The organism is Actinomadura sp. NTSP31, from assembly GCF_041951385.1.
GTDB lineage: Bacteria > Actinomycetota > Actinomycetes > Streptosporangiales > Streptosporangiaceae > Spirillospora > Spirillospora napierensis.
In genome coordinates this window covers 54,389-165,000 of the sequence record NZ_JBGNUT010000014.1, presented here as the reverse complement: position 1 = coordinate 165,000, position 110,612 = coordinate 54,389, and the positions used below count along the sequence as shown (strand labels likewise).

116 protein-coding genes, 3 tRNA genes and 1 pseudogene (2 of these 120 running past the window's edge) are annotated in these 110,612 nt (G+C 71.7%); 64 read left to right on the top strand and 56 right to left on the bottom strand.

Annotated features, from left to right (window positions below):
- Nucleotides 1-605, top strand: partial view of an endonuclease/exonuclease/phosphatase family protein gene (locus ACA514_RS24320; protein WP_375043521.1) — the 3' portion only. It extends 298 nt beyond the left edge of the window; the window shows 605 of its 903 coding nt (coding positions 299-903); its start codon lies beyond the left edge, outside the window; its stop codon occupies nt 603-605.
- Here ACA514_RS24320 and ACA514_RS24315 read toward each other — a convergent pair.
- The 3 genes from ACA514_RS24315 to ACA514_RS24305 all read right to left on the bottom strand — a co-directional run bounded on the left by ACA514_RS24315 (nt 602) and on the right by ACA514_RS24305 (nt 3,262).
- The gene (locus tag ACA514_RS24315) at nt 602-2,158 is read right to left on the bottom strand and encodes a long-chain-fatty-acid--CoA ligase (RefSeq protein ID WP_375043520.1); all 1,557 of its coding nucleotides are present in this window, start codon (nt 2,156-2,158) and stop codon (nt 602-604) included. The genes ACA514_RS24320 and ACA514_RS24315 overlap by 4 nt on opposite strands.
- Nucleotides 2,159-2,238: 80 nt before the next feature.
- Nucleotides 2,239-2,412 (bottom strand): hypothetical protein, encoded by a 174-nt coding sequence (locus ACA514_RS24310; RefSeq protein WP_344260758.1) that lies wholly within the window; start codon nt 2,410-2,412, stop codon nt 2,239-2,241.
- 136 nt (nt 2,413-2,548) lie between these two features.
- Nucleotides 2,549-3,262 (bottom strand): hypothetical protein, encoded by a 714-nt coding sequence (locus tag ACA514_RS24305; RefSeq protein WP_375043519.1) that lies wholly within the window; start codon nt 3,260-3,262, stop codon nt 2,549-2,551.
- Between the two features lie 160 nt (nt 3,263-3,422).
- On the opposite strand from ACA514_RS24305, the gene ACA514_RS24300 reads away from it, so the two are divergent.
- Nucleotides 3,423-4,142, top strand: coding sequence for a response regulator (locus tag ACA514_RS24300; RefSeq protein WP_375043518.1), 720 nt, complete (start codon nt 3,423-3,425; stop codon nt 4,140-4,142).
- The gene (locus ACA514_RS24295) at nt 4,139-5,254 is read left to right on the top strand and encodes a sensor histidine kinase (RefSeq protein WP_375043517.1); all 1,116 of its coding nucleotides are present in this window, start codon (nt 4,139-4,141) and stop codon (nt 5,252-5,254) included. The genes ACA514_RS24300 and ACA514_RS24295 overlap by 4 nt, the downstream gene beginning before the upstream one ends.
- 34 nt (nt 5,255-5,288) lie before the next feature.
- On the opposite strand, the gene ACA514_RS24290 is transcribed toward ACA514_RS24295, so the two are convergent.
- Entirely contained in the window at nt 5,289-5,657 is a 369-nt protein-coding gene (locus ACA514_RS24290) for a hypothetical protein (protein ID WP_375043516.1), read from the bottom strand.
- 255 nt (nt 5,658-5,912) lie between these two features.
- Between ACA514_RS24290 and ACA514_RS24285 the strand changes: the two genes are divergently transcribed.
- The 3 genes and pseudogenes from ACA514_RS24285 to mptB form a co-directional block, all read left to right on the top strand.
- Nucleotides 5,913-6,245, top strand: coding sequence for an STAS domain-containing protein (locus tag ACA514_RS24285; protein WP_285913503.1), 333 nt, complete (start codon nt 5,913-5,915; stop codon nt 6,243-6,245).
- 249 nt (nt 6,246-6,494) lie between these two features.
- Complete coding sequence (locus ACA514_RS24280; protein WP_375043602.1) at nt 6,495-7,262, top strand: glycosyltransferase family 2 protein; 768 nt, start codon at nt 6,495-6,497, stop codon at nt 7,260-7,262.
- Nucleotides 7,263-7,387: 125 nt separating this feature from the next.
- Nucleotides 7,388-8,143: pseudogene (mptB, locus tag ACA514_RS24275) on the top strand (polyprenol phosphomannose-dependent alpha 1,6 mannosyltransferase MptB); the annotation flags it as partial.
- A gap of 535 nt (nt 8,144-8,678) precedes the next feature.
- Here the strand turns inward: mptB and ACA514_RS24270 are convergent.
- A complete protein-coding gene (locus ACA514_RS24270) occupies nt 8,679-10,958 on the bottom strand; it encodes a hypothetical protein (RefSeq protein WP_375043515.1) in 2,280 nt (759 codons plus the stop codon).
- 186 nt (nt 10,959-11,144) lie between these two features.
- Between ACA514_RS24270 and ACA514_RS24265 the strand changes: the two genes are divergently transcribed.
- From ACA514_RS24265 to pheA, 3 genes are all read left to right on the top strand, one after another.
- Complete coding sequence (locus ACA514_RS24265; protein WP_375043514.1) at nt 11,145-12,557, top strand: glycosyltransferase 87 family protein; 1,413 nt, start codon at nt 11,145-11,147, stop codon at nt 12,555-12,557.
- Nucleotides 12,557-13,033 (top strand): DUF4446 family protein, encoded by a 477-nt coding sequence (locus ACA514_RS24260; protein WP_375043601.1) that lies wholly within the window; start codon nt 12,557-12,559, stop codon nt 13,031-13,033. The genes ACA514_RS24265 and ACA514_RS24260 overlap by 1 nt, the downstream gene beginning before the upstream one ends.
- A gap of 91 nt (nt 13,034-13,124) precedes the next feature.
- Nucleotides 13,125-14,063, top strand: coding sequence for a prephenate dehydratase (gene pheA, locus ACA514_RS24255; RefSeq protein ID WP_375043513.1), 939 nt, complete (start codon nt 13,125-13,127; stop codon nt 14,061-14,063).
- A gap of 27 nt (nt 14,064-14,090) precedes the next feature.
- On the opposite strand, the gene ACA514_RS24250 is transcribed toward pheA, so the two are convergent.
- Both ACA514_RS24250 and ACA514_RS24245 read right to left on the bottom strand, forming a co-directional pair.
- Nucleotides 14,091-14,987 carry an RNA polymerase sigma-70 factor gene (locus tag ACA514_RS24250; RefSeq protein WP_375043512.1) on the bottom strand — a complete coding sequence of 299 codons (897 nt, stop codon included), beginning with the start codon at nt 14,985-14,987 and terminating at the stop codon, nt 14,091-14,093.
- Nucleotides 14,984-16,075 (bottom strand): NAD(P)/FAD-dependent oxidoreductase, encoded by a 1,092-nt coding sequence (locus ACA514_RS24245; protein ID WP_375043511.1) that lies wholly within the window; start codon nt 16,073-16,075, stop codon nt 14,984-14,986. Before ACA514_RS24245 ends, ACA514_RS24250 begins: the two co-directional genes overlap by 4 nt.
- 207 nt (nt 16,076-16,282) lie before the next feature.
- Between ACA514_RS24245 and ACA514_RS24240 the strand changes: the two genes are divergently transcribed.
- The 4 genes from ACA514_RS24240 to serS all read left to right on the top strand — a co-directional run bounded on the left by ACA514_RS24240 (nt 16,283) and on the right by serS (nt 21,690).
- On the top strand, nt 16,283-17,878 hold the full coding sequence (locus ACA514_RS24240) for a hypothetical protein (RefSeq protein ID WP_375043510.1): 1,596 nt from the start codon (nt 16,283-16,285) through the stop codon (nt 17,876-17,878).
- Between the two features lie 8 nt (nt 17,879-17,886).
- Nucleotides 17,887-19,524 (top strand): hypothetical protein, encoded by a 1,638-nt coding sequence (locus tag ACA514_RS24235; protein ID WP_375043509.1) that lies wholly within the window; start codon nt 17,887-17,889, stop codon nt 19,522-19,524.
- Nucleotides 19,525-19,538: 14 nt separating this feature from the next.
- Nucleotides 19,539-20,363, top strand: a complete 825-nt coding sequence (locus tag ACA514_RS24230; protein ID WP_375043508.1) for a class I SAM-dependent methyltransferase — start codon at nt 19,539-19,541, stop codon at nt 20,361-20,363.
- 67 nt (nt 20,364-20,430) lie between these two features.
- Nucleotides 20,431-21,690: a serine--tRNA ligase gene (gene serS, locus ACA514_RS24225; RefSeq protein ID WP_375043507.1), complete on the top strand. Its 1,260-nt coding sequence runs from the start codon at nt 20,431-20,433 to the stop codon at nt 21,688-21,690.
- A gap of 47 nt (nt 21,691-21,737) precedes the next feature.
- On the opposite strand, the gene ACA514_RS24220 is transcribed toward serS, so the two are convergent.
- A complete protein-coding gene (locus ACA514_RS24220) occupies nt 21,738-22,625 on the bottom strand; it encodes a tyrosine-protein phosphatase (RefSeq protein WP_375043506.1) in 888 nt (295 codons plus the stop codon).
- A 197-nt stretch (nt 22,626-22,822) separates the two neighbouring features.
- On the opposite strand from ACA514_RS24220, the gene ACA514_RS24215 reads away from it, so the two are divergent.
- Entirely contained in the window at nt 22,823-23,626 is an 804-nt protein-coding gene (locus ACA514_RS24215; protein WP_375043505.1) for an HAD family hydrolase, read from the top strand.
- A 46-nt stretch (nt 23,627-23,672) separates the two neighbouring features.
- Here the strand turns inward: ACA514_RS24215 and ACA514_RS24210 are convergent, their stop codons facing one another.
- Together ACA514_RS24210 and ACA514_RS24205 are read right to left on the bottom strand one after the other, a co-directional pair.
- Entirely contained in the window at nt 23,673-24,218 is a 546-nt protein-coding gene (locus ACA514_RS24210) for a bacterial proteasome activator family protein (protein ID WP_375043504.1), read from the bottom strand.
- Nucleotides 24,219-24,231: 13 nt separating this feature from the next.
- Nucleotides 24,232-25,188 (bottom strand): NAD(P)H-quinone oxidoreductase, encoded by a 957-nt coding sequence (locus ACA514_RS24205; RefSeq protein WP_375043503.1) that lies wholly within the window; start codon nt 25,186-25,188, stop codon nt 24,232-24,234.
- A gap of 180 nt (nt 25,189-25,368) precedes the next feature.
- Here ACA514_RS24205 and ACA514_RS24200 point away from each other — a divergent pair, with 180 nt between their 5' ends.
- From ACA514_RS24200 to ACA514_RS24185, 4 genes are all read left to right on the top strand, one after another.
- The gene (locus ACA514_RS24200) at nt 25,369-27,525 is read left to right on the top strand and encodes an AAA family ATPase (RefSeq protein ID WP_375043502.1); all 2,157 of its coding nucleotides are present in this window, start codon (nt 25,369-25,371) and stop codon (nt 27,523-27,525) included.
- Nucleotides 27,526-27,562: 37 nt separating this feature from the next.
- Nucleotides 27,563-27,940 carry a signal peptidase I gene (locus ACA514_RS24195; protein WP_375043501.1) on the top strand — a complete coding sequence of 126 codons (378 nt, stop codon included), beginning with the start codon at nt 27,563-27,565 and terminating at the stop codon, nt 27,938-27,940.
- Between the two features lie 42 nt (nt 27,941-27,982).
- Nucleotides 27,983-28,071 (top strand) — tRNA-Ser (locus ACA514_RS24190).
- Between the two features lie 77 nt (nt 28,072-28,148).
- Nucleotides 28,149-28,313 (top strand): hypothetical protein, encoded by a 165-nt coding sequence (locus ACA514_RS24185; RefSeq protein ID WP_375043500.1) that lies wholly within the window; start codon nt 28,149-28,151, stop codon nt 28,311-28,313.
- Nucleotides 28,314-28,392: 79 nt separating this feature from the next.
- Here the strand turns inward: ACA514_RS24185 and ACA514_RS24180 are convergent, their stop codons facing one another.
- Nucleotides 28,393-29,115 carry a M15 family metallopeptidase gene (locus ACA514_RS24180; RefSeq protein ID WP_375043499.1) on the bottom strand — a complete coding sequence of 241 codons (723 nt, stop codon included), beginning with the start codon at nt 29,113-29,115 and terminating at the stop codon, nt 28,393-28,395.
- Between the two features lie 207 nt (nt 29,116-29,322).
- Between ACA514_RS24180 and ACA514_RS24175 the strand changes: the two genes are divergently transcribed.
- Nucleotides 29,323-29,748 carry a hypothetical protein gene (locus tag ACA514_RS24175; protein ID WP_375043498.1) on the top strand — a complete coding sequence of 142 codons (426 nt, stop codon included), beginning with the start codon at nt 29,323-29,325 and terminating at the stop codon, nt 29,746-29,748.
- Between the two features lie 7 nt (nt 29,749-29,755).
- Here the strand turns inward: ACA514_RS24175 and ACA514_RS24170 are convergent, their stop codons facing one another.
- Nucleotides 29,756-30,214 (bottom strand): MarR family winged helix-turn-helix transcriptional regulator, encoded by a 459-nt coding sequence (locus tag ACA514_RS24170; RefSeq protein ID WP_375043497.1) that lies wholly within the window; start codon nt 30,212-30,214, stop codon nt 29,756-29,758.
- A 99-nt stretch (nt 30,215-30,313) separates the two neighbouring features.
- Here ACA514_RS24170 and ACA514_RS24165 point away from each other — a divergent pair, with 99 nt between their 5' ends.
- Nucleotides 30,314-31,315, top strand: coding sequence for a pirin family protein (locus ACA514_RS24165; protein WP_375043496.1), 1,002 nt, complete (start codon nt 30,314-30,316; stop codon nt 31,313-31,315).
- Nucleotides 31,316-31,702: 387 nt separating this feature from the next.
- Here the strand turns inward: ACA514_RS24165 and ACA514_RS24160 are convergent, their stop codons facing one another.
- A complete protein-coding gene (locus ACA514_RS24160) occupies nt 31,703-31,996 on the bottom strand; it encodes a hypothetical protein (RefSeq protein WP_375043495.1) in 294 nt (97 codons plus the stop codon).
- Between the two features lie 251 nt (nt 31,997-32,247).
- Between ACA514_RS24160 and ACA514_RS24155 the strand changes: the two genes are divergently transcribed.
- Complete coding sequence (locus ACA514_RS24155) at nt 32,248-33,567, top strand: XRE family transcriptional regulator (protein WP_375043494.1); 1,320 nt, start codon at nt 32,248-32,250, stop codon at nt 33,565-33,567.
- 60 nt (nt 33,568-33,627) lie between these two features.
- Here the strand turns inward: ACA514_RS24155 and ACA514_RS24150 are convergent, their stop codons facing one another.
- Nucleotides 33,628-34,752, bottom strand: a complete 1,125-nt coding sequence (locus ACA514_RS24150; RefSeq protein ID WP_375043493.1) for a serine hydrolase domain-containing protein — start codon at nt 34,750-34,752, stop codon at nt 33,628-33,630.
- A 194-nt stretch (nt 34,753-34,946) separates the two neighbouring features.
- Here ACA514_RS24150 and ACA514_RS24145 point away from each other — a divergent pair, with 194 nt between their 5' ends.
- The 3 genes from ACA514_RS24145 to ACA514_RS24135 all read left to right on the top strand — a co-directional run bounded on the left by ACA514_RS24145 (nt 34,947) and on the right by ACA514_RS24135 (nt 37,984).
- Nucleotides 34,947-35,801 carry a methyltransferase domain-containing protein gene (locus ACA514_RS24145; RefSeq protein ID WP_375043492.1) on the top strand — a complete coding sequence of 285 codons (855 nt, stop codon included), beginning with the start codon at nt 34,947-34,949 and terminating at the stop codon, nt 35,799-35,801.
- Nucleotides 35,802-36,148: 347 nt separating this feature from the next.
- Nucleotides 36,149-37,345, top strand: a complete 1,197-nt coding sequence (locus tag ACA514_RS24140) for an ATP-binding protein (protein WP_375043491.1) — start codon at nt 36,149-36,151, stop codon at nt 37,343-37,345.
- Between the two features lie 288 nt (nt 37,346-37,633).
- Complete coding sequence (locus ACA514_RS24135; protein WP_375043490.1) at nt 37,634-37,984, top strand: hypothetical protein; 351 nt, start codon at nt 37,634-37,636, stop codon at nt 37,982-37,984.
- A gap of 58 nt (nt 37,985-38,042) precedes the next feature.
- On the opposite strand, the gene ACA514_RS24130 is transcribed toward ACA514_RS24135, so the two are convergent.
- From ACA514_RS24130 to ACA514_RS24120, 3 genes are all read right to left on the bottom strand, one after another.
- Nucleotides 38,043-41,297, bottom strand: coding sequence for a S41 family peptidase (locus ACA514_RS24130; RefSeq protein ID WP_375043489.1), 3,255 nt, complete (start codon nt 41,295-41,297; stop codon nt 38,043-38,045).
- Between the two features lie 67 nt (nt 41,298-41,364).
- Complete coding sequence (locus tag ACA514_RS24125) at nt 41,365-42,195, bottom strand: MauE/DoxX family redox-associated membrane protein (RefSeq protein ID WP_375043488.1); 831 nt, start codon at nt 42,193-42,195, stop codon at nt 41,365-41,367.
- Entirely contained in the window at nt 42,189-43,181 is a 993-nt protein-coding gene (locus ACA514_RS24120; RefSeq protein ID WP_375043487.1) for a hypothetical protein, read from the bottom strand. Before ACA514_RS24120 ends, ACA514_RS24125 begins: the two co-directional genes overlap by 7 nt.
- 296 nt (nt 43,182-43,477) lie before the next feature.
- Between ACA514_RS24120 and ACA514_RS24115 the strand changes: the two genes are divergently transcribed.
- The 3 genes from ACA514_RS24115 (at nt 43,478) to ACA514_RS24105 (ending at nt 47,680) form a co-directional block, all read left to right on the top strand.
- Nucleotides 43,478-43,999, top strand: coding sequence for a SigE family RNA polymerase sigma factor (locus ACA514_RS24115; RefSeq protein ID WP_375043486.1), 522 nt, complete (start codon nt 43,478-43,480; stop codon nt 43,997-43,999).
- Between the two features lie 66 nt (nt 44,000-44,065).
- Nucleotides 44,066-45,688: a long-chain fatty acid--CoA ligase gene (locus ACA514_RS24110; RefSeq protein WP_375043485.1), complete on the top strand. Its 1,623-nt coding sequence runs from the start codon at nt 44,066-44,068 to the stop codon at nt 45,686-45,688.
- 240 nt (nt 45,689-45,928) lie between these two features.
- On the top strand, nt 45,929-47,680 hold the full coding sequence (locus ACA514_RS24105; RefSeq protein ID WP_375043484.1) for an RNA polymerase sigma factor: 1,752 nt from the start codon (nt 45,929-45,931) through the stop codon (nt 47,678-47,680).
- 29 nt (nt 47,681-47,709) lie between these two features.
- Here ACA514_RS24105 and ACA514_RS24100 read toward each other — a convergent pair whose 3' ends face one another.
- Nucleotides 47,710-48,474 (bottom strand): MerR family transcriptional regulator, encoded by a 765-nt coding sequence (locus ACA514_RS24100; RefSeq protein WP_375043483.1) that lies wholly within the window; start codon nt 48,472-48,474, stop codon nt 47,710-47,712.
- 91 nt (nt 48,475-48,565) lie between these two features.
- Here ACA514_RS24100 and ACA514_RS24095 point away from each other — a divergent pair, with 91 nt between their 5' ends.
- The 3 genes from ACA514_RS24095 to ACA514_RS24085 all read left to right on the top strand — a co-directional run bounded on the left by ACA514_RS24095 (nt 48,566) and on the right by ACA514_RS24085 (nt 52,404).
- A complete protein-coding gene (locus ACA514_RS24095; RefSeq protein WP_375043482.1) occupies nt 48,566-49,573 on the top strand; it encodes an adenylate/guanylate cyclase domain-containing protein in 1,008 nt (335 codons plus the stop codon).
- A 60-nt stretch (nt 49,574-49,633) separates the two neighbouring features.
- Complete coding sequence (locus ACA514_RS24090) at nt 49,634-51,190, top strand: amidohydrolase family protein (protein WP_375043481.1); 1,557 nt, start codon at nt 49,634-49,636, stop codon at nt 51,188-51,190.
- Nucleotides 51,191-51,261: 71 nt separating this feature from the next.
- Nucleotides 51,262-52,404 (top strand): hypothetical protein, encoded by a 1,143-nt coding sequence (locus ACA514_RS24085; protein WP_375043480.1) that lies wholly within the window; start codon nt 51,262-51,264, stop codon nt 52,402-52,404.
- Nucleotides 52,405-52,411: 7 nt separating this feature from the next.
- Here ACA514_RS24085 and ACA514_RS24080 read toward each other — a convergent pair whose 3' ends face one another.
- From ACA514_RS24080 to ACA514_RS24060, 5 genes are all read right to left on the bottom strand, one after another.
- Nucleotides 52,412-53,119 (bottom strand): RNA polymerase subunit sigma-70, encoded by a 708-nt coding sequence (locus ACA514_RS24080; protein WP_375043479.1) that lies wholly within the window; start codon nt 53,117-53,119, stop codon nt 52,412-52,414.
- 145 nt (nt 53,120-53,264) lie between these two features.
- Nucleotides 53,265-53,717: a VOC family protein gene (locus ACA514_RS24075; RefSeq protein ID WP_375043478.1), complete on the bottom strand. Its 453-nt coding sequence runs from the start codon at nt 53,715-53,717 to the stop codon at nt 53,265-53,267.
- A gap of 35 nt (nt 53,718-53,752) precedes the next feature.
- A complete protein-coding gene (locus tag ACA514_RS24070; protein ID WP_375043477.1) occupies nt 53,753-54,688 on the bottom strand; it encodes a DUF5996 family protein in 936 nt (311 codons plus the stop codon).
- A 107-nt stretch (nt 54,689-54,795) separates the two neighbouring features.
- Nucleotides 54,796-55,383: a TetR/AcrR family transcriptional regulator gene (locus ACA514_RS24065; RefSeq protein ID WP_375043476.1), complete on the bottom strand. Its 588-nt coding sequence runs from the start codon at nt 55,381-55,383 to the stop codon at nt 54,796-54,798.
- A gap of 53 nt (nt 55,384-55,436) precedes the next feature.
- Nucleotides 55,437-55,652: a hypothetical protein gene (locus ACA514_RS24060; protein ID WP_375043475.1), complete on the bottom strand. Its 216-nt coding sequence runs from the start codon at nt 55,650-55,652 to the stop codon at nt 55,437-55,439.
- A gap of 160 nt (nt 55,653-55,812) precedes the next feature.
- Between ACA514_RS24060 and ACA514_RS24055 the strand changes: the two genes are divergently transcribed.
- Together ACA514_RS24055 and ACA514_RS24050 are read left to right on the top strand one after the other, a co-directional pair.
- The gene (locus ACA514_RS24055) at nt 55,813-57,093 is read left to right on the top strand and encodes a sensor histidine kinase (RefSeq protein ID WP_375043474.1); all 1,281 of its coding nucleotides are present in this window, start codon (nt 55,813-55,815) and stop codon (nt 57,091-57,093) included.
- A complete protein-coding gene (locus tag ACA514_RS24050) occupies nt 57,081-57,740 on the top strand; it encodes a response regulator (protein WP_375043473.1) in 660 nt (219 codons plus the stop codon). Before ACA514_RS24055 ends, ACA514_RS24050 begins: the two co-directional genes overlap by 13 nt.
- Before the next feature lie 13 nt (nt 57,741-57,753).
- On the opposite strand, the gene ACA514_RS24045 is transcribed toward ACA514_RS24050, so the two are convergent.
- Both ACA514_RS24045 and ACA514_RS24040 read right to left on the bottom strand, forming a co-directional pair.
- A complete protein-coding gene (locus ACA514_RS24045; protein ID WP_375043472.1) occupies nt 57,754-58,296 on the bottom strand; it encodes a carboxymuconolactone decarboxylase family protein in 543 nt (180 codons plus the stop codon).
- A 95-nt stretch (nt 58,297-58,391) separates the two neighbouring features.
- Nucleotides 58,392-59,300, bottom strand: a complete 909-nt coding sequence (locus tag ACA514_RS24040; protein WP_375043471.1) for a TIGR03619 family F420-dependent LLM class oxidoreductase — start codon at nt 59,298-59,300, stop codon at nt 58,392-58,394.
- 114 nt (nt 59,301-59,414) lie between these two features.
- Between ACA514_RS24040 and ACA514_RS24035 the strand changes: the two genes are divergently transcribed.
- The 4 genes from ACA514_RS24035 (at nt 59,415) to ACA514_RS24020 (ending at nt 62,556) form a co-directional block, all read left to right on the top strand.
- Entirely contained in the window at nt 59,415-60,212 is a 798-nt protein-coding gene (locus ACA514_RS24035; protein ID WP_375043470.1) for an SAM-dependent methyltransferase, read from the top strand.
- Nucleotides 60,213-60,294: 82 nt separating this feature from the next.
- On the top strand, nt 60,295-60,684 hold the full coding sequence (locus ACA514_RS24030; protein ID WP_375043469.1) for a hypothetical protein: 390 nt from the start codon (nt 60,295-60,297) through the stop codon (nt 60,682-60,684).
- A 192-nt stretch (nt 60,685-60,876) separates the two neighbouring features.
- Entirely contained in the window at nt 60,877-61,458 is a 582-nt protein-coding gene (locus tag ACA514_RS24025) for a DUF6461 domain-containing protein (protein WP_375043468.1), read from the top strand.
- 744 nt (nt 61,459-62,202) lie between these two features.
- Entirely contained in the window at nt 62,203-62,556 is a 354-nt protein-coding gene (locus tag ACA514_RS24020) for a hypothetical protein (protein WP_375043467.1), read from the top strand.
- A 280-nt stretch (nt 62,557-62,836) separates the two neighbouring features.
- Here the strand turns inward: ACA514_RS24020 and ACA514_RS24015 are convergent, their stop codons facing one another.
- Complete coding sequence (locus ACA514_RS24015) at nt 62,837-63,280, bottom strand: hypothetical protein (RefSeq protein WP_375043466.1); 444 nt, start codon at nt 63,278-63,280, stop codon at nt 62,837-62,839.
- A 408-nt stretch (nt 63,281-63,688) separates the two neighbouring features.
- Here ACA514_RS24015 and ACA514_RS24010 point away from each other — a divergent pair, with 408 nt between their 5' ends.
- Both ACA514_RS24010 and ACA514_RS24005 read left to right on the top strand, forming a co-directional pair.
- Nucleotides 63,689-64,306: a hypothetical protein gene (locus ACA514_RS24010; RefSeq protein ID WP_375043465.1), complete on the top strand. Its 618-nt coding sequence runs from the start codon at nt 63,689-63,691 to the stop codon at nt 64,304-64,306.
- A 38-nt stretch (nt 64,307-64,344) separates the two neighbouring features.
- Complete coding sequence (locus tag ACA514_RS24005; RefSeq protein WP_375043464.1) at nt 64,345-64,716, top strand: hypothetical protein; 372 nt, start codon at nt 64,345-64,347, stop codon at nt 64,714-64,716.
- On the opposite strand, the gene ACA514_RS24000 is transcribed toward ACA514_RS24005, so the two are convergent.
- Nucleotides 64,700-65,533 carry an inositol monophosphatase family protein gene (locus ACA514_RS24000; RefSeq protein ID WP_375043463.1) on the bottom strand — a complete coding sequence of 278 codons (834 nt, stop codon included), beginning with the start codon at nt 65,531-65,533 and terminating at the stop codon, nt 64,700-64,702. The two genes, ACA514_RS24005 and ACA514_RS24000, sit on opposite strands and share 17 nt — an antisense overlap.
- A complete protein-coding gene (locus ACA514_RS23995) occupies nt 65,530-66,411 on the bottom strand; it encodes a DUF5919 domain-containing protein (RefSeq protein WP_375043462.1) in 882 nt (293 codons plus the stop codon). The genes ACA514_RS24000 and ACA514_RS23995 overlap by 4 nt, the downstream gene beginning before the upstream one ends.
- 320 nt (nt 66,412-66,731) lie before the next feature.
- On the opposite strand from ACA514_RS23995, the gene ACA514_RS23990 reads away from it, so the two are divergent.
- The 3 genes from ACA514_RS23990 (at nt 66,732) to ACA514_RS23980 (ending at nt 67,853) form a co-directional block, all read left to right on the top strand.
- Nucleotides 66,732-67,025 (top strand): hypothetical protein, encoded by a 294-nt coding sequence (locus tag ACA514_RS23990; protein ID WP_375043461.1) that lies wholly within the window; start codon nt 66,732-66,734, stop codon nt 67,023-67,025.
- A gap of 174 nt (nt 67,026-67,199) precedes the next feature.
- Complete coding sequence (locus ACA514_RS23985) at nt 67,200-67,502, top strand: hypothetical protein (protein WP_375043460.1); 303 nt, start codon at nt 67,200-67,202, stop codon at nt 67,500-67,502.
- Between the two features lie 183 nt (nt 67,503-67,685).
- Nucleotides 67,686-67,853, top strand: coding sequence for a hypothetical protein (locus ACA514_RS23980; protein ID WP_375043459.1), 168 nt, complete (start codon nt 67,686-67,688; stop codon nt 67,851-67,853).
- A gap of 71 nt (nt 67,854-67,924) precedes the next feature.
- Here ACA514_RS23980 and ACA514_RS23975 read toward each other — a convergent pair.
- A tRNA-Arg gene (locus ACA514_RS23975) sits at nt 67,925-67,997 on the bottom strand.
- Between the two features lie 193 nt (nt 67,998-68,190).
- Between ACA514_RS23975 and ACA514_RS23970 the strand changes: the two genes are divergently transcribed.
- A complete protein-coding gene (locus ACA514_RS23970) occupies nt 68,191-68,622 on the top strand; it encodes a hypothetical protein (RefSeq protein WP_375043458.1) in 432 nt (143 codons plus the stop codon).
- A 153-nt stretch (nt 68,623-68,775) separates the two neighbouring features.
- Nucleotides 68,776-68,868, top strand: a tRNA-Ser gene (locus ACA514_RS23965).
- 115 nt (nt 68,869-68,983) lie between these two features.
- Here ACA514_RS23965 and ACA514_RS23960 read toward each other — a convergent pair.
- From ACA514_RS23960 to ACA514_RS23950, 3 genes are all read right to left on the bottom strand, one after another.
- Nucleotides 68,984-69,145 carry a hypothetical protein gene (locus tag ACA514_RS23960; protein ID WP_375043600.1) on the bottom strand — a complete coding sequence of 54 codons (162 nt, stop codon included), beginning with the start codon at nt 69,143-69,145 and terminating at the stop codon, nt 68,984-68,986.
- Nucleotides 69,102-69,449, bottom strand: a complete 348-nt coding sequence (locus tag ACA514_RS23955) for a hypothetical protein (RefSeq protein WP_375043603.1) — start codon at nt 69,447-69,449, stop codon at nt 69,102-69,104. The genes ACA514_RS23960 and ACA514_RS23955 overlap by 44 nt, the downstream gene beginning before the upstream one ends.
- Before the next feature lie 165 nt (nt 69,450-69,614).
- Complete coding sequence (locus ACA514_RS23950) at nt 69,615-70,055, bottom strand: anthrone oxygenase family protein (protein WP_375043457.1); 441 nt, start codon at nt 70,053-70,055, stop codon at nt 69,615-69,617.
- A gap of 700 nt (nt 70,056-70,755) precedes the next feature.
- Here ACA514_RS23950 and ACA514_RS23945 point away from each other — a divergent pair.
- The 4 genes from ACA514_RS23945 to ACA514_RS23930 all read left to right on the top strand — a co-directional run bounded on the left by ACA514_RS23945 (nt 70,756) and on the right by ACA514_RS23930 (nt 75,479).
- Nucleotides 70,756-70,923 (top strand): hypothetical protein, encoded by a 168-nt coding sequence (locus ACA514_RS23945; RefSeq protein ID WP_375043456.1) that lies wholly within the window; start codon nt 70,756-70,758, stop codon nt 70,921-70,923.
- 228 nt (nt 70,924-71,151) lie between these two features.
- Nucleotides 71,152-72,201 (top strand): NAD(P)-dependent alcohol dehydrogenase, encoded by a 1,050-nt coding sequence (locus ACA514_RS23940; RefSeq protein WP_375043455.1) that lies wholly within the window; start codon nt 71,152-71,154, stop codon nt 72,199-72,201.
- A 69-nt stretch (nt 72,202-72,270) separates the two neighbouring features.
- Nucleotides 72,271-74,100, top strand: a complete 1,830-nt coding sequence (locus ACA514_RS23935; protein ID WP_375043454.1) for a glycoside hydrolase family 15 protein — start codon at nt 72,271-72,273, stop codon at nt 74,098-74,100.
- Nucleotides 74,097-75,479, top strand: a complete 1,383-nt coding sequence (locus ACA514_RS23930; protein ID WP_375043453.1) for a glucose-6-phosphate dehydrogenase — start codon at nt 74,097-74,099, stop codon at nt 75,477-75,479. The genes ACA514_RS23935 and ACA514_RS23930 overlap by 4 nt, the downstream gene beginning before the upstream one ends.
- Before the next feature lie 36 nt (nt 75,480-75,515).
- On the opposite strand, the gene ACA514_RS23925 is transcribed toward ACA514_RS23930, so the two are convergent.
- Complete coding sequence (locus ACA514_RS23925) at nt 75,516-76,364, bottom strand: SMP-30/gluconolactonase/LRE family protein (RefSeq protein ID WP_375043452.1); 849 nt, start codon at nt 76,362-76,364, stop codon at nt 75,516-75,518.
- A gap of 46 nt (nt 76,365-76,410) precedes the next feature.
- Nucleotides 76,411-76,983, bottom strand: coding sequence for a gluconokinase (locus ACA514_RS23920; RefSeq protein WP_375043451.1), 573 nt, complete (start codon nt 76,981-76,983; stop codon nt 76,411-76,413).
- Between ACA514_RS23920 and ACA514_RS23915 the strand changes: the two genes are divergently transcribed.
- The 3 genes from ACA514_RS23915 (at nt 76,889) to ACA514_RS23905 (ending at nt 80,001) form a co-directional block, all read left to right on the top strand.
- Nucleotides 76,889-77,776, top strand: coding sequence for a helix-turn-helix domain-containing protein (locus tag ACA514_RS23915; RefSeq protein ID WP_375043450.1), 888 nt, complete (start codon nt 76,889-76,891; stop codon nt 77,774-77,776). The two genes, ACA514_RS23920 and ACA514_RS23915, sit on opposite strands and share 95 nt — an antisense overlap.
- A 102-nt stretch (nt 77,777-77,878) precedes the next feature.
- Nucleotides 77,879-78,418 (top strand): hypothetical protein, encoded by a 540-nt coding sequence (locus tag ACA514_RS23910; RefSeq protein ID WP_375043449.1) that lies wholly within the window; start codon nt 77,879-77,881, stop codon nt 78,416-78,418.
- A gap of 602 nt (nt 78,419-79,020) precedes the next feature.
- Nucleotides 79,021-80,001, top strand: coding sequence for a YihY/virulence factor BrkB family protein (locus ACA514_RS23905; RefSeq protein WP_375043448.1), 981 nt, complete (start codon nt 79,021-79,023; stop codon nt 79,999-80,001).
- A 26-nt stretch (nt 80,002-80,027) separates the two neighbouring features.
- Here ACA514_RS23905 and ACA514_RS23900 read toward each other — a convergent pair whose 3' ends face one another.
- A complete protein-coding gene (locus ACA514_RS23900) occupies nt 80,028-80,195 on the bottom strand; it encodes a hypothetical protein (protein ID WP_375043447.1) in 168 nt (55 codons plus the stop codon).
- A gap of 33 nt (nt 80,196-80,228) precedes the next feature.
- A complete protein-coding gene (locus tag ACA514_RS23895) occupies nt 80,229-80,585 on the bottom strand; it encodes a PRC-barrel domain-containing protein (RefSeq protein WP_375043446.1) in 357 nt (118 codons plus the stop codon).
- 865 nt (nt 80,586-81,450) lie between these two features.
- Here ACA514_RS23895 and ACA514_RS23890 point away from each other — a divergent pair.
- The 3 genes from ACA514_RS23890 (at nt 81,451) to ACA514_RS23880 (ending at nt 82,783) form a co-directional block, all read left to right on the top strand.
- Nucleotides 81,451-81,738 carry a hypothetical protein gene (locus ACA514_RS23890; RefSeq protein ID WP_375043445.1) on the top strand — a complete coding sequence of 96 codons (288 nt, stop codon included), beginning with the start codon at nt 81,451-81,453 and terminating at the stop codon, nt 81,736-81,738.
- Between the two features lie 79 nt (nt 81,739-81,817).
- Nucleotides 81,818-82,213 carry an STAS domain-containing protein gene (locus ACA514_RS23885; protein WP_375043444.1) on the top strand — a complete coding sequence of 132 codons (396 nt, stop codon included), beginning with the start codon at nt 81,818-81,820 and terminating at the stop codon, nt 82,211-82,213.
- A gap of 117 nt (nt 82,214-82,330) precedes the next feature.
- Entirely contained in the window at nt 82,331-82,783 is a 453-nt protein-coding gene (locus tag ACA514_RS23880; RefSeq protein WP_375043443.1) for a hypothetical protein, read from the top strand.
- 103 nt (nt 82,784-82,886) lie between these two features.
- Here the strand turns inward: ACA514_RS23880 and ACA514_RS23875 are convergent, their stop codons facing one another.
- From ACA514_RS23875 to ACA514_RS23860, 4 genes are all read right to left on the bottom strand, one after another.
- Nucleotides 82,887-83,138 (bottom strand): DUF6458 family protein, encoded by a 252-nt coding sequence (locus ACA514_RS23875; RefSeq protein WP_375043442.1) that lies wholly within the window; start codon nt 83,136-83,138, stop codon nt 82,887-82,889.
- Between the two features lie 622 nt (nt 83,139-83,760).
- On the bottom strand, nt 83,761-84,969 hold the full coding sequence (locus ACA514_RS23870; protein ID WP_375043441.1) for a PP2C family protein-serine/threonine phosphatase: 1,209 nt from the start codon (nt 84,967-84,969) through the stop codon (nt 83,761-83,763).
- 81 nt (nt 84,970-85,050) lie between these two features.
- The gene (locus ACA514_RS23865) at nt 85,051-85,368 is read right to left on the bottom strand and encodes a UBP-type zinc finger domain-containing protein (protein ID WP_375043440.1); all 318 of its coding nucleotides are present in this window, start codon (nt 85,366-85,368) and stop codon (nt 85,051-85,053) included.
- Nucleotides 85,369-85,409: 41 nt separating this feature from the next.
- Nucleotides 85,410-86,507 carry a fatty acid desaturase family protein gene (locus ACA514_RS23860; RefSeq protein ID WP_375043439.1) on the bottom strand — a complete coding sequence of 366 codons (1,098 nt, stop codon included), beginning with the start codon at nt 86,505-86,507 and terminating at the stop codon, nt 85,410-85,412.
- A 250-nt stretch (nt 86,508-86,757) separates the two neighbouring features.
- Here ACA514_RS23860 and ACA514_RS23855 point away from each other — a divergent pair, with 250 nt between their 5' ends.
- The 5 genes from ACA514_RS23855 (at nt 86,758) to ACA514_RS23835 (ending at nt 90,977) form a co-directional block, all read left to right on the top strand.
- Nucleotides 86,758-87,672, top strand: coding sequence for a LysR family transcriptional regulator (locus ACA514_RS23855; protein ID WP_375043438.1), 915 nt, complete (start codon nt 86,758-86,760; stop codon nt 87,670-87,672).
- Between the two features lie 173 nt (nt 87,673-87,845).
- Nucleotides 87,846-88,703 (top strand): slipin family protein, encoded by an 858-nt coding sequence (locus ACA514_RS23850; RefSeq protein ID WP_375043437.1) that lies wholly within the window; start codon nt 87,846-87,848, stop codon nt 88,701-88,703.
- 144 nt (nt 88,704-88,847) lie between these two features.
- Complete coding sequence (locus tag ACA514_RS23845; RefSeq protein WP_375043436.1) at nt 88,848-89,306, top strand: DUF1003 domain-containing protein; 459 nt, start codon at nt 88,848-88,850, stop codon at nt 89,304-89,306.
- Between the two features lie 544 nt (nt 89,307-89,850).
- Nucleotides 89,851-90,474 (top strand): hypothetical protein, encoded by a 624-nt coding sequence (locus ACA514_RS23840; protein WP_375043435.1) that lies wholly within the window; start codon nt 89,851-89,853, stop codon nt 90,472-90,474.
- 5 nt (nt 90,475-90,479) lie between these two features.
- A complete protein-coding gene (locus ACA514_RS23835) occupies nt 90,480-90,977 on the top strand; it encodes a hypothetical protein (protein WP_375043434.1) in 498 nt (165 codons plus the stop codon).
- A gap of 117 nt (nt 90,978-91,094) precedes the next feature.
- Here the strand turns inward: ACA514_RS23835 and ACA514_RS23830 are convergent, their stop codons facing one another.
- Together ACA514_RS23830 and ACA514_RS23825 are read right to left on the bottom strand one after the other, a co-directional pair.
- The gene (locus tag ACA514_RS23830) at nt 91,095-91,919 is read right to left on the bottom strand and encodes a serine/threonine-protein kinase (protein ID WP_375043433.1); all 825 of its coding nucleotides are present in this window, start codon (nt 91,917-91,919) and stop codon (nt 91,095-91,097) included.
- A gap of 557 nt (nt 91,920-92,476) precedes the next feature.
- On the bottom strand, nt 92,477-92,815 hold the full coding sequence (locus tag ACA514_RS23825; RefSeq protein WP_375043432.1) for a GlsB/YeaQ/YmgE family stress response membrane protein: 339 nt from the start codon (nt 92,813-92,815) through the stop codon (nt 92,477-92,479).
- A gap of 389 nt (nt 92,816-93,204) precedes the next feature.
- Here ACA514_RS23825 and ACA514_RS23820 point away from each other — a divergent pair, with 389 nt between their 5' ends.
- A complete protein-coding gene (locus ACA514_RS23820; RefSeq protein ID WP_375043431.1) occupies nt 93,205-94,218 on the top strand; it encodes an acyl-CoA desaturase in 1,014 nt (337 codons plus the stop codon).
- 305 nt (nt 94,219-94,523) lie between these two features.
- On the opposite strand, the gene ACA514_RS23815 is transcribed toward ACA514_RS23820, so the two are convergent.
- From ACA514_RS23815 to ACA514_RS23790, 6 genes are all read right to left on the bottom strand, one after another.
- Entirely contained in the window at nt 94,524-95,465 is a 942-nt protein-coding gene (locus ACA514_RS23815; RefSeq protein WP_375043430.1) for a YihY/virulence factor BrkB family protein, read from the bottom strand.
- Between the two features lie 214 nt (nt 95,466-95,679).
- Complete coding sequence (locus ACA514_RS23810; RefSeq protein ID WP_375043429.1) at nt 95,680-95,937, bottom strand: DUF4235 domain-containing protein; 258 nt, start codon at nt 95,935-95,937, stop codon at nt 95,680-95,682.
- Between the two features lie 12 nt (nt 95,938-95,949).
- The gene (locus ACA514_RS23805; protein WP_375043428.1) at nt 95,950-96,729 is read right to left on the bottom strand and encodes a DUF3618 domain-containing protein; all 780 of its coding nucleotides are present in this window, start codon (nt 96,727-96,729) and stop codon (nt 95,950-95,952) included.
- Complete coding sequence (locus ACA514_RS23800) at nt 96,726-97,097, bottom strand: phage holin family protein (protein ID WP_375043427.1); 372 nt, start codon at nt 97,095-97,097, stop codon at nt 96,726-96,728. Before ACA514_RS23800 ends, ACA514_RS23805 begins: the two co-directional genes overlap by 4 nt.
- A 386-nt stretch (nt 97,098-97,483) precedes the next feature.
- Nucleotides 97,484-98,170, bottom strand: coding sequence for a response regulator (locus ACA514_RS23795; RefSeq protein ID WP_375043426.1), 687 nt, complete (start codon nt 98,168-98,170; stop codon nt 97,484-97,486).
- A complete protein-coding gene (locus ACA514_RS23790) occupies nt 98,170-99,354 on the bottom strand; it encodes a sensor histidine kinase (protein ID WP_375043425.1) in 1,185 nt (394 codons plus the stop codon). The genes ACA514_RS23795 and ACA514_RS23790 overlap by 1 nt, the downstream gene beginning before the upstream one ends.
- A 298-nt stretch (nt 99,355-99,652) precedes the next feature.
- Here ACA514_RS23790 and ACA514_RS23785 point away from each other — a divergent pair, with 298 nt between their 5' ends.
- The 3 genes from ACA514_RS23785 (at nt 99,653) to ACA514_RS23775 (ending at nt 102,862) form a co-directional block, all read left to right on the top strand.
- Nucleotides 99,653-100,492 carry a CPBP family intramembrane glutamic endopeptidase gene (locus tag ACA514_RS23785; protein WP_375043424.1) on the top strand — a complete coding sequence of 280 codons (840 nt, stop codon included), beginning with the start codon at nt 99,653-99,655 and terminating at the stop codon, nt 100,490-100,492.
- 467 nt (nt 100,493-100,959) lie between these two features.
- On the top strand, nt 100,960-101,799 hold the full coding sequence (locus ACA514_RS23780) for an SDR family oxidoreductase (RefSeq protein ID WP_375043423.1): 840 nt from the start codon (nt 100,960-100,962) through the stop codon (nt 101,797-101,799).
- 1 nt (nt 101,800) lies between these two features.
- Nucleotides 101,801-102,862, top strand: a complete 1,062-nt coding sequence (locus tag ACA514_RS23775; protein WP_375043422.1) for a class I mannose-6-phosphate isomerase — start codon at nt 101,801-101,803, stop codon at nt 102,860-102,862.
- 386 nt (nt 102,863-103,248) lie between these two features.
- Here ACA514_RS23775 and ACA514_RS23770 read toward each other — a convergent pair whose 3' ends face one another.
- Nucleotides 103,249-104,094: a helix-turn-helix transcriptional regulator gene (locus ACA514_RS23770; RefSeq protein WP_375043421.1), complete on the bottom strand. Its 846-nt coding sequence runs from the start codon at nt 104,092-104,094 to the stop codon at nt 103,249-103,251.
- Between the two features lie 104 nt (nt 104,095-104,198).
- Here ACA514_RS23770 and ACA514_RS23765 point away from each other — a divergent pair, with 104 nt between their 5' ends.
- On the top strand, nt 104,199-105,137 hold the full coding sequence (locus ACA514_RS23765) for an SDR family NAD(P)-dependent oxidoreductase (RefSeq protein ID WP_375043420.1): 939 nt from the start codon (nt 104,199-104,201) through the stop codon (nt 105,135-105,137).
- Nucleotides 105,138-105,558: 421 nt separating this feature from the next.
- Here the strand turns inward: ACA514_RS23765 and ACA514_RS23760 are convergent, their stop codons facing one another.
- The 7 genes from ACA514_RS23760 to ACA514_RS23730 form a co-directional block, all read right to left on the bottom strand.
- The gene (locus ACA514_RS23760) at nt 105,559-106,098 is read right to left on the bottom strand and encodes a hypothetical protein (RefSeq protein WP_375043419.1); all 540 of its coding nucleotides are present in this window, start codon (nt 106,096-106,098) and stop codon (nt 105,559-105,561) included.
- Between the two features lie 230 nt (nt 106,099-106,328).
- Nucleotides 106,329-107,123 (bottom strand): phosphotransferase enzyme family protein, encoded by a 795-nt coding sequence (locus tag ACA514_RS23755; protein WP_375043418.1) that lies wholly within the window; start codon nt 107,121-107,123, stop codon nt 106,329-106,331.
- A 71-nt stretch (nt 107,124-107,194) separates the two neighbouring features.
- Entirely contained in the window at nt 107,195-107,536 is a 342-nt protein-coding gene (locus ACA514_RS23750) for a tetratricopeptide repeat protein (RefSeq protein WP_375043417.1), read from the bottom strand.
- 95 nt (nt 107,537-107,631) lie between these two features.
- Nucleotides 107,632-108,483 carry an NAD-dependent epimerase/dehydratase family protein gene (locus ACA514_RS23745; protein WP_375043416.1) on the bottom strand — a complete coding sequence of 284 codons (852 nt, stop codon included), beginning with the start codon at nt 108,481-108,483 and terminating at the stop codon, nt 107,632-107,634.
- Nucleotides 108,480-108,869: a cupin domain-containing protein gene (locus ACA514_RS23740; protein ID WP_375043415.1), complete on the bottom strand. Its 390-nt coding sequence runs from the start codon at nt 108,867-108,869 to the stop codon at nt 108,480-108,482. The genes ACA514_RS23745 and ACA514_RS23740 overlap by 4 nt, the downstream gene beginning before the upstream one ends.
- Nucleotides 108,870-108,919: 50 nt before the next feature.
- The gene (locus ACA514_RS23735; RefSeq protein WP_375043414.1) at nt 108,920-109,852 is read right to left on the bottom strand and encodes a zinc-binding dehydrogenase; all 933 of its coding nucleotides are present in this window, start codon (nt 109,850-109,852) and stop codon (nt 108,920-108,922) included.
- 68 nt (nt 109,853-109,920) lie between these two features.
- Nucleotides 109,921-110,334 carry a nuclear transport factor 2 family protein gene (locus ACA514_RS23730; protein ID WP_375043413.1) on the bottom strand — a complete coding sequence of 138 codons (414 nt, stop codon included), beginning with the start codon at nt 110,332-110,334 and terminating at the stop codon, nt 109,921-109,923.
- 139 nt (nt 110,335-110,473) lie between these two features.
- Between ACA514_RS23730 and ACA514_RS23725 the strand changes: the two genes are divergently transcribed.
- Nucleotides 110,474-110,612, top strand: the start of a protein-coding gene (locus ACA514_RS23725) for a LysR family transcriptional regulator (RefSeq protein WP_375043412.1). Its footprint extends 776 nt past the window's final position; only the first 139 of its 915 coding nucleotides appear in the window; its start codon is at nt 110,474-110,476; the stop codon falls past the right edge of the window.

Genomic DNA, 110,612 nt, shown 5'->3' with positions numbered 1-110,612 from the left:
CGTTCCTCCAGGAGATCTGCTCCGGGCAGGTGCAGGCGCTGAAGCGGGCGTCCTGGTTCGCCAAATGGAGCTGGGAGTTCGCCGCCTACCCCGGCGGCCCGTCCTGCGCCGGGGGCCAGGGACGGCTCGGCGTCGCGCTCGGCGCGGCGACGCCGCTGACCGGCGCGCAACGGACGAAGCTGCCCTCGCCGGCCGCACGCCCGCGCGTCGCGCTGTGCGGCGAGGCCGCGGCGTGGAGCACGCGCCTGTGCGTCACGCAGTTCAGCTCGCCCGCCGAGGACCCGCAGGGCGAATGGCGCCGCAAGCAGGGCCGCGCTTACGCGGCGCTCGCCGGGACCGGCGCCCGCGTCGTGGCCGGCGGCGACCTCGCCGAACCGCCCGAGAACGCGGCGCTCGACCCGCTGTACCGCGCCTACGCCGAGTGCGACCAGTCCGGATCCTCGCGCACCGGCGCGAAGACCCTCCAGGACTGGCGGGGCGCCGCCGTGGAGAAGGACGACTACCTGTTCCTGACCAGGACGGCCACCGTCTCCTGCAGCGTCCCCGCCGCCGTCGGGAAGTCCTCCGACCACCGGCCCGTCTCGGCGGTGATCCGCTTCCGCTAGTGGACGCCGCGGTCGCGGTCCTGCCAGTAGGGGGCGCGGAGCTGCCGCTTGAGGATCTTGCCGGTGGGGTTGCGCGGGATCGCGTCGCGGCGCTCCACCGACGTCGGGCACTTGAAGTGGGCGAGGCGCTCGCGGCAGTAGTCGATGATCTGCTGCTCGGGGACGTCCTCGGAGAGCACGACCAGGGCCTTCGGCGTCTCGCCCCACCGCGCGTCCGGGACGCCGATGACGGCGCAGTCGGTGACGGCCGGGTGCCCCATCAGCACGTTCTCGACCTCCGCGGGGTAGATGTTCTCCCCGCCGGAGATGATCATGTCCTTGACCCGGTCGTGGATGTAGAGGTAGCCGTCCTCGTCGAGGTAGCCCGCGTCGCCCGTGCGGAACCAGTTGTCGTCGGACAGCGCCGAGGCGGTCGCCTCCGCCATCCCCCAGTAGCCCTTCATGTTCTGCGCCGTCCGGCAGACGATCTCGCCGACCTGCCCGGGCGGCAGGTCCGCGCCCGTCGCCGGGTCGACGATCCGCAGCTCGCAGCCGGAGTTGGGCAGCCCCGCGCTGCGCAGCCGGCGGGCGTTCGGGCCGTCCGGGTCGTGGTCCTCGGCGGGCAGCATCGTGATCGCGCCGGTGACCTCCGTCAGCCCGTACACCTGCATGAACCCGGTGCCCGGCAGCATCGCCATCGCGCCGCGCAGCACCTCCTCGCTGATCGGCGACGCCCCGTACAGCATCAGCTCGAGGCTGGACAGGTCGCAGGCCGTCACCTCGGGGATCAGCGGCATGAACTGCAGCAGGACCGGGACGAGGAAGATGTGCGTGACGCGGTGCCGCTCGATCGCCCGCGCGATCTCGGTCGGGTCGGGCTCCCGGCTGATCACGCCGGTGATGCCGTTGTAGACGACCGAGACCGTCAGCACGTTGCCCGCGACGTGGTACATCGGCATCGCGACCATCAGGACGGTCGCGTCGTCGACGGCCCACGCGTCGTTGGTCGCCTCGAGGGCGGCGAGGAAGTTGTCGTGGGTGAGCATCACGCCCTTGGGCAGGCCCGTGGTGCCCGACGAGTAGAGCTGCACGAACACGTCCGAGGTGGCGCCCTCGTAGGCGGGCGGCGCGGCGTCGGCGGCGTCCGTCCAGGCGGCGTAGTCGAGGTGGGGGCCGCCGTCCGCGCCGATGACCACGGTGTGCGTGGTGTGCTCGAGCTTCCCGGCGATCGCGTCCAGCACGGGGACGAACTCGGGCCCGACGATGAACACCTTCGCCTGCGCGTTGTTGACGATGTAGGCGACCTCGTCGGGCGCGAGCCGGTAGTTCACGGGCACCTGGACGGCGCCGATCCGCGCCGCGCCGAACAGCTGCTCGGCGTACTCCAGCGAGTTCTTGTCGAGGATCGCGACGCGGTCGCCGGGGCCGACGCCGACGGCGGCCAGCGCGGCGGCGGCCCGGTCGGCGCGCCGGTCGAACTCGCGGTAGGTGAGCCGTGCGTCGCCCGCGACGTAGGCGACCCGGTCGGGCTGCGCGAGCGCCCGCTCGCGCAGGATGTCTGTCAGACCCGGCACGGTAGGTCCTTTCGCCGATGACCGCCTGGTTGTCCCGGCATCATGCGGTCATCGGCGAAGCCCCGGCAAGGGGGGAGGTGCTACCGGTTGCTGCGGGCCATCTTGGACACGAGGGTCACCGCGAGGACGACGATGACGGCGACGAACCCGATGAAGAAGAAGAACTTCAGCATCGAGATGATCGCGCCGATCACGGTCATCAGCAGCCAGATCGCGAGGACGACGCCGACAATGGTCAGGATTGTCTTACCCATGTCCCTCACCGTATGCGGTCATGGCGGGCAGGGCATCACTCTTCAGTACGAAGCGGAACCCGCTCCCCCTGGACGTTGGGCGGAGGCCGACCCTGAGGCCCGCCCGGGGTCCGCCCGGGGTCCGCCCGGGGCCGTCTCAGGGGGCGGGCGGCCGGTTGTCGGGCGGCGGCGGCGCGTTGAAGGGCTGCCCGGAGGGCGGCGGAGGCTGGTTGCCGGGCGGGGGCGGCGCGTTGAACGGCTGCCCGGACGGCGGCGGAGGCTGCATCGGCTGACCGCCGGGCGTGCCGTACGGCTGCGCGGGCGGCGCCCCGAAGGGCTGGGCGGGCTGCCCCATGGGCGGCTGACCGAACCCGCCCGCCGGCTGCGGCCCGGTCCACCCGGGCTGCCCCTGCCGCGCCGGCCCGAACCCGCCGGACATCGAGACCCGCAGCGCGCCGAGCCCGCCCGCGATCACCACGGCCAGCAGCTCATAGGCGAAGTACTTGTTGACGTGCGGCTTCATGATCTCGGTCACGAGGCCGTCCGGCAGGCGCTCCAGGCCGATCATCACGGCCAGCAGGGCGCCGATCCGCTTGCCGACCTCCATCACCACGAGCGCGGAGACCGCGGCGAGGATCGGCGGGACGGGGCCGCGCGGCCGGCACAGCAGCAGCCCGAGCGCGGTGACGAGCCCGCCGAGCACGCACACGAACAGGAAGAACCCGGTCGAGCTGCGGAAGCTCAGCATCTCCGGGGACGGATAGCTGGCGAACGCGGACGCGGCGATGACGACCCCGGTGGCGACGGCGCCGCCGACCAGCACCATGGCGATCGCGCCGCCCGTGGAGGTCGCGGGACGAGACTGGGACATTCGCCCATTAAAGCGGGCATCGGTCACCGGCGCAGGCCGAACCTCCCCATCGCTGATCAGTTCCTTACGGAGTGGTGACGGGTGGAGTGGAACCGTCGCGGGCGCCCGTAGCGTAAGAGGGTGATGTCAGTGCGCGCATGCGAACCGCGTTGGTGAGCGGATGGTGAACCAAGCCGGCCGGGTGCTGGTGGTCGACGACGACCCGACCGTCGCCGAGGTCGTCGCCCGGTACCTGGCCCGCGACGGGCACGAGGTGGAGTGCGTCGCCGACGGCCCCGCCGCGCTGCGCAGGGCCCTGGACCGCCCGCCGGACCTGGTCGTCCTCGACCTGATGCTGCCCGGGATGGACGGCCTGGAGGTGTGCCGGCGGCTCCGCGAGACCTCGGCCGTCCCGATCGTCATGCTCACCGCGCTCGGTGCCGAGACCGACCGGCTCGTCGGCCTGGAGACCGGCGCGGACGACTACGTGACCAAGCCGTTCAGCCCGCGCGAGCTGGCGCTGCGGGTGCGGTCGGTGCTGCGGCGGGCGCGCGGGGCGATGATCCCGGTCGCACCGGCGGGCCCGCTGCGCGACGGGGACCTGGTCGTCGACGTCGGCGCGCACGAGGCGGGGCTGCGCGGCGCGCCGCTCGCGCTGACCTCCCGCGAGTTCGACCTGCTGGCGTTCCTGATGCGCCACCCGCGCCGCGCGTTCACCCGCGACGAGCTGCTGGAACGCGTCTGGGACTGGTCGTTCGGCGACTCCTCGACGGTCACCGTGCACGTCCGGCGGCTGCGCGAGAAGATCGAGGACGACCCGACCGCGCCGCGCCGGATCGTCACGGTGTGGGGCGTCGGCTACCGCTACGAGCCGGCCGCCGCCGCCGAGGGGGACCGATGATCCCGTTCCCGGATCTTCTCCTGGTCGTCTTCTGCGCGGTGCTCGCCGCGCTGGTGGTCGCGGCGGTCGCGCTCGGCCTGCTGCGCCTGCTGCGCTCCCGCTCGGTGGCGATCCAGCTGGTCGTCGTGGCGGCGGCGACCGTGCTGGCGACGGTCTCCGGCATCCTGGTGATCTCGTTCCTGATGCTGATCGACGATCATGACCGGTCGGTCGTGCTGACGGTGGTCGCGTCCGCGGGGCTGGTCGGCACGGCCGTCTCGGTGCTGCTCGGGCGGCGGCTGGTCGCCGCGAACCGGGTGCTGGTGGACGCCGTCCGCGCGGACCGGTTCCGGCCGCCGTCCGCGCACCTGCCGGCGGAGCTGGCCGAGCTGTCGCGGGAGCTGGAGGCCGCCTACGACCGGCTCGCCGCCGCCCACGAGCGCGAGCAGGCGCTCGAGGCGAGCCGCCGCGAGCTGGTCGCGTGGGTCAGCCACGACCTGCGCACCCCGCTGGCGGGGCTGCGCGCGATGGCGGAGGCGCTGGAGGACGGCGTCGTCGCCGACGGCGGCACCGTCCGGCGCTACCACGGGCGCATCCGCGTGGAGGTCGAGCGGCTCGCCGAGATGGTGGACGACCTGTTCGAGCTGTCCCGCATCCACGCGGGCGCGCTGCGGCTGTCGCGCGAGCGCGTCGGCCTCGCCGACCTGGTCGCCGAGGCGGTCGCGGGCGCGGAGGCGCTCGCGCAGGCGAAGGGCGTGCGGATCAGCGGGGACGTCCGCGCGGGGCTGCCGGTCCACGTGGACGCCGGTGAGTTCGGGCGGGCGCTGCGCAACCTGGTGGTGAACGCGATCCGGCACACGCCGGGCGACGGCGCGATCGAGATCACCGGCGAGGTGTCCGGCGGCGAGGCGCGGGTGACGGTGGCCGACGCCTGCGGCGGCATCCCGGAGGCCGACCTGCCGCGCGTGTTCGACGTCGCGTTCCGCGGCGAGGCGGCCCGCACGCCGGGCGGCGGCGCGGGGCTCGGCCTCGCCATCGCGCGCGGCATCGTCGAGGCCCACGCCGGTGAGATCGGCGTCGCGAACGCCGGCCCCGGCTGCCGCTTCGAGGTCCGCCTCCCCCTGACCGCCTGATCAGTCTGGCCGGCTGATCAGTCTGACCGGCTGATCAGTCGATGGACTCGTCGAGGGCGCGGAAGGTGGGGCAGGGCCAGCGCCACATGCAGGCGCGGCAGCGGCGGATGGGGCTGTCGGGGTCGCTGGTGATGCCGCCGGCCTCCTGCGGGCGGTGCAGGTCGAGGATCCGGACGCCGACCTCGGCGAGCGCGAGGACCTCGTCCCGGGCGCCGGCGAGGAAGGCGAGGTCCTCGCGGGCCAGCCGGGTCCTGACCGGGACGTAGCCGTCCCGGTTCACCAGCCGCGCGAGGTACTGCGTGGACGTCCGCCACGACGTGGACTTCGCCGAGCGGGCCCGGATCGTCTCCAGGCGCTCGCGGAGCCGCGTGTGCCGCGGGTCGGTCGTTCGGTCGGCCTTCACGTGCCGCGCACCCCCCAATGCCGCTGTTGCACGGGGCCAGCCTTCCCTACTCGGGACGTCCGCGCGTGGGGAACGGGGGAGTTGCCGGAGGGGGGACCCCGGGCCCGCCCGCGGGTGAAACCGGGTCATCGCAGTGCGTAGTTCTCAAAGCGTGTGGGCCGTTCCGGGCGGCGCCGCGCCACGGACACGCCCGCGCCACACGCGAGTTGCCGGACCGTCTGGCTCGCGGGCCGTAGTCGAGATAGTGTGCCGGACGTGGAGCTAAATGTCTCGACCGCGTCTCAGGGAGGTCACGCCGTCGTTACGGCGACCGGCGAGCTGGACCTGTACACCGCGCCCCGGCTGCAGGCGGCCCTCGCGGGCCTGCTGCGCGGCCAGATCGACCGCATCGTGGTCGACCTGGCCGGCGTCGAGTTCTGCGACTCGACCGGCATGAACGTGCTGCTGGCGGCCATGAAGCGGATGAAGGAGCAGGGCGGCTCGCTGGAGCTGGCCGCGCCGCGCCCCGCCGTCAAGCGGATCCTGCAGGTCACCGGGCTCGACACCGTGTTCACCGTGACCGACGACGCGGCGCCCGCCCTGGACTGACCGCGCGGCACGACCGCATCCGAACCGACACCGGACCATCGGTACCGGCCCGCCGGGCGGCCCATCGCCTCCGGCGGCTCCGGTACCGCCGGCCCGGTACCGCCGGCCCGGCCCGCGGGCGCGCGAGCCCCGCGGGCCCCGTCCCGTACGCCGTCCCGTCTTCGCGGCAACCCCGGTTGTTCACGGCGGCATGCCCGCGCGCCGACTACGATCGCCGATATGCAGGATGCGGAGTTGCACGGCGCGGACATGCCCGGGGCCGGTGCCGGTACCGGCGGTGCGGACCTCCACGGCGTGGCGGTGATCATCCCGGCCAAGGACGAGGCCGACCGCATCGCGGCCACCGTCAAGGCCGCGCAGGAGCTGCCCGGCGCCGACCTGGTCATGGTCGTGGACGACGGCTCGTCCGACGGCACCGGGCGGGTGGCCGCGCAGGCGGGGGCCCGGGTCGTGCGGCACAGCCGCAACCGGGGCAAGGGCGCCGCGATGGAGACCGGCGCGGAGGCCGTCCGGCTGCTGGACGAGGGCCGCGACCAGCCCCGCCACCTGCTGTTCCTGGACGCCGACCTCGCCGGGACCGCGCGCGAGGCGGCGCCGCTCGTCGCTCCGGTCCGGGCCGGCGAGGCCGACATGACGATCGCGGTGTTCTCCTCGACGGTGAAGCTCGGCGGGCACGGGTTCGTCGTCCGGCTGTCCCGCGACGGGATCCGCCGCGCCACCGGCTGGGAGGCCACCCAGCCGCTGAACGGGCAGCGCTGCCTGACCCGCGCCGCGTTCGACGCCGCGCTCCCCCTCGCCGCCGGGTTCGGCGTGGAGACCGCGCTCACCATCGACCTGCTGCGCAAGGGCTTCCGGGTCACGGAGGTGGAGGTGCCGCTCGCGCACCGCGCGACCGGCACCGACTGGCACGCGCAGGTGCACCGCGGCCGGCAGTTCCGCGACGTGGCCAGGGCGCTGGCCGTGCGGGAGCCCGTCGTGGCCGAGCGGCTCGCCCGCCTGCGCGGTCGCCGCAAGTGACCCGCCCCGGTCCCGCGCGGCCGGGCACCACCGGGCCGGGGGCCGTCGGGCTGTGGGCGATCGCGGCCTCCCTCTGCTGCTTCCTCGTCACCGCGCTGCTCGGCCCGTCGGCCTTCCAGCCCGCGATGGACGCGCGGTTCGGTGAGCCGCCGTACTCGCTGGACGTGCATCCCTCGCCGTACGCGGTGCTCGGGCTCGTCGTGGCGGGCGTCCTCGCGGGGACCGCGGGGCTCGCGCTGTGCTTCCGCGCCGTCCGGCGCGGCTGGCGGGTGCGGGCGTTCCCGCTGGTGGTGGCGGGCCTGCTGGCGGCGGTCGGGTTCATGTTCATGCCGCCGGTCGGGTCGACCGACCATCTGAACTACGCCTCGTACGGGCGGATGGCGGCGACGGGCCACGACCCGTACGAGACGCGGGCGGTGGATCTGCCGAAGGACCCGGTCGCCGGGGCGCCCGAGGAGTGGCGGTCGACGCCGTCGGTGTACGGGCCGATCGCGACGGGGGAGCAGGCGGTCGCGTCGTGGATCGGCGGCGGCTCGGTGCGGCTCACCGTGTTCGTGCTGTCGGTGTTCAACGCCCTGGCGTTCGCCGTCACCGCGGTGCTGCTCTACCGGACGTCCCGCGACGAGGAACGCCGGCTGCGCACCGCGCTGCTGTGGACGTGCAACCCGCTGCTGCTCTTCCACCTGATCTCGGGCGCGCACAACGACGTCCTGGCGATCGCGCCGATGGTCGCGGCGCTGACGGTGTTCGACTCCTACGCCTCCGGCGGGCGGTGGCGGCTGTGGGGGCGGTCGCTGGCGGCGGGCGTCCTCACCGGCGCGGGCGCGGCGATCAAGCTGCCCGCCGCGCTGGTCGGCGGCGGCCCGGCGTGGGCGCTGCTCCGGGAGGTGTGGAGCGGGCGCAGGTGGCAGGCGGTGGGCGGGCTGGTCGCGCTGTTCGGCGGCGCCGCCGCCACGGCCGCGGCCGCGTACGCGCTGGCGGGCCCGCACGCCCTCGACCAGGTGCAAGAGGCGAGCAACATGGTCTCGTTCGCCACCCCCTGGCATCTCCTCGACCGGATGCTCGGGCGCGGCTCGCAGCGCGACGTGATCAAGACGGGCTCGCTGGTGCTCGGGATCGTGCTGTTCCTGCTGCTGGCGCGCGGCCTCCCCAAGGAGGACGCGCTCGCGGAACTGCCGGGGCGGGCCGCCAACCGGCGGATGGCCGCCGCGCTCGTGCTGGCCTGGCTGCTCGCCGCGCCCTACGTCCTGCCCTGGTACGACGGGTTCGGCTGGGCGCTGCTGGCGCTGCTCCCCTGGTCGCGCATCGACTGGATCCTGCTGGCCCACACCGCCGCGCTCAGCCTCGCCTACCTTCCCGCGCGCGCGCCGCAGCGCATCGGGATGCCGCACGACCTGTCGTGGCTGTTCACCGTGGTCAGGCCGACGGTGATTCCGTGGACGCTTCTCGCGGTGCTCGCGGCCTTGGCTGTTCAGTGCCTTCGTCCAGGTCGATCTCCAGCGAGCGCACCCCGGCCGCGAGCATCAGCGGGGTCGCCAGGCTGAAGGCCACCGACAGGATCACCACGCCCGAGTCGTTCACCAGCGTCCCGATGATGCCGACCGCGAGCGCGCAGATCAGCGCCGGGCGCATCGTCCAGCTGTGCTGGTAGGCGCGGTGCAGCAGGGACACCGCCCGCCACCGCGTCGGGCGCGCCAGCACGAAGAACAGGAACACGAGCGCGGCGGCCAGCGCGAGGGTGAACGGCCAGTACCCGAGGCTGTTCAGCATGGCGTTGAACTTGCGGGTGACGACGTCCCAGGCGTTGCCGTCCATCAGGTCCTGCCAGAACCGGCCCATGTGGGTCGGGTTGGCGCTGCGCGAGTTCCACCACGAGATCGCGAGCACCAGCGCGACCCCGGCCACGCAGAACGCGCCGAGCTTCACCGGCGACACCCGCTTGCCGGTGATCATCATGCCGAGCATCGCGAACGCGGGGGTGATCGCGATGACGCCGCCGAAGTCGCTGCCCCACGCGGGCAGCCCGTCCACCGCGACGGTGAGCAGCCCGACCGCCGCGACGAGCGCCACCGCGGTGCCCTTCGCGCGGCGGGACGCGCCGAGCAGGCCGCCGGGGTCGGGCTCCGCGCGGTGCCGGCGCAGCGGGAACTCGCAGATCCACGCCGCCGTCAGGATCGCGGCCACCGCGAACAGCGAGAACGCCTGGTTGCCGAACCCGTAGAAGCGCCCCGCGACCAGCGCCGTGTACCCCATCAGGGTGTTGAGCTGCAGCGACGAGCCCGTCATCACGTCCAGCGCGAGGACGGCCGCGGTGACCGCGGTGATCACCAGGCCGGGCAGGAACGTCGACCGGCGCCACGGGCCGGCCAGCGCCACGCCCGTCATCAGCCCCGCGAAGCCGAGCACCGTGCAGATCAGCACCGGGGTCGGGTGCGGTGCCCGCCACCACGGCATCAGCCCCGCCAGGAACGACGCGCCCGGCGCCGCTCCCCCCAGCAGCGCGATCACCCGCGTGCCGCCGAGGATCCGGGACCGCGTGCCCGGGTCGTTGCCGAGCCGCCGCAGGGCCAGCGCCGCGATCCCGTACAGGACGAGCTGCGTCGCGAACAGCACCCAGTAGAAGGAGGTCTGGACGGCCCGGATCGCCTGCGCGGCGACGTCCTCGTCCTCCAGCGCCTCGACGCGCTTCGCCGTGGAGTCGCCGGAGTGCTCGGCCTTCCAGGCCGACCCGACGGCCTGCCGCGGCTCCTTGAGCCCGAGCTGCTTCAGCGCCGTGGACGTCAGGTCGGTCAGCGTGGCCAGGCCGTCCTGGCGGGTGGCGCCGGAGGTCAGGAAGCCGGGGCCGTAGCCGGCGCCCTTCGCGATCGCCACCCGCAGGTGCGGGTTGACGCCGGTGTCGGACAGGCCCGCGACCAGGACCGTCGTCCCGGCCGGGATCCCCTTCAGCACCTGCGCGACGCGGCGGTCCGCGGCGGACGCGGCGGCGGCGCGCTTGTGCTCGGAGACCGGCACCTGGTCGCCGTGCGTGTCCACGCCCGCGCTGATGTAGGCGCGGAACACGTCGTCGACGTCGACGGCGGCGAGCTGGCAGCGGGCCCAGTCGGCGGGCGTCGCCCGGTCGGTGGACGGGATGTAGTGGTCGACCCGGCCGCCGCCGTCGCCGGCGCCGAACACCGCGCCGGCGCCGACGGCCAGGGTGCAGCCGCCGGCCGCGTGCACCGCGTCGCCGAGCAGCCCGGTCTGCGCGTGGTAGCCGGTGCCCGCGTTGTCGCTCTTGATCGCCGGCCAGCCGGGCGCGATCGCGCCGCCGGCGGGCGGCTGGCCCGTGGGGGAGGGCTGGCCCGGCAGGATCGGGTTCGGCGGCAGCGCGCAGTCGCCGTGCGCGAGGCGCGACCGCTGGCCCGCCGAGAGCGTCAGCCAGCCGTCGGTGGGGCAGGTGCTGGTGCGCGTCGTCCGGACGCTGAGCCCGCCGGCGGAGCCCTCGCCGGTCAGTTTCCACAGGGCGGGGGTCGTCTCGGCGCTGATGTCGCTCCACATCAGGCCCGGAACCCCGATGACCACGACCCGGCCGTTGATCACGGTGGTTGTGGCAGCGGGCGCCGTCGCCGCGCTCGCCGCCGACGGGATGAGCACGGCGGTCAGCAGAGCCACGACGGCGGCGACGAAAATCCCGACATTCGCCCCCCGCTGCGTCATGGCGCTCAGGTTACAAGAGCTTCACCCCCGCCCGCCGGGCGTCCGGACGGCCCCGGGCCGCGCCCGGACCGTTCCCGGACCGCGCCGGACGCCCGGCGCGGCGGGGCGCGCCGGGTGCATATCCTTCGGGCGGGGGCCGCCCGATCGGGCCGGGCCCGGTGGGCCCGATCACACCAGGATGTGGGGATGCGAGCAGTCAGCGGGGCGCGCGACGAGGTCGGCCGGCCCGGATCCGCGCAGGCCGGAGGCCCGCCGCGGCGCGGGCGGCGGTCGCCGCTGGACGCGCTGATCATGCTCGCCGGGGTCGCGGTCGCGGTGGCCGCCGCCGCGCCGATCGTCTCGCGGTGGCTCTACAACCAGCCCGACCAGCGGCTCGTCGACCTGGAGGTCTACCGCGAGGGCGGGCTCGCGGCGCTGCGCGGCGCGCCCCTGTACGACTTCCTCACCCAGCCGCCGCAGCTGCTGCCGTTCACCTACCCGCCGTTCGCCGCCGTCCTGGCCGTCCCGTTCACGCTGCTGTCGTGGCGGGCCGCGCAGTGGGCGTGGACGGCGCTGATCTACGCCGCGCTGGTGATCGCCGTCTGGTACGCGTTCCGCGACCTGATCCGCCGCACCGGGCGCTGGGCGCCGCTGGTGCTGGGCGTGCTGGTCGCCGCCATGGCCTGGCTCGACCCGGTCCGCGACCAGGTCCGGTTCGGCCAGGTCGGGCTGTTCCTGCTGGCGATGTGCCTGGCCGACTGCTGCACCCGGTCGGCCCGCTGGCCGCGCGGGCTGCTGGTCGGCCTCGCGCTGGCGATCAAGCTGGTGCCGGGCGTCTTCCTGATCTGGTTCCTGATCACCGGGCGCCGGGACGCGTTCGTGAACGCGCTGGTCACCGCGGTGGTGGCGACCCTCGGCGCCTTCGCGGTGCTGCCGCACGACTCGGCCGGCTACTGGTTCGGCGCGCTGCTGCAGGGCGGCGACCGCACGGGCGCCGTCGACGGGACGACCAACCAGGCGATCAACGGGATCGTCGCGCGGCTCATCGACCAGGGGCCCGCCCGGACGGCGGTGTGGCTCGTCCTCGCGCTGCCCATGGCCTACTTCGGCTTCCTGCTGGCCCGCAGGGCGACTTATACGGCGGACGTGCTGGTCGGCCCCCGTCCGGCGGTCACCGGGCGGATCGGCACCGATCACTGGGCCGCCGCCGACCCCCGGTCGGGCGCGAGCGCCTACAGCCTGCTGCTCGCCGGGGTCGCGATCACCGGCCTGCTGTCCGTGCTGCTGTCCCCGGTCGGGTGGATTCACCATCTTGTGTGGATGATCCCGGTCGCCGGGGCTCTGGTGGGGGATGGGCGAGACACGCGAAGATGTCTGTCCGGCCTGGCGATCTGGATCTTCTTCCTCTTCCCGCTGCCCTGGTGGGGGGCGCACCTGTCCGGCCGCGGACACGCTCCGATCGCCCGTGTCTGGGGGAGTCTGGAGCGCGACGCGTTCGGCCTGGCGGCGATCGCCGCCGTCCTCGTCCTCGGGATCTGGCTGCCGAACCGCCTCGGCCGCCAGATCGGTCGCGAGGATCCTTCGCAACGCGCGGCCGAGGTCGGTACGCTCGCCACGTGATGCTTGTCGCGGTGGCCGTCGCCGGCCTGGTCGCCGGGGTGGCCGGGCTATCCATCGCGGTGGTGGCCCACAACCGGGTGAACCAGGTCGTCGACGAGTGCGGGGAAATGCTCAGGCGCCAACTCCAGGTCGCCTCGGGCGAGGTCGACGAACGCGCACTGCGCGACCTCGCCATCGTGCATTACGACGCGCTCAAGGAGATGTCGGGGCACCGGTCCTTCTCGTTCGCCGTCCTCAACGCCGTCGGGGACGGCGTCGTGGTCAGCTCGATCAACGGGCGCACCGAGACCAGGACCTACGCCAAAGCCGTCCAGGGAGGGCACCCCGTGGAGATGCTCTCCCCCGAGGAGAACCAGGTCCTGCGCGCCGCGCGCCTGGGCAAGGGGCCCATCGTGACGATGGACGACCCGCTGCCCGACTTCGGCGGCAGCGGCGGCGCCGGCGGGGGCGACCGCACCCCGTCCGCCCGCGCCTGACGGCGAGGGCCCGGCGCGGCGGGAAGTACACTCGTCTCTTCCGGCACCGCAGAAGCAGGTGCCCCGCCGACCGCGCCCTCGGGGGATCTTCGTGACCGCAGAAACCAGGCCCGCACGCTACGCCTACCTGGGTCCGCAGGGCACGTTCACCGAGGCCGCGCTGATGTCGCTGCCCGGCGCCGCCGAGGCCGACCAGCTCCCGCTCGCCACCGTCCCCGCCGTGCTGGACGCGCTGCGCCGCGGCGAGGCCGACTCCGCCGTCGTCGCGCTGGAGAACTCCGTCGAGGGCTCCGTCCCCACCACGCTGGACGAGCTGGCCACCGGCGAGCCCCTCCAGATCGTCGCCGAGGTCCACCTGCCGGTGTCGTTCGCGCTGCTGGTGCGGCCCGGCACGTCCCTGTCCGACATCAAGTCCGTCGCCTCGCACCCGATCGCGCAGCCGCAGTGCCGCCGCTGGCTCGCGGGCAACGTCCCGGACGCCGAATGGCGCGCCGCCACGTCCAACGCCGAGGCCGCCCAGCACGTCGCCGACGGCCACTACGACGCCGCCCTCGCCGGCTCGTTCGCCGCCGCCCGCTACGGCCTGGCCGTCCTCGCCGAGGACATCCACGACGTCGCCGACGCCGTCACCCGCTTCGTCCAGCTGCGCCGCCCCTGCTCCCCGCCGCCCCCCACCGGCATGGACCGCACCAGCGTCGTCGCGTTCATCGGCGAGGACCACCCGGGCGCGCTGCTGGAGATCCTCACCGAGTTCTCCGTGCGCGGCATCAACCTGACGCTGATCCAGTCCCGCCCGACCGGTGCGGGCCTCGGCTCGTACCGGTTCTGGATGGACTTCGAGGGCCACGTCGACGACGCCCGCGTCGGCGAGGCGCTGATGGGCCTGCGCCGCATCTGCGCCGACGTCCGCTTCGTCGGCTCCTACCCGCGCGCCGACCGGGTCCGCCCGGAGATCCGCCGCGGCACCCACGACAACGACTTCACCGAGGCCGCCGCCTGGCTCAGCACCATCCGCACCGGCCACGCCTGATCCGCGGCCCCGGCCGCCCCGCCGCCATCAGTGCAAGGTGATCGGGTTCTCGGACTCGATATGGGTCAGCTTTTCGGGGTTGCGGACGTAGTAGAGGCCGGTGATGCGGGCGTCCTCGACGCGGAACGCCAGGACGCCGTCGAGCTCGCCGTCCACGCGCATGACGAGCGCCGGGTTGCCGTTCACCACGGTGTGCTGGGCGCTGATCGTGCTCCTGGTCTTGCCGATGCCGCCGATGATGAAGCGGGCGACCTTGCCGGCGCCGCTGATCGGCCGCAGCGCGGCCTGCTTGACGCCGCCGCCGTCGCTCACCAGGACGATCTCCGGCGCGAGCACGTCGAGCAGGCCCTGGAGGTCGCCGGTGTGGAGAGCGCGCTGGAACGACTCCATGACCGCCCGCGTCTCGCTCGCCGACACCGTCTCCCGGGGCCGGCGGGCATCGACGTGCCGGCGGGCGCGGTAGGCGATCTGCCGGACGGCCGCGGGGCTCTTCCCGACCGCCTCCGCGATCTCCTCGTAGCTCACGTCGAACGCCTCGCGCAGCACGAAGACGGCGCGCTCGGTCGGCGACAGCGTCTCCAGGACGAGCATCAGCGCCATCGACATGCTCTCGGCGAGTTCGGCGTCCTCCGCCACGTCCGGCGTGGTGAGCAGCGGCTCGGGCAGCCAGGGGCCGACGTACGCCTCCTTGCGCCGCGTCATCGTGCGCAACCGGTTGAGCGCCTGCCGGGTCGCGATCCGCACGAGGTAGGCGCGCTGGTCGCGGACCTCCGCCAGGTCGACCTTGACCCACCGCAACCAGGTCTCCTGAAGCACGTCCTCGGCGTCGGCCGCGGAGCCGAGCATCTCGTACGCGACGGTGAACAGCAGGTTGCGGTGGGCGACGAAGGCCTCCGTCGCCGGGTCGGCGGTGGGATCGCTCACTTGCCCTTGTCCTTCGATCCGGGGAGGCCGGTGGCGCCGATCCCGGTGCGGGCGCTCCACCCGGCGCTGCGGACCACCAGCTCCTTGGTCATGGCGCCGGGACGTCCGGCGAGGTACTGCCGCCGCGGGCTGTCGTCCCGGCGGGACAGCTGGATCACGCCGTCGCGGCGGCCGAGGCTGACGCACGTGGCGACGTACTCGACCGAGTACGGCTTGAGCGCGCGGCCGTTCGCCAGCCGGGCGAGCGTGTCGGCCGCGTGCACGCCCTGCGGCTCGGCGGTCTGGCAGGACATGCGGGAACCGGGGACGGCGGCGCAGTCGCCGACGGCGAGGATCCGCGGGTCGCTCACGCTGCGCAGGTACTCGTCCACGACGACGCGGCCCCGCTCGTCGACCTCCAGGCCGCTCCGCGCCGCCAGGTCGGGAACGCCGCCGATCACGGCCCACAGGGTGACGTCCGAGGCGAGTCGATCTCCGGACCGCAGCGCCACCGTCCCGGCCTCCACCTCGTCCACCGCGTCCTCCAGCACCGACACCTTCAATCGTTCCAGGCCGGCGCGCACCCGCCTGCGGGCCCCCTCCGAAAGGCTCGTGGCGAAATCCCGCCCGACGAGCCGGACCTTCAGGTCGGGACGGGCGTAGGCGACCTCGGCGGCGGTCTCGATGCCGGTCGGCCCGGCGCCGACGACGGTCACCGCACCGCCCGAGCCCAGGCCCGCCAGCGCCGCGCGGGCCTGCTCCGCCCCTTCCCACGTCCCGACCGGGACGGTGCCCGCCAGGGGCGACAGCGTGCTCCCGACGGCCAGGACCAGGTAGTCGAAGTCCAGGGTCTCGCCGCCGTCGAGGACCACGGCGCCATCGCCGATCTTCTCCACGGCCGCCCGCCGCGAACGGACGCCCTTGCGCAGCACCTCCGCGAGCGGCGTCGCCGCCTTCCCCGTCCCGGCCAGCTGCTGGTGCAGCCGCACCCGCTGGACGAAGTCGGCCCGCGGGTTGACCACCGTGATCTCCGCACCCGGCACCTTCTTCGCCAGCCGGTTGGCCGCGAGCGTCCCTGCGTATCCGGCACCTGCTACGACAACCTTCATGTCCGCCTCCTCCGTCAGAGTGGGTTCGCACATGAGACACCGCGGCCGGCCCCCGCATAACAACGCCGCGAGTGACCCGCGTCACGCCGCGTAGCCGGACGCGGAGGGTGACCGAAATGTGATCAGCGGCCTTACCGGGCGCGACAACCGCCAGTGGATCTTGGACGTCTCCTGATCGTTTCCTGAACGCCGCGGAGAGGCCCTTCCTTGCGCCGAACGTCGTCCCTCCTGGCCACCGCCGCCCTCACGGCCTCGGCCCTGCTCGTCCCCGCCACCGCCCACGCGGACGCCACCGACCTCACGGCGACCACCACCTTCGATCCGCTCGATCCTGCCCGGGTCGCCACGTTCGAGGTCACCGCGAAGTCGGCGAGCGGGGTCACCGACGTCCATGCGAACGTGCGGTACGGCTCCAGCACGGCCGAGCCCTACGCCACGATTCCGTTCACGCGGACCGGAGGAACGGACAACGACGGCGTCTGGCATGGCGAGTTCCATCCCGACATCCAGGCCCGCCCCGGGGCGGACTACGTCGAGGTGCTGGTCACCACGGCGGACGGGGCCACGCGGAAGCGGATCACCGGGTTCTGGGACTGCTACACGACGACGATCGACGGCTTCACCAGCGCGCCCGACGTCATCGACGCCGATCACCCGGACGTGACGCTGCGCGGCCGGGTCATGCTCCAGAAGAGCCGCGACGTCGCGCCGGAGCCGGCGCCCGGCGCGCGGGTCACCGGAGCGGGGCCCGACGTGACGACGGGTGCGGACGGCTCGTTCGTCCAGCAGGCCACCGGGGAGGCGGCTCCGCGGAGCGAGGTGCCCCGGCAGGGGGCGCTGTGCCCGGTGACCGTGAAGGCGAACACGACCGTCCGCAAGCAGGCGACGGTGACGTCCGGTCAGATCGTTTCGATCAATCCCTATGCCGACCGCGCCGACGTCGTCGTCCGGGGAAGGGTGGTCCGCCAGGGCGCCGCCGGTGCCGTCCCCGTTTCCGGCCAGGAGGTGGCGGCGGTCCTCGACGCGGGAACGCCGAGCGCCGCCTCCCTGACCAGGGACAAGACGGCCGCGGACGGGACGTTCGAACTGCGGTTCACGGCCCTGCGGTCCGGCGCGCTGAGCCTCAGGACGGGCGACACGTCCTTCCTGACCGGCGGGTCCGCCGATCTCGGGCGTCTGGACATCCGGCGGACGACCCGGTTCGACGATTTCAGGATCACGCCGCAGGTCGTCGGTTACGACGCCCTGCTGTACGCCTACGGCTACCTGCGCGACTACTCCGGCGTCAGCCTCCCGGACAGGCCGGTGGTCCTGGAGTTCTCGACCGACAAGAAGACGTGGAGGCAGGCCTCCACGGTCAGGACCGAAGACAACGGTGCGATCTACCTCTCCGACGCGTCCTTCAAGAAGGACGGGTACTGGAGGGTGCGGTTCGCCGGCGGCCCGAAGTACGCGCCTGTCGTCAGCGCTCCCCAGTACGTCGACGTCCGCTATCGGACCTGGATTTACAGCTTCAACGCTTCTCCTGAGCCGGTGACGAAGGGAAAGACCATCACCGTCAAGGGGCAGTTGTTCCGGTACATGGACAAGGAGATGCCGGGGCCGAACGCGCCGGTGTCGATCTACTTCAAGCCCACCGGTTCCACGACGTGGACCCAGGTGGCCGTGGTGAAGACGGCCTCCAACGGATGGTTCAGCAAGAACTTCACCGCGTCCAAGGACGGCACCTGGATGGCCGCCTACACCGGCAGCGCGAACTATCTCGCGTCCAACAAGCCCAGCGACTACGTGGATGTGCGATGAAGAGTCGGATGCGCCGCTTGCTGGCGCTGTTCACGGGGCTGATGACGGTCGCGGTGCTCGCCGTCGCGCCGCAGGCCCAAGCGGCGGACTCCCCGAACATCCGGTCGGTGCGGCTGCTGTCGCCGGGGGCGACCACGCAGATCGAGGTGGCCGCCGTCTCGCAGAGCGACATCACGAAGGTGCGCGCCGTCTTGCGGACGCTCGGCGGCGGGCCCGAGACCGTGCCGGTGGACGACTTCGAGCTGGTCGGCGGCACCGCCAAGGACGGCGTGTGGCGGACGACGTCGCCGGTGACGGTGGCGCAGGGCCGCTGGACGGTGGACGTCGAGCTGACGAACGCCGCCATGACGCGGAACCTACCGCGGCGGGTCATGATCGACAACGGGCTGGACAGCGAGCTCGCGGAGGTGGCGGTCTCGCCGGCCGCGGTGGACGTGGACCATCCGCAGGTGACCTTCCGCGCCCGGCTGCTCGCGAGGAATCCCGACGGCACCGAGACGCCGGTCGCGGGTGCCTGGCTCCAGGTCGCCCAGCCGGACGGGCAGAGCGTCACGGCGGTGACCGGCGCGGACGGGCGCGCCGAGGGGACCGCCGTCTTCACGGCGCCGGACGAGGTGGTCGTGGTGTTCGGCGGCGACTTCCTGCACCGGCCGGTGCGGAGCGCGGCGATCCCGGTCACCAAGGAGCGGCTCAAGACCCGGATCAGCTTCGCGATCAAGGGCCGGCTCATCGTCGGCGACACGGTGACGGTCACCGGCAGGCTCGAGCGGCAGGACCGCGCCGGGGCGTGGGCGCCGCTGGCGGGCAAGCAGGTGAACCTGCAGTTCGACAAGGCGACCGGCGGCGACTGGCACACGATCGCCACGCCGACGACGGACGGGAACGGGGTGTACGGCGTTCCCGTCCTGGTCACCGATGACGGTGCCTTCGACGTCTCCTTCGGCGACGATCCCGTCGACCACTCCGACGACTACTACAACTACGTGGGGTCGTCCGCCGGCTCGAACGTCCTCCAGGTCGGGTACCGGACGTCCATTACCGGTTTCGACGCCGGTCCGGAGCCGGTCGGCCGGGGCGACATGGTCACCGCGACCGGGCGAGTGCTGTGGAAGCACGCGGACGGCCGGTGGGGCGACGGTCCGGCCGCCGACGTCTACCTGCAGTTCTCCACGGACAAGAAGAAGTGGACCGACGCCGGCGCGCTGTCCGTCAGCGGTGACGGCCGCTTCTCCATTCCGGGGCGCGCGACACGGGACGGGTACTGGCGAACGGTCGTCCGGGAAGACGGTTACCTGCTGGTGCCGTCCACGAGCCCGGCCGACTACGTGGACGTCCGGTACCGCACGAAGTTCCTCGACTTCACCGCGAGCCCGGAGCCGGTCGTCAAGGGCCGCACCGTCACCATCGTGGGGACGCTCTACCGGGAGACCACCAAGTGGACGAACTTCGGTAAGCAGAAGGTGTCGTTCTACTTCCGGCCCAAGGGGTCGACCAAGTGGACGTATCTGGGCGCCGTCACGGCTGACGGGTTCGGTCGGTTCCGGAAGGGGTTCAAGGCGTCCAAGGACGGCACGTGGCGTGCCTACTACGGCGGTTCGTCCGCGTACGTGAAGGCGTTCAGGGACGACTACGTGGACGTGCGTTAGCGTACGCTGCCGTCGTGGCCGACTTTGATCTTTACGAGCGCGAGTTGTGGGCCGGGCGGGCCCCCGCGTACGAGCGGGGGTTCGCCCGGCTCACGCGGTACATGGTCGGGCCCCTGCTGGACGCCGCGGGCGTCGCGGCGGGGACCCGCGTGCTCGAGGTGGGGACGGGGCCGGGCCTCGTGGCCGCGGAGGCGGTGCGGCGGGGCGCGGAGGTGTCCGCGCTGGACGCCGACCCGGGCATGGCGGAGGCGGCGCGGCGGAACGTGCCGGGGCTGGACGTGCGGGTGGCGGTGCTGCCGGACGTGCCGTTCCCGGACGGGACGTTCGACGCGGTCGTCGGCAACTTCGTGATCAATCATGTCGGCGCGCCGGACGTGGCGCTCGCCGAGCTGCGGCGGGTGCTGCGGCCGGAGGGGCGGCTGGCGCTGAGCTGCTGGGTGATGCCGGGCGTCGGCGCGCTGGCGGTGGTCCGGGACGCGATCGACGCGGCCGGGGTGCCGTGGCCGGACGACATCCCGCCGTCGCCGTTCATGGAGTACGGCGAGGCGATGGCGTTCCGGCGGCTGGTGGCGGAGGCGGGTTACGCGGACGTGGCGGTCGAGGAGGTGACCTGGGAGCACCTCGTCGACCCGGAGGAGTGGTGGGAGACGGGGGCGCTAGCCGGGGTCGGCAGCAACGGCGTCGCCGTGAGCCGGCAGGACGAGAAGACGGTGGCGCGGATCAAGGCGGAGTACGACCGGCTCGTCGCGGGGTACGCCCTGCCGGAGGGGTCGGATCCGGATCTGGACGGCCAGGTGGCGCTGCCCGCGCACGCGCTGCTGGCGAGCGCGCTGCACTGACGGCACGACCGGCCGGACCGCGATACTCGCGCGCGAGGGAGGGGTCCGGGCCGGTAGCCTCGGGTCTGTGATTGACCTGCGAGCTCTTCGAGAGGATCCCGAGCGGCTGCGCGCCTCGCAGCGCGCCCGCGGTGAGGATGACGCCGTCGTCGACCGGCTGCTGGACCTGGACGGGAGGCGGCGCTCCGCGCTGACCTCGTTCGAGCAGCTGCGCGCCGAGCAGAAGAGTTTCGGCAAGTCGGTGTCGCGGGCGCAGGGCGACGAGCGGCAGGCCCTGCTGGCCCGCGCGAAGGAGCTGGCGCAGCAGGTCAAGGAGCGCGAGGCGGAGGCCGACCGGCTCGGCGAGGAGCTGGACGCGGCGCTGAAGGGCGTCCCGAACCTCATCGAGGACGGCGTTCCGGCGGGCGGCGAGCAGGACTACGAAGTCCTGGAGCACGTGGGCGAGCCGACGGCGTTCGACTTCGAGCCGAAGGACCATCTGGAGCTGGGCGAGGGCCTCGGCGCGATCGACATGGAGCGCGGCGCGAAGGTGTCGGGCGCGCGGTTCTACTACCTGACCGGGGTGGGCGCGCGGCTGCAGTACGCGCTGCTGAACCTGGCGATGGAGCAGGCGGTCGCGGCCGGGTTCGTGCCGATGTACCCGCCGGTGCTGGTGAAGCCGGAGGCGATGGAGGGCACCGGGTTCCTCGGCGCGCACGCCGCGGAGGTGTACCAGCTCCCGCAGGAGGAGCTGTACCTGGTGGGCACGTCGGAGGTGCCGCTCGCCGCGTACCACATGAACGAGATCATCGACGAGCTGCCGCGGCGGTACGTGGCGTGGTCGTCGTGCTTCCGCCGGGAGGCGGGCTCGTACGGCAAGGACACGCGCGGCATCATCCGGGTCCACCAGTTCGACAAGGTGGAGATGTTCTCCTACTGCGATCCGGCCGACGCGCATGCCGAGCATCTGCGGCTGCTGGAGTGGGAGAAGGAGATGCTCGCGAAGTGCGAGCTCCCGTACCGGGTGATCGACACGGCGGCGGGCGACCTCGGGGCGAGCGCGGCGCGCAAGTTCGACTGCGAGGCGTGGGTGCCGACGCAGAACACCTACCGGGAGGTGACGTCGACGTCGAACTGCACCGAGTTCCAGGCGCGGCGCCTGTCGGTGCGGTACAAGGACGCCGACGGGAAGAACCAGCCGGTGGCGACGCTGAACGGGACGCTCGCCACGACGCGGTGGATGGTCGCGATCCTGGAGAACCATCAGCGGGCGGACGGTTCGGTGCGCGTCCCGGAGGCGCTGCAGAAGTTCCTGGGCCTGGAGGTCCTGGAGCCCGTCAAGCGCTGAGAAGCCGATGAGGGAGGGCCCGTCCGCATGGGGACGGGCCCTTTCGCTTACCGGAGCAGTTGCTTGCGCAGGGCGGCCTGGGTGGCGGCGTCGATGCCGAGGCCTTTGGTGAGGAACGCGTCGAACGTCCCGAAGTCCTTCTTGATCTGGTCGAAGGCGGAGTCCAGGTAGGAGGCGCGGACGGTCAGGAACGGCTCGACGAGGGCCGGGTCGATGCCGAGCTTCTCCAGTTGGGCGAGCTCGGCGGCGTTCTGGTCGGCGAGTTCCTGGTTGGAGCGCAGGTAGTCGCCGTACACCTGGGTCTTGTCGACGCCGAGTGCGGTGAGCAGGACCGCGGTCATGACGCCGGTGCGGTCCTTGCCCTCGGTGCAGTGGTAGAGGACGGGCCCCTTGGCGGACGCGATGCGCTTCAGCGCCGCCGCGAACTGCTTGCGCGAGTCGGGGTCGTGGACGAATCCGCGGTACGACAGCGCCATGAACTCGCCGGGCTTGTCCTGCGCGAGGATCGCCTTGAGGAGTTCGGGCACCATCGTCAGCAGCGTCGGGGAGAAGGCGTTGATGTTCGCGGCGACGGGGGTGACGCCGGTGGGCAGCTTGTCGGCGCCGGACATGCCGACCTCGAGCTGCGAGCGGAAGTCGACGGAGGCCGTCAGGCCGAGCCGCTGGAGCTGCGCGACGCCGGTCGCGGTGACCTTGCTGAGCGACGCGGACCGGTAGACGGCGCCGTAGCGGACGTGCCGTCCGTCCCGGGCCGTGTACCCGCCGATGTCGCGGACGTTGACGGCGCCGTCGACCGTGACGCCGTGGACGGTGGAGGCGGTCCGGGCGGCGGTCGCGGGGGCGGCCGACGCGGCGGGGGCCTGGAGGGCGAGAGGGGCCAGCGCGACGGTGCCCGCCAGGGCGGCCGACACCAGACGGGGGGTTCTGCGGGTCATGGGCAGCGCCTTCCGCACGCGGGGGGAGAGAGCGAACGTGAAGAAGATTCGGGTGACCACACCCTAGGTGGGGGACGGAGGGGACGGAAGGGGCATGGCGCGAACAGGACGCGAACGGCGGCCGGCGCGGAGCGACCGGGCGGACCGCCCGTCGGACCCGTCGCCTAAGGTGAGTCCCGGATGTACTGGAAGGTGACATGACCGAACCCACGCCGCGCGTGATCGCCACCGACCTCGACGGCACGATCGTGCGCTCCGACGGGACCATCTCCGCGCGCACCGTCGCCGCCCTCGCGCGCGTCGAGCGCGCCGGCGCGATGCTCGTCATGGTCACCGGCCGCCCCCCGCGCTGGATGGCGGAGATCGCCACCGCCGTCGGCCACCGCGGCCTGGCCATCTGCGCGAACGGCGCCCTCGTCTACGACCTGCACACCGAGACCGTGGTGCACGCCCGGCAGATCGCGCCGGGCGCGCTCGCCGAGGCCGTCGAGCGGCTGCGCGGCGTCTCGCCCGAGTTCCGCTTCGCCGCCGAGTACCCGACCGGGTTCGTGTTCGAGCGCAGCTACGACCTGTCGGGCTGGGACGCCGAGGCGCTCGGCGGCCGTCCCGTCGACGCCGCGGAGCTGGTCGCCCTCCCGAGCACCAAGCTGCTCGCCTTCCACCCCGACGCCGACCCCGACGAGCTCGCCGCGCGCGCGGAGAAGGCCGTCGGCGACCTGGTCACGGTGACCCACTCGTCCGGGCGCGGGCTGCTGGAGATCAGCGCGCACGGCGTCACCAAGGCCAGCGCCCTCGAAGCGCTGTGCGCCGAGCACGGCCTCGGCGCCGCCGACGTCACCGCGTTCGGCGACATGCCCAACGACCTGCCGATGCTCTCCTGGGCGGGCACCTCGTACGGGGTCGCGAACGCGCACCCGCTCGTGCTGGCCGCCGTCACGCACACCACGTCCCGCAACGACGACGACGGCGTCGCGCAGGTCCTGGAGCGCCTGTTCCCGTGACGACGGCCGCACCCGCCGCGGCGGGTGCGGCCGTCCCGGAACGTCTTTACAGGTAGGGGCCGGACGAGCGCGGTCCGGGCTCGTCCTGCTGGTCCATGCCCTGCGGCATCATCCCGGCGGGCAGCGCGCGGCGCATCTGCTCCAGCTGGGCGCGCGCCGCCATCTGCTGCGCGAACAGCGTCGTCTGGATGCCGTGGAACAGCCCCTCCAGCCAGCCGACCAGCTGCGCCTGCGCGATCCGCAGCTCCGCCTCGCTCGGCACGGACTCCTCGGCGAACGGCAGCGACAGCCGCTCCAGCTCCTGGACCAGCTCGGGGGCCAGGCCGTCCTCCAGCTCCTTGATGGACGACTGGTGGATCTCGCGCAGCCGGGCCCGGCTCGCCTCGTCCAGCGGAGCGGCCTTGACCTCCTCCAGCAGCTGGCGGATCATCCCGCCGATCCGCATCACCTTCGCGGGCTGCTCGACCATCTCGGTGATCGACTTGCCCTCGGACTCGCCGCCGTCGCCCGCGCCCTCCAGCGCGATGCCGTTCGGCCCCACCACGAGGACGTGCGGTTCCTGTTCCGACTGGTTCTTCGAAGGCTCGCTCATAACTCCCTCATCCTCACACGGTCAGCAGGATCTTGCCGACGTGTCCGCTCTGCTCCATCAGCCGGTGCGCCTGCGCGGCGTCCGCCATCGGGACGCGCCGGTCGACGACCGGGCGGACGTCCCCCGACTCCAGCAGCGGCCAGACGTGCTCGCGGACGGCCGCCACGATCTCCGCCTTCTCCTCCAACGGACGGGACCGCAGCCCCGTTGCGTGCACGGCCGCCCTTTTGCGCAGCAGCGCGCCCAGGTCCAGTTCCGCCTTCGCGCCGCCCTGCAACCCGATGACCACCAGCCGCCCGCCCGTCGCGAGGGCCTCGACGTTGCGCGCCAGGTACTTCGCGCCGATCGAGTCCAGGATCACGTCGTACGGGCCGCTCTCGACGAAGTCGTCCTCGCGGTAGTTGACGACGACGTCGGCGCCCAGCTCGCGGCAGCGCTCCGCCTTCTCCGCGCTGCCGACGGTGCACGCCACCCGCGCGCCGCGCGCCTTCGCCAGCTGGATCGCCAGGGTCCCGATGCCGCTGCCGCCGCCGTGCACCAGGAACGTCTCCCCGGCGCGCAGTCCGGCGGTCATGAACACGTTCGAGTACACCGTGCAGGCCACCTCCGGCAGCCCCGCCGCGTCCACGAGGTCGACGCCGCGCGGGACGGGCAGCACCTGCGAGGCGGGCGCCGCGACGCGCTCGGCGTAACCGCCGCCCGCCAGCAGCGCGCACACCTCGTCACCCTCGGTGAAACCCGTCACACCGGCGCCGAGCGCGGCGATCCGTCCCGACACCTCTAGCCCGGGGTACGGCGAGGCGCCCTCGGGCGGGTCGTAGAAGCCCATCCGCTGCATGACGTCGGCGCGGTTCACCGCGCTCGCCGCCACCTCGACCAGCACCTCGCCCGGCTTCGGCTCGGGATCGGGCACCCGCGTCCACTCCAGGACGTCGGCGTCCCCCGGCTCGCGAATCACGATCGCATGCATACCGGTCACGCTACCGGGCGCCGGACGGGCGCCGCCGACGGCCGGTCGGACCGCCTCCGCGGGGGCAATGTGGATCTACTGAGGTGATGCGTGGTATTGACGCGCGGGTATCCTGCGTGGGGGCCGATTTGCCCTCCTGCTCCGTAATGATCATCAGAGGTGTGCCCGAGGGGAGAAGCGGTGGCGAGGAACGAGCACGACGGGCGTTCCCTGGAGGAGCGGCTGGCCTCTCTTGACGCGATGAGCGGCGAGACGACGGGGCCGTCCGCCGCCGTCCCGCCGGCCGCCACCGAGGGCGGGCAGCCGCCTCCCGAGCAGCCCGCGCAGCCCGCGCAGCAGGCGGCGGGCCAGGTGCCGGGCCCGCAGGGGCAGGCGGAGGGCGCGCCGGCCGAGCAGGGGCAGCAGGGGCAGCAGGGGCAGCAGCCCGAGCAGTTCGCGCACGACCCGAACGCCAACCCGTGGCTGGCCGCGCCGCCGCCGATCCCCGGCGCGGAGAACTTGGCGCCCGAGTCGTTCGGCCCCGAGTCGTTCGGCCCCGAGTCGTTCGGCCCCGAGTCGTTCGGCCCTGAGGGGTTCGGCCCGCCGCCGCCCGCCCCCGGGCCGGGGCAGAACCTTCCTCCCTACGACGGCGGCCCCATGCCGCAGCCGTTCGAGGGCGGCATGCTGCCTCCGCCGTACGCCGCCGCGTACCAGCCGTTCGACCAGCGGCAGTCCTGGGAGACCGGGCCGGCACCGCAGCAGCCGTACGACGCGGGCAACGGTCAGGGGCAGGGCCAGGGCGCGCCGCCGCTCGACCAGCTGCCGCCGTACGTTCCCGACCAGCCGTTCCCGCCGCACGACCCCAACGCCGTCCAGCCGCCCTACCCGGCCGAGCAGGGCGGCGCCCAGCCCTTTCCGCAGGACCCGAACGCGGGCCAGCCCTTTCCGGGCGACCCCAACGGCGCGCAGCAGTTCCAGCACGACCCGAACGCGCAGCCGTACGCGCAGGACCCGAACGCGCAGCAGTTCCAGCAGGACCCGAACGCGAACGGACTGCCGTACACGGTCGACCCGACCACCGGGCAGCCCTACGCGCAGAACCAGGGCGGCCAGCCGTACCCGGTCGATCCCACCACCGGCCAGCCCTTCCCCGTAGACCCGGCCACGGGCCAGCCGTACTGGGTCGATCCCACCACCGGCCAGGCCTATCCGATCGACCCCAGCACGGGACGGCCGTACGGCATCGACCCCAGCACCGAGCGGCCGTACGCGCAGATGCCGCCGAACGGCGACGTCGGACCGGCCCAGCAGGGCTACGCCCACCCGCAGCAAGGCCCCGGGCCGTACCAGCAGGTCCCGCCCGGCCAGCAGCAGTACCCGGGGCAGCCGCAGCAGCCCGACCCGAAGAGCTCCGAGAGCCTCAGCTCCGAGAACCTGCTCGGCGAGCGCCGCATCGCGCCGTCGTCGGGCTGGCGGCGCGCCGTCTACAAGGCCACCGGCGGCAGCCTCCACCCGGGCGAGTCGCAGGGCGAGCTGCGCCGCAAGGACCTGATCGGGCGGGCCCGCACCCCCGTCACGAACGGGCACCACCGCGTCGCGGTGATGTCGCTGAAGGGCGGCGTCGGCAAGACCACCACCACGACCGGGCTCGGCTCGATGCTCGGCTCGCTGCGCGGCGACCGGGTCATCGCGGTGGACGCCAACCCCGACCGCGGCACGCTGTCCGACAAGGTCCGGCTGGAGACCGCCGCGACCGTCCGCGACCTGCTCAACAGCCGCGACAAGATCCACCGCTACGCCGACGTCCGCGCGTTCACCTCGCAGAACCCCGCGCGGCTGGAGGTCCTCGCCTCCGACCGCGACCCGGCGGTCAGCGAGGCGTTCAGCGCCGAGGACTACGCCGCCGTCGCGGTCGTCCTGGAGCAGTACTACTCGATCTGCATCACCGACTGCGGGACGGGCCTGCTGCACTCGGCGATGGCCGGCGTGCTGAGCCTCGCCGACCAGCTCGTCCTGGTCAGCTCCCCGTCGGTGGACGGCGCCCGCTCGGCGAGCGCGACCCTCGACTGGCTGGAGGCGCACGACCACGGCCACCTGGTCCGCAACGGCGTCGTGGTGCTGTCGATGGTCCGCAACCGCACCCGCAGCCAGGTCGACCTGGACAAGCTGCAGGCGCACTTCGAGAGCCGCTGCCGCGCCGTCGTCCGCATCCCCTACGACGACCACCTGGAGGAGGGCGCCGAGGTCGAGCTGGAGCAGCTCGCCCAGGCGACCCGCGAGGCCTATCTCAACCTCGCGGCGGTCGTCGGCGACGGCTTCGCCTACCCGCGCCCCGACCGTCCCGACCCCTCCGCCTGACCCGGCCCGCGCACCGCCGCCGCTAGAGTCGCGTCCCGTGGAGGGCGACGAGCAGGGCATCTACGTGGGCAAGGCCGCCGCGGACGCGGCCGGCGACCGGGGCTGGCTGCTGGGCCACTTCAAGCCGTCCGGCGACCTGCGGCACAGCAACGAGGTCGAGGTCAAATGGGGCGTCCACCCCAAGGACGAGCGGCGCGCGCAGTGGACCAGCGGCGAGAAGCGCACCGCGCTGCTCGTGCTGATCAGCGGCCGTTTCCGGCTGGAGTTCCCGGGGCGCGACGTGCTGCTGGCCGAACCCGGCGACTACGTGGTGTGGGGGCGCGGCGTCGACCACTCGTGGCACGCCGAGGAGGAGTCCGTGGTGATGACGGTCCGCTGGCCGTCCATCCCGGGATATGCGGTCGAGGGCGTCTAGGAGGACCGCTATCGTGGGCCGTGGCCACCGGGGCGTGGCCGAGGAGAGTTCGCATAGTGGACTAGTGCAGGCGCCTTGAAAGCGCCCAGGGCTGGGGACAGTCCTCGTGGGTTCGAATCCCACACTCTCCGCGCGTTCGTGCATTGCCGGGCCTGCTGCCGTGGAAAGCGCCCGAATCGGGCGGAATGCATCCGTTACTCTCTTCGGCATGTCACAGACACCGAATGATCCGGCAGGCACCACCCACCAGTTCCAGAACTTCGCCAACCGCGCGCCGGCCGAGAAGGCCGGTCCGAACATGGCCCTCGTCGTCGGCCTCGCCGTCGTCGCGGTCATCGTCGTGGTCGGCGTCGTCGCCGTCATGATGGTCTGACCCCGGGCAGCCGCCCGCGCGGACGCGACGGCGCGTCCATCCCCCGTGCGCGGGCCCGCCGGCCGATGACCGGGCCGGGTCAGCGGCCGTTGCTGCTGAAGTGCTGGTAGTCGCGGGCGCCGCTCCATTCGCCGCCCCAGCCCCAGCCGATCGAGGCGAACGCCTTCACCACCCTGTCGCCGGCGTGGATGACGCCGGGCGCCCTGCTCTTGCGGTTCGCGTACTTCCTGCAGTCCTTGTGGGCGACGTGCCCGTCGGCGTACACGTACGGGTTCTCGCAGGTGTTGAGGTCGACGGCGAGGCCGAAGGCGTGCTGGGAGAACGAGCTGGACCCGGTGGCGTTGCGGCAGTTGAACGCGGAGGTGTTGCCGGCCTCGATCGAGTCGAAGTCGCTGCCCTTGTACTTGTCGACCGGCTCCATGCGCCGGATCGGGTAGCGCATGCCGTAGAGCTTGCGGAACACCGTGACGAGGTCGCCGGCCGCCTTGGCGTTGACGACGAGCTGCCCGTTGTCGTGCGGCTTGCCGTCCATGCCCCAGTAGGTCATGTCGATCCTCCGGAGGCCGGACGGCGCGACCGGGCAGCCCCTGTGCCAGGAGTACTTCAGGTCCCCGGCGGTGACCTTCTCGATCTTCGCCTGGAACTTCTGGTTCGTCGGCTTCGCGGACGGCGCGGCCGAGGCGGTCCCGGTCCCGGTCGCGGTCGCGGTCGGCGGCGTGGCGGGCGACGCCGTCCCGGACTTGCCGCCGTCGTCGGATCCGTTGCCGCATCCGGTCGCGGCGGTCGACACGGCGATGAACACGGCGGCGAAAGCCGCACTGCGGAGTGGCCCTCTAGCTGGCATCTTTGCAGGATGGCACGTCGCATGGCCTTCGCGTTGGACCTCGGATTCGCTACGGTGCGTTTGACGGCGTGTCCGCCGGAAAGGGGCCGGGGCGGACGGGCCGCGAACGTCGCCTACCTCGCCGGGCATGTCGCCCCGGCATCCGCCGGCCCTCAGGGAGCCGGAATGGCGGATCCGCAGGAGAGGGACGCTCCGAGCCTCGAGGACGAGATCTTCGCCGTGGCGCAGAGCGTCCAGGAGGAGCCGGAGCCGGCGCATCCGCGGCTGCGGCTGCGCTCGGAGCGGGCGCTGGGCATCGCCGAGCGCACCCGGTCGCTGAACGGCCGGGAGGTCGGCGCGATCGCGGCGGGGTTCGGCCTGTTCGTGTTCGTCGACTTCGTGATGATGTACGCGCCGCTGATGACGAGCCGGCGGCCGAGCCTGCTGCCGCAGTTCGTCACGCTGCTGGTGCTGGCGTTCGGGCTGGGCGGCCTGCTGATGTGGAAGGTCGGCGGCCGGTGGCGGCCGTTCGGCGCGGGGATGATGCTGGCGTGGGTGTTCCTCACCCTGGTCTCGGTGGGGTTCCTGACCGGCGTGTCGGTCACCCTGTAGCCGCCGGTCAGGTGGCGCCGAGCCGTTTGAGGACGGCGCTGAAGGCGCGTCCGACGGCCTCCAGGTCCTCGGGCTCGATCACGTCGATGAGGTACTCGCGGACGACCTCGACGTGGTCGCGGGCGGCGCGTTCCAGCGTCGCGAAGCCGTCGTCGGTCAGCTGCGCGTAGACGCCGCGCTTGTCGGTGCCGCAGTTGTCCCGCTTGACCAGGCCCTTGGACTCCAGCCGGGAGCAGGTGTGCGACAGCCGGCTGCGCGACTGGCTGGCGTTCTCGGCGAGCTCGGCCATCCGCAGCCGGTGCTCGGGCGCCTCGGAGAGCCGGACGAGGATCTCGTACTCCGACACCGAGAGGCCGTGCCGGGTCTTCAGGTCGCGGTCCATCAACTCGGTGAGCCGGGCGCTGCCGTCCACGTACGCCCGCCAGTCGCGCTGCTGGGCGGCATCGAGCCAGCGTGGTTCGCTCATGCCGATCAGTATAGTGGGGGAATAGTTGAAGCATCAACTAACTTGGAGAAGGGGAAGCCCGCCCCTGCCGCGGACGGGCCCCGACCGACGGAGGACCCCATGCCAGCCGTGATGGCCGACCCGCTGACCCTGCCCCGGCTGCCGCTGCTGCCGGACACCGGCACCGACTGGCGCCGCGTCGCGAAGATCGTCACCGCGAAGCGGCACCTGGAGGGCGAGGGCTTCGAAGTCCGGCGCCCGTTCCCGGGCATCGACCTGTCGCTCGCCGACCCGTTCCTGCTCCTCGACCACATGGGCGCCGTCGAGTACGCGCCCGGTGAGGCGAAGGGCACCCCGTGGCACCCGCACCGCGGCTTCGAGACCGTCACCTACATCATCGACGGCGCCTTCCAGCACCAGGACACCACCGGCGGCGGCGGCCTCATCTCCGACGGCGCCACCCAGTGGATGACGGCCGCGTCCGGCATCCAGCACATCGAGCAGCCGCCGCCGGAACTGGTCGCCAAGGGCGGGCTGTTCCACGGCGTCCAGCTCTGGGTGAACCTGCCGCGCGCGCAGAAGTGGGTGGAGCCCCGCTACCAGGACATCCAGGCCCGCGACGTGAAGCTGCTCGCCGCCGACGACGGCTCCTCGCTCGTCCGGGTGATCGCCGGCTCGCTCGCCGGGCACGACGGCCCCGGCGTGACCTACACGCCGATCAACTACCTGCACGCCACCGTCGCGCCCGGCGCGCGGCTGACGCTGCCGTGGCCGCGCGACTTCAACGCGATGGTCTACGTCCTGTCCGGACGCGGCACCGCGGGCGTCGAGCAGGCCGGCCTGGACGAGGGGCAGCTCGCGGTGTTCGCGGGCTCCCACCACCAGGGCGCGCAGGACGGCCTGGTCGTCCGCGCCGCCGACACGCAGCCGCTCGCCAGCGCGAACGGCTGGGAGATCCTGGTCCTCGGCGGCCTGCCCATCCGCGAGCCCGTCGCCCGCTACGGCCCGTTCGTCATGAACACCCGCGACGAGATCGTCCAGGCGTTCGAGGACTTCCAGGCCGGACGCATGGGCACCGTCCCCGTGCCGCACCTGTCGGCCGCCGACGAGCCCCTGTCGTGATGAAAGGAGCGATGGTGCGGGGATGGGGGCCACCCCGCACCATCGCCCCGGTCTAGAAGGCGAACATCCTGCGCAACCACCCGCCCCGTCGCGGACGCGGACGCCGCCGCGACTCGGCCCGGCCCACATGTCGACAAGGCGCCACATCGGCACGCCGAACCGGCGCATAGGACGGCGGATGCTGTCCCGCCCCGATCTGGTGGAGCATCTGCGCGAGCGCCGCAGGAGTCGCCGCCTCGACGAGCCGGTCACGTCCCGCCCAATCGCGCGCGAAGGCCCACCACCGGCCCGTGAACTCGCCCCACCAGGCCGACACCCCGGGGAACCTCCGCGCCAGCTCCACCGCCACCCGCTCGGGATCGAGCTCGACGGCCGCCCACGGCGCCGTCACCGTCCCGCTCCCGTCAGGTAGCCGCGAATGAAGACGGCCGCGTCGGTGATGCGGTCGGCACGCGCGATCGGCTCGCCCCACGACGTCCAGAACCACGCGTTTCCGAAGTCCTCGGGGCGTGCGCGGCACGTGATGAGGTCGGACGCGTGTTGCGCCTCGGCGCAGCAGCCCGGAATGTCGGGGTTCACGACCCGAAGCCCGCGCGACGTCAGCTCCACCGCGAGCCGGTGCGCCGACAGATGTGCCGCAAGCGCCGCGAGCGGGTCGCCAGAGATCGTACGATTCTCCACAGCCAGGACTGCCTTCCTGGTCAGGCCCCGGCACGACGTTGCATCCGTCGTGCCGGGGCCGCCTCGTTTTCAGGGACGAGACGCGCGCCGGGCTCCTGACCACCGCCCAGGCTGCCGAAGTCCCGCCGCGCGTCTCGCTTCGTACAGTGAATCCCCGTCACACCACGTGATGGCAGTGGAGAATGGCGGAGAACCCCCGGAGAAGCCTCCGTCTCCGGGTTCTCCGGGTCAGAGCGTGAGGTGGCACGACGATGACTAGCGAGCAGCCCCGCCCGTCATGGGCCGTCCGCATCCAGGCCGAGCGCGAGGACCGCGGGTGGGGCAAGCACGAGATGGCCCGGCGGCTGATGCAGGCCGCCGGGCTGCGCCAAGGCTCGGTCGCCAACCTCGCGCGCCAGATCCTCGACCACGAGAAGGGCAGGCATTTCCCGCGCGAATGGGCGCACGCCTACGCCGCCGCCTTCGGTATGGAGCCGGACGACCTGTTTCCCGCCTCGGCCCAGGACACGGACGGTCATGATGCGGCCACGGCTGTCGTGGGTACGGTCAAGATGCCTGCCCTCGACCTTTGGGACGACGATGTGAAAAGGCGCGCCGCACTCCAGTTGATCGCAGCGATCGGCGCGGGGGCCGCCGTCCCGCCCGGCGTCATCGAGGAAGTGCTCTCCGGTATCGACCGGGTTCTCGGCCGCAGTGATGATCTTGATGATTGGGAACGAATCGTCAATGACTACGGCCATCAGATCTACCGGCGGCCGCTCGAGATGCTCGTTCCGGCGCTCACCGCCGACATCATCGCGGTAGGCGAACTACTCAAGGAGGCCCGTCCGCCGCGCGAGCAGACGGGATTGCTCCGGGCGAGCGCCGGGCTCACGGGTGTTCTCGCGGAGACGTTGGCCAAGGGCGGCGACGACCGTGCCGCCCGCCGGGCGTGGAACACGGCGCGCCGAGCGGCCGACGCGTCGGGCGACCGCATGCTGCGCGTCTGGGTGCGGGGGAGAGCCGCACAGCACGCGGGCTGGGCGGGGAGTTCGCATCGGACGCTCATGACCATGGTCGGGGACGCCGAGCAGATCGCCGACGGTGTCCCATCCTCCGGGCTCGCGCGCGCTTACGCCGCAGGTGCCTACGGAGCCGCCTCCTATGGCGACATCGACACGGCCCGCGCCAATCTCGACAAGCTGAAGCGCACATTCGAGCGTCTCTCGCCCGGTCCTGGGGAACCGACCATCCTGGACTTCCAGGAGAGCCAGCTTCACTGGAATGAGGCGTACGTTCACATCGCCGGTGGCGATAAACGAGCGGTGGCCACGGTCGAATACGCCGCGAGGCTCTACCCTTCGACCGCGAACGGGCCGCTCGTCAATCTCCACCTCATGCGTGCCATCGACCTGATCAAGCAGGGCGAGCCGGGCGTGGGAGCGGAGCTGGCCGTCACGTCGTTGGTGGGGCAGCCCCGTCCCGCCATGGCCCAGCGTCAACTGGCCGAGCAGGTCCTCGACGTTCTCCCCGGGGGCGCGCGGGCGCTTCCGGCCGCGCAGGAGTTGCGCGAACTCATCGCCGTCGCCTGACCGTGAGCACCACGCGAGTTGGCTGGAGCTCGTCTTCGACCTGATCGTCCAGGCCGGATGTCATGACGCGTCGCAGAGGGCCGTCTGGACGGCGGTCTCCATGTCGGCGTCCTGCGCGTCCGAGCCGCCCGGGTCGAGGTTGGCCATGACGGTCGCCTGCCTGCCGTCGGCCGTCGCGCCGGTCACCGTCTCGAATCCGAGCATGTCGCCGGTGTGGCCCCAGTAGACGCCGCCGCAGGGCAGCGGCCTGCTCTCCAGGCCGAGACCGTAGGCGCGGCCGTCCGCGTTGCCGGTCGAGCGGGTCTTCATCATTTCCCGCAGCTGGGCGGGGTGCAGCAGCTTGCCGCCGAGCAGGGCCCGCATGAACCGGCCGAGGTCGGTGCCGTTGGAGATCATCCCGCCGCCCGGGCCCGCGACCGACGGGTTGATCTCGGTGACGTCCAGGAGCGGCGCGTCGTCGCCCGGCCGCACGTACCCGCGCGGATGCGGGCCGGGGATCGCCGGGCTGTCACCCGGCACGGACGTCGCGTCCAGGCCGAGCGGCTCGATGATGCGCCGGCTGATCTCGTCGCCGTACGGGCGGCCGGTGACGCTCTCGATGAGCAGGCCCGCGACCAGGTAGTTCGTGTTGGAGTAGTCCCACTTCTCGCCGGGCTTGAAGACCCGGCGGTGGCCGAGCGCGATGTCCACCATCTCGCGGAGGTCGTGGTGGGCGAGCGGGTCCTTGAGGATGTCCTGCGGGGTGACGTAGTCGAGGTAGTCGGGCAGGCCGCTGGTGTGCTGGAGCAGCTGCCGGACGGTGATCCGCCGCCCGTCGTTGCCGTGCCCGCGGATGACGCCGGGCAGGTAGCGCTCGACCGGCGCGTCCAGGGCGACGCGATGCTCGCCCACCAGCTGGAGCACGGTGGTCGCCACGAAGATCTTGGTCACGCTGCCGATCCGGAAGCTGCTGTCGCGGGGGACGGGCGCGCCGCTCCGGATGTCCCCGACTCCGCTGGTCAGCACCGTGCGGCGGCCCTGCCGGTCCCGGACTTCGAGGAGCGCCCCGGGCACGCCGTCGTCCGTGGTCAGCCGTTGCAGGATCTCGGACGCCCCGGGCCGCTCGGCGGCCACGGCGGGACTCCGGTGCACGCCGGTGCCCGCCAGCGCGCCGACCGCCAGGCCCATGGCGAGTGCGCCGCCCAAGACACGCCTGTTCGAAACCATCTGTGCTCTCCTCTTCGGTCGCGAGAGCCATCACGCTAGGAATCGCGGTGCCGGACGCGCCTCACCCCCGAGAGCCAACGTCCGCATCGTGCCGGAGACCGAGGCGTGATCCGGTACCGGCGGCCACCGGCGAAACCGCGTCCGCCCATCGGCGCTCCTCCTAATGTGGCTCTATGAGCGACACGCCGCCGCACGCCGCGCACCACGGCCATCAGCACGGCAACGAGGACCAGGCCGGGATGCTCGACCTGGGCGAGGAGGTGCTCGCCGAGCACATCGCCGCCATCGCCGCCTGGCTGCCCGTCGAGGGGAGCCCGCGCCGGATCGTGGATCTGGGCTGCGGGACGGGGGCGGGCACCTTCGCGCTGCTCGCCCGCCATCCCGAGGCGCGCGTCACCGCCGTCGACTCCTCGGCGGAGCATCTCGACCGCCTGCGGGAGAAGGCGCGCGCGCAGGGTGTGGACGAGCGCGTCCGGGCCGTCCAGGCCGACCTCGACGCCGACTGGCCCGATCTCGGCACGCCGGACCTCGTGTGGGCCTCGGCCTCGATGCATCATATGGCCGACCCTGATCGTGCGCTGCGCAAGGTCCACGACATCCTCGCGCCGGGCGGGCTGTTCGCCGTCGTCGAACTGGCCGGCGTGCCCCGCTTCCTGCCCGACGACGCCCCGCAGGACCGGCCGGGCCTGGAACAGCGCCTTCACGTCGCCGCCGACCGCTTCCGCGCCGAGCACATGCCGCATCGCGGCGCCGACTGGGGGCCGATGCTGACCGCCGCCGGATTCACCCTGGCGGGCAAGCGCGACCTCAGCGTGCACATCGACGGCTCCTGCGATGCGGCGGTCGGCCGGTACGCCCTGGCCAACCTGCAACGCGTCCGCGAGGCCGTCGCCGATCAGCTCTCGCCCGAGGATCTCGCCGCGCTCGACCGGCTCCTCGACCCCACCGCGCCCGACGGCATCCTGCACCGCGACGACCTGGCGGTATGCACCGAGCGCACCGTCTGGGCCGCCCGCCGGAACGAGTGAGCCTCCGGCCCCGGACGCTGCCCGCCGCACCGGCGAACCGGCCGGCGCGGGCCCGCCGCCGGAAGTTGGCGGGTTCCGGTGACGGGGGACGGGGCGTGCGCTAGTGTGTTCGAATGAGTCGAACAGAAGTTCGACTTGTTCGGACCCGCTCGCCGGGAGGCGACATGGTGGCGACTGCGGCCCCACCTCTCAATGGCACCGCGCACGTCAACGGCACCGCGCACGCCCGCGCCCGGCACGCGGACGCGCCCGCGCGGCACGGGCGGCGGCACGAATCCGCGACACGCCGCAGCGGTTTCTACCCAAATCTACGGCCGCAGCTATATCGCCTCATAGAGTCCGAGAGCGTGGACCCCGTGCGCAATCCCTATGCCCCTGGCGCCGGGCAGCGCCCTCCCGAGCTGGCCGGCCGCGACCGCGAGCTGCGGCAGTTCGAGGTCGTGCTCGAACGGGTGGCCCGGGGCCGGCCCGAGCGCAGCATGATCATCACCGGGCTGCGCGGCGTCGGCAAGACCGTGCTGCTCAACGCGTTCCGGTCGATGGCGATCCAGAAGCTGTGGGGCACGGGCAAGATCGAGGCGCGGCCCGACCAGTCGATCCGGCGGCCCGTCGCGTCCGCGCTGCACATGGCGGTGCGGGAGCTGGCGCCCCGGCACCGCGCGCCCGACCGGATCGAGGCGTTCCTCGGCGTGCTGAAGGCGTTCGCGCAGGCCGGTCCAGAGCCGTCCGGCACCAAGGCGAAGGCGAGGGCGCACCGCTGGCAGCCGGGCATCGACGTGCCCGCCTCGCGGGGACGCGCCGACTCCGGCGACCTGGAGATCGACCTCACCGAGCTGTTCGTGGACGCCGCGTCCGTCGCCACCGACGTCGGCGCCGGCATCGCGCTGTTCGTGGACGAGATGCAGGACGTCCCCGCCGACGACGTGTCCGCGCTGTGCGCCGCGTGCCACGAGCTGTCCCAGATCGGCGGCCCGCTGATCGTCGTGGGCGCGGGGCTGCCGCACCTGCCGGCGGTGCTGTCGGCCAGCAAGTCCTACTCCGAGCGGCTGTTCCGCTACGCGCGCATCGACCGGCTCGACCGCGAGTCCGCCGACGTCGCGCTGCTCGCCCCCGCCGAGCGGGAGGAGGTCACCTTCACCGACGACGCCCTGGACGCGCTGTACGGCGCGGCCGACGGCTACCCGTACTTCGTGCAGGCGTACGCGAAGGTCGTCTGGGACGTCGCGCCCGACACCCCGATCACCGCCGAGGACATCCGGGTCGCCGCGCCGGAGGCGGAGAGCGAGCTGGCGGTCGGCTTCTTCGGCAGCCGCTACGAGCGCGCGACGCCCGCCGAGCGCGACTACATGCGGGCGATGGCGATGCTCGGCGACGACCCCGTCCCGACGGCGGCGGTCGCCGACGAGCTGGGCCGCAAGCCGTCCAGCCTGTCGCCCGCCCGCGACGGCCTGATCAAGAAGGGCCTGATCTACAGCGCGGAGCGCGGCATGGTCGCGTTCACCGTCCCGCACTTCGGCAAGTTCCTCCGCTCCCAGCCCGCCTAGCGGATCGCTTCATCAGGGCCTCTAGCGCTGTTGCTAGAGGGCCTTATAGAGCCGCATCGAAGCCTGCCGTCCGGTTTCTATTCGGCTTTCTAGCACCATGCCTAGAGAGCCGTAGATTCTGCTCGCGTGCTTCCGAGGAATCTCTAGGGTTTTCTACGACCAACCCTAGAGATGCCTATAACGGCACAGAGGGTGTTGTCGGGCATGGCGGTTGTTACGCGTAGTTATCTGGGTATGGCCCCCGATGCGCCGGACCGGGCGTGAAGTTCCGATGTCGGGGGGATCACGATGAACGAGCAGGACCGCTACCGGGGCCAGGATCCGGACGACCTGTACTCGTCCCGCGAGGAGGACGAGTACGCGGCCGGCGACGAGATGACCTCGTCCATGGGGTCGTCGCAGTCCGGGGGCACCGACGAGCCGGAGATGCGGCAGGATCAGGGCGGCCGGGGATACGGCCAGGGCCCGCAGGGCTACCAGGACGAGCCGGGCTTCGACAGCGACGACCACTCGTCCGACATGGGCGGGACGCACGGCCGGGACGCGGCGAGCCGCCGCAGGAGCCAGGACGACGACGACCTGTACGGCGACCAGCTGGACGACTTGCACCGCGACGACGAGACCGACGAGAACTGGTGAAACGCCCGTAGCGTCCGGTGATGTGGAGGCCGTGCCCCGGAGCGGGCGAGGCCTTCCGTTATGCGTCGCCCTGCGCCTTGAAGACCGGGCGCATGGACGGGTCGGGCGTGTGCGGCGGGAACCGGGCCAATAGCGCGAGCGCCTCGTCGATCGCCCGGACGAGCTGCGTGTCGGTGCCGTTCGCATGGTCCTGTGGCGTTATGTCGACATCTATGTCGGGGTCGGTGCCGTAGTTCTCGACCCGCCAGCCCACGTCGTCGAAGGTGAAGGAGAACTCCGGCTGCGTGGTGACGGTGCCGTCGGCGAGGCGGTGCCGGGGCCGGATGCCGACGACGCCGCCCCACGTCCGGCGGCCGATCAGCGGGCCGAGGCCGAGCAGCTTGAACGCGTGGCTGAAGATGTCGCCGTCCGAGCCGGTCCGCTCGTTGGTGATCGCGACCAGCGGGCCGCGCGGCGACTCGCGCGGGTACGGCGTCGGGACGCCCCAGCGCGGGAAGTTGTAGCCGATCCGGCGCCGCGCGAGCTTCTGCAGCAGCAGGCCCGAGACGTTCCCGCCGCCGTTGAAGCGGACGTCCACGATCAGCGCCTCGCGGTCGTACTCGGCGAGGAAGCCGCGGTGGAACTCGGCGAACCCGTCCGGGCCCATGTCGGGGACGTGCAGGTAGCCGGCGCGCCCGCCGGTCCGCTCGTGAACGAGCGCGCGGTTGGCGGCCACCCAGTCGCGGTAGCGGCCGGGGCGCTCGTCGGCGAGGGTCCGGACGGCGACGGTGAACGGGTCCGCGTCGCCGCGCCGGATCGTCAGCAGCACCTCCTCGCCGGCCAGGTTGACGAGCCGCTCGCCGGGGACGACGCCGCCCGGCGCGACGGGCTCGCCGTTGATCGCGACGACGGCGTCGCCCGGCCGGACGTCGAGGCCGGGCCGGTTCAGCGGGGACGTGGCGGACGGGTCCCACGGGTCGCCCTCGATGATGTGCGCGATCACGAACCGGCCGTCCCGGACGGCCCAGTCGATGCCGAGGAAGCCCTGCTCGTAGACGGGTCGGCTGCGGTACTCGCCGCCGATCTCGTAGGCGTGGGAGGTGCCGAGCTCGCCCTGCATCTCCCAGAGCAGGTCGGAGAACTCCCCGCGAGTTGTCACTTTGTCGACAAGGGGGAGGTAGCGGCGGTAGACGGCGTCCCAGTCGATGCCCGCCATGTCCTCGTCCCAGAAGTGCTCGCGCTGCAGCACCCACGTCTCGCGGAGCATCTGCCGCCATTCGGTCGCCGGGCTCACCGACACCTTGACCCGGTCCAGGTCGATCCAGCCGCTGCGGCGGCCCGGCCGGTCGTCCGGCGGCTGCTCGCGCCCCGCCGTGACCAGCCGCAGCCGGGACCGCGACCGGTACAGCAGGGTGGCGCCGTCGCGGGCCAGCCAGAAGTCGCCGACGTCGCGCAGCCGGGTCCGCGCCTGCCGCGTCGCGAGGTCGAACGCGTCGACGCGGCCGAGCGCCGGGTCGTCGCCGCGCCCGCCCTTCACCGGGAACACCGAGTACAGCACCTGCCCCCTGGTCCCGGCGATCCGCCCGTACCGGCCCTCCGCGACCGGGAACGCGACGATCCGGCGCTCGATCCCGTCGAAGTCGATCGCGAGCCGCGCCGTGGCGGCCACGCTCGCGCCGAGCCCCGGGCCGGTGACGTCCCGGGCGTCCGAGCCCTCCGCGAGGCTCGCCTCGCCCGGCGCGTTCGCGCCGGTCACGGGGCGCGGTGCCGCCATGAACGGCGACGGCACGTCCTTCCGCAGCGTGACCGCGTACGGGCGGGCGCCCAGCGGGAAGCCCCGGTCGAACTGGAGCGTGTCGGCGACCGGGTCGAACACCCGCCGGCCGATGAAGTACAGGTAGCGGCCGGCGGGGTCCCAGGCGGGGGCGCGGTCGTGCAGGACGGGCCGGGTGACCGGCGCGACCAGGCCCGTCTCGGCGTTGCACACCTTGATCGCGGTGGTCTGCGCGCCGGTCGGGCAGGCGTAGGCGAGCCACTCCCCGCCGGGCGACCAGGCCAGGCCGGTGATCGCGCCGTACGGGCTGACGTCCAGCGGCACCGGCTCCAGCGGGCCGTCGCCGGCGGGTTCCAGCAGGTACAGCTCGTTGCGGTGGTTGGTGAACGCGAACCGGTCGGCGGACGGCGACGGCGCCAGCTCCAGCACCCGGCCGACGTCCCCGGACGTCTCCGCGTGCGCCGCGTCGCGGGCCCCGGACGCGGTCAGCACGACGAGGCGCTCCCGGCCGTCCTCGCCGGACGCCGCCGCGATCAGCCGCCGGTCGTCGTTGAACCAGGTCAGCAGCCGGTACCGGACGCCGTCCTGCCGCCCGTGCTGGCGGACCGGCCCCTCCCAGGCGGCGAACGAGTACGCCTTGCCGCGCGTGGTGATCGCCAGCCCGTCGCCCGCCGAGTTCACCGTCGCCGTGTCGAGGTAGTCGGCGGCGGGCACGAAGCGCCGGTTCCGCTGGGTGCGGGAACTGCCGAGCCGGACGTCGATCCGGCGCGGCCCGCCGCCCTCGCCGTCCGGGTCCAGGACGTACAGGTCGGCGGCGGCGTGGTAGATCAGCCGGCGGCCGTCGTCGGCGAGGTTGCGGGCGTAGTAGTCGTCATGGCCGGTGTGCCGCCGCAGGCCGGAGCCGTCGGGCAGGCAGGAGTAGACGTTGCCGACGCCCTCGTGGTCGGACAGGAAGTAGATCCGGCCCCCGACCCGGCAGGGCGCGGCGAGGTTGCCGTCCAGCTCGATCAACCGCCGGAAGTCACCGGAACCGTCGGGGTCGATCCACAGGTCGCCCGCCGTCCCGCCCCGGTACCGCTTCCACCGGGCCGGGTCGGCGGTGTTGCGGCCGATGACGACCGCGCCGTCCGGCCCGTACGTGACGCTGCCCGCCGGTCCGTACGGAAGCTCCTCCGGGATGCCGTGACCGCCGGGATCGATCCGGTACAGCCACTGGTAGCCGCGGAACGGGCGCCGGACGTCGCTGGCGTAGACGATTCGGCCGTCCGGATCCCAGCCGGTGATCGTGCAGGACGTCCCGTGGAACGTCAGCCGCCGCGCCGCCCCGCCCGCCGCCGGCATGACGTACACCTCGGCGGGGCCCTCCTCGCGGCCGACGAACGCCAGCAGCCGCCCGTCCGGCGACAGCCGCGGGTAGGCGGCCGCGGCGACCCCGGCGGTCAGCCGGTACGCCCGGCCGCCGGACGCGGGCACCGTCCACAGGTCGTCCTCGCACACGAAGACGACGTCGTCGCCGCAGATCGACGGGAACCGCAGGTAGCCGCCGCCGTTTCCCCCCACGCGCGGTCAGTGCCCGCTCCGCCCGCGAGGAATCTCTACGGCATTCTTGGACGCGTCCAAGAGACGCCTAGATGGGGCTCGAGACGCGCGCCGGCACGAGCGCCGCCCGGACGGTCCGGTTCCGCTCCGCCGTGGACACCGCGAACACGATCTCCATGTCGTGCCCGTCCACCCGCGCCGGGAAGACCACGAACCGCCAGCAGCCCTCCCGCCACACGTCCAGCGGGACCGCGCTGGCGACCGCGTTCTCGTGCTCGACCCACGCGGCGCTGTCGTAGAGCGCCGCGTACGTCTCCGGCATCGGGCTGCGGCGCCGCTCGCACGGCGTCTCCGGACGGCCCAGCCCGCGCGTGTGCGACCCCCGGCCCAGCAGCTCCCGAAGCTCGGGGGACAGCGCCGCGAACAGCGCCAGCTCCACGATCAGCACCGGCCCGACCTGCGTCCGCACGTCCCGCAGCACGTCCAGGCCCGCCAGCGGCGCGCCGAGCGAGGCGATGCCCGCGCCGGTGAACAGCAGCGCGCGCAGGACGCTGCGGCGGCCGACCCGCTTGGCGCTGAGGCCGCCGAAGCAGCCGCACCCCGCGTCCGGCCGCCGCACCCGCAGCTCCCCCACCACCCAGGTCGCGGCCGCGAACGCCAGCGTCGTGGCCAGCCGCACCGAGAACTGCGAGGTCACCAGCAGCGCCAGGCCGAGCACGCCCTCCCCGAGCCCGAGCCCGACGTTCATCCCGCGGCTGCGGCGCAGCGCCGCCAGCCCGGCGAGCCCGGCCGGGACCGGGACGCCGTGCACGTGGTCGGGCGCGTCCGCCGCCCGCTCGCGGATCGTCAGCTTCGCCAGGCAGGCCGCCAGCAGCACCATGGCCAGCAGCAGCACCTGCGTGTTCTGGAACGTCACCATGCCGCCGCCTCCTCCGCCGGGCCGCCGGACCGGACGGCCGGGACGTCCGGCCGCGCGAGCACGTTGAAGCACCCGGCCTCCAGATCGCCGCCGAGCCCCACGAACGTCTCGGGCGTCAGCTCGACGATCCGGCCGCGCGGCGACGCCCCGCACTCCACGCACCGGTCGCAGAACCGGGCCGCCGCGCAGCCGCACTGCACCACCGGCACCCGTCCCGCGCGCCCCCCGCACTCGTTGTGCACGGTGATCTCGCTGCCGATCGACAGGTACGGGAACGGGACGCAGCCGGACGGGGCGTCCGCGCACCCGCCGGCGTCCCCCTCCGGGTCGACCGCCGGGTATGCCGCGCCGCGCGGCACCGGAGCGCCGCCGAACCAGGTCGCCGTCCCGCGCAGCACCGCCGGCGCGGGCGCCGCAGCCTCCGGGCCGGCCAGGTCCTCGACCCGGTACCCGGGCTGCGACGTGCCCGGACGCACCGCCTGCGGCCCGCCGGGGGAGCGCACGCAGATCACGTCGACGAGGTAGCCGGGCTCCAGCCGGGGATGCCGGACGAGCACCTGCTGGAGGGCGTGCGGGGGGATCGCCACATGGGCGCGCCCGCGATGGGGGCCCATGTCCACCTCCCAGGCGTCCCGCCCGCACGCCAGCATCGTGCCGGCGACCCGTTCGATGTCGACCCAGATCCGGTCGATCGCGGGCCCGCCGGCCTTCGGCCGGACGATCGCCTCCCGTCCCGGCCGGAGCGCGGCGAGGCCCCCGCGCCCGCCGTGCCAGACCGTCGTGTCGCCGGACATCGCCAGCCGCAGCTCGGTGCCGTCCGCGTCCAGCACCAGCAGGTGCGGGCTCGCGTCCAGGATCGTCCCGGACAGCGCGCCGAGCGGGCGCCCGGCGTTCTCCGGGAGGCCGGCGTCCGGCTCGGGGGGCGCCCCGAGCACGGCCTCGCGGAGACGGCGGCGCCCGGCTCCGCGGCGGTGGGGTAGCGGCATGGCGGCACTCCGGCTCGATCTTCACTGGGGGTGACGTCTGTTAGGACGGCGAGTCAAGAGTCACGCGCGGTGCACGCTCTGTCGACGGATTTGTCGCGATAAGTCGATCGCCAGTGGAGGATCAATCGACCTTGGATGAGGATTATTAACTGGTTGACCCGGATATGTGCTTTAAGTAGGCCCGGAATTACGATCAACCTGAGATCGTCAACTGTACCGGGAGTCCGGCGCGGCCAAGATCACCATTCGGGTCCACCCGCCGCCGGGCGCCTCCGCGACCCTGGCTCGGGGGTGAGGTGAACAGCACGCGGCACGAGGAGTTCCGCGCGTACGTGGCGGACCGCGGCCCCACTCTGCTGCGCGCCGCGATGCGCCTGACCAGCGATCGCGCCGAGGCGGAGGACCTGCTGCAGGCCGCCCTCGCCAAGACCTACCTCGCCTGGGACCGCATCCACGACCGCGCCGCCGTCGACGGCTACGTCCGGCGCGCGATGGCCAACACGCAGATCTCCTGGTGGCGCCGCCGGAAACTGGATATCTACCCCACGGATCAAGTTCCCGACCGTCCGGTGGACGATCACACCCGGCGCGCCGAAATGCGCGACGCCCTCGGCCGCGCGCTCGGCCGGCTCCCCGAACGCCAGCGCCTCGCCGTCATGCTCCGCTATTACGAGGACATGTCCGAAGCGGAGATCGCCGACGTGCTCGGCGTGAGCGTCGGCACAGTCAAGAGCACCGTCTCCCGCGCCATGGCCCGCCTGCGCGACGACGACGCCCTCGGCGACGACTTCCCCGGAATCCCGCCCCAGCGGGAGTGATGGGCCCTGGGCAAAAACCCCCGGTTGGGCTAGAACGGAATTCCGCTGCCGAGCCGGAGGTGTGCCGTGTGGAGCACCATGCAGGACTTCCCGCTGACCATCACCACGATCATGCGGTACGGCGCGCAGGTGTGCGGGTCCGCGCAGGTCGCCACCTGGACCGGGGACGGCGCGCGGCGCCGGACCTACGCCGAGGTCGGTGAGCGCGCCGCGCGGCTCGCCGGGGCGCTGCGCGCGCTCGGCGTGGACGGCGACCAGCGCGTCGCCACGTTCATGTGGAACAACACCGAGCATCTCGAGGCCTACCTCGCGGTCCCGTCGATGGGGGCCGTCCTGCACACGCTGAACCTGCGGCTCTTCCCCGACCAGCTGGTGTACATCGCGAACCACGCCGAGGACCACGTCGTCATCGTCGACGGGTCGCTGATCCCGCTGCTCGCGCCGGTGCTGCCGCAGCTGAAGACCGTCCGGCACGTCGTCGTGGTCGGCGAGGGCGACACCGCGCCGCTGGAGGACGCGGGTAAGGAGCTGCACTCCTACGAGGAGCTGCTGGCCGCCGCGCCACCGGAGTTCCCCTGGCCGGAGATAGACGAACGGTCCGCCGCCGCCATGTGCTACACCAGCGGCACCACGGGCAACCCGAAGGGCGTCGTCTACTCGCACCGGTCCGCGTACCTGCACTCGGTGTCGGTGTGCACGGGCAACGCGCTCGGAATGAGCGGCGCCGACATCGTGCTCCCCGTCGTCCCGATGTTCCACGCGAACGCGTGGGGGCTGCCGTACGCGGCGGTGCTCGCGGGCGCGGCGCTGGTCATGCCGGACCGGTTCCTGCAGGCCGAGCCGCTCGTCCGGCTGATCGAGTCGGAGCGGCCCACGATCGCGGGCGCCGTCCCCACGATCTGGGCGGACGTCCTGCGGTACACGCGCGAGCACGGCTCCGACCTGAGCTCGCTGCGGCTCGTCCCGTGCGGCGGGTCGGCGGTGCCGGAGTCGCTGATGCGCGGGTTCGACGAGATCGGCGTCCGGATCGTGCAGGCGTGGGGGATGACCGAGACCTCGCCGGTCGCGACGATGGCGCACCCGCCCGTGGGCGCGGACGGGGAGCGGGCCTGGCAGGCGCGGGTCAGCCAGGGACGGGTGCTGGGCGGCCTGGAGATCCGCGTGGTCGGCGACGGCGACGTGGTGCTCCCGAACGACGGGGAGGCCGTCGGCGAGGTGGAGGTCCGCGGGCCGTGGATCACCGGCGCCTACTACCGCGACGAGGACCCCGGCCGGTTCCACGACGGCTGGCTGCGCACCGGCGACGTCGGCAACCTCTCCCCCGACGGCTACATGATCCTTACCGACCGGGCGAAGGACGTCATCAAGTCCGGCGGCGAGTGGATCTCCTCCGTCGAGCTGGAGAACCACCTGATGGCCCACCCGGACGTGATCGAGGCGGCCGTCGTCGGGGTCCCGGACGACCGCTGGCAGGAGCGGCCGCTCGCCTCCGTCGTCGTCCGCGACGGCGCGTCGGTGACGGCGGCGCAGCTCCGGGAGTTCCTCGCCGACCGGGTGCCGAAATGGCAGCTTCCCGAGCGCTGGGCGTTCATCGCGGAGGTCCCGAAGACCAGCGTCGGGAAATTCGACAAGAAGGTGCTGCGCCGCCGCTACGCCGACGGCGGGCTGAAGGTCGAACACGCCGGCTGAGCGGGAGGCGCGGCGTCCTTGCGGGAACCGGGGACGGCCGCCGCCTGACGCGATTCTGACGTCCGGTCATGAAACCAAGTGATCACAGAGAGATGCGGGTGCTTCACTGTCCGATCACCGTTATCGGTGATTTCGGGGGATGGAGTGGTGTCGAACCGGCGAAGGGGTGTATGCAAGGTGGGCTGATTGTCCGGACGGCCCCTTTGGGGGCGGACTCCCATGCCGGTCCCGGGAGCGTGTATGCCCAGGTTGTCCCCCTCCGAAGACACGGCGGACCGGAAGCTGGTCCACGGTCTGAACGAAGGCGACGAAGCGGCCCTGGCCACGCTCTATGACGAATACGGCGAGCGCCTTTACGACTACGCGCTGTCGATGACCGGGGACGAGAAGACCGCCGCCGGCATCGTCCACGACACCTTCATCGACGCCTGCCGCCGCGCCCCCCGGATGCGCGACCATCTGCACCTGAGTTCCTGGCTGTACGGCGCCGCCCGCCGCCGCTGCGTCCGCCGGGGCCGGCTCAAGGAACTGCACTGGGACCGGGACGCCGAGTTCTCCGACACCCCGTTCGTGGAGCGCGCCCTGTCCCCGGAGCACGCCGCCGCCACCACCGGCTGGCCGCCCTCCGCCGAACTCCACGACCTGCTGCGCGCCGCGCTCGCCGCCCTCGACCCGGACGACCAGGAGGTCGTCCTGCTGGCGTTCCGGCACGAGCTGCGGCCCGCCCGGCTCGGCGCCGCGCTCGGGCTGTCCGGCCGCCGCGCCGCCGGGCGGGTCCGCCGGGGCGGCGAGATCATGGAGGCCGCGCTCGCCGCCGAGACCGTCCGGGCGGCGCACGCCTGCGCCGCGTCCGCCGCCGAGACCGCCGATCAGCCGGACGAAGAGCAGCCCGCACAGGAGAGCGCACAGGAGAGCCGGTCCATCGCCGTCGCGGTCCTGGCCGCGCGGGCTCCGGAGCCCAAGCGCCCCCCCGCCTCGGGCGACGCGGACGCCGAAGACGAGCCGGACGCCGAAGAGACGCCGCCGGCCGGCGCCCCGCCCGTTCGGCGCGGGCCGCTCTCCGTCGCGCTGTGGCGCACGCTCCACCGCGGAGGCGAGGGCATGGCGGCGGACGCCGCGGCCGACGCGTCCGTTGCCGAGCACATCGAGGGCTGCCCGGACTGCCAGCGCCGCGGCCGGGTCCGCGCGGCGCCGCTGCTGCGCCGGGCGCCCGCCCCCGTCCTGCCCGCGGCGCTGCGCCACCGCGTCATGCACACCGCGACCGACCCGGAGCTCGCCGGCTACCGCGCGGACATCGCCGCGCGCGGCGGCCCGCTGACCCCGGAGGGCCTGCCGAGCCAGCCGGACGTGCCGTCGCCCTTCACCCGGCGCTGGCTGTTCACCGGCGGCGGGATGGCGGGCGCGCTGGTCGCGGCGGTCGTGGCGGTGCTGGTCATGGGCCCCGGGGGCGGCGGCGCGCTGTCCTGGCCGCCGTTCCACAACCAGCCGTCGATCAAGCACGAGGGCGGGCGCGACGGCGGCGGCAAGGAGCACGGCGACCACCGTCCGGGCGGGCCGGCGGCCGGGTCCGGCCTGCCGCCCGGTTCGACCGGGGCGACGCCGTCCATGCGGCCGCAGACCGACGACAAGAGCCCGTCGCCGACGCCGCACGGGACCGTCCCGCCGTCGTCGGCGCCGCCGGCCGCCCCGCCGGCCGCCGCGCCCGGCGTCCTCGTGGTGAACCCGGGGACGGTCGAGATGTACGGCACCAAGACCGCGCGGGTCAGCCTGTCCGCGCGCAACGGCCCGGTGACCTGGACGGCGATGACCTCGACCGGCGAGCTGGTCCTGTCGCAGATGCAGGGCGGGGTGGCCAAGGGCGGCACGTCGCAGGTCACGGTCACGCTGCGGACCGCGCTCATCGGGCTGCCCGGCCAGGGCACCCTCACCTTCACCGACTCCGAGGGCGCGGTCCACCAGGTGACCGTCAAGTGGGGCGCGTCGCTGCTCTGAGCCGCGGGCACGGGGCCGGCGGGCGCGGGTCAGCGGGCGGCGGGCCGCTCCCCGTCGAGATGGGCGCGGACCGTCTCCAGGTGCTCGCCCAGCGCCGCCTGCACGCGGACCTCCATCGCCCGCGCGATCAGCGGGTCGACGACCATCTTCACCAGCGGCCGCATCCGGCGCACCACGGCGGCGACCTCGGTGACCTCCTCGCCGTCCGGCCGGTCCTCCAGCCGGCTGAAGACGTGCTCCTGGACGAGCCCGACGAACCGCCCGGCGATCACGTCGACGTCGCCGCGGATCCGCTCGGCGATGTCGAGCACCGCGTCCAGCGGGATGCCCGCCGCGACCAGCTCGGCGCCGACGTGCAGCAGCCGGGGGCTCGGCACCCGGTACACCTCGCCGTCCGGCTCGATCAGGCCGAGCTCGATGGTCCGCCGCCGCATCCGCTCGCGCTCGTCCTCGTCCAGCCCGCCGCCGAAGATCGCGAGCAGCTCGTCGTAGGTCGCGGTGCCGGGGATCTCGTCCGACCACGGGTCGGTGAGCACCTTCTCCAGGCCGAGGACGTCGCCGACGTCGCGGCCGGTCTCCCACGCGGTCAGCAGGTCCTTGATGACCGCGAAGGTGTAGCCGCGGCCGAGCAGCTGGCCGATCAGCCGCAGCCGGGCCAGGTGGGAGTCGTCGTACAGGCCGACCCGGCCGGCCAGGCGCGGCGGCGGCAGCAGCCCCCGGTCCTGGTAGGCGCGGATGTTGCGCACGGTGCTCCCGGCGGCCCGCGCCAGGTCGTCGATTCGGTACTCGGCCATGCCCCGCCCGCCGGTTGGGTCCGTCTTGACCGCAGCGATCTTACTCCGCCATCATTGTGACATTGATCAATGAGACATAGAGGGGGAGTCCATGACGGACCCCGGCGGGCCCCTGGACATCGAGGAGACCCTCCTCGGCGGCCCCCTGCGCTACACCCGCAAGGACGTCGAGGCCCTCTCCGGCGTCCCCGACGCGTACGCCCGGCGCATCTGGCAGGCCCTCGGCTTCCCCATCCCGCCCGACGAGGAGGCCGCCTTCACCGACGGCGACGTCACCGCCCTCCGCGAGATCAACGAGGTGCTGGGGCACGACCTCGTCGACGAGGAGACCGTCCTGCAGCTCGTCCGCGCCGTCGGGCAGACCATGGGACGGCTCGCCAGCTGGCTCGGCGACGTCTGGCTGCAGCGGCTGAGCGTGCTGCCGTCCGGCGAGCCCCTCACGCCCGACCTGGTCACCGCCGCCCTCGCCGCCACCGAGGAGCTGCGCCCGGCGTTCGAGCGGCTGCTGCTGCACGGCTGGCGCCGCCAGCTCACCGCCGCCGGGATGCGCGCCGCCGCCGTGACCGCCGCCGCCCCGTCCGACCCCCGGGCCGGCCTCGCCCACCTCGCGGTCGGCTTCGCCGACGTGGTCTCCTTCACCCGGCTCAGCCGCAGCCTCGACGCCGACGCGCTCGCCGCGTTCGTCGAGCGGTTCGAGTCCGCCGCCACCGAGATCGTGGCGGACGCCGGGGGCCGCGTCGTCAAGACGCTCGGCGACGAGATCCTCTTCATCACCACCGACCCGGCCGCCGGCGCCGAGACCGGCCTGCGCATCGCCGAGCGCTTCAACGAGGACGCCGGGTTCCCGAAGGTCCGCGTCGGCCTGGCCTACGGCGAGGTCATCCAGCGGCTGGGCGACGTCTTCGGCACCCCCGTGAACCTCGCAGCCCGCCTCACCGCCACCGCCTACCCGGGCACCGTCCTGATCGACGGCGGGCTGGCCTCCGCCCTCCCCGACGGCGGCCGCTACGACATCTCCGCCCTGCGCCCCCGCCCCCTCCAGGGCCTCGGCCGGGTACGGCCGCGTTTGCTCCGCCGGGCCTCTGGCGGCGGGCGCTGACGGCCCGTAGCGTTCGTGACCATCGGGCCCGGTGCCCGGTGCGTCGGCGGATGGGGTCCCTTGTTCGACTTGGTGGTCAGGGGCGGGACGGTGCTGGACGGCACCGGCGCACCGGCGCGCCGCGCCGACGTGGCCGTCTCGGCCGGGCGGATCGCCGCCGTCGGCGTCCCGGCGGACGCGCAGGCGGCCGAGGAGATCGACGCCACGGACCGGTACGTCCTGCCGGGCTTCATCGACGCCCACGCGCACGGTGACGCCGCCGTGTTCGACCGGGAGGCGCAACTCGCGGCGCTCCGGCAGGGCGTCACCACGCTCGTGCTGGGGCAGGACGGTGTCTCCTACGCGCCGGCGGACGCGCGGACGCTCCGGTACGTCACCCGCTACTTCGCACCGGTCAACGGGTCGCATCCCGCGCTGGGCGGCGCCGTGTCGGTGGCGCAGTTGCTCGCGACCTATGACCGGCGTACGGCGCTCAACACCGTGTACCTGCTTCCGCACGGGACGATCCGGTACGGCGTCATGGGAGCGGCACACCGCGCGCCCGACGAGCGCGAACTGGCGGCGATGCGCGCCCACATCGAACGCGGGCTGAGCGAAGGCGCGGCCGGGCTGTCCACAGGGCTGGAGTACGTACCCGGCGGCTATGCCGGTGTGGACGAGATCGCCGCGCTGTGCGAACCCGTGGGCGCGGCGGGCCTGCCCTACGTCACCCACATGCGCGGATACGAGGCCGACGCGGCGACGGCGCTCGCGGAGGTGCTGCAGATCGCCCGCGCCGGACGCGTCGCCCCCCACGTCTCGCACCTGCACGGCCCCGGGGACGCGCTGACCCGGCTGATCGGCGGCGCGCGCGCCGGAGGCATCGACCTGACCTTCGACAGCTACCCCTACCTGCGCGGATCCAGCACGCTGACGCTCGTCGCGCTGCCGTCGTGGCTGCCGGTCGCCGACCTCGACGCCGCGCTGGACGCGCTGGCGGACCCGGCCGTCCGCGACCGGCTGGAGCGCGACTGGTTCGCCGGCAGGTCGTGGATGTGGCGGCGGATCACGCTGTCGCACGTGCCCGCCGACGACCTGCGGTGGGCGGAGGGGATGACCCTTCCGGCCGCGGCGGAGCGCGCGGGGCGCGGCCTCACCGAGTTCTGCTGCGACCTGCTCGTGGCCACCCGGCTGGAGGCGGGCTGCGTGTTCGCGCAGCCGCCCGCCGCCACCGAGGAGTCGGTGCGGGCGCTGCTGCGCCATCCCGGGCACATGGCCGGCTCCGACGCCGTCTACCAGGGCGGGCACCCGCACCCGCGCGGCTGGGGCGCGTTCGCCCGGCTGGCGGGCCGGTACGTCCGCGACCTGGGCGACTGGACGTGGGAGCAGGCCGCGGTCCACATGGCCGGACGCGCCGCCGCCCGGTTCCGGCTCTCCGACCGGGGCCGCATCGCGGTCGGCTGCGCCGCCGACCTCGTCGTCCTGGACCCGGACACCGTCACCGACCGCGCCACCTACGAGCGGCCCCGCGTGCCGGCGGACGGCGTCGAGCACGTCCTGGTCAACGGCGTTCCGGTGCTGAGCGGCGGCGTTCTCGACGAGACGGCGCAGCCGGGCCGGGCGCTGCGCCCGCGCTGAGACCGGCACGGGGCATCGGGCGGGCGCCGTATCCTCGTCTGGCCCGACTTCGTCGCCGATGAGAAGAGCTGATGGACTCCTCCCTCTATGTCCTGATGGAGGATCTGCGCGGCGTGGAGGCCGCACGGGTCCTGGCCCACGGGGTCTCCTCCCTCACGGTCGGCGCGGCCTACCACCGCGCCCGCGACGTGACGCCCCACGGCCGGTCCCGCGTCACCCTCCGGCACGACGGCGTCCACTTCCCGCTGGACGGCCACTTCGACGGGCTCCGGCTCGTCCCGCCCGTCCGCGACGGCGCGCAGGAGCGCCCTCTGCGCGCGCTCCGGGAGGAGACCCGCGCGCTCGGCGTCCCCCTGCACGGCTGGGGCGTGTTCCTGCACAACACCACGCTCGGCCTGGCGTTCCCGGACGTCGCGCAGGAGAACTGCTTCGGCGACCGGGCCGCGCCCGCCGACCTGTGCCCGTCCCACCCGGACGTCCGCGCCTACGCCGTCGCCCTCGGGCGCGCCATCGCCCGCCAGGGCATGGACTCCGTCGTCGCCGAATCCCTGCATTTCGGGACGTTCGGCCACGGCTACCACCACGAGCGGTCGTTCGTGGACCTCGGCCCGGCCGCCGAGTTCGCCCTCGGCCTCTGCTTCTGCGACCACTGCCGCCGCCGCGTCCCCGGCGCCGACGCGGCCAGGGACGCGGCGTCCGCGCTCGCGGCGTCCGTCCTGGACGGCGGCCCGCCCGCCGAGCGGATCCCGGACGTCCTGGCCGATTTCGCCCGCGCGCGCGTGCCGACCGTCACGTCCCTGGCCGCCGAGGTCGCCGAAGCCGTCGCGGCGGAAGGCTCCCGCCTGACCTTCATCGACCTGACCGGCGCCATGAAGGGCTACGCGGACGGCCTCCCCACCGGCGCCCCGGCCGCCGACGACGCCTGGAAGGCCGGCATCGACCCGGCCTCGCTGGCCCGCGTCGTCCCGTCCTACGCCGTCCTCTGCTACGCCCGCGAGACCGGTCGCATCGCCGAGGACGTCGCCGCCTACCGCGCCGCCCTCGGCCCGGACACCGCCCTGCGGGCCGTGCTCCGACCGGGGCATCCCGACACCGCGTCCGCCGAACACCTGGCGGCCAAGGCCGGGGCCGCCCGCGCCGCCGGCGCCGACACCGTCGACTACTACCAGTACGGCCTGGTGCCGCTCCCCGTCCTCGACCGCATCAACCGCTAGCGCCGCTTCAGGTGTCCAGGACCGGAGGCAGGTCGAAGGCGGCGAACACCCGCGCGTCCTGGAAGACGACGTTGCGCGCGACGCCCCGCGGCGTCACGGTGAAGACCTGGAGCGTGTGCATGTCCACCGCCTCGTCGCCCGGCTCGGCGACGTCGTCCTCGGCCGGGGACGCGCCCTCCAACCCGGCGCGGGCCCGCTGAAGCGCGCTGTTCACCGCGGCCGGGGTCGTCTCCAGCAGCGCGGCGACCTCGGCGGCCGGGAACTCCAGCACGTCGCGGAGGATGAGCACCGCCCGCTGCTTCGGCGGCAGCACCTGCATCGCCGCGATCAGCGCCAGCCGCAGGGTGCCGCGCCGGACGGCCAGCGCCGCCGGGTCGCCGAGCAGCGCGTCCGGGAACGGCTGGAGCCACGGGACGTCCAGCGCCGGGGCGAGCGGCGCGCCCGGATCGTCGCTCGGAGCGCCGAGGCCCGACGGCAGCGGGCGCCGCGCCCGGCCCTCCAGCGCCGTCAGGCACGCGTTCGTCGCGATCCTGTAGAGCCAGGTGCGGACGGACGCCAGCCCCGCGTCGTAGCGCTCCCGGGCCCGCCACGCGCGCAGCATCGTCTCCTGGACCAGGTCCTCGGCCTCGTGGACCGAGCCCAGCATCCGGTAGCAGTGCACCAGGAGCTCGCGCCGGTGCGGCCCCACCCGCGCCTCGAAATCCTCGTCGATCAACCGGTCCTCCTCCGGACGGCCCGCCCGCGGAGCCGCCGCAGCGGGACCGCGGGCGCGCCGTCTCAGCGCGCCCTCGGGTCGATGGATGTACCTGCCGGACCCCGCCGGCTCATCGGTCCCCGCGAAGAAATCTCGGAACGCCGCGTTACCGGGACGCCGGGGGATCGGCGAAGATACCCTTGAGCAGGCCGGTCGCCTGCCCGACCTCGATGAGATAGCCGTCCGGATCGCGCATGTAGCAGCGGATCTCGGCCTTGCGGTCCAGCGGCTCGGTGAGGAACTCCGCGCCCTTGGCCTTGGCGTCCGCGTAGAAGGCTGCGATGTCGGCCACCCGGACGTTCATGAACGCCGACACCGGATCGCCCGGCGAGGGCGGGCTCAGGACGATGTCCGGCTTGTCCGGTGTCGGCCCGCCGCCGGGGTTCATGATGATCCAGCTGTTCGCCACCCGGACCGTGGCCGGGTTCTCCTCCAGGACGACCTCGCCCCCGAGGACGTTCACATAGAACTCCTTCGAGACGTCCACGTCCCGGACGGTCAGGAACTGGGTGACCACGAGCCCCTGGCTCGGTGCGGGAAAACCCTCATGGTCCGGCATTCCGGTCCCCTTTCTGGTCCGCGTCCCAGGACGCGCTACGCGTGGTGGCGGGCCCAGCGGTGCGGATCGTCCTCCAGCGTGCCGCGGTCCCAGCCGCCGCGCACGGCGGCGGCCTCATAAGTGCTGTGGAGGAACGCGGACAGGGTCGCGTCCGGGTCGTCCGCCGTGGCCACCGCCTCGTACGGCAGCAGGAACTGGCCGTTCTCCGGGCTGTAGTACGCCGCGTCCGGCGCCACCGGGTAGTCGGCGAACCCGTCCGGCTCGGGATAGGCGTAGGCGTAGAACGCGCCCTCCTCCAGGCCCGGCCAGAAGCCGCAACTGCTCAGCTCCCGCGAGTACCCCTCCTCCATCACCCAGTCGCCGCAGTTGGGCGCGCCGCCCGGATGCCGCGGCGCGGCGCGTCCGGAGAACCGGGTGCAGGCCAGGTCCATGGCGCCCCAGAAGAAGTGCACCGGGCTCACCTTGCCGACGAAATGGGACCGGAACTCGCCGATCACCCGGTTCGCCTCCAGCAGCTGCCGCCAGAACAGCCGCGCGGCCCGCGGGTCGTAGGACGCGTGCTGCCGGTCGTCGGCGAACGGGATCGACGGCTCCACCTCGTTGGGCCGCGCCTGGATCGTCGTCTCGATCCCCAGCCCGACGAGGTGGTCCATGGTCTCGGCGTAGAAGTCGGCCACCGGCTTCGGCTCCAGCGCCACCCGGCGCTCCTCGCCGTTGCTGCTGCGGATGCGCAGCAGATGCCCGACGAAGTCGAACTCCATGTCGAACGCCCCGGCCCGGTAGGGGATCGCCGAGGTCGTCAGCCCGCGCGGGCTCACGTACAGCGTGACCTGCCACCAGTGGTTGACCAGCGGCGCGTGCGCCAGCCGGATCTTCCCGACGATCTGGGTCCACATGTGCAGGGTGTCCCGGGTGTCGGTCCAGTCCGCGACCCGCAACCGCGGCCACGGCTCGTGCCTGTGCTCCCCCACTGGCCCCCCTCGCGCGAACGTGCGTCCGCGGGCGCTGGGCACCCGCCCGGCTCCTACGGACGCCCCCCTACCCGCCCCTCTTCCCGGCAATCGTCGGCGCGGCGCGCTCAGCCCGCGGGGGCGGGGGCGAGCATCCGGTCGATGAGGACGTGCAGGTACGTGCGGAAACGCGCGATCTCGTCCCGCCCGCGCGCCTCCGACCGCCCGCGCGCCCCCGGCAGCCCGCCCGACAGGAACCCGAACACGCACCACACCACCGTCCGGACGAGCAGGTCGACCGCCACGTCCGGCGGCACCACCCCCGCGACGACACCCGCCACCAGCGCGTCCTGCGGGTCGACGTAGTCGTCCTCCAGCTCGCCGACGTCGGCGGCGTCGCCCATCCAGCGGTGCATCCACAGGGCGGCGATCTCCGGGTTCGCGACGTAGAAGTCGAGGTACAGGTCGATCACCCGGTGCGCGCCGGCCGGGTCGGGCGTGTACGCGGCCAGCGCGCGGTCCAGCATCTCCTGCTCGGCGCGGTACGCGCGGTCCATCACCCGCCGGTACAGCGCGGCCTTGCCCCCCGTGGCGGCCACCGAGGCGCGGCCGCCGTCCCCCGCCGCGTCCGCGATCAGCTCGATGCCGGTCGAGTCGTAGCCCAGCTCCGCGAACAGCCGGGTCGCCACCGCGATGATCTGCTCTTCGTCCTCCACATTCGTCACACTAGGTGATGGCATCGTGACGTCCGGGCACGGGGTGGCCGGGCTCAGCGGCGCCGGGCCCGGTAATGCTGGACGATCAGGGCGGCGGCGCTGCCGGCGGTGAGCAGGCCGAGCATCACGTTCGCGATCACGTTGGCGCCCGCCCCGGAGACCACCACGTTGCCGGCGAGGCCGACCGCCAGCAGCACCCACAGCAACGGCCGCAGCGCGGCGCCGGGGCGCCGGCCCGGTGCGTGGGAAAGGTCCGACGGATCGTTCATCGCGCGCTCCTCGGTCATGGACCCGCTCGGTCCGGTCAACGCCGACCACGCTAGGAACGGCGCGCGCCGCGAACGATCCCGCCAGGGGGCCGTCCTTGGTACAGCAGGCTGTACTTCCCGTCCGACCGGCTGACACGGATCGCGCCGTACACCTAGATTCGTGATCAAGGAGGTACGGATGGTGGCGAACCGGCCCGGAACGGCCGTCCCCGCGCGGGGCATCGTGCTCGTACGCGCCCGCGCCATCTTCGACGCCCTCGAACACCTCGTCGGCGGCCTCGGCACCGCCCTGCTCGCGTTCGCGGCCCTGGCGTACATCGCCATCGTCGGACTCCTGTGCGCGGTCGGCGTCGGCCTGCTCCTCCTGCCCACCGTCCCGCGCGTCGTGCGGGCCGTCGCCGAACGGGAGCGCGGACGGCTGTCCCGGTGGGGCCCGGAAGTCATCGGCCCCGGCCCGGCACCGGCCGGTGTGCGCGCGGCCCTCGCCGACACGGACGTCCGCCGCGAACTGCGCTGGCTGTCCGTCCACGGCACGCTCGGCCTGTTCCTCGGCGCGGCCGCCGCGACCCTGACGCTGGACGCCGTGCAGGACGTCACCTACCCGGTCTGGTGGCGGTTCCTGCCCCGGGACGAGGCCACCCCGACCATGGTGTTCTGGACCGTCCGCGACGAGGCCACCGCCCTGGCCGTCCTGGCCTTCGGCATAGGGCTGGCCGTCTGCTTCCTCACCCTCGGCCCCGGAATGGCCCGGTTGCAGGCGTGGCCCGGGCGCCGGCTCCTCGCGCCCACCGCCGACGTCGACCTGTCGATGCGGGTCGCACAGCTCTCCGCCACCCGCGCCGCCGCGCTCGACGCCCACGCCACCGAGCTGCGCCGCATCGAACGGTCCCTGCACGACGGGGCGCAGAACCGGCTCGTCGCCGTCACCGTCCTGCTCGGCGCGGCCCGCCGCGCCCTCACCCGCGACCCGTCCGCCGCCGAGGCCGCCGTCGACCGCGCCCAGGACGCCGCGGAGCAGGCCCTCGCCGAGCTCCGCACCGTCGTGCGGAGCATCCTGCCGCCCGTCCTCGCCGACCGCGGCCTCGCCGACGCCCTCGCCGGGCTCGCCGCGAGCTGCCCCGTCCCCTGCCGCGTCGACGTCCACGTCCCCGGCCGGTGCGCCGCGTCCGTCGAGGCCACCGCCTACTTCGTGACCGCCGAGGCCCTCACCAACGTCGCCAGGCACAGCCGCGCCCGCAACGCCGCCGTGACCGTCCGGCGCGACGCCGGCCGGCTGCTCCTGCGCGTGGAGGACGACGGGATCGGCGGCGCCGACGGCCGCGGCGGCTCCGGGCTCGCCGGCATGCGCGGACGCATCGAGGCGCACGACGGCCGCCTCACCGTGACCAGCCCACCCGGTGGGCCGACGACTCTCCAGGTGGAGCTGCCATGCGGATCGTGATCGCCGAGGACGACATGCTGCTGCGCGAGGGCGTGGCGCTGCTGCTGCGCGCCGAGGCCCTGGACGTGGTCGCCACCGCCGACGGCCCGGAGACGTTCCTCCAGGCGATCGACGCGCACCGGCCCGACGTGGCGATCGTGGACGTCCGGATGCCGCCGACCCACACCGACGAGGGCATCAAGGCCGCCGTCGAGGCGCGCCGCCGCCTCCCCGGCCTCGCCGTCCTCGTCCTGTCCGCCTACGTCGAGCAGGCGTTCGCCACCGAACTCCTCGCCGGCGGCACCGACGGCCTCGGCTACCTGCTGAAGGAGCGCGTCGGCCGCGTCGAGCAGTTCCTCGACGCACTGCACCGCGTGGCCGAGGGCGGCACGGCCATCGACCCGGACGTCGTCGCGCAGCTCCTCACCCGCAGCCGCCCCGACAGCGCCCTGGAGCGGCTGACCGCCCGCGAGCGCGACGTCCTCGCCCTCATGGCCGAGGGCCTCGGCAACACCGCCATCGCCGAACGCCTCTTCGTCACCGAAGGCGCCGTCCACAAGCACATCCGCAACATCTTCGCCAAGCTTGGCCTCGCGCCCACCGACCGCGCGGACCGCCGCGTCACGGCCGTCCTGCGCTACCTGGAGGAGACGCAGCAGCGCGTCTGAATCGCGGCGGGGGTCAGCCCCGTCCGGCGGCGTAACCGTGCACCGTGATCCGTTCGGCCATCCGCGCGTAGGCGCCCGGATCGGACGGGACGCCGGTGCCCAGGCCGTCCACGTACCGGTTGTACATGCAGAACGCGGCGGCGATGAGGACGGTGTCGTGGATCTCCACATCGGTGGCGCCGGCACCGCGCGCGGCCGCGACGTGCTCGTCCGCGACCTCGCGGCCACCGCGCTGCACGGCGGCGGCGATGCCCAGCAGCTCCCTCAGCTTGTCGGACACCGGCGCCACCGCCAAGTTGGCGTGGACCTGCCGCACCAGGGACATCCCGCCGGGCAACTGCGCGGCGGCGCACGCCCCGTGGGACGCGGCGCAGAAGTCGCAGCCGTTCAGCTCCGAGACATAGGCCGCGATCAGCTCCCGCTCACCGCGCTCCAGCGGGCTCGGCCCGCGCAGCAGGGCCTCCGCCAGCGCGCTGAGCGGTCCGGCCGTCTCCGGCCTGAACGCCAGCAGGGCCGGCAGCCCGGGAACGGCGTCGTCCAGTTCGATGTGCGCCAAGGATCGCCTCCACAGACCGGTGCAGTTCCTCGATCCTCTAACGAACACCATTGGCGCGACAGTTTTCTCCCCACTCCACAAAACGTCATGCTCTCCTAAGGCTGCACCGACCCGCCCGGGGCAGCGGCCGCCAGCGCCTCCAGCAGCTCCACCTGCCGCCGCGGATGGACGTCCAGCAGGTTCGTCACGACGTGCATCTCGTCGGCGCCCACCGCCGCGGCCCTGGCGAGGCAGCGCAGCGCGCCGTCCACGAAACCGGCGGTCGATACCCGGGCCCCGGGCGGTACCGGGAAGGCGCTGACAACGACGGTGCCGGTGCCGCCGGCCTCCCGGTACCAGCGGACCTGCGCGGCGGTGGCGTCCCAGTCGACGGCGACCGTGACGAACCCGTCCCCGATCCGGGCGGCCCGCTCGATCGTCGGACGGGTGATCGCGCCGAAGAGCAGCGGGATGCGCCCGCTCCACGGCTTGGGCCCGACCTTGGAAAGAGGAACGCGATAGAACTCGCCCTCGAACTCGACCGGATCGGGCCCCCAGCAGGCGCGCATCGCGGCGACGTGCTCGGCGAACCCGGCGCCGCGGCGCCCGGTCGGCACGCCGGCCGCGGTGAACTCCTCCGGAAGGTAGTACGGGGGCAGCCGGGTGCCGCCGCCCTGCCCGATGCCGACGTCCAGCCGGCCCCGCGACAGCCGGTCCAGCGTGGCCAGCCGGCGGGCCAGGACGACCGGCGACTCGAAGATCGTGTTCAGGATGCCGGTCATCACCCGGATCCGCTCGGTGTGCGCCGCCGCCCACGTCAGCACCTCCAGCACGTCCCACGGCGGCGACTCGGGCAGCCCGGCGTCGTTCGCCCAGTGCGGCCCGGCGGGGATCAGCAGCCGGTCGGAGACCGACACCGCGTGGAATCCGAGCCGGTCGGCCGCCCGCGCCACGGTGACGACGGCGTCCGGCCCGGCGTGCGGGCCGAAATGCTGAAGGGTGACTCCGATACGCGGCAGGTTCATCGCTCGTCCTCGAGATCGCTGGGCTCCGTCGGAGACTGGTCGGAGCCGAGGCGGCGTTCTTGCGCTCTCCGGGGAAGGACATCCGGAGAGACGCCTTGAGACCCAGGAGCCGGCATGGACCCACAGCCCGAGATCGACACCACCGTGCCCCACTCGGCGCGGATCTGGAACTTCCTGCTGGGCGGCAAGGACAACTACCCCGTCGACCGCGCGGCGGGCGAGAACGTCTTCCGCACCTTCCCCGGGATGGTCGAGACCGCCCGCCAATCCCGGTACATGCTGACGCGCGTGGTGCGCTACCTGGCGGTGGAGGCCGGGATACGCCAGTTCCTGGACATCGGCACCGGCCTGCCCACCATGGACAACACCCACGAGGTCGCCCAGCGGGCCGCGCCCGAGGCCCGCATCGTCTACGTCGACAACGACCCCCTCGTCCTCGTCCAGGCCAAGGCGCTGCTGAACAGCAGCCCCGAAGGCGCCACGGACTACATCGAGGCGGACGTGCGCGACCCCGAGCCGATCCTGGCCGACGCCGCCCGGACACTGGACTTCGACCGGCCCGTCGCTCTCATGCTCATGGGCATCCTGGGCCTGGTGGCCGACTACGACCAGGCCCGCTCCATCGCGTCCAGGCTCGTCGCCCCCCTGGTGCCGGGCAGCTACCTCGCCGTCTACGACGGCACCGACGACGACCCCGACTACGTCCGCGCCATCGAGGCGTTCAACGCCGGCAGCGGCGCCGTCCCGTACACCCCCCGCAGTCCCGAGCAGATCGCCCACTACCTCGACGGCCTCGAACTGGTAGACCCCGGAGTCGTCCCGGTGACGCAATGGCGCCCCGACTCCCGCTCGGCGTCCCACAACGTCGCCTGCACCGGCGGCGTAGGCCGCAAACCCGCGGAAGCCCGATGAAGCACACACACCACTGACCTTCATCACGGACGTTCGTACACCGAGAATTGCGCCGGTCGGGATGCCCGGTAACATCCCGGCAATGCCTCGCCCGCCCGCACCCCCCGGCGGCCGCCCCCGGGCGATCGCCGCATTGCTGCTGTGGATGCTCTTCTGCGCGCTGATCCCGGTCGGGCCGATCGTGATGTTCGTCGGCGCCAAGAATCTCTACGATGCCCACCGGCCGATCAAGTGCGGCGGCAAGGTGATGCCCGAAGACGGCCCGTACACGTGCTTCACCGGTTACGGTGCCCGCGGCTACCACGACCTCGTGCGAGACAGACACGACCGAGCAGAACAGGCACCGTACCTGCTCGCCTCCGGAGCCCTGGCCCTGGCCATCGGCGTCCCCGGCATCAGACGCACCTCACGCTACCTGGGCCGCATCCAACGATGGGCAACTTCCCACGACGGCCGCCCCTCCGCCGAATAGCTCCCCGGTAGCGCGATCCCACCCCGACCCCGCCGAGGGGCGCCCCACCAGAGGGACCGGCGCCCATGACCCGGTCGTGGTCGGCGCCGCTGTGCCGCCAGTCACCCTTAACGGTACGGTCAGTCGCCATTGACCGTGTTGGAGGGCACCATGGCAGGTCCGACACCTGGGCAGATCGAGCACTATGTGCGAATGTTCGAGCAGTTGAGCGACCTCTCGAAGTATTTCTCGATCAAGGAAAACCTGTCCTGGACGGTGGTGCGCCCTCACCAGGCGCGGTTGACCGTGAACGAAGTGGTCCGCCGGTTGCACAGTGATCCGGACACCATGACGACGGACCGGCCGGCTGATTGCGTCTCTGACCTCGAATACGACGATCTGATCGACACGATCTTCCTCGAGCAGCGCGGCGACGCGGTCATCATCGTGGGGTTCGGCACCGACACCGCCGAGGAGGACGTGCTGCGGCGGCTCAGTCAGGGCGCCACCGTTCATTCGGTGTTCTGGGCGATCAACAACTTCAACAGGCTCTACTACATCGTCGACGGCGTGGTGGTCACCGAGCTGGACACGCTGCGCCCACTGGACCGGTGGGGCACCGACCCCGAGGCATTGACCGGCCACCTCGATGCGTTGCGCAGCCTCCACGATCGTTCCGACCCGGGCCCGGACTGGGAAACGGCGATGGCCACCCTGGAGTCGTTGACCGGCCAGCGACTCGACCCTGACTGGTTCGCCCGTCCTCAACTACTAGCGAAGGTGAACCACCATTAGACGCGTCCCGCCCAACAGCATCGCCCCCTACCACCCGCCCGCGTACCCCGTCACTCGCCGCGGCAAGCTACTCAACCTGCGGTAGCAAGACATCGAGTGCACGACCAAGCCCACGGACGACCGCGTATGCCCCATCAAACGCCGGGAGCCGGTCCATCCGGAGACACGGCATGACGCCCCCAACCAAGGCACACAAGACGCCTCCGGCTGAGCCGCAGCCGCACGCACATCTTCACGATCCGAGGCACATCCACGCGACGACACTGCTCCAAGCCGGCGTCCCATCCACCTCGGAACACGCAGATCCGCCATCACCACCACCGGTCTACGCGCACGTGACAGTCGCCTCGATCTCCGCCAGCCAAGTGGCGCCGGAGCGACGTAACTCAACAGCCGCTGTGAGCAAGACCGCCGACGAAGAAGCCCGAAGGGATTCGAACCCCTAACCTTCTGATCCGTAGATCCCCAAACGATCACTGCCGCCGTCCGAACCCGTCCGCACGCTGGGCCGATGACCTGCACCCCGTCCGAACCCGTTCGCCCGGATCCAAGATCATCCGCCCCTGTGGCTCCCACAGTGGCTCCCAGGGAGCCACGGCTCAACCCCACGTGCTTGACGTCCCTCCTTCCGCCTCGTCCGAAGTGCAGGGAAGACTGTTCGTCGTGATGAGGTCGGTGAGTCGTACGGTCTTGGCAGTCAAGGCCAGTGGGCCGTGGCTGGTCTTGGTGGGCAGCACGTGGGCCGTGGACACCGAGAACGAGTCCGGCGTTCGACTCAGCCGAGGGCGCATGTGGTTGCTGCCGCTGCTGGAGCGTCCACGGAATGACGTCGAGTCCGAAGCACGGGCCTGCCTTGGGGCTGGTGATCCCGACGTAGGAGAAGCCCTGAGGGCCGTGATTGACATGGGCCTGAACGCCTGGTCGGACTACTGGCTGTCCAAGGCCGTGGCCTGGATGACGGACGAAGAAGTTGTGGTCTTCTCCGAACGTCTCCACAAGATCGCGCTAGAAAGCGTCGGGCCCCAGTCCCAAGATACCCAGCACGCCGCGAAGCGACGGCTCAAGCAACTTGGACTGTGGTCGCCTGATCGCGAGTGAGTTGGTCTGCTGCGAACGGTGCCCCAACCGGAGCCAGGCCGGTCGGCAGCGCAGCCGCTGTCCCTCTTCCCTTCCCTTTCTCCCCGCAGCCCCGACGAGACCTGTCCGGAGGGTGCTCCCGCGCGAACGGCGCGTACCCCGTGACAGACAGATGCGCGCGGGAGTTCCCTCCGGGGCGCGGGGGTCCAGGGGGCGGCGCAGCCCCCTGGTTCGAGCTCGCTCAATGATCCCCATGTGACGAACCTCGACCGCATGGGACCGAGCCTTCGGGGGGCCAGGATCAGCATGGACGCTCCTGATACACCGAGCTGCACACCGGTCGGTGTGCGCCGATGACCTTCCATTCCGACCTGCGTTCGATCTCGTCCAGCATTGCGGCCAGCGACGGCTCACCTGCCGCACCTGACCACCATTGGTTGTGTGTACCTAGGGCTTCAAGCGCAGGTGTCGGCTCGTACTCGATCTCACAGCGCAGTTGGATGAGAGCCGGTGCGCCGTCCTCGTCGACGTCGAACTGACGGCAGAAGCTCAGAGTGAAGCGTCGTGGTCCTCGGAAAGAGAAGATGCCGTACTCGTACAGCAGGGCGTCTTCCTCGACCTCAACCGGGTGACGCATGAAGCGGCCGAATGCTCTCCACGTCGGCTGCGGGTCGAGTCGACTCGGCTCTTGGTCTGCCTCTTGCAGGCACGTGAGCAACTGCGGCTGTGCATCCTCGACTCGCATGACGCTCCACTGTCGCGATGGGGAGTGCGAGCCTACCGGCGGCGGCGCGACCCCGTGGCGGCCGGTCGGAGCGGGGCCGGCGGACGCGTCGCGATGCGCGGCCGCCCGGTGACCGGCGCCCACGCCGCACGCGCCGGGCGGCCAGGCGCGGGACCGCGCCAGCGGCCCAAGCGCCGCCGCCCCTTGATCTTAAACAGCCAGACTCGGCAGCGAACGGAAGGTTGGGTCGACAGCCAGCGCGAACCTTTGTCTACAGACGCGTACATGCCGGGACACCGATCCCGGTCAGCCTGGGTTACGACACCCTACGTCGGCACCGCAATTGACTAGTTACAGTTGGCCATATTTCTACAAAAGTGAACTGTCAGAGCACGCGTATCATAGTGTGGACACACAGTCAGCGAAGGTATGAAGCAAAAGGGGAAGAATATGTTTTTGAGGGAATTTCTTTACGTTGACACTGAAAAAGTCCGCTCCACATTGGCGCAGATAGAGGGCGGGATTGAAGAAGAAGAGCGCAATACGACCAAGAAGGAAAAAAGAAGCGAAGGCGGCGTCCGTGGCTTCGTTGGCCACTATCAAAACTGGGGCGATGAGCGCTATGTCAACAAGTCACTAGGTGATGCCCTGTTTCCGGTTCTAGAAGAGACTTTGGAGGCCCACGGTCTGCTTACTGATGTTTCCGATCGGTTGGCCGACTCCACCTCTTGGGGCTCCGAGGAATTTCGCGAGACCTTCCCTCCCGGCTCGCTTGTGCGGATAACTTCACCAGGCTCTCTCTTCGACTCACGCTTCATTGCCTCGGCTATGGCTGGATGGCCGCGGCATACATGGGAATTCAAGGATTCTCCGACGACGGCCAGCAACAGTCTCGGCAGGGAGGCAGCCGAGGCGGCTCGAATCGTCGGACACAAACCCCTCGTCGCTCCACCGAGGAGGGCTCGCAGCAACTGGAGGACCTGGTCCCGGACTACGCCATTAGTGGAAGTATCGAATTTGTTCCACCTCAACAACTTCGAGCACTAATTAGAGTGGCACGTGGCCTATTCAGTCCAGGTCTTCACATGAACCTCACTCCTACGAACTATGACGCACTTACGGTCAGCGCGAGGCTGCAGGAGGGACGTCAATTCCTAGACAGCGATCCAGATGTTCTATTTGCTCGATATGGCACCGGAAAACAAGAGTGGACAACGGTCGGAATGATCGGCCACTATGCAGAGTTGGCGCCGGTCAATCTGGATGATGCCAGCTTCATTGAAGGTGACCGCATCCTCCGAGGCCGCACAGCAGACTTTATTAACAAGTTTATGAACCTGGTGGGAGCAAGTGGCTTCACAGACCTGCCGCAGTACCCAGGCTTTTCGATGGTTCCGATTGCCGTTTATAGGGCGATAGTGGCCCCGTCCTCTATGCAACTCACTCTGAGTGTCTAAAGGAATCGCCCCCGGAGGTACGGAACCTTTCACCCTGAACATAGCCGGTCAAAATACTTGCTAGTGCTGGTGCTGTGGCGACGGTGGCGGTTGAGGCAAAGGTGTGGTCGGTGCCGTCTTGGTCGGTGACTTGGGCTCCGGCTTCGCGGGCGATGATGACGCCGGCGGCGGTGTCCCAGGGCTTGTTGGACAGGGTGATGCTGGCGTCTAGCTTGCCTTCGGCGACCCAGGCGAGGTCGATGGCGGCTGAGCCGAGCATGCGGACGCGTTGGACGTTGGCGGCCAGGCGCTCGGTGAGGGCGATGCGGATGCGGTTCTTGGCTTCGGCCCCGTCGCCGACGGCGTAGTCGCCGATCGCGACGATCGCGTCTTTGAGTTCGGTGGTCATGCTGGCTTGGATGCGGCGGTCTCCGACGTAGGCGCCGGTGTGCTGGGCGGCGTGGTAGCGGGTGCTCAGGAACGGAAGGTCGATGACGCCGACGACGGGGCGGCCTCGTTCGATGAGTCCGAGGGAGAAGCCGCACAGGGGGATGCCGCGGACGAAGTTGGCGGTGCCGTCTACCGGGTCGATGGCCCAGAGGAGATCGCTGTTGGTGTCGCCGGTGATGCCTTCTTCTTCGCCGAGGATGGCGATGTTCGGGGTTCGCTCTTTGAGGTAGTCGCGGACGGCGCGTTCTACGGCGTAGTCAACTTCGGTGGCCATGTCGCGGTCGCCCTTGGCGGTGAGCAGGCCGGGGACGCGGGTCCGCACGAGATCACTGGCTATTTCCGCGGCTTTGAGGGCGACGGGGAGCAGCGATGCGGGTGCGTCGGTCATACGGTCCTGCCTCTGGTCCAGAGCGAGTGGAAGATCTCTTCGAAGGTTGCATATAGACCGGTGCCGGTCGAGTTGCGTTCGGCGAGGAAGGTGGGCGAGTCGACGCCTCGGGCCTGCGGTAGGTAGGGCTGCATCACGCACAGGCGGTCGTCAATGAGCGTGATGTTGAAGCGGATCGTCTCGTCGTAGACCGCGACGGCCAGACGCTCTTGTGCCTCGGGCGAGAGCCGCTTACGTAGTCGAGTCAGGACTTCGATGTTCAGGCGGGTGAGAGTGGTCAGGTGGTTGTCGGTGTAACCCTCTTCCTGCTCGCGAGCTCGGATGGCCTGGCCTTCCGGGTCCAGGAACAGGGCTTGCAGGGTGGTGCCGTCCTCGATGAGCCGGGCGAGGCGCTGGTCGGGGTACTGCTGGCACAGCATGTTGAGGGAAAGGCCGGCGGCCCGGATGGTGGTGGCGCCGTCGAGCAGCTCGTGTACCGGGTGGGCGAAGGTGAACTCTGCTCGGGTGGGGTAGATGGCGGTGACGTCAGCGTAGGTGCCGGGGCCGATGCGGTCGGCGGTGGCCTCCAGGTCGGCGCGCTCCTCGGCAACGGGTGCGGCCGTCTCGCCGTTCAGCAGGTGTGGAGGGCACGGGGCGAACAGCTCGTCGGCGGTCCACTCGGGGAACATCGCCTCAAGCACGCGGCAGTGATCGACGTAGGGCAGTCGCTTGAGTCCCCCGGACGTCCAGCGGTGGAGCTGGGCGCGGCTGGGGGCCGTGCCGACCAGTTCGGGCGAGATCTTCTTGGCGGCCTCGTCGTAGGCGGCCTGGAACATGCCGTAGCGCTGTAGGCGGCGCTGGCGGATCACGACGTGAAGCAGGATCGGTTGGGGAGACACCGGGCCGTCCTTCCTGACGGGGCGTCACCAGGCTAGGCGTGTGGCGTGATCGAAGACGAGACAAAGTCGAGACAGTTGCCAGACGTTGACGTCCGATACGAGATGATCGCGGCCTAGTGACGCAACGTGACTTGTTGCGACGGTTGCGTCATGGCGAGCGATTGCACCTCTTGCGGGGGACGCGGGGTCAAGCGGCGGGTGTCCCGGCGGACGCTGGCGCCCGGTCATGTCGCGGGCGTCCCGGCCGAGAGCAGTCAGGACCAGTGCCCCGACTGCCTGGGCACCGGTGAGGAACAGCCGTCGCGTGAGGACGTGGCGTCGTGACCGGTCGCGAGGACGAGTTGCGGCTTCTGGGAGAACTGCGCGCGTCGCTCGCTCGGCTGGGGTTGGGCGTACGGCTGCATGACGGCTTGCCGGGCCTGATGGTCAGTACGGCCAATCCGGGCCTGTTCGTGTGGGTCTTCGTCGGCGCCTCGGGGCGAACGTTCACCTGGCGACGCGATGACAGCAAACATCCGGTCGACGACGTGCCGGGCGCGGCTACCAAGGTCGCGCACTTCGTGACCGCTCAAGGCGGCCAACTCAACGGCTCGGCGAACGACCACAACGACTAGCGCTCTGGCCTGGCGCTTCGACCAGCGCAGGGCGCTTCGAACGGCAGAGCCGGCGGCGCGGTGAGGGCGTCCCCTAGCGTGATCTGTGCCCGCCCCCGGGGCGATCACGCGAAGTGGGGGGTAGGTCAGCGTCCCCGCGCCTCCGGCTCTGCTTCCACCAGGAAGCGAGAAGCCATGAACACCTCCGTCCCTCGTGAGACCGAGCTGCGGTTGCTCGGCGACTTGTTCCGGGCACTGGTTCGGCGCGGTGTGTGCGTCCAGATGCGGGACGCGATTCCCGGCCTGACCATCACCCGGCTGGACGGGACGGCGGCGGACGTCATCGCGTACGTCGTCGTCAACAGGCGGACCGGTGGGTTCTCCTGGTGGCGCGTCGACAGCTTCCACTCCCTGCGGGACGTCGACGGCGCGGCCGACCGGATCACGGCGTTCCTCGCCGAACCGCCGATGGTCGCGCACGAGCGGTCGCGGTCGTGACCTCGCAGGGTGGCCATGCCGTACACGACGTGGCGGCGGCCGTACTGACATTGCAGCGACGCTTTCCGGGGTCGATCGTGTGGTTCGGGAAGCACACCTTTCACTGGTGGGCCATGCTGCCGCAGGCTCGCCGGTGGGTCCTGGTGGAGGCAGCTACGCCAATGCAGTTGGCCGTACGGATGGGTGTGGCTCCGGACACTCCACACCCGGCAGGCCAAGGACAAGATCGCGGCCAGTGAGCTGTGGCAGGATCACGGGTTGATCTTCGTGAGCGACGTCTACGGGCATCTCCTGGTGGACGACAAGCGCGCGGCGGCCGAGGCGATGAGCGGGGCGCTCTTCGGAGCGTGATCGGTGCCTGTGGCTCCCCAAGCCAACGCAAGAGGCCCCCTGCGATGATCGCAAGGGGCCTCTGAACTGGGCGCACCCGAAGGGATTCGAACCCCTAACCTTCTGATCCGTAGTCAGATGCTCTATCCATTGAGCTACGGGTGCCCGTTCCGGAGCCAACTGTACCGGCTCCCGGCACCGGACCGCGAATCGGCGGCCGAGGACAGGGTGATCGGCAGTGTGAGCCGGGTCACGGAACCGTCTGTGGCGAAACAGCGCCAAAGGTGTAATCGAGACGGATGTGACCAGTGAGGTTTACCCTCGTCCGAAGTCCCAAACCCCCTGAAGGAGAAGATTCATGCGCATGTCTGCCGCCAAGCTCGTCGGCGCCCTGGCCATCGGTGGCGTGCTTCTCGGCTCCACGGCCTGCGGCCCGGTGGACTCCATCACCGGCGGCGGCAAGAAGAAGACCGCCTGCAAGAACATCGAGACCGAGCTGAAGAGCGTCGCCTCGAGCGGCGGATCGGTCAGCGGTACCGGCGGCGCCGAGTCGACGGCCCAGACGTTCTCCGACGCGGCCACCAAGATCCGCAGCGAGGGCCAGAACGCCGGCGGCGACGTCGAGACGGCCGCGAGCGCGTTCGCCGGCGACCTCGACGAGACCGCCTCGACGCTCCGCAAGCTCAGCTCCGGCAACCTGTCCGGCGGCACGCCCAACTTCTCGCAGATGCAGCAGCACGGCGAGGACCTGGGCAAGGCCTGCGGCTACACCGGCTTCCACATCGGCTGACGGACGGCGCTTCGCTCCCGCGGCCCCGGGAGCGGATCGTCCGGCCACCTCGTCGCCTCGACGGGCGTGTTCGGACTATGCTTCAGTGCCACAGGCCAGACTTTGCCGGTGGGTACGCCGAACCGGTACCCTGTGCTGAGCCTGATGGCTCTTGGAGGATTCGCCTAGTCCGGTCTATGGCGCCGCACTGCTAATGCGGTTTGGGTTTACCGCCCATCCGGGGTTCAAATCCCCGATCCTCCGCCACCTACCAGCGGGGTTGCGTGATGAGACGCAACCCCGCTTGCGTGTTGGAGGGGCCGGAATCCGCTCGTGCTCGCACGAACGGCGAAGTGGCGTTCTGAAGGTGCTCGGGCGGCCTCTACGCCGTGGCGCGGCGCGGCACGAACCCGCCGATCTTGCGGGCCGCGTCGGCGGCCAGTTCCTCGGCGACCACCGCGTAGACGTCAGCAGTGAACGACTCGGAGGCGTGCCCGAGGTTATCGCTGATGACCTTCATGTCCACCCCGGCGGCCGCCGCCATCGTCGCGGCCCCGTGCCGCAGGTCGTGGAACCGCACGGGCGGCACGGGGCGGCCCCGACAGCGCGATCTCCACGCGTTCGACGCTCATCCGGTGGACGCGGGCGATGCGCTGAAGGTCCCAGCCCTGCTCGTCGCGTCGGCGCCGGAACGCGTTGTGCTTGTTCACCTGCCAGGTGAAGGCGTCGGTGACGTATTCCGGCCGGAGCGCGCGGCCGTCCTCGTAGGTGAAGACCCGCCCGGAGTCCTCGTACTCCGCACCCCACGACTCCCGCTCGGCGTCCTGCCGCTCGAACCACTGCGACATCCTGCCGTGCCGGTCGCGACCGGAATCTGACCGCTCGCAGACCTCACCCTCCAACGGCCGCGGAGGGAGCACCGGCGCAGTGGCCGGCCGGGCGTTCCCTCCGCGTCGTTCACGCTAGATCGCGCCCCCGAGGGCGAACCTCGGCCGACCGGCGTGTCGGACGGTTCATCGGCGCGACGAGGAGTCGCTGGCCTCGGGGGACGCCGCCGGCGTGAAGGACCGGTCGATGACCGCTGCGCTCAGGCAGCCGAACGCGATCACGCAGAACAGGGTTCGGACGGCGTGCGCGATCTGCCAGCGGTCGCGGATGCCCGCCCGGTCCGCCGGAGGCGCCTGCGCGTTCCAGCCGATCTGCTGGATGTTGATGGGGGCGTTGACCGCGAACGAGACCACCAGGGCCAGCACGAGCAGGACGAGCGCCGCGGCCGCAGGCCGCAGCGCGGGACTGCCCGCCTTGCGCGCGAGGATGACCAGCATCGCCATGGCGATGAGCGTGGACGCGAGGGTGGCGCCGAGGTACCAGGGAAAGAAGTCGTGCTCCGCCTGCCGGACCAGTATGTATTCTCGCCCGTCCAGCCGACGCAGGGCCAGTTCGAGGATGAGCACGGCGAGCGCGCCCCCCAGTGATGACGCCGCCGCCCAGCAGGCTCACATATCGAGCGATACCGACGAGTCGGGCGTTCGACATTCCGTGTGCTCCCGTCGACCTCCGGCCTGTGCCCCCTCGCATCGCTTTCCGGCTTACCCCGATCGGTTGCCCTTAACGAGGCTCTTGATCACATCCACCTCTGTCGGATGGTTAAAGCCGCTCCGCGAACCCCCCGAGTGTCGATGTCGGCGGGGAGCGGCCGGGCGGCGGTGAGCCCCCATCGCGTCGCCGAAGCGCTGCCGGTGTGGATGGGTACGCACCAAGAGCTCGTGCATGGCGCAGCGGGCGGCAGGTGAGGTGAACTCCGTGACCAATGGCCCGGCGCGGTCGGCCTCGCCGGCAGCCGGGCCGAGTTCCGCCCGGAGCAGGTGCGCGGGCCTGATCGGCCGCCCCGGATTCCGGGGAGATCGGTGAAGACCACGCCGCCGGTACCACGGCGGCGCGTGGCATAAACCCCTTCCATGCGCCCCACGGCAGGGTCCGACTGCCGTTGACATGCAGACGCTGCGGCGGCGTCTGAACGAAGGCGGATGCTGCCGCCATCGGAGCAGGCCGGGCCGAATCGACGTGCACTAAGAATTACCAAAACAGGCTTAAATACATCGGAAACTTTGTGGGCGCGAGCCCCGTAGGACGCCGGGGTAGAAGCAGTTGTCGATGGGAAGGATGCTGCTCATGGTGGAAGCGTTGGCGAGCGAACTGGCCGCCCACTTTACGACTCTCCATAAGGTGCTGATCGCGGTCGGGATCGTGGCGCTGCTGGCCGTGCTCGTGGTTGCGCGGATCATCGTGGTCCGGCGGCACGCGCGAAGACGCGGCCGGTGACGGCCTCGCCTGTGGAATGCAAGGAGCTCTTCGGGCGGGGCGTTGATCGGGGATGGCCGTTCCTGGACGGAATATTGCAACATCCTTCGCTCTGCTCCGCGCAAACCTCTTCGGGGCGGAGAGACTACGCGACCGTGGGGTCGGTCCGCCGGGGAGACATGGGCTGGTGAGCCGGCGGGGCACATGCGAACGGGCCGCATGCGAAGTACTCGTCGAACTGGGGTTGCGATGAAAGCATTCGTGATGAAGGAGATCGGGCAGGTCGGCCTGCTGGACAAGCCGATGCCGAGGCCGGGCCCGCTGGACGCCATCGTGCGGACGACCGCCGCTCTGATCTGTACTTCGGATTCCCATACGGTCAGTGGCGGAATCGGGCCGCGGGAGAACCTCACGCTCGGGCACGAGGCGGTGGGGACGGTCCACGAAGTGGGATCCGAGGTGAAGGACTTCCGGCCCGGCGACCGGGTCCTGTCCGGCGCCATCACCCCCGACTGGGGCGACCTCGCCTCCCAGAACGGATATCCGTCGCAGTCCGGCGGGCCCTTGGGCGGGTTCAAGTTCGCGAACTCCAAGGACGGGGTGTTCGCCGAGTACTTCCATGTCAACGAGGCTGACGCCAACCTGGCGAAGATACCCGACGGGGTCTCCGACGAGGCGGCGGTGTACTGCGCGGACATGCTCTCGACCGGGTTCATGGGCGCGGAGCACGGAAACATCCCGATGGGCGGGACGGTGGCCGTGCTGGCTCAGGGGCCGGTGGGGCTCATGGCGACCGCGGGGGCCAGACTCCTGGGCGCCGGGCTGGTCATCGGGATCGAATCGGTGCCCGACCGGCAGAAACTCGCCCGCACCTACGGGGCGGACGAGATCGTCGACTTCACCAAGGAGGACGTCGTCGATCGAGTCCTCGAGCTGACCGGAGGCCGGGGAGTGGACACCGCCATCGAAGCCCTCGGCGCGGACGCCACCTTCCAGACCGCCGTGAAGATCGTCAGGCCCGGTGGGACGATCTCCAACATCGGCTATTACGGGGAAGGCGAGTTCGTGCGCATTCCCCGCGCCGAGTGGGGAGTCGGGATGGCCGACAAGACCATCGCCAGTGGCTTGTGCCCGGGCGGGCGGCTGCGCATGGAACGGCTGCTGCGAATACTGGAGACGCAGCGGTTCGACCCCACTCGCATGACGACGCACACTTTCTCGTTCGACGAGATGGAGCGGGCCTTCGAGGTGTCGGACAAGAAGCTCGAGGACGTGGTGAAGGTACTCGTCGCCTTCTAGCGCCGCGACCGGCGCCGCTTTCCCGGCGGCGGCAAGGCCGTCCTTTGGAGAAGGAGCCAGGAGTCCGTCATGCTCGATCTCGATCCATCGTTCCGTGCGGTTCGCCGGCGGGACGGTTATCCGCGGCTGGAGGATCTGGGCCTGATCGGCGACGGCGAGACGGCTGCGCTGGTGGGGCGGGACGGGTCGATCCCATGGCTGTGCCTGCCCCGCTTCGACAGCGAGCCGCTGCTGTGCAGCCTCCTGGATCACCGGCACGGCGGGCATTTCACCGTGACGGTCGAGGATCTCCGCGAGGCTCGCCAGCACTACGAACCCGACACCGCGGTGCTGGTGACCGAGATGCGCGGCCCGACCGGCCTGGTGAAGCTCACCGATGCGATGGCACTGCGAGCGGGCGCCGACCTCTCCGATGACGCGGGGGCGAGCCGGGGGGAGCTCGTCCGGTCCGCCGTCGTCGAGGACGGGACCGTCCGCCTGCGGGTCGAGTTGCGGCCCCGCGGCGGTGCGGAGCTGCGCGTCCTGGCCAGTGGGCTCGCGGTACAGGCGCCCGGGCACCCGGAGCTGCGCCTGCATCTGCGCTGCAACCGCCCGCTGTCCGGTCTGAGCGCGGTGTACGAGTTGCAGCGGGGTGATCGGCTCGACCTCACGCTGTCCTGGGGCCGCGTCCACCGGCATCACCGGTTCGACCCCGAGGCGGTACTGCGGGAGACCGCCGAGGCATGGCGCCGCTGGATGGGGGCGTTCAGCTACAGCGGCCCGCAGGAGCCGATGGTACGGCGCGCCGCGATCACGCTGAAGCTGTGCGATGACTGGATCAACGGTTCGCTGGTGGCGGCTCCCACCTCCTCGCTGCCCGCACCGATCGGCGGCGTCCGCAACTGGGATTACCGGTACGCCTGGATCCGGGACGCCGCCTTCACCGTGTTCGCACTGCGCCGCATCGGATTCGACGGTGAGGCGGACGCCTTCCTCGGCTGGGTTCTGGACGCCTTCGAGAACACCGAGCAGCCGCGGATCATGTACACCCTCCGCGGCGATCCCGTCCCGCGGGAGGTCGAGGATGCGGGCCTGGAGGGCTACCGGCGTTCCGCGCCCGTGCGCTGGGGCAACGGCGCCGCCGACCAGCGCCAGCACGACATCTACGGGGAGGTCCTGGACTGCGCCGACCAGTGGCTGCGCGCCGGCGGCGATCTGCAGCCCGCGCTGTGGTCGGGCCTGGTGGAACTGGCCCGGACCGCCGAGAACGCGTGGTGCCGTCCGGACCAGGGCATCTGGGAGGTGCGCAGCAAGGGAAGGGTCTTCACCTACTCGGCCGGGATGTGCCAGGTGGCCCTGGACCGGGCCGCCGGCATCGGGGAGCGACTCGGCATGCCCGGACCGGTCGGCACGTGGCGCGCTGCGGCCGACAAGGTGCGCCGGCTGATCCTGGAGCAGTCCTGGGACGAGGACGCGCAGACCCTCAGCGAGCACATCGACGGCGGCGGGAGCCTGGACGCCAGCCTGCTCGCGCTTCCACTGCGGAAGGTCGTCCCGGTCGACCACCCGCGGATGAGGGCCACCACCGCGGCTATCGCCGAACGCCTCTCCGCCGGCGACGGCCTGCTCTACCGCTACCTGCACGACAAGTCGCCCGATGGCCTGTCCGGTGACGAGGGCGCTTTCCTGCTCTGCAGTTTCTGGCTGGTGGACAATCTCGCTCTGCAAGGCGGCATCGAACGGGCCGAGGAGCTGTACGACTCACTGTGCGCCCGGGCCAGCCCCCTCGGGCTACTGCCCGAGCAGATCGACCCGTCGACCGGCACGTTCATGGGCAACTTCCCTCAAGCGTTCAGCCACATCGGCGTCATCGCCAGCGGCGTCACCCTGGCCCGAGCGAAGGCAGGCGGTACGGCATGATCGATCGGCTCGTCGTCTTCGGCGCCACGGGCGATCTCAACGCCCGCTACCTGCTGCCGGGGCTCGCCGCCCTGCGGGCGGCCGGGGAACTCGCCGACGGTTTCCAGCTGGTCTGCGCCGGCCGGAAGGACTGGGACGACCAGGAGTTTCGGAACTGGGCGTCCGAGCAGCTCGACCGGCACGGCCGGCCCTGCCCCGCCTCCGCGAGGATGTGGGTCGCCGGCGCCGCCCGCTACCGGAAGGCCGACGCCACCGACCCGGCCGACCTCGCCTCCCTCATCGGCGGCGACGGACCGGTCGCCCTGTACCTCGCCCTCCCGCCGGCGGTCTTCCCCGGCACCGTCACCGCGCTGCACGAGGCGAGCCTGCCGCCGGGCAGCCGGATCGTCCTGGAGAAGCCCTTCGGCGAGGACCTGCGCAGTGCCGAGGAACTGAACCGGCTGCTGTCCGAGGTCGTCCCCGAGCAGGCGGTGTTCCGCGTCGACCACTTCCTGGCCATGACGACCGTCCAGAACCTGCTCGGCAGCCGCCTGGCCAACCGGATGCTGGAACCCCTCTGGAACAGCGCGCACATCGCCGAGGTCGAGATCGTCTGGGACGAGTCCCTCGCCCTGGAAGGCCGAGCGGGCTACTACGACGGCGTCGGGGCACTCAAGGACATGGTGCAGAACCACCTTCTCCAAGTGCTGTGCCTGGTGGCGATGGAACCGCCGCTCAGCCTGGGAGAGCGCGACCTCCGCGACCGGAAGATCGACGTGCTGCGCTCGGTGCGCCCGTTCACCGACGAGGACGTCCTTCGCCGTACCCGCCGCGCCCGCTACCTCGCGGGCCGGATCGACGGCCGCCCGGTTCCCGCCTACCTCGACGAGGACGGCGTGGACCCGAAGAGCCGCACCGAGACCTTCGCCGAGGTGGAACTGCACCTGGAGAGCTGGCGCTGGTCCGGCACCACCTTCCGGCTCCGCACCGGCAAGGCGCTCAAGACCGACCGCAAGGAGGTCGCGGTGCGCTTCCGGCCCGTCCCGCACCTGCCCTTCGGCCACACCGGGGAGGCTCTTCCCAACGTGCTCCGCTTCGGACTCGACCCGGAGGACATGACCCTGGCGCTCACCGGCATCGGCTCCGGCGCGCGAACCCTCACTCCGCTCACCCTGACCGCGCGGATGGAGCCCTCCGACCTGCCAGCCTACGGGCGGCTGCTGCTGGACGTCCTGCGGGGGAACGCCGCCCTGTCCATCCGGGGCGACGAGGCCGAGGAGGCGTGGCGCGTCCTCGCCCCCGTCATGTCCGCCTGGGCCGACGACCTCGTGCCGCTCCAGGAGTACCCGGCGGGATCCGGCGGCCCGGTCCCCACCGGCGGGTCAGCACGGCGCGGCTGATCCACGGCGGCGCGGCGACCGTCCTCGCGCGGGTCGTCATCCGGCGAACTCGCGCACCGGCCTGCCCCTCACGCCCACCACCGCCCGGAACAACGAGCCGGCAGGAGGGTCCTCGTCCGGGGCGAGCCCTTCGCGCGATGTGGTGATGAAGAGCTCGTCCAGCCCCGGCCCGCCCAGGGCGCACGCCGTGACCCCCTGCACCGGCACCTCGACCACCTCGTCCAGGACGCCGGAGGGCGTGTACCGGCGCACCTCGCCGCCCTGGTTCAGCGCGACCCACACCCCGCCCTCCTCGTCCACGGTCAGGCCGTCCGGAGCGCCGTCCTCGCCCGGTATCGACACGAAGGCGCGGCACCCGGTCAATCCCGACGCTCCATCGAAGTCGAACACGTCGACCTGCTGCGTGGCCGTGTCGTTGTAGTACGCCACGTCGCCCGCCGGGCTCCAGTCCAGCCCGTTCGAAATGGTCACCCCGCTGAGCGCGACCGACGTGGAACCATCGGGGTCGAGCCGGTAGAGGGCGCCCGCGCCCGGCCTCTTGTCGTACGCCATAGACCCGCAGTAGAAGCGCCCGTCCGGATCGCACCCGCCCTCGTTCATGCGGACACCCTGGTCGGCCCAGAGTTCGGGCAGGTGCGTCAGCGTGCCGTCCGCGTCCTCCAGCGCGAAGCCCCGCTCCACACCGATGACGGCGCCGCCCCCGCGACGAGGACGCACCGCGGCCGCCACACCGCCCACGTGCCGCCGACCGACCGTGCCATCGGCCCCCAGCGACATCACATCGCCGGCCAGCATGTCCACCCAGCGCAACCCTCCCCATGCCGACGACCAGACCGGGCCCTCCCCGTGGAAGGTCACCGGGTCGGTGACCTGCTCAGCGCGCATCGAAGGCTCCCCCCAGTGTTGTTCGACGCGTATCGCCCGTTCTCGCTCAGTCGCCGGATCCGGCCGGTTCGACCCCCATGCGCTCCAAGGCGGCCAAGATGTCGTCGGTGACGGCCTCGGGAGAACCCGCGACCGAAACGCTCAGCACGTCCTCGTCCGACGCGGGCGGCTCCAGCTCACGGAACTGGCTGTCGAGCAGGCCGGCATCGAAGAAATGGCCGGAACGGTCACGCATCCGGCGGGCGATGAGGTCACGGTCGCCGTCCAGATGGACGATGACGACACCGGCGCGGCCGCCCGCGAGGCGGTCCCGGTCGTCGCGCTTGAGCGCGGAGCACGCGAGCACGCCCGGGCGACCCTCGGCCAGCCGAGCGCGGATCCAATCGGCGAGCCGGTCCATCCACGGTCGCCGGTCGGCCGCGCTGAGCGGCGTACCGGAACGCATCTTCGCAATGTTCCGCGCCGAGTGGAACGCGTCGCCGTCGACGTGCTCCCAGCCCAGCCGGGCGGCGAGCGAACGTCCGATGGTCGACTTGCCGCTCCCGGCAACGCCCATCACCACGATGACCGTGGGCGCACCGGACCGTTCACCCTGCGTCCCTCTCAGGCCGTCCTCCATCACCTCTAAATCTTCCGAGGCCAGACAGCGGCATTCCCAACGCCGACCCACCCCGGCCCCCCAGACACCGGCGTGGACATTGCAAGGCCAAAGCACTGCCATGACCGTCGCTTCAGGCACCATGCGCCGGTCACAAGTACCCGGCAGTTACCCACGCCCAAGCAGCGCAAACGGCCCACCTTCCGGACCGCACGCGAACCGTGACTTGAGGAGTGGTTCAGCCCGCGTGCGCTCGGCGGGCATTCGCTACCCACAAGATCGCGGGCGAGGCGTGGATCGGGTCGCGGTCCAGCAGATGCTCGGGCACTGGACCGTGGGAACGACGATACGTTATGCCCGGCCCCGGCCCCGGCCACGTTCATTGAGGTCTTGCCAGTCGCGGTCGTGGGAGCGGTCGCCGTCGATGCCGTCTGGTCTGGTGACGCGGGCGAGAATCGTGCTGCTGACCGCCGAGGGGGTTTCCAACGCCGAGATCGCCCGCCGTCTGCAGGGGTCCGGGCAAACGGTGGTGACGTGGCGGAATCGGTTCCGGTCGGCTTGGCCAGCCGTCTGGACGACCGGCCGCGGTCAGGGCGTCCGCCTGTGGTGGATGAGGCCGAGGCGGTGGTTCGCACGCTGGAGGTTCCGCCGGAGCGGCCGGGGGTCACGAGCGGCTGGTGGGATCTCCCTTACCAACGGGCCGCGTAGCGCCCTTGCCCGGTCGACTGCTGCCCACGGGTTGAGTCAGGAACCTCACCCCGCTGGCCGGTGGCCCTCACCTGCGTGCCGACCGGGCGTGACCGGTCGGGAGTGAGTGAAGTGGGGCCGTGGGCGGTCTGACCCACGGAGGAAGGACAAGGGGAGGAGATAAGAGTGGCTTGACCGTGGGCGGGTGGGGACGGGGTACGTCGCTGAGGTGATCTTTCAACGTTTCTGGTGGATCGTGGCCCTGACCGCCGGCGGGGTGGTGCTTGCGGGGTGCTCGGGCGGCGCGTCCGGACGGCGGGAGGAGTCGCGGGTGGTCACGACCTCGGTGCCGAGCCCGGAGCGGACGCCGCAGGTGAAGATCCGGAACCTGATCGTGCTGGGGCCGGAGCCGCCGGCTGAGCTGGCGGCCGGGGCGGATGCGCCCGTGTACGGGACGCTGATCGCGCGGATGGGTGGGCCCGGTGACAAGTTGGTCGCGGTGGCGTCGCCGGACTTCGCCGGCGTCACCGACATCAAGGGCAGGGTGATCGCGCTGCCGGCCGGCGAGGGCGTGTCGCTGAACACCGGGAGCGGTTCCAAGGTCGTGCTGAAGGGGCTGCGGAAGGCCGTGCACGGTGGTGCCTACACGACGCTGAAGCTGCGGTTCGAACGGGCCGGGGAGATGAGCCAGCGGGTGCAGATCGTCCCGCGGCAGGGGCATTACCGGACGTTCTCGCCCGCCCCGGCAGGCACCAAGCCGCCTGCGTGAATCAGCTGCCCCGCCAGTCGGCCCGGCCTCCAGACCGTTGATGGATGCGACCAGCACGATCGAGCCGGACTGCCGCTCGATCATCGTGGGTGTCACGCTGGGATGGTTCGCAGGTGTCGCGCGGGAAGGTCGGCGCGTCAGGAGCGGCCCCGCACAGGCGGAGCACGGAGGGATCGCGTATTCGACGCGCCGGGACGTGCGGACTCGGCGGGGAGCGGTGCGGGTGCCGGAGCTTCGTCCGGTGGAGCTTCGTCCGGTGGTGCCTTGTTCGGTGCTGGTGCGGGCTCGTCCCGGCCCAGGTCAGAAGGAGTGACAGGCGCCTGATCCGGGGGACCGGTGGCATGTCGTACGTCCCACACCTTAGATCGGTTCGTCGCCGTCGCTGCGAGCCGCTGGCTCTGGGCGTCTCGATGCGTCTGGCCTTCCCTCGCTCGCACGTGGCGAGGATCCTGGAACCCGCCGCGGTCTGACCGGCCCGCGATGGCGGCGTCGCCTTGGCGAGGGGGCCGTCCATCCAGCTCGCGGCTGAGCGCCGCGTCGCAGGCGGCCGAGAGGGGAGCGGTGGGGCGTTGGCTCGGTCGTGGCGAGGGAAGAAGACCCGTGTGGGAGTGGTCGGCCGGGTGGACGCCTATCAGAGGCGGCATCGTTGGGTGGGGCTGCCGCTGGCGGTGGTGTACAAGTTCGTGGACGACCAGGGCACGTACCTCACGGCCTTGATCACTTACTACGGCTTCGTGTCGCTGTTTCCACTGCTGCTGCTGTTGGTCACCGGACTGGGGTTCGCGTTGCAGGGCAATCCGGGGCTGCAGCAGCGTGTGCTGGATTCGGCGCTCGCCCAGTTCCCGGTCATCGGGGATCAGATCGGTGCGAACGTCCATTCCTTCCACGGCAGCGTCCTGGCGCTGGTGACGGGTGTGGCGGGCAGTTTGTACGGCGGTCTGGGCGTCGTGCAGGCCGTCCAGAACGCGTTGAACAAGATCTGGGGCGTGCCGCGCAACTCGCGGCCGAACCCGATCGCCTCCAGGCTGCGCAGCCTGGCGTTGCTGGGGGCCGGCGGCGGGGTGATCCTGGCGACGACCTTGCTGTCGGCGGTGACCGCGTCCGGTGGCGTCTTCGGTGCCGGTGTTCGGGCGGGCGCCATCGTAGCGGCGGTCGGCATCAACGTCGTGCTGTTCACGGTGACGTTCCGGGTGCTGACCGCCCGGCCGCTCACCGTCAAGCAGGTCCGGACGGGGGCGATCGTCTCGGCGCTGGTCTGGCAGGCGGTGCAGTGGGCCGGTGCGTTCCTGCTCGCCCACATGCTCAAGGGCGCGACCGCCACCTACGGCATGTTCGGTCTCGTGCTCGGTCTGCTGACGTGGATCTACCTGGGCGCGGTCGTCTTCGTGGCCGGGGCGGAGATCAACGTGGTGCGCGAGCGGCGGCTGTGGCCCCGCAGCCTGCTGACGCCCTTCACCGACAACGTCGAGCTGACCGCCGGAGACCGGCGCGCCTACGCCTCCTATGCCGAGACCGAACGCCACAAGGGGTTCGAGAACGTCGACGTCGACTTCGACCCGCCCGCGGACAACGACGCGGTTTGATGCCGGGGCCGGTTACGTGCAGGTGATCAGCGAAGCGGCCGTTCGCGCCTGGTCGAGCGCACGGCGAGGAACGCCAGATCGGCGACGAGAACGATGACGCCGATGATCAGCAGGTAGAACAGGCCGTGGACGAGGATGCCGAGGATGCCCAGCACCAGCGCGACGATGACCACGGCGAGGACGAAGACCATCACGTGCCTTCACTCCTTCGGTCGGGGTCCGGGCGTTCAGCGGCGGGCGAGCTGGCGCTCGCCGCCGGCGCCGGGTTCGTAGTGCAGGCCGTAGTGCCGGAAGACGGCTTCCTCGTCCTCGGCGGGCAGGACGTCGTCGGTGCCGATGGCGGGACTGTGCTTGACCCGCGACCTGTCGTGGGCGACCCGCACGTAGCCGGGGCCGGCGGTCGCGCCTTCCAGGGGGACGAAGGCCAGGCGGTGCCGGGTGGGCAGACCGATCCGCACGGTGGCCATGGCGGGTTCGTCGGTGCTGGTGTCGACGTAGACCGACTCCAGCGTGCCGATCTTGTGGCCGCCGGAGTCGACGACGGTCCGGGTGCGCCATTCCCGGATGTCGGCCATTTGGATCATCGGGACTCCCTGTATTTCCGGGGGGATTCATTTTCCCCGGTCTTCGTCGTCCAATTCGTCCCAGGCCGGCTGATCCGCGGGCGGTGCTCGGGGTGGTCGGCTCACTCCCGGTTCGCCGACCTGCCGATGCCCTCTTCCCCAACGGGTCGGCTGCGGTTCAGGGCCGCCCGGCTCGGGGAGGAGCGGGCGGCCCTGGACCAGCCGGCGCGGTCCCCAGCAGCGACTGGCTGGTTCTCATTAGAGCCGGACGGTCTTACCGCGGAAACAGGCAATGCGTGCACACGTCATCACTTGCGCTGATGACCGTCGCTCGGGCGGCAATGAATACTGCTCTCGCGCCCTTGGACGCCTCCCGGAAAATCATTTTCAGAATCTGCGATGAATTAAGAATTGTCGAGTAGGATCGGATCATCCGGCAACGACGACAACTTCGTTCTGAGGTTGTTCCGTCACACCGGCTCGCCCCGAGAGGGGGAGTCATGCCGACCTCGTACGAGCCTCGCATCAGCAGCCGTCCCGGTGCGGGTTTCCAGCCCGGCCCCGGCTCGCCCAGTCGACACAGGACCCGGCCGGCCCCGCAGGCGGTGACGGTGACCCGCACCAGCGTGGCGTGGTCCGCTGGCGGTCGTGCTCCTGGCCGCGATGGCCGCCGGAATCGCGGTCACCCTGATCCTGGGCACCGCCCGCCTCACCCAACTGCGCCCGCTGACCCGCAAGCGCCTCCGATGAGAAACCGGCTCGCCGCATCGATCGAACTCCAAGAGAAGGTGCCGGCCATGTGGACCGCCACCGAACGCCGCACAACGATCAGCCTGTCACCACCCTCGACACCACGGCTGCGGCTGCGCCCCGCGGCTCCTGAGTTATGCGGCTGAGCTGGTTCGACTCACTTCCCGCCGGGCTCCTCACAGCGATCCATGCCGACGGGCGGCGCGTCGACCTGCTCACCGTCCCGGTCTCCACGACCCGCGCCGAGGCCGAGGCGGTGATGGAACTGGCCTCCCACCCCGCCAACCACCTGCACACCCCCGACCTGCCGGCCGCCCTCACGGCAGCACCCGGCCGGACGGACCGGGCCGGCACCCAGAACGACTCGGAGGACGCCTGGGAATCCGAGGGCGGACGCCCTCGAGGAGACCTCGCGACGCGTTGATCCGTACCCGCTGCCCGGCCGGTCCGTCATGCGGGCGTCCGGGCACGGAGCTTCCACCCATCTGCGATCGGAGATCCCCATGAACACCTTCACCACCACCGCGCCCACCACGGCGAATCTCCCCCGAACCCCCGACGAGGTGCGGATGCCCGCCCACCGGCGTCCCGGCCACACCATCGTCGCACTGTCGGGCGCCCTGGACGCGGCCGCGGCTCCGGCGTTGCGCGAGCACCTGATCGGTGCGTTGCGGCACAGCGGACGCCTGATGATCCTCGACCTGACCGAGGTGACCTCCGCCGACACGGCCGGACTGGCCGTGCTCATCGGCATCCGGCACCGCGCCGCCGGCCTCGGCATCACCCTGCGCCTGGCCACCCCGGGCCCACAGGTCTCCGCGCTGGTCCGCGCCACCGGCCTCGACCGCGCGCTCGCCGCCCGGCCCGCTCGGAAGGTCCCCGCGGGGCTCGCCGCATGACCGCATGAGCGCTGGGCACAAGAGAGGCGATGTGACCAGACCGAGCCCGGTTCCGCGACACCGGCCCGCCCTGCGGCGCACGTCCCGATCCGGGCTGGTTTCCGATCGGAGAGGACTGTGAGCATCCCCGACGAGAACGACGTCGATGCCGCCGCGCGTCCCGGTCTGCGCACCGGCCGGTGGCGGTTGCCCGCCGGGAGGGCGGCGGCGGGGCAGGTCCGCGGCACGGTTCGCGATGCGCTGCGAGCATGGGGGCTGGGGTCGGCAGCAGGAGACCTCAGCGACCAGCTGACGGCGCTCGTCCAGGACCATCTCACCCGTGCTGCCGCGCGCGGCCCGATCGATCTGCGGCTGGAACTGCGCGCATCCGCCCGCCTGCTGCTGGGCGAGATCCGTGCCGCCGCGACCGCGCCGCCCGGCGCCCAGTCCGGGGCCGCCGGCCGGCCGCCCGGCCACGCGGACGGCCGCGGCATCATTGCCCTGACGTATGGACGCCGGCCCTCCCGCGAGCGCGTCCGGTACATCCACTCCTTCGCCTGGTGGCAACGGGACCCGGCCGCCGACCAGTGAACCCCGTCAGGAAACGACGACGGCGACCGCCGCGATGAGCACGCAGACGATCGCCACCGCGATGACCATGCCGCCGATGAGCCCCGTCACCAGCCGAAGGTATTCATCCTTCATGGTCATCGGGCACCCCCTGCCGTCCCTGCCCGGCGGCGGCTTCGTCGATGGCGTCTTGGCGGCTTCGGGCCGACCATCGCTTCGGACGCGGCCTGCCGCGCATGACCAGCTGAAGCAGCAGCAGGGCCACGCCTGCGACCATGAAGATGATGCCGACCGCGTGCAGATCGACACCGCTCACGGACCCGGTGACGGCGAAAACGAGGATCGCGCCGATCATGAGGAGGGCGATACCGGCCATCGGCATCACACGCCGCCCTTCGGTGAAATCGAATCAGCGAGCCAGGCGTCGATGCCCATGAACGGACTCCTTATACGAGCCATGAATTCGGCCCGGATGCGTCTCGTGATCGCCGGACTCGCATGCTCGTCTCAGCACCATTCAACCGCCTCCCGGCCGCAGCGGAAACAGCGGATTCTCGAACGTCTCTTCTCTTCAGGAGATGATCGTTCGGCGCGTTGAAACCAAGGACGCCGCGCACAGAACCGCTACGCGCGGGACGTCGCATATCTGCCCCGCTGTCCCTGTCGCTGCGATACGTCGCCGGGATGAGCGCGGTCTCTGCGGGGAATCCAGGGGGCATGCATTCGCCGCCGCTCGGTCAGCGGCCCTCCCCACGGCATGACGGCCCTCCTGGGATCCGGGTGGCGGGATGCGGAGGTCGAGGCGGCGCCGCGGCACGGGGATGGCGACAAGGACCATCTGACGAGTTTCGGGGGACTGGCGGCGTTGTCGCTCGACGCGCTCAGCCCGGTGGCGTACGGGCCGGAGGGCATCGTGCCGGTGCCCGTCGCGGCCGGCTCGTCCGACCGTCGCGGTCAGCCTCGCCGGCGGGCCGCGCGGTCCGGCCGGAGGCTCGCGGTCACAGGAGCGGCCGGGCCAGGTGGTCGGCGGTGCCGCCGCGCCATTCGATGAGGAAGAGGGTGGCGTCGTCGCTGGTGATCCCGCCTCGTTCCCCCATGAGGCGGTAGGAGAGGTCGCGCACCATCTGCTGGACGGTCGCGCTGGCGGGCCCGACGCGTTCGATGGTGGCGATCAGGCGTTCCTCGCCGAACTGTTCCCCGCCGGTGGTGTGCTCTTCGATGAGGCCGTCGGTGTAGGCCAGGACCCGGTCGCCGGGGCGGAGCCGCCGCTGGTTGATCAGGGGTGTCGAGCCGCCGAAGCCGACGGGCAGCGTCCCGTGGCCTTCCAGTGCGCAGATGACCTGGTGGTCACGGATCAGCATGGGTGCCGGGTGGCCGGCGTTGACCCATTCCAGGAGGCCCGTTCCGATGTTCAGGCGCATCATCTGCGCGGTGACGAAATGGTCGGGGCCGAACTGCTCGTCGATGGCGTTGTCCATGAACGCGTACAACTCGGCGAGGCCGGCTTCGGCGCGTCTGGCGTGCCGGTAGGCGCCCACGGCGACGGTGGCCAGTACCGCGGCGTTCAGGCCGTGGCCCATCGCGTCGATCATGGCCAGGTGCAGGACGTCGTCGTTGAGGGCGTAGTCGAGGCTGTCGCCGGCGACGTCGTAGGCGGGTTCGAGGATTCCGGCGACGGCGACCTGCGGCGTCGTCATGGTGAGCGGGGGCAGCAGGGACCACTGGATCTCCGCGGGCACGCTCATCAGCGCGCGCCGCCGCACGCGCAGGAACTGGTCGGTGTAGTTGTTCTTGGTCACCAGCATGTCGGCGACCAGGCCCGCGAGCCGCCGCAGCAGCCGGCGGTCGTCGTCGTTGATCCTGTCCAGGGTCAGCGACATCACGCCGACCTCGTCACTGCCGTCCAGCAGCGGCAGGAACATTCGCACACCGTCGGCCTGCCGAGTTTCGACGACGGTCTCCGACAGGAACGCGCGTCCGGCCGGCGTCCCCTCCAGCGGCACCGGCTCACCCTCCACGAGGCCCCGACCCGGCAGCGGCACCAGCGTCTGCTGGGCGTAGTCCTGCAGCAGGATCGAGACGTCCCAGCCGCCGATCGCGCGCACCTCCTCGGCCACCAGCGGAGCGATGAGCTGGGGCGGCATCTCGTGCGCCCGGTCCAGCAGCTGTCCCAGCAGCCGCTCACCGAAGCCTTCGCTGCGATCCACCGCGTCCGCGGGCTCGTTCGGTTTCCCCACAACCACCTATGTGCCCTCCGGCACCGATGGTAACTCCGAGTAACGGCCGCGTCAGACGGAACGTTCGTGGACGTAGCACCATTTCCACGTCGATCCCGGCTGCATTGCGGCGGCGAGCGGATGGTCGGTCTCCTGGTAGTGCGCTCGTGCGTGCCGGCGCGGCGAGTCGTCGGAGCAGGCCACCCAGCCGCAGGTCAAACAGATCCGCAGGGCCGTCCACCCCTCGCCCCGCGCCTCACACGCCGCGCAACCATGTGATCGTGGCGTGACGGGTGTCAGGCCGTCCAGATGCTCGCAGCGGGGCGCCGAGCCGTTGTGGCTGTGCGGCACGCCCGAGGCCATGGCGCGGACCCTCATCTCGTGGTTCATCGAACCACCCCTTCCGGGCGTCGTGGTGCGTTGTCGCCGGGTCAGTACTCCAGTTCCGGGCGCAGGGGCCCGCCGACCGCGCGCAGATGACGCAGTACCTGGGCGTAAGAGCCGGTGAGGCTCGTCTCGCAGTAGGCGATGTCGTGATGGGCGCAGAACGCGCGCACGAGGGCTTGGGCGCGGCGCAGGTTGGGGCGCGGCATGGAGGGGAAGAGGTGGTGTTCGATCTGGTAGTTCAGTCCGCCGAGCGCGAAGTCGGTGATCCGGCCGCCGCGGATGTTGCGCGCGGTCAGCACCTGCCGGCGCAGGAAGTCGGCCTCGTGGTCCTTGCCGAAGATCGGCATGCCCTTGTGGTTGGGAGCGAACGAGCAGCCCAGATAGAGCCCGAAGAGTCCTTGCTGGAGCAGGAGGAAACCGACGGCCTGGGCGGGAGCCAGGACCCAGAGCAGGAGGGTGAGGTATCCGGCGGCATGGGCGAGCAGCAGGGCGCCCTCGACCAGCCGGGCCGTTCCCGGCGTGCTCGCCTGGGAGGTCGCGCCGCGGCCGGCCATCGCCCGGGCGCTCGCCAGATGCAGGTGGAACCCTTCCAGGAGCAGCATCGGGAAGAACAGCCAGGCCTGGCGGCGGGCCAGCCACACGCCGGGGGCGCCGCGTGCCTGGGCGTTCTCGCGGGTGAAGGCGATCGCGCCGGTGGCGATGTCGGGATCGCGGCCGACCCGGTTGGGGTGGGCGTGGTGCCGGTTGTGCTTGGCGACCCACCAGCCGTAGCCGAGGCCGACCAGTAGGTTTCCGTGCAGCCGCCCGAGCAGGACGTTGACCCGCTTGGACCCGGAGATCTGCTGGTGGCCCGCGTCGTGGCCGAGGAACGCGGTCTGGGTGAACGCGGCCGCCAGGAACGCCGCCACCGCGAGCTGCCACCAGGACGGGCCGACCAGCACGAAGGCGGTCCAGCCGGCGGCGAGGAGCAGCAGGTTCGTCGCGGCCTTCACCCAGTAGTAGCCGGGACGCCGGGCCAGCAGACCGGCTCGTCTCACCTCCCGGGACAGCACCGCGTAGTCGCTGCCCCGCAGGTTCCCCGCGGCGCCGGTCCGGTCCGGTGCGCGGCTCCGGGGGCCGCCTGCGGGAAGGATCGTGGTCATGGTCTTCGGCTCCCTGATGGATGCCCTCCGGTGAGGGACGACCGGTTCGAACGCCACCGGCGGGCTCGGGCGCGTGGAAGGCGCCCACCACCCAGTTGAGCGCGATCTCCGGCCGGACCGAACTGGGCAATACGGGCAAGAGTCATCAGCAGTGGCGATAACCGCCGACCCGGCGATGCGGAGCTTCAGGGCACATCGCAATGTACGCTGCTGGAGGGGCCTCGCTGTTTCGCCTCGGAAGGCGGGAGATGTGGAACTGCGCCAGCTCCGCTACTTCGTGGCCGTTTCCGAAGAGCTGAATTTCGGTCGTGCGGCGGCGCGCGAGCACATCGTGCAGTCGGCGTTGAGCCAGCAGGTGCAGCGGCTGGAACGGGAACTGGGCGTGCGTCTGCTGGAGCGCACCACGCACTATGTCGCCCTGACCGCGGCGGGGGCGGCGTTCCTGGTCGAGGCGCGGCAGATCCTCGCACACGTGGAGCGCGCCGCCCAGGTCGCCCGGACCGCGCAGGGGTCCGCGCCGGCGTTGCGGGTGGGCATCATCGACGCCAGCTACGACTCGATGCCGCAGATCCTGCACGAGGCCCAGGCCCGTTACCCCGACCTGGTGATCCACCAGGTCGAGGTCGGGGTTCCCGAGCAGTACCAGCAGCTCGTCGACGGGCGGCTCGACGTGGGCATCGGCCGTGCCGCACTCGCGCCGAGCGGGGTCGCCTCGCATCTGTTCCGCCGGGACCGTCTCGGCGTCCTGGTCCCCCGCGGGCACCGGTTCGCCGACCTGGACGAGGTGCCCGTCGAGGCCCTCGCCCGCGAGCCGCTGCTGCTGGCCGAGGAGATGAAGGCCCCGGAGTTCAACCAGTTCACCGTCGAGATATGCCGGGCCGCCGGCTTCACCCCGACGGTGCACCAGGGGACCGTCGACAGCATCCGTGCCGCGTCCGCGCTGGTCGCCGAGGGCCGCTGCCTGTACTGCGTGCCGTCCTCCTGCATTTCCGCCCTTCCGGGGACGATCTGGCGGCCGCTCACCGCTCCCGCCTCGTTCTACCCCTGGTCGATCCTGTGGCGCGCCGCCGACGACTCCGATCACGTCCAGGCCGTCGTCGCCTGCGCCCGCAGCATGTCCGAACGGCTCGGCTGGCTGGCCACCGCCGACCAGCCGGTCGGCTGACCCACCCCGCCTCCGCGCGGTGACCGATCGCGGTGACCGATCGCGGTGATCGGTCGTGGTGATCGGCTCAGCCCGTATCGGCGGTATCCCCCGGTGGCCGCAGGGGATTGGCTGTAATCGGGGTCCTCCACACGGCCCGTCCGGGCTCGGGCCCCCACCGAGCGGAGCATCCGATGGGAATCCTGGTCGCCGTTGCCGTGATCGTGGTGCTGGTGGCGCTGTTGCTGCTCGCGATGGCGGTGCGGATCGTCAAGCAGTACGAGCAGGGGGTGCTGTTCCGGCTCGGCCGGGTCCGCGGTGTCCGGGAGCCGGGGCTGCGTCTGATCATTCCGGTGGTGGACGTGATGCGGCGGGTGACGCTGCGGATCGTCACGATGCCGATCCAGTCGCAGGGCATCATCACCCGCGACAACGTCAGCGTGGACGTGTCGGCGGTGGCCTACTACCGGGTGGCCGACGCGGTGAAGTCGGTCGTGGCGATCGAGAACGTCCGCGCCGCGATCGACCAGATCGCCCAGACCACGCTGCGCAAGGTGGTCGGGCAGCACACCCTGGACCAGACGCTGTCGGAGACCGACCGCATCAACGCCGACATCCGCGAGATCCTCGACGTCACCACCATCGCCTGGGGCGTGGAGGTGAGCCTGGTCGAGCTGAAGGACATCCAGCTCCCCGAGACCATGAAACGCGCCATGGCCAAGCAGGCCGAGGCCGAGCGGGAGAAGCGCGCCAAGATCATCAGCGCGGAGGGCGAGTCGATGGCCGCCGCCGCCCTCGGCGACGCCTCGGACACGATGATGGCCCACCCTCTGGCGCTGCAACTGCGGAACCTGCAGAGCCTGGTCGAGATCGGCGTCGACAAGAACAGCACCGTGGTGTTCCCCGCCCCGCTGATGACCACCATCGCCGAACTCGGAGCCTTCCTCGCCCGCGAGAAGGCCGCCGCCCTCCCCGCCGTCACGCCGAACGGCGCCCCGCACCCCGCCGCGACCACGGCCGGGGACCTGCCCGCTCCCCCTGCCGGCACCTGAGAAGGCCCCCATCGGGAACTCCGTCGCTCACGCTCGGGCGCACGCCCCTGAGCCCCGGGCTCAGTCGACTCCATCCGCGTCAGGACGCCGGACCCGCCTCGCCGCTCCGGTGGAGGCGGGCCGGTCTCCCGTCCCGCCACCGCGATGATCACCCCTCGGCCGCGCACCCATCTGCATCCGGCCAACCGGCGCCGCTACGAGCAGCGCACCCGCGGGGAGCGGTTGGCCGACTCGGTCACCGCCGTATTCGGGTCGTGGCGGTTCATCATCGTGCAGACGCTCATCGTGGCCGGCTGGCTGGCCCTCAACCTGCTGGGCGCGCTGCTGCGCTGGGACCCCTACCCGTTCATCCTGCTCAACCTGGTGTTCTCCACCCAGGCCGCCTACGCGGCCCCGCTGATCCTGCTCTCCCAGAACCGCCAAGCCGAGACCGACCGGCTGGAGGCCGAACACGACTACCGCGTCAACCAGCTCGCCCTGCAGTTCCTGATCGTCTGGCATCGCGACGCGCACGGACCCGACTGCCAGTGCGTCCACGACGCCCGGCCATTCGCCGAAGAAGCCCTCGCCCATCTCCGGCGCGACGTCCCACCCGCACCCTGATCCGTCGGCTCGCCGGTCGCCGCGGTCTCCGTCCGCGATGCGGCTCCGGCAAGCTCTGAAAGAGATGAGCCATGCTCGAATGCCTCATAGCCGTCACTCGACGGATCATCTTCACTGAGCAGTGATCCGCCGTGTCGGGGGACCGGCCGGATCTCTCCGGGGCCGCCCGTTGGAAGGACGACTCGGGCGGCCCCGGACGATCCCGAGCCTCGAACCGGCCGACGACGCGGCGCCACCACCGCACGCTTGGAGGCGGGATCGCCGTCACCGGGTGCCCGCGTACGGCCCGCGCTCCTCCAAAGCCCGAGGTGTGATCGGCCTCGGTGATGAACCCTTCTCGACCTGTCCCTATCCAGCTGAACAAGAATGGCCTTTGATGACGGCATGAGCAGTGAAATTCACTGGCATTCGGGAGACGCGATCTGCTCGTCCGCGCCTGATTCCTGTTCGGCCTCGTTGCGACTTCTCCGGTTTCGGATGCGAAATATAGATGCCCCTGATCGGGGCGGGTGGTTGATGTGTTTCGGAAGGGCAGGCAGATCATATGACCCTCTCTCTGGTATTCGTTGTCATCGTCGTAGTGATCGTCGCGGTCGCGGTGGTGGCGCTGGTCGCGTGGACGATGCGGAGGCGCGACGGGCTGCGCAGGCAGTTCGGCCCGGAGTACGACCGCACCGTGGAGGCCATCGGGAACCGGCGTGAGGCCGAGCGCCAGTTGGTGAGCAGGCGGAACCGCGTCGAGCACATGGACCTGCATCCCCTGGACCCGGCGGCCCGGCAGGCTTACCACGCCGAGTGGACCCGCGTGCAGGAACGGTTCGTGGACGCCCCCGAGGACGCGCTGTCCGACGCCGACCGGCTCATCAGGCGCGTCATGGCCGACCGCGGATACGGAACGCAGGATTTTGAGCAGCGGGTCGCCGATCTGTCCGTCGGGCATTCCCGCGTGCTGGACCACTACCGGAGGGCCCATGGGATCAGTGCTCGTGCGGCCGGGCAGGGGGCCTCGACCGAGGAACTCCGGCAGGCCACGGGCCATTACCGCACCCTCTTCGAGGAATTGCTCGACGACGGTGCCGCCGGCACGGCACCCTCCACCGCCGGCGCCGAGGGCGCCCCGCGGCATCGAAAGGTCACCGATCACTCCGACACCCCCGAGGACGGCTGAGCCCCATGACCGAATACGACCACCTCACGCCGAAAAGGCTCACCCCCGTGGACGGCCCAGCAGAAGGCTCCGCGGACAGCCCGGCCGAAATCGGGCCCCAGGCATTGCCCGCGAGCGGCGATGAGAGCGTCGAGGAGAACCCGACCGAGAACCCGACCGAGAACCCGACCGAGGAGGCCGGGCCGCAGGACCGGAATGGCGAGGGCATGGAGGGCGTCCCGGCGAACGGCGGGATGGAGGACCTCGGATCGCTGTTCGAGAGTCAGCGCACCAAGGAGATCCAGCAACGCTGGCATGACCTGCAGGCCGCGTTCGTCGACGACCCTCACGCGGCCGTGCGCCAGGCGCGCGAACTCAACGACGAAGTGGTGAGCTCGCTGGCGAGCGCGCTCGATGAACGCAAGCACGCGCTCGAGCAGGAGATCTCCAGCGGCGACACCGAGCGGCTCCGGATCGGGCTGCGGCGGTACCACCAGATGCTCGACCAGATCCTCGCACTCTGAGCCGCCCCCGCGGCTGGACCACGGACCGGTATGCGGCGATGCCGCGTACCGGTCCTCCCGTCCGGAGCGCCCGGACCGATGGGTGAACCGCGAAGCGGGGATTCGCCGGCGGGCCCCTCATCCAGGTGCGTGTGCGCGCCGGGAGCCGGTGGCGGCCGCAGGCAGGTCGCACATCACCTGGCGGGCATCGGGCCGCAGGGCCGGATCCTTGGCCAGGCATGCGGTCGCCAGGGCGCGCAGTCGTCCCGTCAGCCGGCCCAGTTCGGGATCCCCGTCGAGGATCCGTCGCATCACGGCCGGGATCGTGTCATCGCCGAACGCGGGTGATCCGTTCGCCGCGTAGGCCATCGTGGTGGCCCAGGCGAACATGTCGGCGGGCGGCCCGGCGCGTTCGCCGGCGAACTGCTCGGGGGCCATGTAGGAGGGTGTGCCGATCAGCTGGCTGGTGGCGCTCGTGCTCGCCTCCAGCTCCCGCGCGATGCCGAAGTCGATCACCCGGGGCCCGTCCGGGCCGACCAGCACGTTGGCGGGCTTGAAGTCGCGGTGCACGATCCCGGCCTGGTGGACGGCCGCCAGGGCGGTGGCCGTGCCCAGCGCCAGCCGGTCCAGGTCACCACCGCGGCGCGGACCCTGCCGGCGGACCAGCTCCCGGAGCGAGGGCCCGGCGATGTACTCGCAGACGATGAAGGGGCGATCGCCATAGGCTTCGGCGGCCACCACGGCGGCGGTGCACGAACCCGCCACGCGCCGTGCCGCGGCCGCCTCGCGGACGAACCTTGCCCGTGCCCGCTCGTCGCCGCCGCGATGCATCACCTTGACGGCGACCGGCTTCCCGCCGCCGGTCTCACCGAGATAGACCATCCCCTGGCCGCCCTCGCCCAACCGGCCGAGGATCCGGAAACCGCCAAGCCGGGATGGGTCGCCGGGTCGCAGCGGCTCCATGATGTCCTACTCCCGTCATGCCGTGCGCGGTATGTGCTCTGCGGGAGCGCAGGAATGGCTCGGTGCGCCTATGACCACAGTCCCGCGTCTTTCAGGTCCTTGCGGGCCCGCTGGAGGAGTTCGATCGTTGAGCGGTCCTGGGTCGCGGCGCGGTTCTCGGCGGAATCGGGATGGACGCGCCGGAGCGCGTCCCGGAAGACCGCGGAGAGGCGACGGCCGTCATCGGTGACCCCGGCCGCCGGGGCGAATCCTCTTGGAAGGGATCGGCCGGCAAAGCCCGCGGCCTCCTGCCTGCGGAGCCGTTGAGCGCGTATCCGGGCGGCGCCCTAAACGGCATCGCGTGCCCAGCGGCGGCGCTGCTGAGCCCGTCTCAAGGCGGCCTGCTCGAAGGCGTTCCGAACCCAGAGGCGACGTCGTTGCAACGCGGCTTCGTCGGACGCCCTGAACGCCCGTGCGTAGCCGTCAGGGATCGCGCCGTCATCCGCTCGCCTGACCCTCATCTGACGTCCTCGGTGTGCGGTGGTGCTGTATGCATCAGGTCGGTCAGCACGGCGGTTTCATCTGCGGCCTGCCCAGCTGTTCGAGCGGCGGCCGGAACGCCGGCCGTTCCGGCGTCCGCCATTGCCGCGTCCGCCGCCCCGGCGTGCGGTGATGAGGTGGTAGGCGAGGAGGAGGAGCGCCGATCCGGCGATGGCGGTGATCCAGGTGGAGATGTTGAAGAATCCCTGGACGCCGTCGACGTTGAACAACCGGGTGGCCAGGAAGCCTCCCAGGAGTGCTCCGGCGACGCCGATCAGGGTGGTGATGATCAGTCCGTGGGAGTCCCTGCCGGGAATGAGGGCTTTGGCGATCATTCCGGCGACCAGGCCGAGAACGATCCAGGCGATGATGCCCATACCGAGCTCCTAGACGAGCCTTGAATCGATGGCTGCCGGGAAACGGTCTTCCGGACCGGTCGAGGCAGGGGCCCCGGTGTGTTCCGCAGGAGCACGGGAACGGGGCTTCTCATTCGCCCCAAGTGAATCCCGCCCGCGCCGGGCAGGAAACAGCCGATCCGCAAAGGGATCATCACCGCCGCCGATGACTGCCCAGGTGCTCGAAGCGAGGCGATCGGCTCCGGTGATGGCCTTTGCGTGGATCGGCTGTTTCCCCGAGACCGGCCGGTCGCCTTGACTGAGGGACGGTCAGCCATCTGCTGAGGCTGTGCCGATATCTCGGGGCCGTCCGGTGCGCTGCGGGCGGACGGCCCCGACCAGTAATCGTCTCGCTGCCGGATGAGGGCATCATGAGCACCGATCAGGGCACCGCTCTGCGGCCGGGAGAACATGGGCCCCGCCGCGACGACGACCCTTACGACGGTGCCGCCCCCTTCCACCGTCCCGATGACGCGCCGGGGACGAGGACGGCAGGTCAGCGCGTCCGGCTGGCGCTGACCGGGGCGATCGTGGTGGCGCCGCTGGCCGCGCTGGCGGCCGGGGTGTGGCTCGCCTGGGGACGGGCGATCACCATCATCGACGTGCTGCTCGGCCTGACCCTCTACGTGGTGACGGGCCTGGGCGTGACGGCGGGGTTCCACCGGCTGATCACCCACCGCAGCTTCACCGCCCGCCGCTGGCTGAAGATCGTCTTGGCCGTCGCGGGCTCGATGAGCTTCCAGGGCAGCGTGATCGACTGGGTGGCGATCCACCGGCGCCACCACGCCTTCACCGACCGCCCCGGCGACCCCCACTCCCCCTACCGGTACGGCACCGGCCTGCGGGGAGAGCTCCGCGGACTGGCGCACGCGCACCTGGGCTGGATGTTCGGCAACGACCCCACCTCCACCCGCCGCTACGCCCCCGACCTGCAGGCCGACCGGACGATGATGCACGTGGGCCGGGCCTTCCCCGCCCTGTGCGCACTGTCGCTGACACTGCCGTTCGTCGCCGGATGGGCGCTGACCGGCAGCTGGCACGCGGGGGTGACCGCCTTTCTGTGGGCCGGGCTGATCCGCGTCGCGCTGCTGCAGCACATCACCTGGAGCATCAACTCCCTGTGCCACATGATCGGCACGCGTCCGCACCCCACCCGCCGCCACGACCGCTCCACCGACCTGTGGCCACTGGCCCTGCCCTCGTTCGGGGAGAGCTGGCACAACGGCCACCACTCCGACCCGTCCTGTGCCCGGCACGGCCGCCGACCCGGCCAGATCGACCTGACCGCCGGACTGATCCGCCTCTTCGAACGCCTCGGCTGGGCCACCGACGTCCACTGGCCCGATCGCGGCCGCCGCCACGAGACCCCGCCCAGCCCATCGTGACCGAGTCTTCGCGCGGCCGGCTCAACGGCCTGCTGCTGATGCTGCTGGCGCTGTGAGGCGGATTCATTCCGTTCGCCGGCCCCTACTTCGGCGCCTGGTGCTGTCCATCCTTCCGGCGATCGCGGTGTTCGCGGGCGGGCTGTTCCTGCTGGCCAGCGCCAACCGCCCGGTCGCGGTGGTGGGCTCCTGGCTGGCCGCCCTCGGCGGCCTGTGATTCGTCGTGGGCACCACGAAGAACGCGCCGCACCGGCGGAAGACCGCGCTCACCGCTCGACTGGGGGCCGCACCATGCGCCGGGCACGGGCTCAGGGCTGCCGTCGTTCGGCTTCGCTGAGTTCCTGGCGCTCTTCGTCGTCGAATTTGCGGGTGTCGCGGGGTTCGACGTAGGGCTCGGCGCGTTCCGGGAGACCGCCGGCGATGGCGCGGCCGCGTTCGAGTTCGGCGTTGAGTTCGGCGCCCAGCAGGATCGACAGGTTGGTGATCCACAACCACACCAGAAAGATGATCACTCCGGCGAGGCTGCCGTAGGTCTTGTTGTAAGAGCTGAAATTGCTCACGTAGAACGCGAACCCGGCCGAGGCCGCCAACCACAGCACCAGCGCGAGGACCCCGCCCGGGGTGACCCACCGGAACCGGTGTCTGGCGTTGGGGGAGGCCCAGTAGAGCAGGGCGAACAGGAAACTGACCACCACCAGCAGCACCGGCCATTTGGCGATGTTCCACGCGGTGATCGCAGCCGACCCCAGCCCGAGGACGTCGCCGGCCTTCTGGGCCAGCGGCCCGGAGACCACCACCGCGATCGCCGAGGCCGACACCAGCACCAGGGTCACCACGGTGACGGCGAGGCGCAGCGGCAGGGTCTTCCAGATCGGCCGGCCCTCGGGCACGTCGTAGACCGCGTTGCTCGCACGCATGAAGGCCGCCACGTACCCCGACGCCGACCACAGGGCGGCCGCCAGCCCCAGCAGCGCTGTGACGCTCGCGCCACCGCGTCCCCGTTGCAGCTCGGTGAGCGCGTTCGTCAGGACCTCCTTCACCGATCCAGGCGCCATGGTGCCCACGTTGGTGATCAGGTCGTGCGACACCGAGTTCCCCGCCAGACCGATCAGCGAGACCATCACCAGCATGGCCGGGAAGATCGACAGCACCGAGTAGTAGGTGAGCGCGGCGGCCCAATCGCCGAGATCGTCGTCCTGGTACTCGCCGAAGGTGCGTTTGACCGCACCCCACCACGACACCGGCGGCAACTCCGTCGGCCCGTCGGGGGTTCTGCGTCCGGCGCGGGCCCTGGGCTTCACGTGCGCGCCCGGCCCCGTGCGCCCCTGGCCGGGACGGCCCGGCCGGGCGGTGTCCGATGCGCGGGCGCCCTCGGCGCCGGGTCCGCCGCCCCTCTTCATGATCGTCTTCGCTCCTCGCGCTCAAGGTCGCCGGCGCCCCCGCGTACCGGGCGGTCGCCGCCGGTCAGTGGTCGCCGGGCCACTGCCCGGTGGCCTTGTGGACGCCATGGGCACCGGCCCGCTGGACGGCCGCCTTCACCAGGCCGAAGAGGGCGCCCTCGATGGCCGCGGCCACCAGCACCTGCCGCCAGGAGTAGTTGCGGTCGTCCGCGTCCGGGGCGTCGTCCTGGCCGGCGACCCGCTTCCAGAGCTGTTCGAACAGCACACCGGCGAGCTGTCCGCCCAGCATGCCGAAGGCCAGGGACAGCAGCTTGTACGGCATCGTCAGCACCCTTCAGATCACGGTGACCTGGCCGCGGGCGGTGCGGCGAACGGCGCGGCGCCGGCGCCGCCACCCCCACACCGACAGCACCGCGGTGGCCGTGGCCGCCCCCTGTGCGCGGGGCTTGAACTCGGGAGAGGCCGCCGCCTTGCGGGCGTTGCCGACGGCGGAAGCCACGGCTGCCGAAGCGGCCGAAACGGTGTTGGATTCGGCGGCCTGCTGCCGCATCCGCGTGCCGGTCCGCTGGGCGACGGTGGCGAGTTTCTCCCACCGCGTCAGGGGACGGGCGGCCCGGCGGCGTCGCCGCGTCCACGCCCATACCGCGAGCCCGCCCGCGGCGCCCAAGGCCGCCGTGAACGCGGCGCTACGGCGTACCGCCGGCTGATTCTCCGGGTCGGTCGCGGTCTGCCGGGCCCGCGCGGTGAACTCGCTCGCCTTGGCCTGAACCTGCCGGCCCGCCTGCCCCGCCTTGTCCCGGGTGGCGCGAACGGTGTCCTGCGCTGTGGCGGTCGTCAGCTGCCGCACCTGCTCAGCCTTCTCCTTGGCCTGCTGCTTGGCACGGGTCCTGACATCGGTCTTGGCGGCCAGCGCCTCGACCGTCTCGCCCAGTTTTCGGCGATGATGCTCGACCTGCTCCTGCAACTCCTCCGGGGCGTCCGCACCCGGCCCCGAGCCGGGACTGCCGGAAGTGCGCGGGCTCGTCTCCTGCGTGCCGCTCTTCCGCGGACCCGTCTTCTTGCTCTTCGTGGCCTCGGGGCCCGTGTTCGTGGTACTCGACTGGTCGGTTGTCATCGTCGCGCCCTCTCCTTGATCTCCGTGACGTCCTGGTGGGTGGACTCGATCGCCTGCTCCGGGACCGGTGGATTCGCCTGGCGGACCTGCCTGCGGCCCAGCAGCCCCAACACTCCCGCCACGACCAGCAGCACCGCCCCGACGATCAACGCCGCCGCCCATACCGGCAGCGCCAGCGCCAGCGCCGCGATCCCTCCGGCCAGCAGCGCCCCCACCCCGTACAGCGCCACCAGCCCGGACCCGCCGAACAAGCCCGCACCGAACCCGGCGTGACGGCCCTTGTCCTTCATCTCCGCCGCGGCCAGCCGCATCTCCGCCCGTACCAACTGCGGAATCTGCTCGGTGGCCTGCTTGACCAGCTCGCTCACCGACGGTTCTGAACCGCCCCCCGGCGGCCGTGCCGTGCTCATCACCCGTCAACTCCCTCGCTAGCCGCGGAGCCCGGCCTCGTCGGCGCCGCACTGCGCCCATCCGTTCCCCGCGACATCGCGCTAAACAAGGCGCGGCGCAAAGGTAAGGAGAACCTGTCACTCATCAGCCACGACAGTGCCCTGCACAGGTCAAGCGCTCACCACGGGCCGACGGGCAGTCGACCTTGATGTGTGCAACGCCCCGCTACACGCCTTACCGCGCTCAACACCGCACGGTCGCCTGCAGGGACCGGGCTGGTAGTGGCGAACACGACCCTGCCGCCGACCGGACGTGAGGTGGGTCGAGGCGATCGAGCAGCGGTGCCCGGCGGCCCGCGCCAGGGTCAGTTGCCGCGGCTCACGATCCCGGTCTCGTAGGCGAAGATGGTCAGCTGGACGCGGTCGCGGGCGCCCAGCTTGTCCAGCAGGTGGCTGATATGGGTTTTGGTCGTCGACATGCTGATGAAGCGTTGTTGCGAGATCTCGGCGTTGGTGAGCCCGCGCGCGACGCAGATGAGCAGTTCGCGCTCCCTGGGGGTCAGGTGCCCGACGCGGCCCTCGTCCACGGGAACCGGCTCGGGCTCGTCCGTGTAGCGCTCGATCAGCCGCCGGGTGATGCGGGGCGACAGCATCGCATCGCCGGCCGAGACGACCCGTACGGCGTCGAGCAGGTCGGCGGCCACGACGTCCTTGAGCAGGAAGCCGCTCGCGCCGGCGCGCAGGGCGTCGTGCACGTACCGGTCGGCGTCGAAGGTGGTCAGGATCAGCACGCGGGTGGACGCGGTCGCCGGATCACGGGTGAGCCGGCGGGTCGCCTCCACGCCGTCCATCCTGGGCATCCGGATGTCCATGAGGATCACGTCCGGGTGGGTGTCCTGGACGAGCGCGAGGGCGTCCAGGCCGTCGCCCGCCTCACCGACCACCTCCATGTCGGGTTCGGACCGCAGCAACGCGACGAATCCGCTGCGCACCAGCGCCTGGTCTTCGGCGACGGCCACCCGGATCAGCCCGGTCCCGCCGGCCATCGCCATCACGCCGCCTCGTAGGGGATGTGCGCCCGGACCCGGAATCCGCCGGCGCCCGCCGGACCCACCTCAAGGGTCCCGCCCAGCAGGGCGGTCCGCTCGCGCATCCCGATGATGCCGTGTCCTGCGCCGATCACCGCGGCCGCGCCGCGGCCGTCGTCGGTGATGGTGAGCGACAGCGCCGAGGTTCCGTAGTCGAGCACGGCGTGGGCGCTGCCCGCGGCCGCGTGCTTGAGGGTGTTGGTGAGGGCCTCCTGGATGATCCGGTAGGCGCACAGCTCGGCCGAGGAGGACAGGCTCCGCGGCGCCCCGCGGGTGGTCGCGCGCACCGGCAGGCCGGCGGTCCGGAACGTCTCGATGAGATCGTCGAGGTCGGCCAGGCTGCGCGCGGGTTCCTCCAGCGCATCGCCGCCCGCCGCGTCCGCCGGTCCCGAGTCGTCGCGGAGCAGGGCCAGGATCTGCCGCAGCTCCCGCAGCGTTGAGCGGCTGACCTCCCCGATGGTCGTGAGCGCCGTACGGCCGGCGGCCGGATCGCGGGCGGACAGGTGCTCCCCCACGGTGGCCTGGACGGAGATGACGCTGACCGAATGGGTGAGCACGTCGTGCAGCTCGCGGGCGATCCGCAGCCGCTCCTCCACCAGCGTCAGCGCGGCGCGATCGCGTTCGGCCGCCGCCTGCCGCTCGGCGGCGTCGACCAGGGCGAGCAGGGCTCGGCGCCGCGACCGGAGCAGCCGGCCCATGGCCCACCCCGCACTGAAGATCACCCATCCCTGGACCAGGGCGGCCATGCCGAGGCCGGGCGGCCGGGCCAGCGCCGTCGCCGTGATCCCGGCGATGCCGATGGCAAGCGCCGCCGCCGCGGGTCTGCCCGTCCGGTAGTACCCAGCGCTGAACAGCAGGAGCGTGAGCACGAACGGGAGCACGTCGACCGGGTCCTCGCGGAACCCCAGCACGATCCCGCAGCCGCTGGTCACGACGACCGCCGCCATCGGGGCCCGGCGGCCCCAGGCCAGGGCGGCGCCACCGAGCCCGGTGAGCAGCCACGACAGCGGGTCCAGGGAGTGGTACTCCGCACCACGCGGCTGTGCGAGCACCACGACGGCGACCCCGGCGGCGGCGACCCCGGCCAGCGCGTCCGCGGGGCCGGGCAGCCACCCGCGGACGGCCGGCCGGTTCCACCACCGCGTCATCGGAAAGCAGGGGCGCAATGCCCCCGCGAGGCCGTCCCCCCAGGCCCGAGCCTGCCCTCGGGACGTGCGGCGACCATCCGGACGGGATCTTCGTTGGTGGGGACGGGCCGAACTTCAGGACGCGACATGCCGCCACCCTAGGCGGGCGGCGATCCCCCTCCATCGGTCCGCAGACCGATACCAGCGCATCCGGCAATCGGTCCGGCGACCAGGTGCGCGCGGTACCCGCGCCCGACGCGGCACCAGGGCCCGCACCGGCACCGTTGGAGCCGTCACCACCCCCCACCTGGAGACCCCAATGAGCCCTCTGCGCCAAGCCGCCGCCTACCTCGGCCTCACCTACGCCCTCGCCCTCACCGTGGCCCTGCTGTTCCCCCACAAGGGGTTCGCGCCGCCGCTGACGGTGTTCGCCCCCGTCATCGCGGTGGCCCTCACCATCACCTTCACCTCCCGCCGCGGCGAACGGCGCCGGGCCTGGGCCGGCGTCGGCTGGAGGACCACACCGCGCGCACTGCTGCTGGCCCTGGTCCTGCCCGCCGCCATCGCCGCCCTCTCCTACGGGACCGCCGTGGCGGTGGGCGTCGCCCGCTACTCCACCGATGGGATCACGCTCGGTTCCGCACTCGACCTGGTCATCGGGGACCTGCTCATCGGCACCCTGTTCATCATGGGCGAGGAGATCGGCTGGCGCGGCTTCCTGCTCCCGCTCCTGGCCACCGCGCTGCCCCGCGGCCGCGCCTGGCTCGTCACCGGGGCCCTGCACGCCTGCTTCCACCTGCCGCTGCTGCTGCTCACCACCACCTACCAGAGCGAGGGCAACCGGCTGATCGTCGTCCCGATGGTGCTGGTCACCATCACGCTCGCCGGCGTGGTGTACGGATGGCTCCGTGAGATCAGCGGTGGAGTGTGGGCCGTCAGCGTCATGCACAACGCCTTCAACACCTTCTTCGAGACCCTCGCCACCAGCGCGGTGGTCGGATCCGCCGCGACCCTGGCCTACGTCACCACCGAGACCGGCGTCGCGACCCTGCTCATCGTCGCGGCCGTCGCCGCCTTCCTGGTGAAACGCACCCGGCCGCCGGTCACCGCCGCCCCGCTGCCGGGCCCGGTGCCGCCGGTCGCCGAGCCGATCGGCTGACGACCGCGCCACCGCCGTCGAACGGCGGGCTGCGCCTGCACAGCCGTATCGAAGCCGTTCGTCCTCGGGCAGCCGTGCGGGCTACCGCAACGGCGCTCGATCACCGGGGCGACCTTGAAGATGGTCACAGTCACCTGCCTTCCTTCGCAGAGCCTTGGGGTGTGGCCGGACGCTGGGCGTTCGGCCGGCCCCCTCTGGGCAGTTGCGTCCGAGCATCGCGGAGTGGACATGACGCAGCCTCACTCGTCGCACTGCTGTGGCGCACCGAGAGCACGCTGTTTGGGTTTCTGAAGGACGGATTATGTCTGTGTCGTCTGCCTCCAGGTCGTCATCGAGCCGCGTATCGCGGACCGCGGACTGACCGGGATCCAAAGAGCCGGTCAATCTCGGTGGCCTCCGGTGTGTGGCGCTCCTGCTGGGTAGTCGCCGATACACAGCGACCACCGTTCCGCAGAGAGGACTCCGCCATGAGCCCCGAGTCGCAGCAGCAGAAACCGCCCGGCGTCCAGTCGAAGATGGCCCCGGTACCGGACTGCGGTGAGGAGAGCTACCGCGGGTCGGGCCGGCTGGCCGGCAAGGCGGCGGTGATCACGGGCGGGGACAGCGGGATCGGGCGGGCGGTGGCGATCGCGTTCGCGCGCGAAGGCGCCGACGTGCTGATCTCCTACCTCGACGAGCACGACGACGCCCGCGACACCGCCGGCCTGGTGGAGAAGGCGGGGCGCCGGGCGGTGCTGGTGCCGGGCGACCTGTCGCAGGCGGCCCAGTGCCGCACGGTGATCGACAAGGCGGTCGAGGCGTTCGGACGGATCGACGTGCTGGTCAGCAACGCCGCGTTCCAGATGACCCGCGACGCGCTGGAGGACATCCCGGACGACGAATGGGACTACACCTTCAAGACCAACATCTACGCGATGTTCCACCTGTGCAAGGCAGCTCTGCCGCACATGCCCGAAGGCGGCTCGATCATCGGATCGACCTCGGTGAACTCCGATACGCCGCCGCCGAAGCTACTGGCCTACAACTGCACGAAGGCGGCGATCGCCAACTTCGCCGGCAGCCTGGCCCAACTGGTCGGACCGCGCGGCATCCGCGTCAACAGCGTCGCCCCGGGCCCGATCTGGACGCCGCTGATCCCCTCCACGATGCCGCCGGACGACGTCGAGCAGTTCGGTTCCGGCACGCCGCTCGGTCGCCCCGGGCAGCCCGCCGAACTCGCCCCGGTCTATGTGATGCTCGCCGCCGACGAGGCCAGCTACGTCTCCGGCGCCCGCATCGCGGTGACCGGCGGCCAGCCGATCCTGTGACATGGACTGGTATCCGCTTCGGCTGACGACGCCGATCAAGTCGCACGTCTTCGGCGGCCGCGCGATCGTCGAACGGCTCGGCCGTCGTCCGGCGCCGCCCGGCCGGATCGCCGAGACCTGGGAGGTCAGCGACGTCGACGGCGACATCGCACAGGTCGAGAACGGCCCGCTCGCCGGACGGACGCTGCGGAGCCTGGCCACCGACCACCCCGACGAAATGATGGGGCGCGGCTGGCGCGGCGACCGGTTCCCCGTGCTGACCAAGTTCATCGACGCCTCCGGACCGCTACCGGTCCACCTGCACGCCGACGACACCGACGCCCACCGCCTGGAGGGCGCCCCGCACGGCAAGACCGAGGCCTGGCACATCCTGGACGCCCCGCTCGGCGCTACCGCACTCGCCGGCGTCCACCCCGGCGTGGACGCCGCGACCCTGCGCGACGCCCTGGTCCGCGGCGACTTCGATGAGGTGATGCGGCGCCTGCCCGTCCGCCCCGGCGAAACCCTCTACGTCCCTGCCGGCACCCTGCACAGCTTCGGCCCCGACACCCTCGTGTACGAGATCGAGCAGACCTCCGACGTCCAGCAGAGCGCCATGCCCCACAGCATGGAAGACGGCTCCCGTCTCGACGACGCCGAATGGCACCACAACCTCGACATGCTGATCGCCGAATGGAAGCCCGATCCCCGCCCCGACTTTCAGCCTGGTCTACGCATCCGCGTCACCGACGACATCGAGAAGGTCATCTGCACCGCCGGCCCCTACTTCGCGCTGGAACGATGGCGAGCCGCAACCGGCGCAACGATCGAGCTGACGCTACCGACAGCGAAGATCCTTACCAACGTTGGCGGGCCCGTCCAGGTCACCGCAGGCGGCCCGCCGCAGACACTCGAGCCCGCACGGACTCTCCTGCTCCCCGCCGCACTACGCGAAGCACAGATCAACGGCCCGGCCGACGTCCTCGTGGGCTACCTGCCCCACCTGGAGACCGACGTGCGCACGCCTCTCGCAGCCGCCGGATACGACCCGCGGACCGTACAAGCTCTCGGCGACACGGGCTGAGTGGTCAAACTCCTCCGTGGCGGTGCTGCGCGTACTGGCAGGCATCGAAGCGGACTCCCACGGTGCGCTCGGTGCGGGTGTGAGAAGCAGGAACGCGTTTCTGTATGGGTTCGAGCGACGGTTGAATGCCAGCAAAAGGTAATGATGTTGCGCCGTAGACCCCGGCGCACCGGCGCCCGTGACCGCCGAGCCGCTCCTCACGCTCGAACACCCGTAGCCCAGCCGCAGCTCCATCATCTTGCGCGGCTTCGGCCACGCCGACTTACCGATGGTGACGCCGGTGCCTCGCGGCGCGTTTGGAGCTGCGGCCCTGCTGCCGAGCCACTCCGCGCGCGCCACCGTCAGCACATAGGCGCCCGTCAGCCAGCGCTGGCGAAGGTTCGTACTCAGAGCTGTAGTGACTGGGTGCCCAGGACGACGGCGAGGTCCAGGCGGTCGGCGTCTTCGGTGCCGGGCTCGGCGGTGTAGACGGTGATGCGCAGGTCGTCCAGGGCCACGAGCAGCGTGTCGCAGTCCAGGGTGATCGGGCCGACCGCCGGGTGGTCGATGGTCTTGCGTCGGGACGGGTCGGCCGGGGGCGGCGGTGCCTCGGCGTCCCAGAGCTCGGCGAAGCGCGGGCTGCCGGAGGTCAGGTCGGTGATCAAGCGTCGCAGCGCACGGTCGGCCGGGTAGCGCGAGGCGGTCAGGCGCAGGTCGGCCACGAGCCGGGCCTCGTGCTCGGCTTGCTCCTGCGGCGTGTGCACGACCCGTGAGGGCAGGCGGGTGACGTTGCGCCAGACGGCGTTGCGCTCCAGGCCGCGCCAGGTGGTCGTGTCGCCCATGAGCGCGTCGTAGGGCGCGTTGGCCAGCACGAGTGTCCAGCTGGCGTCGTAGACGACCACCGGGGTGTGCGAGAGCCGGTCGAGTAGCCTTTGCACGCTCGGGGTGATCCGGGACGGCACGATGTCCGGGCCGGGTGCGGCGTGCCCGGCCAGCCGGTAGAGCAGGTCGCGTTCGGTGTCGGCCAGGCGCAGTGCCCGGGCCAGCGACTCCACGACCTGCGCTGACGGCGCGGTCGCACGTCCCTGCTCGAGGCGGGTCAGGTAGTCGGCCGAGATGCCGGCGAGCGCGGCCAACTCCTCGCGGCGCAACCCGCTGGCCCGGCGCCGGCGGCCTACCGGCACGCCGACGGCCTCGGGCGCCACCCGGTCGCGCCAGCGGCGTACCGTCCGGCCGAACTCCCACGCTTCCACAGGGTCCAGTGTGCGCCGATCCGCACTGGGTTGTCCTGGCCCTGGTAGTCCTACGAAAACCGGACGACTGGTTGCGGGCCCGACAGTTCGCGCAGGCTGCGGTCATGACCGAACCTGGAACTGTTCTGATCACCGGCCCGACCCGCAACCTGGGCCGGCACGCCGCGCTGGCCATGGCCGGCCGCCCGGACGGGCAGCGACCCGACCTGCTGCTGGTCGGCCGCGCCGGCCGCGACCTGACAGCGGTCGCCGACGAGGCCCGTGCCCTCGGGGCGCGCGTCCACGAGATCGGCTGCGACCTGGCGAGCCTGGCCGACGTCCGCGCCGCCGCGGCCACCGTGCGCGACCTGCTCGCCGCGGACGCCGTCCGGCCGCTGCGTGCGCTGGTCGCCAACGCCGGCATCATGTCGGCCGACACCCGACAGGCCTCGCCTGACGGCTACGAGATGACTTTCGCCGTCAACTACCTCGCCCACGCCCAGCTCATCGGCGACCTGCTCGGCTCGTTCACCGCCCCGGCACGGGTCGTGCTGCTCGGCTCGAACACCTATCACGCCAACTTCTGGCGCAAACTGCTGGGCGTGGCCGAGGCCAAGTGGGCCGACCCCGTCGAACTCGCTCGCCCGGCCACCGGTGGAAAGGCCCCGGGCATGACCGCCTCCGGCGTCGCCTACTCCAACGCCAAGCTGGCGATCCTGTACTACGCCCACGAACTGCAGCGCCGAGCCGGCGCCGGAATCAACGTGTCGGTGTTCGAACCGGGCTGGATGCCCGGCACCGCACTCGGCCGTGGCGCCCCGAAGGTGTTCCAGGCGCTCAGCCGCGCCCTGGGCCGGGTTCCGGGCGTGTCGACGCCGCGGCGCTCAGGGCCGCTGCTGGCCGCGATGGCCCTGGACGACAAGTGGGCACACCTGCGCGACGGCGCATTCGTGCTGAAGACCAAGCTCACCGAGGTACAACCCGTCGCCCACGACCGCAACCGCGAGCAACGCCTCTGGGAAGCGACCACCGAACTGCTGGAACGCGCAGACGCGTCGCGTTAGTACCCACCACCCCGGACAACGTCGCCGCCGGCCCAGGAGGTCGGCTCTGATCCGCAAAGTCCTCGATCTTCACTCAACCAACACATGCGTACTCAGCCGACGTCGACTGCCGGCCGTTCACAGTTGGCCAGAACGCACTTTCGTCGGCATGACAGGAACCCGAGCCGCCCGCAACACCTGGCCGCCACGCTGCGCTGCTGAAGGGCAATGCCTCAAGCCCGCGTGAAAGGCCGACTTGGATCAACCGGTAGGACCGCTTCTCGCAGATATGATCACCGCCGCAGGCGGCGCCATCTCGATGTCTCGGGACGGTGCCCGTACTTCGAGGTGCTCCTGTCCGATGGGCATGGATTCTTCGTCGTCTTCACGAACTTCGTTGACCAGGACGGCGGGCATGAGTTCTTGCTGAACTTCGTCTTCTTCAGTGCCGGGACGATGAGCCGTTGCTGCTCGCGAGGATCTGCGAGCACTGGCTCGGACCAGGCTCGATCCGCAGCGAGATCGGGAATGTCTTCGAACCGGACGGGGACCACCATTCCTTGGCCCGTAGTTCCCCTTCCCACCGCGCGCGCCGCAACGCGCGAAACGGCTTCGGCCCTTGGTAGTCACCGGTGATGCGGAGGGAGTGAAGCCGTCTGCCCGACATGTGCAGGTCCAGGCGCAGATTGACCGTATGACCGCCGGAGACGCCCGTGACCTCGATCCGCGACTCGCCGGCCCGGTTCCAGGCCGGGACGTGTGCCTCGATGATCAGCCCGTCTTCCTCCCCACGGTAGCGGGCTCCGGCGGCGAGGTGCCGACCCTCCACCAGCCGCACTTCGTTGATGACCTCGTCCCCGAACTCGAAACCGTTCTCGGTGATCGGCGCTTCCTCCGCCGCGTCCAGCAACGCACGCACCACCTGGTCCAGCAGCTCGCGCGGAAGCGGAGCGACCTCAACAACACGTCGATAACGGCCCATACGATGAGTTTCCCCAGTCCGAGTGTGAGGCAAATGCGCGTTTTGCTGGCGGCCCGATTCTGTTGCAACCCGCGCATGCTTTCCACCACGACCATCTGCGGCATCGGCAACATGGGAGGGTTGGCCCGCCACTCGCCGTTTCGACCTCGGCTGATGGGCTCGTGTCCCCGTGGGGCAAGGAAGGCGGGCCGTTGCGGGCCGCGCGCCTTGGTCAGCCGCTTGGGCTCGTGTCATCGGTGGCGGTCAGTGGTGAGCCGGGTCGCGATTGCCGGGCCTTCGTGTGCGATCCATGCTTCGGCCCGGGGCATGCGGTCCTTGACTCCTTGGTCCCAGAAGCGCCGGAACACCGGGTCGGCTTGCGCCGCGGCGAGGCTGGTCAGATGAAAGCGATGAATCATTCGCCTGGCCAGAGGGACCAGGTCACGACGCTGTTGGTCGGACATCCCATAGGCATCGGCGAAGATGGCCACGCGGTGGGGAATGTCGGCCTGGGCCAGGGCGGGGATTCGGTCCTGGGGATGCAGTAGTGGTGCCCACCAGTAGAGGGCGTTGGCTATGTCATAGACGCGGGTGGTCGGCCTGGCGAGGTCGAAGTCGATGAGCGCCGCGGGGAGGCCGTTGCGGAAGACCACGTTGCCCGGGCAGTAGTCGCGGTGGCCGACCAGTTCGGCGTCGGTGTCGACGAGCGGAATGTCCTGTGTCCCCGGTAGCGTCGCCCAGACGGCATCGTCGGGTGGTTTCCATCCTTGCGCGGCGTCATGAAGCCGCCGGATCAGACGAGCCAGGGCGGCGAGAACGCCCTCGCCCGTCGCCTCGGGCGGGAGCGGCTCGCGTGGCACATCGCCCGGCACGAACGACAGGACCTCCCGCCCCTGCTCGTCGGTCCCCAGCGGACGGGGCGCGTCGGTGAATCCGGCTCGGTGAAGGTGCGAGAGATAGGCCTGGATCGTGGTGGTGAAGGGCCTGACCGGTCGCCGGACGGTGTCTGCGACGCGGGTGATGTTGGCAGTTACACCTTCTCCCACGAGCGGCTCCTCATCCGGCGCTCCTTGATCACTGCGCATGTGCTCTACGCCCGTCCCGCTCGTTGTGGCCCTCACCGGCCTCGTCGCCCGCGACGCCCTTCCCGCCACCGCCGGCCTTTGCCTGGGCCCTGATGGCGGCAACCTACGTCCCCATGCTCCGCTTCTACGGACTCTCCCCGCTCCGCCTCCAGCGTCTCGCTCTGACTCAGCAGGACGTTCGAGAGCAGGTCGATCGCGTCCGAACGGTGGTCGCGGACGGCGAGGACCTCGGCCAGCAGCCGCTGCGCGACCAGGGTCGCCGGATGGTCGGCGCCCATCAGCCGGGTGCGACCGGCGAGCACTTCGGTCAGGATCCGCTCGGCCTCGGCGGTGCGGCCGCGGCGCAGCAGCACGGCGCCGAGGCCTTCCAGCACCGAGCCGTCCTGGCCGCCTGCTGTCTGCTGCCGTCGGCGGTTGCGGGGGTGTGCAGGTGCGGATCCGCTGGTCGGGGTGCCGTTGTGTTGTGGTGTTACTGGGTGTGGAAGCTGGTGCGCCAGGTGGGGTGCGTGGGGTGCCAGCCGAGGGCGTGCGCGGTGGTGTTGGTGGCGCCGCGTTGCCAGCCGGCTCGGCCGGTGGAGGGGAGGGGCGCCGGGGTGCCGAGTGCGGCGGCGAGGACGGGCAGCCAGGTGTGGGCGGCGGCGGGCTCGTCGTCGGTGATGTTGACCGGTCCGCTGGGCCAGGTGAGGGCGGTGAGTGCGGCCCGGGCGGCGTCGTCGACGTGGACGAAGGAGGTCACCGCGTCGTCCGCGGCGAGTTCGCCGGCCTGCAGTTTGGCGGCCATGAGCCCGCCGGGGGCGTACCAGGTGCCGGGGCCGTAGAGGGTGCCGTAGCGCAGGATCACGTACTCGGGGGCCTCGGCGACGGCTTCCTCCAGGGCCTGTACGGCGGCGATGGTGGTCGCCCTCGGTTCGGGCGCCGCCACGTCCAACGGTGTTGCTTCGGTTGCGGGTGCTTCGCCGGGTTCGTAGGCCCAGGAGATGGACTGGGCGATGATCCGCTGGATCCCTGCGGCGTGAGCGGCGTCGACGAGGTTGCGGGTGCCGGTGCGGCGGATGCGGGCGTTGTCGGCGCTGCTGCCGCCGCCGAGGGCGGTGAGCTGGTGGATGACGACGTCGGGGGCGGCCTCGGCCAGCGCCCGCTTGACGGCGTCCCGGTCGAAGACGTCCAGGCGGACGCCGGTGGCGCCCGCCGCCTTGAACTGCGCGACGCCTTCCGGACTCTGCGAGGTGCCGGTGACCTGGTGGCCGTCGGCGAGGAGCAGCGGCAGCAGGTGGCGGCCGATGACGCCGGTGGCGCCGGCGAGGAAGATGCGCATGATCATGCCTCCTTGGGGGCGCGCAGGTGGACGCGGGCGGCGAGTTCGTCGGCGTCGACGAGGGTGAGCATCGGCTCGCCGGGGGCGTGGATCATCACGACCACGAAACGGGTGGTGGCCTCGGGAAGGTTGTTGGCGGCCAGGTAGTGGATGACATCGCCGCCCGGCTCCCAGAAGGCCTCGCCGGCGCGGATGACGCGGGCGGGCTCGCCCTCGAGTTCGAAGAGCAGCTCGCCTTCGAGCACGTAGCCGAAGACCGGCCCGGAGTGCCGGTGCGGCGGGGTGCCCGGATCGCCGGGCGGCAGCTCCAGGGTGGCCGTCATGGCTTCGGCTCCGGCCGGGATGTGGGGCGGGGCCGTGTGCAGCAGGGTGGTCAGGATGGTGTTGGTCATCTGGGTCGCCTTTCCGCGGAGGGGGCGGCAGCTCCGCTGGGTGTGGGACGTCAGCCGACGGTGAGCACGGCATTGCCGCGGACCTTGCGGTTGCGCAGGTCGGTGATGACCTCGGCGGTCTCGGTCCAGTCGCGGACGGTGCCGATCTCGGGGTGCAGGCGGCCGCCGGCGACGAGGCGGACCAGGGCGGCGAGGTCCTGGCCGTAGGTGACGTCCGAGGCGGTGTAGTCGAAGTGGGCGATACGGGCCTGGTTCGGGCCCTTGAAGAAGCCGAAGAAGTCGAGGGTGACGGGGGTGCGGCTCGCCTGGCCGAACCAGACCAGCAGGCCGCCGGGTGCCAGCTCGGCCAGGGCGGCGGGCAGGCTGTCGCCGCCGACCGACTCCAGCACCACGTCGAATGGGCCGCTCGCGTCCCCCACCGAGGTGACCAGCTCGGCGGCGCCCAACTGCAGGAGCCTCGCGCCGCGTTCGGCGGTGGCGCTGACGGCCGTGACCGCGGCGCCGGAGGCGGCGGCCAGCTCGGTGACGTAGTGGCCGACGCCGCCGCTGGCGCCGGTGATGAGCACCCTGCGGCCGGCGAGCGGGCCGGCGGCGCGCAGCAGCCGCAGTGCGGTGATCCCGGCCAGGGGCAGGGCGGCGGCGGTGACGGCGTCGACGCTGTCGGGCAGTTCGGCGAGGCTGCGGGTGGGGACGGCGACGCGTGCGGCCCAGCCGTAGGCGGGCGGGTGGGCGACCACCCGGGCGCCCTCGGCGGGTCCGCTGCCGTCGGCGGCGGCCCGGATCACGGTGCCGGCGACGTCCTTGCCGGGTCGCCAGCCGGCCCAGCGGCGGTCGAGGCCGCCGTCGAGCTGGAAGGTCTCGCCGCGGTTGACCGAGTACGCCTCGACCGCGATGACGGCTTCGTCGCCGGCGGGTTCGGGCTCGGGGGCCTCGCCGAGGACGACGGGCTTGTCGGCATCTTCGCTGGGGAGTACGGCCTTCATGATGTGGGCGTCCTTCGACGTTGAGGGGTGCGGAGTCAGGCGACGAGCGCACGAGGCGGAAGGCGGGGTCAGGCGAAGAGGACGTTCTTGGCGCGCAGGGTGTCGAAGTACTCGCGCACGTCCGCGATCTTGCCGTCGCGGATGGTGAAGATCGCGAGGCAGTGCTGGTCGTAGGCGGCGCCCGACACGGACGTGCCGTGGTCGGCCCATTCCGCCAGCACCTTCTCGCCCTCGGCGATGAGGCCGGTGAACTCCATCTCCAGCGTCTCCGGGACGAGGCGGGCCACCATCCGCGGGACGAACTCGCCGAGGATCTCGTCCGGTCCGGTCCAGGTCCGTGACACCGGCAGGTCGCCGGCCAGGGTCCAGGTCGTCTGCTCGGTGAAGAAGGCGCGGAGGGCGTCGAAATCGCCGTTCACGAGGGCCTTCATGTAGTCGCGGACAACCGTCTTGCTGGCCTCGGTGAGTTCCTGCTCGTTCATGGTCTCTGCCCTTCTCGGGTGTTCTTTCCGACGCCTGGAACGTTACGGAGGAACGACCGGAGAGGGGAAAGACCTGTTCCCGCTCAGCCCAGATCACGGCGGCATAAGTGCAGGTCAGGACCTCGATAGGATGCGTGGCATGATCGATCTCCGCCGCTTGCGCTACTTCCTCGCGGTCGCCGAGGAGCTGAATTTCACCCGTGCCGCCGCACGGCTGCTCATTGCCCAACCCGCGCTCAGCCGCCAGATTCGTGAGCTGGAGAAGGAACTGGGCGTGA

Bases quoted from the DNA above. Each gene is read 5' to 3' on its own strand.
- ACA514_RS24310 (WP_344260758.1), bottom strand. From the start codon at position 2,412: ATGGGTAAGACAATCCTGACCATTGTCGGCGTCGTCCTCGCGATCTGG.
- ACA514_RS24305 (WP_375043519.1), bottom strand. From the start codon at position 3,262: ATGTCCCAGTCTCGTCCCGCGACCTCCACGGGCGGCGCGATCGCCATG.
- ACA514_RS24300 (WP_375043518.1), top strand. From the start codon at position 3,423: ATGGTGAACCAAGCCGGCCGGGTGCTGGTGGTCGACGACGACCCGACC.
- ACA514_RS24295 (WP_375043517.1), top strand. From the start codon at position 4,139: ATGATCCCGTTCCCGGATCTTCTCCTGGTCGTCTTCTGCGCGGTGCTC.
- ACA514_RS24280 (WP_375043602.1), top strand. From the start codon at position 6,495: ATGCCCGGGGCCGGTGCCGGTACCGGCGGTGCGGACCTCCACGGCGTG.
- ACA514_RS24270 (WP_375043515.1), bottom strand. From the start codon at position 10,958: ATGACGCAGCGGGGGGCGAATGTCGGGATTTTCGTCGCCGCCGTCGTG.
- ACA514_RS24265 (WP_375043514.1), top strand. From the start codon at position 11,145: ATGCGAGCAGTCAGCGGGGCGCGCGACGAGGTCGGCCGGCCCGGATCC.
- ACA514_RS24260 (WP_375043601.1), top strand. From the start codon at position 12,557: ATGCTTGTCGCGGTGGCCGTCGCCGGCCTGGTCGCCGGGGTGGCCGGG.
- ACA514_RS24245 (WP_375043511.1), bottom strand. From the start codon at position 16,075: ATGAAGGTTGTCGTAGCAGGTGCCGGATACGCAGGGACGCTCGCGGCC.
- ACA514_RS24235 (WP_375043509.1), top strand. From the start codon at position 17,887: ATGCGCCGCTTGCTGGCGCTGTTCACGGGGCTGATGACGGTCGCGGTG.
- ACA514_RS24220 (WP_375043506.1), bottom strand. From the start codon at position 22,625: ATGACCCGCAGAACCCCCCGTCTGGTGTCGGCCGCCCTGGCGGGCACC.
- ACA514_RS24215 (WP_375043505.1), top strand. From the start codon at position 22,823: ATGACCGAACCCACGCCGCGCGTGATCGCCACCGACCTCGACGGCACG.
- ACA514_RS24210 (WP_375043504.1), bottom strand. From the start codon at position 24,218: ATGAGCGAGCCTTCGAAGAACCAGTCGGAACAGGAACCGCACGTCCTC.
- ACA514_RS24205 (WP_375043503.1), bottom strand. From the start codon at position 25,188: ATGCATGCGATCGTGATTCGCGAGCCGGGGGACGCCGACGTCCTGGAG.
- ACA514_RS24185 (WP_375043500.1), top strand. From the start codon at position 28,149: ATGTCACAGACACCGAATGATCCGGCAGGCACCACCCACCAGTTCCAG.
- ACA514_RS24175 (WP_375043498.1), top strand. From the start codon at position 29,323: ATGGCGGATCCGCAGGAGAGGGACGCTCCGAGCCTCGAGGACGAGATC.
- ACA514_RS24170 (WP_375043497.1), bottom strand. From the start codon at position 30,214: ATGAGCGAACCACGCTGGCTCGATGCCGCCCAGCAGCGCGACTGGCGG.
- ACA514_RS24165 (WP_375043496.1), top strand. From the start codon at position 30,314: ATGCCAGCCGTGATGGCCGACCCGCTGACCCTGCCCCGGCTGCCGCTG.
- ACA514_RS24155 (WP_375043494.1), top strand. From the start codon at position 32,248: ATGACTAGCGAGCAGCCCCGCCCGTCATGGGCCGTCCGCATCCAGGCC.
- ACA514_RS24145 (WP_375043492.1), top strand. From the start codon at position 34,947: ATGAGCGACACGCCGCCGCACGCCGCGCACCACGGCCATCAGCACGGC.
- ACA514_RS24135 (WP_375043490.1), top strand. From the start codon at position 37,634: ATGAACGAGCAGGACCGCTACCGGGGCCAGGATCCGGACGACCTGTAC.
- ACA514_RS24125 (WP_375043488.1), bottom strand. From the start codon at position 42,195: ATGGTGACGTTCCAGAACACGCAGGTGCTGCTGCTGGCCATGGTGCTG.
- ACA514_RS24120 (WP_375043487.1), bottom strand. From the start codon at position 43,181: ATGCCGCTACCCCACCGCCGCGGAGCCGGGCGCCGCCGTCTCCGCGAG.
- ACA514_RS24105 (WP_375043484.1), top strand. From the start codon at position 45,929: ATGCCCAGGTTGTCCCCCTCCGAAGACACGGCGGACCGGAAGCTGGTC.
- ACA514_RS24100 (WP_375043483.1), bottom strand. From the start codon at position 48,474: ATGGCCGAGTACCGAATCGACGACCTGGCGCGGGCCGCCGGGAGCACC.
- ACA514_RS24095 (WP_375043482.1), top strand. From the start codon at position 48,566: ATGACGGACCCCGGCGGGCCCCTGGACATCGAGGAGACCCTCCTCGGC.
- ACA514_RS24085 (WP_375043480.1), top strand. From the start codon at position 51,262: ATGGACTCCTCCCTCTATGTCCTGATGGAGGATCTGCGCGGCGTGGAG.
- ACA514_RS24075 (WP_375043478.1), bottom strand. From the start codon at position 53,717: ATGCCGGACCATGAGGGTTTTCCCGCACCGAGCCAGGGGCTCGTGGTC.
- ACA514_RS24060 (WP_375043475.1), bottom strand. From the start codon at position 55,652: ATGAACGATCCGTCGGACCTTTCCCACGCACCGGGCCGGCGCCCCGGC.
- ACA514_RS24050 (WP_375043473.1), top strand. From the start codon at position 57,081: ATGCGGATCGTGATCGCCGAGGACGACATGCTGCTGCGCGAGGGCGTG.
- ACA514_RS24040 (WP_375043471.1), bottom strand. From the start codon at position 59,300: ATGAACCTGCCGCGTATCGGAGTCACCCTTCAGCATTTCGGCCCGCAC.
- ACA514_RS24035 (WP_375043470.1), top strand. From the start codon at position 59,415: ATGGACCCACAGCCCGAGATCGACACCACCGTGCCCCACTCGGCGCGG.
- ACA514_RS24030 (WP_375043469.1), top strand. From the start codon at position 60,295: ATGCCTCGCCCGCCCGCACCCCCCGGCGGCCGCCCCCGGGCGATCGCC.
- ACA514_RS24025 (WP_375043468.1), top strand. From the start codon at position 60,877: ATGTTCGAGCAGTTGAGCGACCTCTCGAAGTATTTCTCGATCAAGGAA.
- ACA514_RS24015 (WP_375043466.1), bottom strand. From the start codon at position 63,280: ATGCGAGTCGAGGATGCACAGCCGCAGTTGCTCACGTGCCTGCAAGAG.
- ACA514_RS24010 (WP_375043465.1), top strand. From the start codon at position 63,689: ATGAAGCAAAAGGGGAAGAATATGTTTTTGAGGGAATTTCTTTACGTT.
- ACA514_RS24005 (WP_375043464.1), top strand. From the start codon at position 64,345: ATGAACCTCACTCCTACGAACTATGACGCACTTACGGTCAGCGCGAGG.
- ACA514_RS24000 (WP_375043463.1), bottom strand. From the start codon at position 65,533: ATGACCGACGCACCCGCATCGCTGCTCCCCGTCGCCCTCAAAGCCGCG.
- ACA514_RS23985 (WP_375043460.1), top strand. From the start codon at position 67,200: ATGAACACCTCCGTCCCTCGTGAGACCGAGCTGCGGTTGCTCGGCGAC.
- ACA514_RS23970 (WP_375043458.1), top strand. From the start codon at position 68,191: ATGCGCATGTCTGCCGCCAAGCTCGTCGGCGCCCTGGCCATCGGTGGC.
- ACA514_RS23960 (WP_375043600.1), bottom strand. From the start codon at position 69,145: ATGGCGGCGGCCGCCGGGGTGGACATGAAGGTCATCAGCGATAACCTC.
- ACA514_RS23955 (WP_375043603.1), bottom strand. From the start codon at position 69,449: ATGTCGCAGTGGTTCGAGCGGCAGGACGCCGAGCGGGAGTCGTGGGGT.
- ACA514_RS23945 (WP_375043456.1), top strand. From the start codon at position 70,756: ATGGGAAGGATGCTGCTCATGGTGGAAGCGTTGGCGAGCGAACTGGCC.
- ACA514_RS23940 (WP_375043455.1), top strand. From the start codon at position 71,152: ATGAAAGCATTCGTGATGAAGGAGATCGGGCAGGTCGGCCTGCTGGAC.
- ACA514_RS23935 (WP_375043454.1), top strand. From the start codon at position 72,271: ATGCTCGATCTCGATCCATCGTTCCGTGCGGTTCGCCGGCGGGACGGT.
- ACA514_RS23930 (WP_375043453.1), top strand. From the start codon at position 74,097: ATGATCGATCGGCTCGTCGTCTTCGGCGCCACGGGCGATCTCAACGCC.
- ACA514_RS23925 (WP_375043452.1), bottom strand. From the start codon at position 76,364: ATGCGCGCTGAGCAGGTCACCGACCCGGTGACCTTCCACGGGGAGGGC.
- ACA514_RS23915 (WP_375043450.1), top strand. From the start codon at position 76,889: ATGGTCGACTTGCCGCTCCCGGCAACGCCCATCACCACGATGACCGTG.
- ACA514_RS23920 (WP_375043451.1), bottom strand. From the start codon at position 76,983: ATGGAGGACGGCCTGAGAGGGACGCAGGGTGAACGGTCCGGTGCGCCC.
- ACA514_RS23895 (WP_375043446.1), bottom strand. From the start codon at position 80,585: ATGATCCAAATGGCCGACATCCGGGAATGGCGCACCCGGACCGTCGTC.
- ACA514_RS23890 (WP_375043445.1), top strand. From the start codon at position 81,451: ATGCGGCTGAGCTGGTTCGACTCACTTCCCGCCGGGCTCCTCACAGCG.
- ACA514_RS23885 (WP_375043444.1), top strand. From the start codon at position 81,818: ATGAACACCTTCACCACCACCGCGCCCACCACGGCGAATCTCCCCCGA.
- ACA514_RS23875 (WP_375043442.1), bottom strand. From the start codon at position 83,138: ATGGCCGGTATCGCCCTCCTCATGATCGGCGCGATCCTCGTTTTCGCC.
- ACA514_RS23865 (WP_375043440.1), bottom strand. From the start codon at position 85,368: ATGAACCACGAGATGAGGGTCCGCGCCATGGCCTCGGGCGTGCCGCAC.
- ACA514_RS23860 (WP_375043439.1), bottom strand. From the start codon at position 86,507: ATGACCACGATCCTTCCCGCAGGCGGCCCCCGGAGCCGCGCACCGGAC.
- ACA514_RS23850 (WP_375043437.1), top strand. From the start codon at position 87,846: ATGGGAATCCTGGTCGCCGTTGCCGTGATCGTGGTGCTGGTGGCGCTG.
- ACA514_RS23845 (WP_375043436.1), top strand. From the start codon at position 88,848: ATGATCACCCCTCGGCCGCGCACCCATCTGCATCCGGCCAACCGGCGC.
- ACA514_RS23840 (WP_375043435.1), top strand. From the start codon at position 89,851: ATGACCCTCTCTCTGGTATTCGTTGTCATCGTCGTAGTGATCGTCGCG.
- ACA514_RS23835 (WP_375043434.1), top strand. From the start codon at position 90,480: ATGACCGAATACGACCACCTCACGCCGAAAAGGCTCACCCCCGTGGAC.
- ACA514_RS23830 (WP_375043433.1), bottom strand. From the start codon at position 91,919: ATGGAGCCGCTGCGACCCGGCGACCCATCCCGGCTTGGCGGTTTCCGG.
- ACA514_RS23825 (WP_375043432.1), bottom strand. From the start codon at position 92,815: ATGGGCATCATCGCCTGGATCGTTCTCGGCCTGGTCGCCGGAATGATC.
- ACA514_RS23820 (WP_375043431.1), top strand. From the start codon at position 93,205: ATGAGCACCGATCAGGGCACCGCTCTGCGGCCGGGAGAACATGGGCCC.
- ACA514_RS23810 (WP_375043429.1), bottom strand. From the start codon at position 95,937: ATGCCGTACAAGCTGCTGTCCCTGGCCTTCGGCATGCTGGGCGGACAG.
- ACA514_RS23805 (WP_375043428.1), bottom strand. From the start codon at position 96,729: ATGACAACCGACCAGTCGAGTACCACGAACACGGGCCCCGAGGCCACG.
- ACA514_RS23795 (WP_375043426.1), bottom strand. From the start codon at position 98,170: ATGGCGATGGCCGGCGGGACCGGGCTGATCCGGGTGGCCGTCGCCGAA.
- ACA514_RS23790 (WP_375043425.1), bottom strand. From the start codon at position 99,354: ATGACGCGGTGGTGGAACCGGCCGGCCGTCCGCGGGTGGCTGCCCGGC.
- ACA514_RS23785 (WP_375043424.1), top strand. From the start codon at position 99,653: ATGAGCCCTCTGCGCCAAGCCGCCGCCTACCTCGGCCTCACCTACGCC.
- ACA514_RS23780 (WP_375043423.1), top strand. From the start codon at position 100,960: ATGAGCCCCGAGTCGCAGCAGCAGAAACCGCCCGGCGTCCAGTCGAAG.
- ACA514_RS23775 (WP_375043422.1), top strand. From the start codon at position 101,801: ATGGACTGGTATCCGCTTCGGCTGACGACGCCGATCAAGTCGCACGTC.
- ACA514_RS23765 (WP_375043420.1), top strand. From the start codon at position 104,199: ATGACCGAACCTGGAACTGTTCTGATCACCGGCCCGACCCGCAACCTG.
- ACA514_RS23760 (WP_375043419.1), bottom strand. From the start codon at position 106,098: ATGGGCCGTTATCGACGTGTTGTTGAGGTCGCTCCGCTTCCGCGCGAG.
- ACA514_RS23745 (WP_375043416.1), bottom strand. From the start codon at position 108,483: ATGATCATGCGCATCTTCCTCGCCGGCGCCACCGGCGTCATCGGCCGC.
- ACA514_RS23740 (WP_375043415.1), bottom strand. From the start codon at position 108,869: ATGACCAACACCATCCTGACCACCCTGCTGCACACGGCCCCGCCCCAC.
- ACA514_RS23735 (WP_375043414.1), bottom strand. From the start codon at position 109,852: ATGAAGGCCGTACTCCCCAGCGAAGATGCCGACAAGCCCGTCGTCCTC.
- ACA514_RS23730 (WP_375043413.1), bottom strand. From the start codon at position 110,334: ATGAACGAGCAGGAACTCACCGAGGCCAGCAAGACGGTTGTCCGCGAC.